At 69.8% G+C, this 113067-nt stretch carries 101 protein-coding genes (2 of these 101 only partly in view); 54 read left to right on the forward strand and 47 right to left on the reverse strand.

The genetic code is table 11. From position 1 onward, the window contains the following. Positions 1-3313 carry the 5' portion of a DNA polymerase III subunit alpha gene (gene dnaE, locus EV671_RS08885; protein ID WP_132570954.1) on the reverse strand. It extends 236 nt beyond the left edge of the window, so 3313 of the gene's 3549 nt are visible here — the first part of the coding sequence; it begins with the start codon at positions 3311-3313; its stop codon lies beyond the left edge, outside the window. A gap of 36 nt (positions 3314-3349) precedes the next feature. Between dnaE and EV671_RS08890 the strand changes: the two genes are divergently transcribed. Beyond that, positions 3350-4273: a peptidylprolyl isomerase gene (locus EV671_RS08890; protein ID WP_132570955.1), complete on the forward strand. Its 924-nt coding sequence runs from the start codon at positions 3350-3352 to the stop codon at positions 4271-4273. Positions 4274-4279: 6 nt separating this feature from the next. Here EV671_RS08890 and feoB read toward each other — a convergent pair whose 3' ends face one another. Both feoB and EV671_RS08900 read right to left on the reverse strand, forming a co-directional pair. Next, a complete protein-coding gene (feoB, locus tag EV671_RS08895; RefSeq protein WP_132570956.1) occupies positions 4280-6148 on the reverse strand; it encodes a ferrous iron transporter B in 1869 nt (622 codons plus the stop codon). Further along, positions 6141-6401: a FeoA family protein gene (locus tag EV671_RS08900; protein ID WP_132570957.1), complete on the reverse strand. Its 261-nt coding sequence runs from the start codon at positions 6399-6401 to the stop codon at positions 6141-6143. The genes feoB and EV671_RS08900 overlap by 8 nt, the downstream gene beginning before the upstream one ends. A 238-nt stretch (positions 6402-6639) precedes the next feature. On the opposite strand from EV671_RS08900, the gene EV671_RS08905 reads away from it, so the two are divergent. The 5 genes from EV671_RS08905 to EV671_RS08925 are packed head-to-tail and all read left to right on the forward strand — an operon-like array spanning position 6640 to position 11100. Then, positions 6640-7806, forward strand: a complete 1167-nt coding sequence (locus EV671_RS08905; protein WP_243655657.1) for a cytochrome-c peroxidase — start codon at positions 6640-6642, stop codon at positions 7804-7806. A 32-nt stretch (positions 7807-7838) separates the two neighbouring features. Then, on the forward strand, positions 7839-9161 hold the full coding sequence (locus EV671_RS08910) for a porin (RefSeq protein ID WP_165917512.1): 1323 nt from the start codon (positions 7839-7841) through the stop codon (positions 9159-9161). Continuing rightward, the gene (locus tag EV671_RS08915) at positions 9161-9700 is read left to right on the forward strand and encodes an FMN-binding protein (protein WP_132570959.1); all 540 of its coding nucleotides are present in this window, start codon (positions 9161-9163) and stop codon (positions 9698-9700) included. Before EV671_RS08910 ends, EV671_RS08915 begins: the two co-directional genes overlap by 1 nt. A gap of 8 nt (positions 9701-9708) precedes the next feature. Continuing rightward, entirely contained in the window at positions 9709-10560 is an 852-nt protein-coding gene (locus tag EV671_RS08920; RefSeq protein ID WP_165917513.1) for an FAD:protein FMN transferase, read from the forward strand. After that, entirely contained in the window at positions 10561-11100 is a 540-nt protein-coding gene (locus EV671_RS08925) for a DUF4405 domain-containing protein (RefSeq protein ID WP_132570961.1), read from the forward strand. Here the strand turns inward: EV671_RS08925 and EV671_RS08930 are convergent. The 3 genes from EV671_RS08930 to EV671_RS08940 are packed head-to-tail and all read right to left on the reverse strand — an operon-like array spanning position 11087 to position 17254. Continuing rightward, the gene (locus EV671_RS08930) at positions 11087-14866 is read right to left on the reverse strand and encodes a response regulator (RefSeq protein ID WP_132570962.1); all 3780 of its coding nucleotides are present in this window, start codon (positions 14864-14866) and stop codon (positions 11087-11089) included. The two genes, EV671_RS08925 and EV671_RS08930, sit on opposite strands and share 14 nt — an antisense overlap. After that, the gene (locus EV671_RS08935; protein WP_132570963.1) at positions 14853-16079 is read right to left on the reverse strand and encodes an urea ABC transporter substrate-binding protein; all 1227 of its coding nucleotides are present in this window, start codon (positions 16077-16079) and stop codon (positions 14853-14855) included. The genes EV671_RS08930 and EV671_RS08935 overlap by 14 nt, the downstream gene beginning before the upstream one ends. 5 nt (positions 16080-16084) lie before the next feature. Further along, positions 16085-17254, reverse strand: coding sequence for an ATP-binding response regulator (locus EV671_RS08940; protein ID WP_132570964.1), 1170 nt, complete (start codon positions 17252-17254; stop codon positions 16085-16087). A gap of 138 nt (positions 17255-17392) precedes the next feature. On the opposite strand from EV671_RS08940, the gene EV671_RS27730 reads away from it, so the two are divergent. Genes EV671_RS27730 through EV671_RS08995 form a run of 11 tightly spaced genes read left to right on the forward strand, consistent with a single transcriptional unit; the run spans position 17393 to position 29368 of the window. Then, positions 17393-19669 carry a hybrid sensor histidine kinase/response regulator gene (locus EV671_RS27730; RefSeq protein WP_132570965.1) on the forward strand — a complete coding sequence of 759 codons (2277 nt, stop codon included), beginning with the start codon at positions 17393-17395 and terminating at the stop codon, positions 19667-19669. Then, the gene (locus EV671_RS08950) at positions 19669-21684 is read left to right on the forward strand and encodes an ATP-binding protein (RefSeq protein ID WP_132570966.1); all 2016 of its coding nucleotides are present in this window, start codon (positions 19669-19671) and stop codon (positions 21682-21684) included. The genes EV671_RS27730 and EV671_RS08950 overlap by 1 nt, the downstream gene beginning before the upstream one ends. Beyond that, positions 21681-22784: an HD-GYP domain-containing protein gene (locus tag EV671_RS08955; protein WP_132570967.1), complete on the forward strand. Its 1104-nt coding sequence runs from the start codon at positions 21681-21683 to the stop codon at positions 22782-22784. The genes EV671_RS08950 and EV671_RS08955 overlap by 4 nt, the downstream gene beginning before the upstream one ends. A 24-nt stretch (positions 22785-22808) precedes the next feature. Beyond that, positions 22809-23549 carry a sulfurtransferase gene (locus EV671_RS08960; RefSeq protein WP_132570968.1) on the forward strand — a complete coding sequence of 247 codons (741 nt, stop codon included), beginning with the start codon at positions 22809-22811 and terminating at the stop codon, positions 23547-23549. Further along, the gene (locus EV671_RS08965) at positions 23546-24499 is read left to right on the forward strand and encodes an alpha/beta fold hydrolase (protein WP_243655658.1); all 954 of its coding nucleotides are present in this window, start codon (positions 23546-23548) and stop codon (positions 24497-24499) included. Before EV671_RS08960 ends, EV671_RS08965 begins: the two co-directional genes overlap by 4 nt. A gap of 26 nt (positions 24500-24525) precedes the next feature. After that, complete coding sequence (locus tag EV671_RS08970; protein WP_132570969.1) at positions 24526-25308, forward strand: lysine/arginine/ornithine ABC transporter substrate-binding protein; 783 nt, start codon at positions 24526-24528, stop codon at positions 25306-25308. Beyond that, complete coding sequence (locus EV671_RS08975; RefSeq protein WP_132570970.1) at positions 25308-26087, forward strand: transporter substrate-binding domain-containing protein; 780 nt, start codon at positions 25308-25310, stop codon at positions 26085-26087. The genes EV671_RS08970 and EV671_RS08975 overlap by 1 nt, the downstream gene beginning before the upstream one ends. 17 nt (positions 26088-26104) lie before the next feature. After that, positions 26105-26794 (forward strand): ABC transporter permease, encoded by a 690-nt coding sequence (locus EV671_RS08980; protein ID WP_132570971.1) that lies wholly within the window; start codon positions 26105-26107, stop codon positions 26792-26794. After that, entirely contained in the window at positions 26791-27477 is a 687-nt protein-coding gene (locus EV671_RS08985; RefSeq protein WP_132570972.1) for an ABC transporter permease, read from the forward strand. Before EV671_RS08980 ends, EV671_RS08985 begins: the two co-directional genes overlap by 4 nt. A 2-nt stretch (positions 27478-27479) precedes the next feature. Then, positions 27480-28595: a succinylglutamate desuccinylase/aspartoacylase family protein gene (locus EV671_RS08990; RefSeq protein ID WP_132570973.1), complete on the forward strand. Its 1116-nt coding sequence runs from the start codon at positions 27480-27482 to the stop codon at positions 28593-28595. A 5-nt stretch (positions 28596-28600) separates the two neighbouring features. Then, entirely contained in the window at positions 28601-29368 is a 768-nt protein-coding gene (locus EV671_RS08995; protein ID WP_132570974.1) for an ABC transporter ATP-binding protein, read from the forward strand. 46 nt (positions 29369-29414) lie between these two features. On the opposite strand, the gene EV671_RS09000 is transcribed toward EV671_RS08995, so the two are convergent. Next, the gene (locus EV671_RS09000; RefSeq protein WP_132570975.1) at positions 29415-31463 is read right to left on the reverse strand and encodes a M3 family metallopeptidase; all 2049 of its coding nucleotides are present in this window, start codon (positions 31461-31463) and stop codon (positions 29415-29417) included. 75 nt (positions 31464-31538) lie between these two features. Next, positions 31539-32204 carry a hypothetical protein gene (locus tag EV671_RS09005; RefSeq protein WP_132570976.1) on the reverse strand — a complete coding sequence of 222 codons (666 nt, stop codon included), beginning with the start codon at positions 32202-32204 and terminating at the stop codon, positions 31539-31541. A 106-nt stretch (positions 32205-32310) separates the two neighbouring features. Between EV671_RS09005 and EV671_RS09010 the strand changes: the two genes are divergently transcribed. From EV671_RS09010 to argG, 3 genes are read left to right on the forward strand one after another with little or no spacing between them, the layout of a single operon-like run. Continuing rightward, positions 32311-32871 (forward strand): YaeQ family protein, encoded by a 561-nt coding sequence (locus EV671_RS09010; RefSeq protein ID WP_132570977.1) that lies wholly within the window; start codon positions 32311-32313, stop codon positions 32869-32871. Next, positions 32868-33131 (forward strand): GNAT family N-acetyltransferase, encoded by a 264-nt coding sequence (locus EV671_RS09015; protein WP_132570978.1) that lies wholly within the window; start codon positions 32868-32870, stop codon positions 33129-33131. The genes EV671_RS09010 and EV671_RS09015 overlap by 4 nt, the downstream gene beginning before the upstream one ends. A 7-nt stretch (positions 33132-33138) precedes the next feature. After that, positions 33139-34455 (forward strand): argininosuccinate synthase, encoded by a 1317-nt coding sequence (gene argG / locus EV671_RS09020; RefSeq protein ID WP_132570979.1) that lies wholly within the window; start codon positions 33139-33141, stop codon positions 34453-34455. A 171-nt stretch (positions 34456-34626) separates the two neighbouring features. Here the strand turns inward: argG and EV671_RS09025 are convergent, their stop codons facing one another. Together EV671_RS09025 and murB are read right to left on the reverse strand one after the other, a co-directional pair. Beyond that, a complete protein-coding gene (locus EV671_RS09025; protein WP_165917514.1) occupies positions 34627-35469 on the reverse strand; it encodes a DNA ligase in 843 nt (280 codons plus the stop codon). Positions 35470-35527: 58 nt separating this feature from the next. Beyond that, positions 35528-36607, reverse strand: a complete 1080-nt coding sequence (gene murB / locus EV671_RS09030; protein WP_132570980.1) for a UDP-N-acetylmuramate dehydrogenase — start codon at positions 36605-36607, stop codon at positions 35528-35530. Between the two features lie 40 nt (positions 36608-36647). On the opposite strand from murB, the gene EV671_RS09035 reads away from it, so the two are divergent. From EV671_RS09035 to ileS, 10 genes are all read left to right on the forward strand, one after another. Further along, the gene (locus EV671_RS09035) at positions 36648-37136 is read left to right on the forward strand and encodes a YajQ family cyclic di-GMP-binding protein (protein ID WP_132570981.1); all 489 of its coding nucleotides are present in this window, start codon (positions 36648-36650) and stop codon (positions 37134-37136) included. A gap of 2 nt (positions 37137-37138) precedes the next feature. After that, on the forward strand, positions 37139-37798 hold the full coding sequence (locus EV671_RS09040) for a retropepsin-like aspartic protease family protein (protein ID WP_132570982.1): 660 nt from the start codon (positions 37139-37141) through the stop codon (positions 37796-37798). Between the two features lie 192 nt (positions 37799-37990). Then, positions 37991-38260 (forward strand): hypothetical protein, encoded by a 270-nt coding sequence (locus tag EV671_RS09045; protein WP_132570983.1) that lies wholly within the window; start codon positions 37991-37993, stop codon positions 38258-38260. A 248-nt stretch (positions 38261-38508) separates the two neighbouring features. Next, a complete protein-coding gene (locus EV671_RS27735; protein WP_277592384.1) occupies positions 38509-38637 on the forward strand; it encodes a hypothetical protein in 129 nt (42 codons plus the stop codon). Between the two features lie 209 nt (positions 38638-38846). Further along, positions 38847-40046 carry an acyl-CoA dehydrogenase family protein gene (locus tag EV671_RS09050; protein ID WP_132570984.1) on the forward strand — a complete coding sequence of 400 codons (1200 nt, stop codon included), beginning with the start codon at positions 38847-38849 and terminating at the stop codon, positions 40044-40046. Between the two features lie 17 nt (positions 40047-40063). Beyond that, the gene (locus tag EV671_RS09055) at positions 40064-41191 is read left to right on the forward strand and encodes an acyl-CoA dehydrogenase family protein (protein ID WP_132570985.1); all 1128 of its coding nucleotides are present in this window, start codon (positions 40064-40066) and stop codon (positions 41189-41191) included. Between the two features lie 49 nt (positions 41192-41240). Further along, positions 41241-41795, forward strand: a complete 555-nt coding sequence (locus EV671_RS09060; protein WP_132570986.1) for a DUF3617 domain-containing protein — start codon at positions 41241-41243, stop codon at positions 41793-41795. Continuing rightward, positions 41792-42529 carry a pseudouridine synthase gene (locus tag EV671_RS09065; RefSeq protein ID WP_132570987.1) on the forward strand — a complete coding sequence of 246 codons (738 nt, stop codon included), beginning with the start codon at positions 41792-41794 and terminating at the stop codon, positions 42527-42529. The genes EV671_RS09060 and EV671_RS09065 overlap by 4 nt, the downstream gene beginning before the upstream one ends. Positions 42530-42551: 22 nt before the next feature. Continuing rightward, positions 42552-43577, forward strand: coding sequence for a bifunctional riboflavin kinase/FAD synthetase (locus tag EV671_RS09070; protein WP_132570988.1), 1026 nt, complete (start codon positions 42552-42554; stop codon positions 43575-43577). A gap of 74 nt (positions 43578-43651) precedes the next feature. Next, on the forward strand, positions 43652-46483 hold the full coding sequence (ileS, locus tag EV671_RS09075) for an isoleucine--tRNA ligase (RefSeq protein ID WP_132570989.1): 2832 nt from the start codon (positions 43652-43654) through the stop codon (positions 46481-46483). Between the two features lie 226 nt (positions 46484-46709). On the opposite strand, the gene EV671_RS09080 is transcribed toward ileS, so the two are convergent. Then, complete coding sequence (locus tag EV671_RS09080; RefSeq protein ID WP_132570990.1) at positions 46710-47216, reverse strand: DUF1269 domain-containing protein; 507 nt, start codon at positions 47214-47216, stop codon at positions 46710-46712. Positions 47217-47328: 112 nt separating this feature from the next. On the opposite strand from EV671_RS09080, the gene lspA reads away from it, so the two are divergent. From lspA to EV671_RS09095, 3 genes are all read left to right on the forward strand, one after another. After that, positions 47329-47823, forward strand: a complete 495-nt coding sequence (lspA, locus tag EV671_RS09085) for a signal peptidase II (RefSeq protein ID WP_132570991.1) — start codon at positions 47329-47331, stop codon at positions 47821-47823. Next, the gene (locus tag EV671_RS09090) at positions 47807-48619 is read left to right on the forward strand and encodes a DUF2189 domain-containing protein (RefSeq protein ID WP_243655659.1); all 813 of its coding nucleotides are present in this window, start codon (positions 47807-47809) and stop codon (positions 48617-48619) included. The genes lspA and EV671_RS09090 overlap by 17 nt, the downstream gene beginning before the upstream one ends. 63 nt (positions 48620-48682) lie before the next feature. Then, entirely contained in the window at positions 48683-50149 is a 1467-nt protein-coding gene (locus EV671_RS09095; RefSeq protein WP_132570993.1) for a hybrid sensor histidine kinase/response regulator, read from the forward strand. A 15-nt stretch (positions 50150-50164) separates the two neighbouring features. Here the strand turns inward: EV671_RS09095 and EV671_RS09100 are convergent, their stop codons facing one another. After that, a complete protein-coding gene (locus tag EV671_RS09100; protein WP_132570994.1) occupies positions 50165-51154 on the reverse strand; it encodes a quinone oxidoreductase family protein in 990 nt (329 codons plus the stop codon). A 62-nt stretch (positions 51155-51216) separates the two neighbouring features. Here EV671_RS09100 and EV671_RS09105 point away from each other — a divergent pair, with 62 nt between their 5' ends. The 3 genes from EV671_RS09105 to EV671_RS09115 are packed head-to-tail and all read left to right on the forward strand — an operon-like array spanning position 51217 to position 53414. After that, complete coding sequence (locus EV671_RS09105) at positions 51217-52119, forward strand: DMT family transporter (RefSeq protein ID WP_132570995.1); 903 nt, start codon at positions 51217-51219, stop codon at positions 52117-52119. After that, a complete protein-coding gene (locus EV671_RS09110; protein WP_207911124.1) occupies positions 52119-52709 on the forward strand; it encodes an RluA family pseudouridine synthase in 591 nt (196 codons plus the stop codon). The genes EV671_RS09105 and EV671_RS09110 overlap by 1 nt, the downstream gene beginning before the upstream one ends. After that, positions 52710-53414 (forward strand): SDR family NAD(P)-dependent oxidoreductase, encoded by a 705-nt coding sequence (locus tag EV671_RS09115; protein WP_132570996.1) that lies wholly within the window; start codon positions 52710-52712, stop codon positions 53412-53414. A 9-nt stretch (positions 53415-53423) separates the two neighbouring features. Here the strand turns inward: EV671_RS09115 and EV671_RS09120 are convergent, their stop codons facing one another. From EV671_RS09120 to rpsP, 9 genes are all read right to left on the reverse strand, one after another. Further along, positions 53424-53945, reverse strand: coding sequence for a histidine phosphatase family protein (locus EV671_RS09120; protein WP_132570997.1), 522 nt, complete (start codon positions 53943-53945; stop codon positions 53424-53426). Between the two features lie 2 nt (positions 53946-53947). Further along, the gene (gene cobS / locus EV671_RS09125; RefSeq protein ID WP_132570998.1) at positions 53948-54709 is read right to left on the reverse strand and encodes an adenosylcobinamide-GDP ribazoletransferase; all 762 of its coding nucleotides are present in this window, start codon (positions 54707-54709) and stop codon (positions 53948-53950) included. 4 nt (positions 54710-54713) lie between these two features. Next, positions 54714-55739: a nicotinate-nucleotide--dimethylbenzimidazole phosphoribosyltransferase gene (gene cobT / locus EV671_RS09130; protein ID WP_132570999.1), complete on the reverse strand. Its 1026-nt coding sequence runs from the start codon at positions 55737-55739 to the stop codon at positions 54714-54716. A 169-nt stretch (positions 55740-55908) separates the two neighbouring features. Beyond that, positions 55909-56898 carry a CobD/CbiB family protein gene (locus EV671_RS09135; RefSeq protein WP_132571000.1) on the reverse strand — a complete coding sequence of 330 codons (990 nt, stop codon included), beginning with the start codon at positions 56896-56898 and terminating at the stop codon, positions 55909-55911. Positions 56899-56921: 23 nt separating this feature from the next. Further along, the gene (locus tag EV671_RS09140) at positions 56922-57605 is read right to left on the reverse strand and encodes a CoA pyrophosphatase (RefSeq protein ID WP_132571001.1); all 684 of its coding nucleotides are present in this window, start codon (positions 57603-57605) and stop codon (positions 56922-56924) included. Between the two features lie 163 nt (positions 57606-57768). Further along, a complete protein-coding gene (rplS, locus tag EV671_RS09145; RefSeq protein ID WP_132571002.1) occupies positions 57769-58122 on the reverse strand; it encodes a 50S ribosomal protein L19 in 354 nt (117 codons plus the stop codon). Between the two features lie 134 nt (positions 58123-58256). Further along, the gene (trmD, locus tag EV671_RS09150) at positions 58257-58997 is read right to left on the reverse strand and encodes a tRNA (guanosine(37)-N1)-methyltransferase TrmD (protein ID WP_132571003.1); all 741 of its coding nucleotides are present in this window, start codon (positions 58995-58997) and stop codon (positions 58257-58259) included. 3 nt (positions 58998-59000) lie between these two features. Then, positions 59001-59591 (reverse strand): ribosome maturation factor RimM, encoded by a 591-nt coding sequence (rimM, locus tag EV671_RS09155; RefSeq protein WP_132571004.1) that lies wholly within the window; start codon positions 59589-59591, stop codon positions 59001-59003. 6 nt (positions 59592-59597) lie between these two features. After that, complete coding sequence (gene rpsP / locus EV671_RS09160) at positions 59598-59855, reverse strand: 30S ribosomal protein S16 (RefSeq protein ID WP_132571005.1); 258 nt, start codon at positions 59853-59855, stop codon at positions 59598-59600. Positions 59856-60078: 223 nt separating this feature from the next. On the opposite strand from rpsP, the gene EV671_RS09165 reads away from it, so the two are divergent. Together EV671_RS09165 and EV671_RS09170 are read left to right on the forward strand one after the other, a co-directional pair. Further along, entirely contained in the window at positions 60079-60597 is a 519-nt protein-coding gene (locus EV671_RS09165; RefSeq protein WP_243655660.1) for a GNAT family N-acetyltransferase, read from the forward strand. Next, positions 60594-61028: a TM2 domain-containing protein gene (locus tag EV671_RS09170; RefSeq protein WP_207911125.1), complete on the forward strand. Its 435-nt coding sequence runs from the start codon at positions 60594-60596 to the stop codon at positions 61026-61028. Before EV671_RS09165 ends, EV671_RS09170 begins: the two co-directional genes overlap by 4 nt. Positions 61029-61140: 112 nt before the next feature. Here EV671_RS09170 and EV671_RS09175 read toward each other — a convergent pair whose 3' ends face one another. The 10 genes from EV671_RS09175 to murJ all read right to left on the reverse strand — a co-directional run bounded on the left by EV671_RS09175 (position 61141) and on the right by murJ (position 70910). Next, the gene (locus tag EV671_RS09175) at positions 61141-62151 is read right to left on the reverse strand and encodes an inorganic phosphate transporter (RefSeq protein WP_132571007.1); all 1011 of its coding nucleotides are present in this window, start codon (positions 62149-62151) and stop codon (positions 61141-61143) included. A gap of 13 nt (positions 62152-62164) precedes the next feature. After that, the gene (locus EV671_RS09180) at positions 62165-62812 is read right to left on the reverse strand and encodes a DUF47 domain-containing protein (RefSeq protein WP_132571074.1); all 648 of its coding nucleotides are present in this window, start codon (positions 62810-62812) and stop codon (positions 62165-62167) included. Positions 62813-62896: 84 nt separating this feature from the next. Next, positions 62897-64024 (reverse strand): SLC13 family permease, encoded by a 1128-nt coding sequence (locus EV671_RS09185; RefSeq protein WP_132571008.1) that lies wholly within the window; start codon positions 64022-64024, stop codon positions 62897-62899. Positions 64025-64039: 15 nt separating this feature from the next. Continuing rightward, the gene (folK, locus tag EV671_RS09190) at positions 64040-64516 is read right to left on the reverse strand and encodes a 2-amino-4-hydroxy-6-hydroxymethyldihydropteridine diphosphokinase (protein ID WP_132571009.1); all 477 of its coding nucleotides are present in this window, start codon (positions 64514-64516) and stop codon (positions 64040-64042) included. Further along, positions 64513-66054 carry a polynucleotide adenylyltransferase PcnB gene (gene pcnB / locus EV671_RS09195; RefSeq protein ID WP_132571010.1) on the reverse strand — a complete coding sequence of 514 codons (1542 nt, stop codon included), beginning with the start codon at positions 66052-66054 and terminating at the stop codon, positions 64513-64515. The genes folK and pcnB overlap by 4 nt, the downstream gene beginning before the upstream one ends. Beyond that, entirely contained in the window at positions 66051-66719 is a 669-nt protein-coding gene (locus EV671_RS09200; RefSeq protein ID WP_132571011.1) for a histidinol-phosphatase, read from the reverse strand. Before EV671_RS09200 ends, pcnB begins: the two co-directional genes overlap by 4 nt. Next, positions 66700-67404 (reverse strand): HdaA/DnaA family protein, encoded by a 705-nt coding sequence (locus EV671_RS09205; protein WP_132571012.1) that lies wholly within the window; start codon positions 67402-67404, stop codon positions 66700-66702. Before EV671_RS09205 ends, EV671_RS09200 begins: the two co-directional genes overlap by 20 nt. After that, the gene (locus tag EV671_RS09210) at positions 67404-68462 is read right to left on the reverse strand and encodes an AI-2E family transporter (RefSeq protein ID WP_132571075.1); all 1059 of its coding nucleotides are present in this window, start codon (positions 68460-68462) and stop codon (positions 67404-67406) included. The genes EV671_RS09205 and EV671_RS09210 overlap by 1 nt, the downstream gene beginning before the upstream one ends. Positions 68463-68490: 28 nt before the next feature. After that, complete coding sequence (locus tag EV671_RS09215; RefSeq protein WP_132571013.1) at positions 68491-69348, reverse strand: SirB1 family protein; 858 nt, start codon at positions 69346-69348, stop codon at positions 68491-68493. Then, positions 69348-70910, reverse strand: coding sequence for a murein biosynthesis integral membrane protein MurJ (gene murJ, locus EV671_RS09220; RefSeq protein ID WP_132571014.1), 1563 nt, complete (start codon positions 70908-70910; stop codon positions 69348-69350). Before murJ ends, EV671_RS09215 begins: the two co-directional genes overlap by 1 nt. Positions 70911-71030: 120 nt before the next feature. Here murJ and rpsT point away from each other — a divergent pair, with 120 nt between their 5' ends. Further along, a complete protein-coding gene (rpsT, locus tag EV671_RS09225; RefSeq protein ID WP_119046154.1) occupies positions 71031-71327 on the forward strand; it encodes a 30S ribosomal protein S20 in 297 nt (98 codons plus the stop codon). Between the two features lie 100 nt (positions 71328-71427). On the opposite strand, the gene EV671_RS09230 is transcribed toward rpsT, so the two are convergent. Further along, on the reverse strand, positions 71428-72294 hold the full coding sequence (locus tag EV671_RS09230) for an alpha/beta fold hydrolase (protein WP_165917515.1): 867 nt from the start codon (positions 72292-72294) through the stop codon (positions 71428-71430). Between the two features lie 79 nt (positions 72295-72373). After that, positions 72374-72703, reverse strand: coding sequence for a DUF3579 domain-containing protein (locus tag EV671_RS09235; protein ID WP_132571016.1), 330 nt, complete (start codon positions 72701-72703; stop codon positions 72374-72376). Positions 72704-72855: 152 nt separating this feature from the next. On the opposite strand from EV671_RS09235, the gene EV671_RS09240 reads away from it, so the two are divergent. From EV671_RS09240 to EV671_RS09255, 4 genes are read left to right on the forward strand one after another with little or no spacing between them, the layout of a single operon-like run. Beyond that, the gene (locus EV671_RS09240; protein ID WP_132571017.1) at positions 72856-74061 is read left to right on the forward strand and encodes an aspartate aminotransferase family protein; all 1206 of its coding nucleotides are present in this window, start codon (positions 72856-72858) and stop codon (positions 74059-74061) included. Beyond that, positions 74058-75020, forward strand: a complete 963-nt coding sequence (gene argF / locus EV671_RS09245; RefSeq protein ID WP_132571018.1) for an ornithine carbamoyltransferase — start codon at positions 74058-74060, stop codon at positions 75018-75020. The genes EV671_RS09240 and argF overlap by 4 nt, the downstream gene beginning before the upstream one ends. Before the next feature lie 58 nt (positions 75021-75078). Then, positions 75079-75855 (forward strand): metallophosphoesterase family protein, encoded by a 777-nt coding sequence (locus tag EV671_RS09250; RefSeq protein WP_132571019.1) that lies wholly within the window; start codon positions 75079-75081, stop codon positions 75853-75855. Beyond that, on the forward strand, positions 75852-77309 hold the full coding sequence (locus tag EV671_RS09255; protein WP_243655661.1) for a bifunctional serine/threonine-protein kinase/universal stress protein: 1458 nt from the start codon (positions 75852-75854) through the stop codon (positions 77307-77309). The genes EV671_RS09250 and EV671_RS09255 overlap by 4 nt, the downstream gene beginning before the upstream one ends. A 9-nt stretch (positions 77310-77318) precedes the next feature. On the opposite strand, the gene EV671_RS09260 is transcribed toward EV671_RS09255, so the two are convergent. Genes EV671_RS09260 through EV671_RS09270 form a run of 3 tightly spaced genes read right to left on the reverse strand, consistent with a single transcriptional unit; the run spans position 77319 to position 80433 of the window. Next, a complete protein-coding gene (locus EV671_RS09260) occupies positions 77319-78500 on the reverse strand; it encodes a chromate transporter (protein WP_132571021.1) in 1182 nt (393 codons plus the stop codon). Next, positions 78497-79417, reverse strand: coding sequence for a Fe-Mn family superoxide dismutase (locus EV671_RS09265; RefSeq protein ID WP_132571022.1), 921 nt, complete (start codon positions 79415-79417; stop codon positions 78497-78499). Before EV671_RS09265 ends, EV671_RS09260 begins: the two co-directional genes overlap by 4 nt. Continuing rightward, positions 79414-80433, reverse strand: coding sequence for a chromate resistance protein ChrB domain-containing protein (locus EV671_RS09270; protein ID WP_243655662.1), 1020 nt, complete (start codon positions 80431-80433; stop codon positions 79414-79416). The genes EV671_RS09265 and EV671_RS09270 overlap by 4 nt, the downstream gene beginning before the upstream one ends. 55 nt (positions 80434-80488) lie before the next feature. On the opposite strand from EV671_RS09270, the gene atpE reads away from it, so the two are divergent. Both atpE and EV671_RS09280 read left to right on the forward strand, forming a co-directional pair. Further along, the gene (gene atpE, locus EV671_RS09275; protein ID WP_132571023.1) at positions 80489-80731 is read left to right on the forward strand and encodes a F0F1 ATP synthase subunit C; all 243 of its coding nucleotides are present in this window, start codon (positions 80489-80491) and stop codon (positions 80729-80731) included. Between the two features lie 35 nt (positions 80732-80766). Beyond that, positions 80767-81093 (forward strand): YkgJ family cysteine cluster protein, encoded by a 327-nt coding sequence (locus EV671_RS09280; protein ID WP_132571024.1) that lies wholly within the window; start codon positions 80767-80769, stop codon positions 81091-81093. A 3-nt stretch (positions 81094-81096) separates the two neighbouring features. On the opposite strand, the gene EV671_RS09285 is transcribed toward EV671_RS09280, so the two are convergent. From EV671_RS09285 to EV671_RS09295, 3 genes are all read right to left on the reverse strand, one after another. Further along, positions 81097-82305, reverse strand: a complete 1209-nt coding sequence (locus EV671_RS09285; RefSeq protein ID WP_165917516.1) for a tetratricopeptide repeat protein — start codon at positions 82303-82305, stop codon at positions 81097-81099. A 163-nt stretch (positions 82306-82468) separates the two neighbouring features. Beyond that, the gene (gene pulA, locus EV671_RS09290) at positions 82469-86008 is read right to left on the reverse strand and encodes a pullulanase-type alpha-1,6-glucosidase (RefSeq protein ID WP_132571026.1); all 3540 of its coding nucleotides are present in this window, start codon (positions 86006-86008) and stop codon (positions 82469-82471) included. A gap of 264 nt (positions 86009-86272) precedes the next feature. Then, positions 86273-88975, reverse strand: a complete 2703-nt coding sequence (locus tag EV671_RS09295) for an alpha-1,6-glucosidase domain-containing protein (RefSeq protein WP_132571027.1) — start codon at positions 88973-88975, stop codon at positions 86273-86275. A 117-nt stretch (positions 88976-89092) separates the two neighbouring features. On the opposite strand from EV671_RS09295, the gene EV671_RS09300 reads away from it, so the two are divergent. Next, the gene (locus EV671_RS09300; protein WP_132571028.1) at positions 89093-90703 is read left to right on the forward strand and encodes an alpha-amylase family glycosyl hydrolase; all 1611 of its coding nucleotides are present in this window, start codon (positions 89093-89095) and stop codon (positions 90701-90703) included. Next, complete coding sequence (locus EV671_RS09305) at positions 90700-92529, forward strand: glycoside hydrolase family 13 protein (protein WP_132571029.1); 1830 nt, start codon at positions 90700-90702, stop codon at positions 92527-92529. The genes EV671_RS09300 and EV671_RS09305 overlap by 4 nt, the downstream gene beginning before the upstream one ends. A gap of 50 nt (positions 92530-92579) precedes the next feature. Here EV671_RS09305 and EV671_RS09310 read toward each other — a convergent pair whose 3' ends face one another. The 5 genes from EV671_RS09310 to EV671_RS09330 all read right to left on the reverse strand — a co-directional run bounded on the left by EV671_RS09310 (position 92580) and on the right by EV671_RS09330 (position 101735). Continuing rightward, complete coding sequence (locus EV671_RS09310) at positions 92580-93239, reverse strand: PEP-CTERM sorting domain-containing protein (RefSeq protein WP_132571030.1); 660 nt, start codon at positions 93237-93239, stop codon at positions 92580-92582. Between the two features lie 262 nt (positions 93240-93501). After that, positions 93502-95013, reverse strand: a complete 1512-nt coding sequence (gene malQ, locus EV671_RS09315; RefSeq protein WP_132571031.1) for a 4-alpha-glucanotransferase — start codon at positions 95011-95013, stop codon at positions 93502-93504. Continuing rightward, the gene (glgX, locus tag EV671_RS09320) at positions 95010-97088 is read right to left on the reverse strand and encodes a glycogen debranching protein GlgX (protein WP_132571032.1); all 2079 of its coding nucleotides are present in this window, start codon (positions 97086-97088) and stop codon (positions 95010-95012) included. The genes malQ and glgX overlap by 4 nt, the downstream gene beginning before the upstream one ends. A gap of 11 nt (positions 97089-97099) precedes the next feature. Then, positions 97100-99277 (reverse strand): 1,4-alpha-glucan branching protein GlgB, encoded by a 2178-nt coding sequence (gene glgB, locus EV671_RS09325; RefSeq protein WP_132571033.1) that lies wholly within the window; start codon positions 99275-99277, stop codon positions 97100-97102. Between the two features lie 4 nt (positions 99278-99281). Beyond that, complete coding sequence (locus EV671_RS09330; RefSeq protein ID WP_243655663.1) at positions 99282-101735, reverse strand: glycogen/starch/alpha-glucan phosphorylase; 2454 nt, start codon at positions 101733-101735, stop codon at positions 99282-99284. A 360-nt stretch (positions 101736-102095) separates the two neighbouring features. Between EV671_RS09330 and EV671_RS09335 the strand changes: the two genes are divergently transcribed. The 7 genes from EV671_RS09335 (at position 102096) to EV671_RS09365 (ending at position 111083) form a co-directional block, all read left to right on the forward strand. After that, a complete protein-coding gene (locus EV671_RS09335) occupies positions 102096-103217 on the forward strand; it encodes an ABC transporter ATP-binding protein (RefSeq protein WP_132571035.1) in 1122 nt (373 codons plus the stop codon). Then, positions 103214-104389, forward strand: coding sequence for a maltose/maltodextrin ABC transporter substrate-binding protein MalE (gene malE / locus EV671_RS09340; RefSeq protein ID WP_132571036.1), 1176 nt, complete (start codon positions 103214-103216; stop codon positions 104387-104389). Before EV671_RS09335 ends, malE begins: the two co-directional genes overlap by 4 nt. After that, positions 104386-105981 (forward strand): maltose ABC transporter permease MalF, encoded by a 1596-nt coding sequence (gene malF, locus EV671_RS09345; RefSeq protein ID WP_132571037.1) that lies wholly within the window; start codon positions 104386-104388, stop codon positions 105979-105981. The genes malE and malF overlap by 4 nt, the downstream gene beginning before the upstream one ends. Next, complete coding sequence (malG, locus tag EV671_RS09350) at positions 105981-106871, forward strand: maltose ABC transporter permease MalG (protein WP_132571038.1); 891 nt, start codon at positions 105981-105983, stop codon at positions 106869-106871. Before malF ends, malG begins: the two co-directional genes overlap by 1 nt. 5 nt (positions 106872-106876) lie before the next feature. After that, the gene (locus tag EV671_RS09355) at positions 106877-109255 is read left to right on the forward strand and encodes an alpha-amylase family glycosyl hydrolase (RefSeq protein ID WP_132571039.1); all 2379 of its coding nucleotides are present in this window, start codon (positions 106877-106879) and stop codon (positions 109253-109255) included. Positions 109256-109260: 5 nt separating this feature from the next. Beyond that, positions 109261-110133 carry an aldo/keto reductase gene (locus EV671_RS09360; protein WP_132571040.1) on the forward strand — a complete coding sequence of 291 codons (873 nt, stop codon included), beginning with the start codon at positions 109261-109263 and terminating at the stop codon, positions 110131-110133. Between the two features lie 83 nt (positions 110134-110216). Continuing rightward, positions 110217-111083, forward strand: coding sequence for a hypothetical protein (locus EV671_RS09365; protein ID WP_132571041.1), 867 nt, complete (start codon positions 110217-110219; stop codon positions 111081-111083). Here the strand turns inward: EV671_RS09365 and EV671_RS09370 are convergent. The 3 genes in view from EV671_RS09370 to EV671_RS09380 are tightly spaced (each overlapping or abutting the next) and all read right to left on the reverse strand, a layout consistent with a single transcriptional unit that may run on beyond the window. Further along, positions 111063-111800 (reverse strand): sugar nucleotide-binding protein, encoded by a 738-nt coding sequence (locus tag EV671_RS09370; RefSeq protein WP_132571042.1) that lies wholly within the window; start codon positions 111798-111800, stop codon positions 111063-111065. The genes EV671_RS09365 and EV671_RS09370 overlap by 21 nt on opposite strands. Further along, positions 111797-112204, reverse strand: coding sequence for a glycoside hydrolase family 32 protein (locus EV671_RS09375; RefSeq protein WP_132571043.1), 408 nt, complete (start codon positions 112202-112204; stop codon positions 111797-111799). Before EV671_RS09375 ends, EV671_RS09370 begins: the two co-directional genes overlap by 4 nt. Beyond that, a protein-coding gene (locus EV671_RS09380) for an alpha-amylase family glycosyl hydrolase (RefSeq protein WP_132571044.1) crosses the window boundary here: on the reverse strand, positions 112201-113067 show its 3' portion. Its footprint extends 429 nt past the window's final position; the window shows 867 of its 1296 coding nt (coding positions 430-1296); its start codon lies off the right edge, out of view; its stop codon occupies positions 112201-112203. Before EV671_RS09380 ends, EV671_RS09375 begins: the two co-directional genes overlap by 4 nt.

A 113067-nucleotide genomic window follows, 5' to 3' on the forward strand; every position in this document is an offset into this window, starting at 1 on the left:
CCGCGCCGGCATTGCCCAGCAGCAGGTGGCGGCCGAAGCGCGCCCGCGCCGCGGCCAGGCTCCAGACGGCCTGCACATTCATGCGCAGGCCGCCCGAGAAGCGGTCGTTCTGCACCTTGCCCTGGGCGATGACGAGCTCGTCCTCGGCCAGCAGCTCCTTGGCGGAGTTCAGCAGCTCCTCGTTGGCGACGGCCTCGATGGCGTCGCTCTTGTCGTCGAGCTTGAAGATGCCGACACGGCCGCGCTGGCCGTTTATGACGCGCATGCCGCTGACGATGCCGGCCACCAGCACCGGGTCGCGGCTGTCCACGAGGTCGGCGATCTGGCGCTTGACGATGCGCCTCACCTCGGCGCCGCTCTGATCGAACAGATGGCCCGACAGGTAGAAGCCGATGGCCGTCTTCTCCAGCGACAGCCTCTCCTTGATGCTCCACTGCGGCGCCTCGACGAGGTCGGGCTCGGCCGTGGACGAGGCATGCGAATCGCCGAAGTCGAACAGGCCGCCCTGGTCGGCATTGGCCTCGGTGGTCTCGGCATGCGTGTAGCCGCGCGCGACGCTGGCCAGCAGCTTGGAGCGCTCGGCATTGATGCTGTCGAAGGCGCCGGCCTTGACGAGGGCCTCGACGACGCGCTTGTTGACGGCCTTGCGGTCCACACGCAGGCAGAAGTCGTAGAAGCTCAGGAAGGGCCCGCCGGCCTCGCGGGCCGCGATGATGGCCTCGATGGCGCCGCGGCCCGTACCCTTGATGGCACCCAGGCCGTAGTTGACGAGGCGGTTGCTCAGCGGCTCGAAGCGGTACTGGCCCTTGTTCACGCAGGGCGGCTGGAAGTCGATGCCGAAGATCTTCGCGTCGCCCAGCAACACCTTGAGCTTGTCGGTGTCGTCCATTTCGATGGTCATGTTCGCGGCGTAGAACTCGGCCGTGTAGTGCTGCTTCAGCCAGGCCGTGTGATAGCTCAGCAGCGCATAGGCCGCGGCGTGCGACTTGTTGAAGCCATAGCCCGCGAACTTTTCCATCAGATCGAAGACCTCGTCGGCCTTAGCCTGGTCGATGTTCTTTTCGGCCGCACCCTTGCGGAAGATCTCGCGGTGCATGGCCATTTCCTCGGCCTTCTTCTTGCCCATCGCACGGCGCAGCATGTCGGCGCCGCCCAGGCTGTAGCCGCCCAGCACCTGGGCGGACTGCATCACCTGCTCCTGGTAGACGAAGACGCCATAGGTCTCGGCCAGCACCTGGCCCAGCAGCGGATGCGGGTACTCGATGACTTCCTTGCCGTGCTTGCGCGCGACGAAGGACGGGATCAGGTCCATCGGGCCCGGGCGGTACAGCGACACCAGCGCGATCAGGTCCTCGAAGCGCGAGGGCTTGGCATCCTTCAAGAGGCGCTGCATGCCGGGCGATTCAAACTGGAAGATGCTTTCCGACAGGCCCTTGCCGAACAGGTCGAAGGTCTTGCGGTCGTCCAGCGGCACCTTGGCCCAGTCGAAGTCAGCACGGTCGGCGTGGCGGGCGACGATGAAGTCCTTGGCCAGTTCCAGGATGGTCAGCGTGGCCAGGCCCAGGAAGTCGAACTTCACGAGGCCGATGGCCTCCACGTCGTCCTTGTCGAACTGGCTGACCGCGCTGGTGGAGCCGGGCTGCTGGTATTGCGGGCAGAAGTCGGTGATCTTGCCCGGCGCGATCAGCACGCCGCCGGCATGCATGCCGATGGAACGCACCGTGCCCTCGACGCGCGCGGCCATCTCCAGCAGGCCGGCCACTTCCTCGTCGGATTTCTCACGCTCCTCGATCTCCGGCGACTCGTGGCGGGCATAGACCATCTTGGCCTTGTCGGGGTCGAAGTTCGGCGGCAGCTTGGCCAGCGTCACCGTCTTGCCGGGCGGCGCCGGCACCAGCTTGGCGATGCTGTCCACATGGCCGAAGCCCATGCCCAGCACGCGGCCGATGTCGCGCAGCGCGCCCTTGGCGGCCATCGTGCCGAAGGTCGCGATCTGGCTGACCGCCGGCCGGCCGTATTTGTCCTTCACATAGTCGATGACGCGGTCGCGGTTGCCCTGGCAGAAGTCGATGTCGAAGTCGGGCATCGAGACCCGCTCGGGGTTCAGGAAGCGCTCGAACAGCAGGTTGTAGCGCAGCGGGTCCAGGTCAGTGATCAGCAGCGCGTAGGCGACGAGCGAGCCGGCGCCCGAGCCCCGGCCCGGGCCCACCGGGCAGCCGTTGAGCTTGGCCCAGCGGATGAAGTCCGACACGATGAGGAAGTAGCCCGGGAAGCCCATCTTGATGATGGTGTTCAGCTCGAACTCCAGGCGCTCCACATAGCGCGGGCGCTGCTTCTCGCGCTCGGCCTCGTCGGGGAAGAGATGGACGAGGCGGTCCTTCAGCCCGTCGTGGCTGAGCTCGCGGAAATACTGCTCCATCGGCATCGGCGTGCCGTCTTCCAGCAGCGGCGTCGGGAAGTTGGGCAGCTGCGGCTTGCCCAGCACCAGGGTCAGCGAGCAGCGGCGCGCGATCTCGGTCGTGTTCAGGATGGCGCTGGGAACGTCCTTGAACAGCTCGCGCATCTGCGCCTGGGTCTTGAAGTACTGGCTGGGCAGGAAGCGCTTGATGCGCTTGGGGTTGGCCAGGGTCTCGCCCTCGGCCACGCAGACGCGCGCCTCGTGAGCCTCGAAGTCGTCCTCGCCGAGGAACTGGATGGGATGCGTGGCCACCACCGGCAGGCCCAGCTCGGCCGCCAGCGGCACGCTGGCCTGCACCAGCGCCTCCTGGCCGGGCAGGCCGGCGCGCTGCAGCTCGATGTAGAAGCGCCCGGGGAAGACGGCGGACAGTCGCTGTGCCCACTCCGTGGCGCGCGCCTTGTCGCCCTGCATCAGCGCCTGGCCCAGGCCGCCATGCTGGGCGCCGGACAGGCAGATCAGGCCGCCGCCCAGTTCCTGCAGCCATTCCCACTTCAGGCAGGCCTGGTTGCGCTGTACGTTGTCGATCCAGGCGCGCGACAGCAGCTCGGACAGGTTCAGATAGCCCTGTCGGTTCTGCACCAGCAGCAGCAGCCGCGTGGGGGGCTTGTCGGTGGCATCGGCCTCCAACCAGCAGTCCGCGCCGAGGATAGGCTGCACGCCCTTCTTGCGGGCGGCGGAATAGAACTTGATGCCGCCGAACAGATTGGCCAGGTCCGTGATCGCCGCCGCCACCTGCCCGTCCGAGGCGGCCGCGGCGGCCGCGTCGTCGGTGCGCAACGTGCCATCCACGACCGAGAACTCGGTGTGCATGCGCAGGTGGACGAAGGGCAGATCGGTATCGGGGGAGACAGGCATCGCGGCATTGTAGAAACGCCTTTAAGCTCGCCCGCCATGCACAAGACCGCCCTCTTCCTTGCCGCCGCCCTGCTCGCCTGCGCGGCCCACGCCGCAGCCCCCAAGCCCGCCAAACCAGCCAGGTCCGCGGCCGACGTGTTGAAGGACAGCCCGACCAGCGACTGGCGCGCGCTGGATCCCGACAACACGCTGCTGATGGACCTGGCCGCGGGCCAGGTCATCATCGAACTGGCACCACGCTTCGCGCCGGCCCACGCGGCCAATATCCGCGCGCTGGCCCATGGCGGCTACTGGGACGGCCTGGCCATCGTGCGCGTGCAGGACAACTTCGTCACCCAATGGGGCGACCCCGACGGCGACGATGCCGCCAAGGCCAGGCCGCTGCCGGCCGGGGCCAGCCCGAAGCTGCCGGCCGAGTTCTCCGTGCCCATCGAGCGCATCGGCAAAAGCGCCGGCTTCACCAAGCTACCCGACGTGGACGGCTGGGCGCCGCGCGCGGGCTTTGCCCAGGGCTTTCCGGTCGCGGCCGATCCCAGGACCGGCCAGGCCTGGCTGGCGCATTGCTACGGTATGGTCGGCGCCGGCCGCAGCGACGCGGTGGACTCGAGCAACGGCACGGAGCTCTATGTCGTCATCGGCCACGCACCGCGTGGGCTGGACCTGAACATCACCGTCGTCGGCCGCGTGCTCAAGGGCATGGAACTGCTGTCTGCCCTGCCCCGCGGCACTGGCGCAATGGGCTTCTACGACAAGCCCGAGCAACGCGTCGGCATCCAGCATGTGCGCCTGCTGGCCGATGTGCCCGTTGCCGAGCGCCCGGCCCTGCAGGTGCTGAAGACCGACTCCACGACCTGGCAGCAGTTGCTCGACGCGCGGCGTTTTCGCGGTGGCTGGTATGTGCACAGCCCTGCCCACGTGGACATCTGCAGCGCCGGCGTGCCGACGCGGCCGGCGCCCTGAGCGGCGTCAGGCGCCGAGCGCGGTGGCGACGCGGAAGGTGATGAATGAAGCCAGGTAGGCCAGGCCGAACAGATAGGCCGTCATGATCACCGGTATCTTGTAGCCGCCGGTCTCGCGCTTCACGGCGGCCAGCGTCGCGATGCATTGCGGTGCGAACACATACCAGGCCAGCAGGGACAGCGCCGTCGCCAGGCTCCAGCTCTGCGCGATCAGCGGCCCTAGCGCCTGGGCCGCGTCCTCGCCGGTGCTGGACAGCGCGTAGACCGTGCCCAGCGCACCGATGGCGACCTCGCGCGCGGCCAGCCCCGGCACCAGGGCCAGGCTGATCTGCCAGTTGAAGCCGATGGGCGCGAAAACCTTGGCCAGGCCGGCACCGAGGTAGCCGGCGACGCTGTACTGGATGGCTGCACCCGTCGCGCCCTCAGGCGGGCCGGGGAAGCTGGCCAGCAGCCACAGCGCGATGGTCAGCACGAGGATGATGCCGCCGACGCGCTTGACGAAGATCATCGCGCGCTGCCACAGACCGATGGCGATGGAGCGCGGATGCGGCCAGTGGTAGCTCGGCAGCTCCATCATCAGCGGGCGCACCAGGCGACCCGCGCTGGTGAAGCGCTTCAGCACCCAGGCGACCAGCAGCGCGCCGAGGATGCCGGCCAGGTAGAGGCCGAACAGCACCAGGCCCTGCAGCTCGAAGCCCAGCACCTGGCGGTGCGGGATGAAGGCACCGATCAACAGCGCATAGACGGGCAGGCGCGCCGAACAGGTCATCAGCGGCGCGATCAGGATGGTGACGAGGCGGTCGCGCGGATTGGAGATGGAGCGCGTGGCCATGATGCCGGGGATGGCGCAGGCAAAGCTCGACAGCAGCGGGATGAAGCTGCGCCCCGACAGACCGACGCTGCCCATCAGGCGGTCCAGCAACAGCGCAGCGCGCGGCAGATAGCCCGACTCCTCCAGCACCAAGATGAAGAAGAACAGGATCAGGATCTGCGGCAGGAAGGCCAGCACGCTGCCCGCGCCAGCGATGACGCCGTCGACGATGAGGCTGTGGAACCAGCCCTCGGGCAGCCCCTGGCCGGCCTGCTGGCCCAGCCAGGCCATGCCGGTCTCGATGCCGCCCTTCAGCGGCTCGGCCCAGGAGAACACCGCCTGGAAGAGCAGGAAGAGCAGCACGGCCAGGATGACCGAGCCGGCCACCGGATGCAGCAGCACGCGGTCGACGCGGTCGCTGGGCAGCTGGGGCAGCTCGTGGTCGAGGTTCAGCGAGGCCAGCAGCGTCTTGACGGTGACGTGGTCGTCCGCATGCTCGACCGCCACCGGCGCCGCAGCACCGGCCCAGACCTCGGGCTGGTCCAGCAGCGCGCGCAGCTCGTCCAGGCCTTCCTTGTGGATGGCAACGGTGCGCACGACCGGCAGGCCGAGCTGGGCGCTCAGGGCCGCGGGGTCGATATGGATGCCGCGCCGCGCCGCCAGGTCGGCCATGTTCAGCGCGACGACGATGGGCAAGCCCATGCGCCGCACGGCCAGCACCAGGCGCAGGTTGCGGCGCAGATTGGTCGCATCGAGCACGCAGATGACGAGGTCGGGCCGCTTCTCGCCCTTGGCGCGGCCGGCCAGCACATCGCAGGTCACGCGCTCATCGGGCGAGCGCGGATGCAGGCTGTAGGTGCCGGGCAGATCCAGCAGGCGCAGCGCCTTGCCGGCGGCCGAGACGAGGCGGCCCTCCTTGCGCTCGACGGTGACGCCAGCGTAGTTGGCCACCTTCTGGTGGCTGCCGGTCAGGCCGTTGAAGAGCGCGGTCTTGCCGCAGTTGGGGTTGCCGACGAGGGCAACGAGCTTGCCGCCGCGGTGGACGTGGATGATGGCCTCAGCCATGACGCGGCGTCACGGCGATGCATTCGGCCTCGGCGTGGCGCAGCGCGAACGTCGACTGGCCGACGCGCACGACCAGGTTGCCGGTCCGCTGCGCGCCGCGGCGCAGGATGCGCACCGCCTCGCCGGGCAGGAAGCCCAGGTCGGACAGCCAGGCGGCCCACTCCGGCGAATGCCCGGGCGCGCTGACCTGTTGAACGGTCAGCGCCTGGCCCGTGGGGGCGACGGCGAGGCTGGAGGGCAGCGGCTCGAGCATGTCGGTGACTCGCGGCGGCGAGCAATTCGAATGAGAATGATTCGCATTGTATGCCAATCAGCCTTGCCTGTGGCTGTCATCCGGATGCCTGCGCCTCGTGCGCCACAGCAAGCTTGCAGACAGCTTCGCCACAACGCCACCTCGGGTAACATAAATGCGAATTACTCGCATTCTCAAATTGAACCCAAAATCAACGCGGAACCAAGGCCTCCGGGCCGCGCACGGCTGGCGCCAGGCCTTGCCGTTGCTGGCAGCCTACGGCAGTGCAGCGCTGCTGGCGGCCTGCGGCGGCGGTGGCACGCCCGCGCCGGCCGCGCCCGCCCTCTCCCCGGCCGCAGCCCTGGGTGAAAAGATCTTCAAGGACGCCTCGCTGTCGGCCTCCGGCAGGATGAGCTGCGCCACTTGCCACGCCCCTGCAGCGGCCCATGCGCAGACCAACGACCTCGCCGTCCAGCTCGGCGGCCCGGGCCTGGACGTGGCGGGTTTTCGCGCCGTGCCCTCGCTGCGCTACCTGGGCTCGACGCCGGCCTTCTTCTTCGCCAAGGACGGCACGGCCACCGGCGGCTTCAACCGCGACGGCAGCGCCGACAGCCTGCTCGCCCAGGCCGCGCGGCCCTTCCTGGCCGCGCACGAGATGGCCAATGGCGATGCGAAGACCGTCGTCGACAAGCTCGCGCGCGCCAGCTATGCCGCGGACTTCCGCAAGGCCTTCGGCGACAACGTGCTGGTCGACCCCGACGCCGCCTTCCTCGCGATGCGCCACGCGCTGCAGCGTTATCAGCTCGAAAACACGGCCGAGTTCGCGCCCTTCACGAGCAAGTACGACGCCTTCCTGGCCGGCCAGCTCAAGCTGAGCGACCCCGAGCTGCGCGGACTGGCGCTGTTCAACAACTCGGCCAAGGGCAATTGCGCGGCCTGCCACCCGAGCGCGCGCGGCAGCGATGGCTCGGCGCCGCTGTTCACCGACTTCAGCTTCGACAACCTCGGCGTGCCGCGCAACACCGACATCCCGGCCACGGCCGACGCGGGCTATTTCGACCTCGGCCTGTGCCAGGCCAGCCGCCCCGAGCTCGCCGCGCGCAGCGACCTCTGCGGCGCCTTCAAGGTGCCCACGCTGCGCAACGTGGCGACACGCCGGGCCTTTTTCCACAACGGCCGCTTCAAGACGCTGCGCGAGGCGCTGCGCTTCTACGTCACGCGCGACACCAACCCCGAGCTCTGGTACCCCGTCGTCAACGGCCTGGCCGACAAGTTCAACGACCTGCCCCCGGCCTACCGCGCCAACGTGAACACGAGCGAGGTTCCCTACAACCGCAAGCCCGGCGACGCACCCGCCCTCAGCGACGCCGAGATCGAAGACCTGCTCGCCTTCCTCGCCACGCTCAGCGACGGCTACGCGCCCTGAGCCAACACAACCCGAAACATCCAGGAGTCCCCATGTCCCGCCCCCTCCCCGCCGCGCCGCTGTCGCGCCTCGCTCTGGCTGCCGCACTGGCACTCGGCGCGCCGGCCGCCTTCGCCCAGAGCCAGTCGCCCACGCAGGAGCAGTTGCTGCAGCGCGTGGAACTGCTGGCGCGCGAACTCGAACGCGTGAAGGCCGAGCTGCAGCAGCTCAGGCAGGCCCAGCAGGCCGCCCAGCCGGTGGCGCCCGCCGCCGCGCCGCAGGCCGCGGCTGTTCCCGTCGCACAGCCCCCCGCCGCCCCGGCCGAGCCCGCCACCGTCATCAGCTCCTACGGCGAGATCAACTACAACCGCCCCAAGGATCACAGCCAGGCCCAGGCCGACATCCGCCGCTTCGTCATCGGCCTGCAGCACCGCTTCGACGAGCAGACCAAAATGGTCTCGGAGCTGGAGGTCGAGCACAGCATCGCGTCGGCATCCGACAAGGGCGAGGTCGAGGTCGAGCAGCTCTATCTCGAACACCGCCTGAACGACACCTACGGCCTGCGCGCCGGCCTCTTCCTGATGCCGGTCGGCCTGCTCAACACCAACCACGAGCCCACCGCCTACTACGGCGTGGAGCGCAACTTCGTCGAGACGGCCATCATCCCGTCGACCTGGCGCGAAGGCGGCCTGCAGGTCTTCGGCGAGCACGACAACGGCATCAGCTGGAGCGCCGGCATCACCACGGGCTTCGACCTGACCAAGTGGGATGCCAGCTCGAGCGAAGGCCGCGAATCGCCGCTGGCCTCCATCCACCAGGAGATGCAACTGGCCAAGGCCAACAACCTCGCATATTTCGGCAGCGTCGACTGGCGCGGCATCCCGGGCCTGCGCCTGGGTGCCTCGGTCTTCGACGGCAAGGCCGCGCACGGCACGGCCGGCTTCGCCTCGCCCGGCGCCAAGGTCGGCCTGTGGGACCTGCACGCCAAGTGGACGCCCGGCGCCTGGGACCTGTCCGCCCTCTACGCCCGCGGCAGCATCAAGGGCGCCGGCGACTTCAACCTGACGCTGGCCGGTGCGGCCACGCCCGTGCCCAATGCCTTCGACGGCTGGTATGCCCAGGCGGCCTACCGCTGGCAGCTCGCGGGCGACCGCGTGCTCGCGCCCTTCGTCCGCTACGAGCGCTACAACACCGGCCGCGGCTTCGACGGCCTGCCCGTCGGCCTCAACCCGGGCAGCTACGGCACCGAAGGCGTCAGCACCGTCGGCCTGAACTTCCAGCTCAACCCCAACGTCGTGTTCAAGGCCGACCTGCAGCGCTTCAGGCTCGACACCGGCCGCAACCGCCTCGACCTCGGCGTCGGCTACGCCTTCTGATGGGCACGCTGCACTGGCTCCCGCTGGCCCTCGCGGCGCCTGCCCTCGTGCAGGCGGCGCAGATCGCCACGCTCGACGAGGCTGCGAAGCGCGCCTTCCCCGAGGCCACCGCCTGGCGCGACCAGCTCGTGCAGGCCAGCGCGGACGACATGCGCGCCCTCGCCGCGCTGGGCGGCGCCGCGCCGCGGGCGTCGACCTGGCGCAGCCTTGTCGCGCTCAAGGGCGAGCAGGTGCTGGGCGTCGTCGTGGCCGACGGCGTCATCGGCAAGTTCGAGCTCATCGACTACGCGGTCGCCGTCGGCAGCGACGGCCGCATCCGCAGCGTCGAGGTGCTGAACTACCGCGAAAGCCACGGCTACGAGATCAAGCTGCCGGCCTGGCGCAAGCAGTTCGCGGGCAAGAACGCGCAAGCGCCGCTGCGCGTCGGCGACGACATCGCCAACATCAGTGGCGCGACGCTGAGCTGCAGCCACGTCGCCGATGGCGTGCGCCACATCGTCGCGCTGCTGGAACGCCTGCGCGCCAGCGGGCGGCTCTGAGGCCCGCCGTGAACGCATCGCGGCGCCGCGCCCAGGTCCTGCTCGGCACTCTCGTCGACATCACCGTGCAGGCGCCTGCCGAGCTGGCCGAGGCCGCGCTGGAGCAGGCGTTCCGGCGCGTGGCCGAGGTGCAGGCGGCGATGAGCTTCCACGACACCGCCAGCGACCTGCGCCGCATCGCGCGCGCCTCAGCCGGCGAGGTGCTGGGCGTCGCGCCCGACACCCATGCCGTGTTGGCGCTCGCGCTGCAGCTGGAGGCCGGCAGCGGCGGCGCCTTCAACCCCTGCTGCGCCGCGGCCCTGGTCGAGCGCGGCCTGCTGCCCCGGCCCGAGGGCGCGAGCCCCGGCCCTGCCGCCTCCCTGGCCGAGGGCATAGCGCTGCTCGCCGGCTCAAGGCTGCGCCTGCGCCGGCCGGCCTGGATCGACCTCGGCGGCATCGCCAAGGGGCATGCGGTCGACGTGGCCGTCGAAGCCCTGCGCGCGGCCGGCGTCGAGGCCGGCACGGTCAACGCCGGCGGCGACCTGCGCACCTTCGGCCCGCAAGCGCTGACCGTGCAGGTGCGCGACCCGCGCCGGCCCGGCCTCATCCAGCCGCTGGCCAAGATCAGCGACCTGGCCTGCGCCACCAGCGCCTGGCTGCTGGACCGGCCCGAGCGCCGGGCCACCCATCTGGTCGGCGCCGCCGAGGACGTCGAGGACAATCCGCCGATGTCCGTGACCGTGTTCGCCCCCCGCTGCGCCCTGGCCGATGCGCTGACCAAGGTGGTCTGGCTGCGCGGCACCCATGCCGCGCCGCTGCTGCGCGAGCACCAGGCTCAGGCTTTCCTGTGGCGCGAACGCGGCGAGCCCCAGGTCATCTGAGTGGACCGCCCCCACACCCCTCGGGCCGCGCAAGGCCATGCTCGCCACCACCTTCACCGGCCGCCGGCGCCGCGCGTTCCGGCCATCGGCCTGCGCCCGCAGCGCTGGCAGCGCTGGGCCGTGCATGCCTGCACGCTGGCCCTGGCGCTGAGCGGTGTGGCCTGGCTGCTGGCCCACCATCTGCTGCGCGCCACGGGCGGCTTCGGCGAAGAGGTGCCCAGCCCCATCGAACCCTGGGCGCTGCGGCTGCACGGCATGCTGGCCTATGTCTTCCTGCTCGTGCTGGGCTCGATGACCGCCGTGCACATCGTCTTCGGCTGGCGCCTGAAGCGCAGCCTGTGGAGCGGTGGCAGCCTCGTCGCCGCCAGCCTGGTGCTGCTGGCCAGCGGGCTGGCGCTGTACTACGCACCCGAGGACTGGCATGGCGGCGCCAGCGTGCTGCACTGGGCCGTCGGCCTGGGCCTGCTGCCGCTGGTCTGGGTGCATGTGCTGGCAGCGCGCCGCTCGCGCCCGCAGCCGCCGCGCGTCAACGCGGATTGAGCCGGTCCAGCAGCAGGTCGCAGGCCTTCAGCGCCTTCGCGAAATCCAGCCGCGCGACGGCGGCATTCAGCGCGGCGAACTCCAGCCCCAGCGCGCTGCCCTGGCCGGCGGCCAGCTGCTCGCAGGCCGCCACCGAGCGCATATTCCTCTCCACCAGCAGTAGGCGCAGCTGCCGCAGCGCGTCCAGCGGGTCATCCGGCGCCTCGGCGGGTGATGCCGGCGGCAACGGCGCCGCGGGCGCAAGCTGCTTCAGCGAGTCGTCGAGCAGGGCCTGCAGCTCCGCCAGCCCGGCCTCGGCCGCGGCAACATCGCCGCTGGACCGCAGCGCCTGCTCCTGCCGGCCGGCCAGGGCGGCGAGTGCATGCGCGCCGACGGCGCCGGCCAGGCCGCGCAGCGTGTGCAGCACGCGCACCGCGTCCGCCGCCCCCTGCTGGCGCAGATGGTGGCGCAGCGCCTCCATCTCGACCGGGGCGTCCGCGGCGAAGGATTTGGCGAGGCGGTCATAGAGCGCCTGCCGCCCGCCCAGGCGCTGCAGCGCGGCGCCACGGTCCAGCAGCCCGGGCGCGGCGGCCGCCTCGCGCGCCACGGCCGGCGCCGGCTCGATGTGAGCGACATGGCGGCGCAGGCAGGCGACGAGCTGCTCCAGGTCCACCGGCTTGGCGACATGGTCGCGCATGCCGGCGGCCAGGCAGGCCTCGCGGTCGGCGGCCATCGCGTTGGCCGTCATCGCGATGACGAGGGCGTCGGGGCGGCGCGCCAGGATGCGCTGCGTCGCCTCGAAGCCGTCGATGTCGGGCATCTGCAGGTCCATCAGGACGGCATCGAAACCGGGCCCGACGACCGTGGCCAGATGCACGCCCTCGACGCCGCCGCGCGCCAGCGTGACGACGGCGCCCTCGCCCTCCAGCAGCTCCTGCGCGACCTGGCGGTTGAAACCGTTGTCCTCGACGACGAGTAGCCGCATGCCGCTCAGCCGCGGCTCGCCGCCCTCGGCCGGGCGCAGATGCACCGGCTCGCCACGCGTGGCCTCGGCGACCACGTCGTGCAGCATGGAGGCGGTGACCGGCTTGACGAGGTAGCCGCCCAGGCTGGCGATCTCCTGCTCGCTGCGCTCGGCCAGCAGTTCGCGGCCGTGGGCGGTGACCATGATGATGACGGGTGCGTCGGACTCGTGGCTGTCGCGGATGCGGCGCGAGGCCTCCCAGCCGTCCATGCCGGGCATGCGCCAGTCCATCAGGATGAGTTCGTAGCGTGGCTCGCCGCGCTTGGCGGCCTGATGCACCAGGGTCAGGGCCTGCTCGCCGCTGGCGGCCAGGTCGCAGTCCCAGCCCAGGCTCTCGCCCATGCCCTGCAGCACCTCGCGGGCCATCGGGTTGTCGTCGACGATGAGGACCCTGAGCCCGGGCCGCACCGGCTCCAGCGGCGTGACCTCGGCCGGCGCGACCGGCAGCGCCAGCTCGAAGTGGAAACGACTGCCCTCGCCGACACGGCTGGCAACGCGCAGCTCGCCGCCCATCAGCGCGACGAGGCGGCGGCTGATCGCCAGGCCCAGGCCGGTGCCGCCATAGCGCCGCGAGGTCGACTGCTCGGCCTGGCTGAAGCCGGTGAAGATGTGCTCGAGCTTGTCGTCGGGGATGCCGATGCCGGTGTCGCTGACCTCGAAGCGGATGCGGGCCTGGCCGCCCTCGTCCTTCAGCAGCGTCAGCGCGATGACGACCTCGCCATGCTCGGTGAACTTCAGCGCATTGCCGGCCAGGTTCAGCAGCACCTGGCGCAGCCGGGTCACGTCACCGACGAGGGCCGCCGGCAGGCGCGGGTCGAGGCGGAACAGCACCTCGACGTCCTTGGCGCCGACATTGGCCGACAGGATGACGGCCAGCTCGCGCATGAAGTCGCTGAGCTCGAAACGGTGCGGGTCCAGCTCCATCTTGCCGGCCTCGACCTTGGAGAAGTCCAGCACGTCGTTGATGACGGCCAGCAGCGCCTGCGCCGCCGTGCGGGCCTTGCTGGCGTAGTCGTGCTGGCGCGGCGTCAGCTCGGTGCGCAGCAGCAGGTTGAGCATGCCCAGCGCCCCGCTCATCGGCGTGCGGATCTCGTGGCTCATATTGGCCAGGAAGTCGCTCTTGGCCTGGCTGGCGGCCTCGGCCACGACGCGGGCGCGCACCAGCTCGACCTCGGCGCGATGGCGCTCCGTCACGTCGATCAGCATCTGCACGACATTGACCAGGCGCCCACGCCGGTCGCGGATGGCGCTGGCATTGCCGTCGACGAAGAGCTCGCCGCCGCCCGGCAGCGCGAAGCCGCGCTCGAAGCGGACGTGGTCCAGCCGCGCACTGGCCAGGCGGTTCAGCTCGCCGCCGTGCAGCCGGCCGGGGCGGAAGTCCGGCAGGTCGGCCAGCTTGGCGCCGCGCAGCGACTCAGCGGTGCGGCAGAGCATGGCCGTCAGCGCCGTGTTCACGTCGAGGATGAGGCCGTGGGCGTCGCACAGCGCGATGCCGACCTGGGCGCGCTCGAACACGCCGCGAAAGCGCCGCTCGCTGTCGTTGAGCGCACGCGTGCGCTCCTCCACGCGCGCCTCCAGCAGCTGCCTCTCGGCCGCCAGCTGTTCGGTCATGCGGTTGAAGCTGTGCGCCAGCGTGCGGAACTCGCGGAAGCCCCGAACCGGGGCCCGCTCGTCCAGGCGCCCGTCGGAGATGCGCACGACCGAGCGGGTCAGCCTCAGCACCGGTGCCAGCAGCCGCCGCCCGACCAGCAGGGCCAGCGCGAAGGCGCCCAGCGAGGCCAGCGCCACGGAGAGCAGCAGCCGCTGGCGCAGCACACGGGCCGGCGCGAGGGCCTCGCCCGCGTCGATCTTGCTGGCGATGCCCCAGCCCAGCGCCGGCAGGTGCGCCCAGGCCGAGATCACCTCGACACCGGCATAGTCGCGCGCCGGGCCGCTGCCGTTCTCGCCGCGCAGTCCGCGCAGGGCGGGCACGGGGTCGCCCATTCCCAGGTCCACCGAGCGGGGCAGCGGAGCACCGGCCGCATGCCGGCGTTCGCTGACGAAGAGCGCCTGCTGGCCGTCGCGTTGCAGCAGCACCGTCTCGCCGCTCAGGCCCAGGCCCGAGCGATCGGCGGCAACGGCCGTCAGGCGCCGCAGGTCCAGCTGCAGCACGACGCTGCCGAGCACGCGGTCCGCGGCGACCACGGGCTGGATCAGGAAGGGCGAAGCCTGGCCCGCGCCGCGCAGCGGCTGCACGCCGGTCAGCTGGGGGTTGAGTTGCTCGATGGCCAGGCGATGGGCCGCGAGCAATCCGCTGCCCTCGAAGGGACCGCCGCCCAGGCTGGCGGGCGGCGCGCCGGCCTGCGGCTCCAGCGCGTAGGCGATGCGCCCGTCGGGCTGCACCAGCAGCATGTTGAGGTATTTGCCGTTGTCGCGAAGGCGCTGGAAGAAGGCGCGGCTGCTCGCCGGGATACGCGTGGCCGCCGCGTCCTTCTGCTGCGCCAGCAGGTCCAGCGTGTCGCTGGCCTGGGCCACGAAGCGCGCATCGACATCGACCTCGTTCAGGTATTCGTTGATCTCGTGGACCTTCTTGCGCGTGATCGCGACCAGGCCCTCGGTCACCGTCGCGCGCAGCTGGGCCTCGGAGGCCTGCACCTGCCACCACCCGGCCAGTCCGAGAGGCAGCACCGACAACAGCATGAAGCCGATCAGCAGGGCGGCGCCCAGGCCCAGCGTCCGGCGCCGCGGTGTCCCGGCGGGGAGGGCGGTGTCAACGCTCTGCATGGCTTTCCGGCAGGGCTTCCCAATAGGCCTTGGGCCGGTAGGTGGGCCAGGGCGAGGGCCTGATGTAGCGTGGCGACGCGAACACTTCGACGAGCCCGCCGTCGGGTCGGACCTGGGCAATCCGCAGCTGCCGCCACAGGTGGCGGGTCTGCGCATCGATGACGGCGATGCCATGGGGCGCGAGGACCGCCTGCTGGCTGATGTTGGCGTTGACGGCCTCGGTCTGCGGGTCGCCGACCTCGCGCACCGCCGCCGCCCAGAGCCGCACGCCGACATAGGCCGACACCGCGGGGTCGCTGGCTTCGGCCGCGGCGCCGGCGAAGCGGTGCAGCCGGGCGCGGAAATCGTCGTTCTCGGGACCCGGCAGCGACACCAGATAGCTCCAGGCCGCGAAATGCCGGCTCAGCCGGCCGCCGCCACCGGCACGCAGCAAGGGCTCGGCGGCGCTGAAGGACAGCAGCGGCAGATCGCCCAGCCCAGCATCCGCCAGCGCGGCGAAGAGCGCCGCATTGCTGTCGCCGTTGATCGTGCTGAGCACCAGGTCCGGCTTCAGCCGGCGCAGGTCGTCGACGACGGCCGTCATCCCGGTTTCGCCCAGCGGCAGCAGGCGCTCACCCAGCACCTGGCCGCCGCCGAGCTGGATGAAGTCGCGCAGCAGCGCATGGGCGACACGCGGGAAGACATAGTCCGAACCCACCAGATAGACGCGCCGCCCGAAGCCCTGCATGGCCCAGCCGGTGGCGGGCAGCAGTTGCTGGTTCGGGGTCGCGCCCAGGTAGACGATGTTGGGCGACTGCTCCAGGCCTTCGTAGGGCACCGGGTAGAACAGCAGATGCCGGTGCCTCTCGACGACAGGCTTGACCGCCTTGCGGCAGGCCGAGGTCCAGCAGCCGAACAACGCCACCGCCTGCTTGCCGGTGATGAGGCGCTCGGCCGCGGCGGCGGCCGTCGCGGGATCGGAGCGGGTGTCTTCGACAAGCACCTGCACCGGCCGCCCGAGCAGACCACCCGCCGCGTTGATCTCGGCCGCCGCCATCTGGACGGCGGCCACCAGCGGCGCCTCGCTGACGGCCAGCGTGCCGCTGGCCGAATGCAGCACGCCGATGACGATGGGCGCGCGCGCGCCGGGCGGATGCCACAGCGCCCATGCCAGCACCGCCACCGCGGCGACCAGCGCCGCCTGCAGCAGACCCCAAGCCGCGCGCCGGCGCATCCTGTTCAGCCTGCAGCGCTGCGCCGCGCCTCGGGCGAAATCATCGGCAGCGCCAGCCTGACCGTCGTGCCCAGGCCGGGCGTGGACTCGACCTGGATCTGGCCGCCCAGCGCGAAGGTGACGAGGTTGCGCACGATGTAGAGCCCGGGCTCGCTGCGGTTGGGACCGAAACGGGTCGAGAAGAAGGGGTCGAACACGCGGCCGAGCAGCCCCGGCGGGATGCCCACGCCATGGTCCTGCACGGTGACGACGAGCTGGTCCGTGCCCAGCGGCCGCACGCGGATGTGCACCTCGCCGCCGGCCTCGCGGTAGGCATGCTTGATGGCGTTCTGGATCAGTGTGGACAGCACCTTGGCCAGTGCGCCACGGAAGCTCAGCAGATGCAGGTCGTCGCCCGCATCCAGCTCGCAGTGCACCTGGTGCGTCTCCAGCGCCTCGGCCAGCCCGGCGACGACCTCGTGGATCAGCTCCAGCAGCGAGAAGCTGCGGCGCTGGTCGCCGAAGTTGTCGGCCGTGGACTGCAGGAAGGAGTCGACGATGGACAGCGTGCGCTGCAGGTTGGACAGCACCAGGCCGACGCTCTCCTCGCTGACGCGCAGATGCTTCTCGAGGTCGCTGCGCTTGATGTGGCCGCCCTGGGACAGCGTGTTCAGGTGGGCCAGGTCGTCCTGCAGCGTGCAGGCCGAGATCAGCGCATTGCCGAGCGGCGAACTCAGCTCCTGGGCGATGCCGGCGATGGTGCGGCCGACCGAGGCCAGCTTGTCGCGCTGGAAGAGCTCGATCTGCGAGCGCGCAAAGCTCTCGGAGGCCAGCTTGAGCGCCAGCTGCGTGCGCACCCGCGCCTTCACGACGACGTCGACGAAGGGCTTGGGGATGTAGTCCACCGCGCCGTGCGCGAAGCCCTCGGCCTCATCGGCCGAGCTGCCCTGCACGGTGACGAAGATGACCGGGACGGCGCGTGTGCGCGGATCGGCCTTGAGGCGGTCGCAGACCTCGTAGCCGCTCATCTCGGGCATGAGGACGTCGAGCAGGATCAGGTCGGGCAGCTGCTGGGCGCAGAAGGCCAGCGCCTCGGCGCCGCTGGTGGCCATCGACACCTCGCATTCATCCACCAGCAGCTGGTAGAGCGCGTGGATGTTGCTGGGCTGATCGTCTACGACGAGTATGAGCGGCATGGTCGATCAGGATAACCGCAGCGCCGGCCCGCACGAGGGGGCACTGCCGGTGGTTTTCCCCAGGGCGCAGGCGTGCAATCCGCCGCAGATCCGCGCCGCCATGCCAACCCATAATCGGCGGGTACCACGCTACCGCCCATGCCCCAGCGCACGCTCACGCTCGGTCTCCTCTGGTTTGCCATGGCGGCGCTGCTGGCGCTGCTGGCCCTGTTGCTGAGCCTGCGCGGCAGCGGCGGCGCGGCGGTCGACGCCGCACTGGCCGTCACCCTGCTGCTGCTGCCCCTGCCGGCGCTGTGTGCCGCCGCGCTGCGCCGCCGCGACGCAGCGCAGGCCCGTCATGCCGACGGCGAGGCCAGGGCCCGCTTCCTGGTCCAGATCAGCCATCAGGTCCGCACACCGATGAACGCCATCATGGGCATGACCCAGCTGGCGCTGCAGACCCAGCTCACGCCCGAGCAGCGCGAGCTGCTGGACAAGGCCGACGCCGCCTCGCGCAGCCTGCTCGGCCTCATCAACGACGCGCTGGACGTGGCCAGGATCGAGGCCGGCCAGCTGGAGATCGCCGCCCTGCCGCTGCGGCTGGAGGACGCGGTGACCCAGGCCGTCGAGCTGGTACGGCGCCTGCACCGCAACCCGGCCGTCACCCTCATCTGCGACTGGGCCGACGCCAGCCTGCTGGGCCAGCGCGGCCAGCTGCGCGGCGACGCCCAGCGCCTGCAGCAGGTACTCGTGCACCTGCTGTCCAACGCCCTCAAGTTCACGCCGGCGGGCCAGGTCCTGCTGCGCCTGGGCGCCGAGCCCACCGACGCCGCGGGGCGCGTGCCCCTGGTCCTCACCGTGAACGACAGCGGCGTGGGCATGAGCGCCGGGCAGCTGGCCGGCCTGTGGCAGGTGCCCCAGGGCGGCACGAGCCTGGGCCTGGTCGTCACGCGCCAGCTCGTCGAGCTGATGGGCGGCAGCCTGAGCGCACAGAGCATCCTCGGCCGCGGCAGCAGCTTCGAGGTCCGCCTGGCCCTGCCGCTGCAGGCCGGCGCTGCCGTGCCGGCGGCGCTGAAGCCCCGGCGCGTGCTGCTCGCCAAGGCCTGCGCCGACAGCCGCGAGGCCACGCTGGCCCTGCTGAGCCATCTCGGCCTGGCCGGCTCCGTGGGCGCCAGCACCGATGTCGCCGCCACGCTGGCCGCGCTGGAGGGGGCGCGCCAGGAAGGCCGGGCCTTCGACTGGCTGCTGCTGGACTGGCAGCTGCCCGGCCCCGGCCCGACCGGCGCCGAGTTGCTCGCGCAGCTGCGCCGCGACCACCCGGCCCTGCGTATCGCCGTGCTGAGCCCGCCCGGCCAGGACGACGGCCCGGCCCAGGCGCGCGCCTTCGGCGCCCGCGCGCTCTGCCCCAAGCCGCTGCTGCCAGGCGAGCTGCGCCGCCTGTTCGACGACGCACCCGACGAGCGCGGCGCAGCGGCCGACGGCCAGGCCCTGGCCGGGCTGCGCGTGCTGCTCGTCGAGGACCATCCCATCAACCAGGAGATCGCGCTGCGCCTGCTCGGCAGCCGCGGCGCCCGGGTCGACGTCGCGGGCAACGGCCAGGAGGGGCTGGAGCGGCTGGTGGCCCTCGGCCCCGCGGCCTACGACCTCGTGCTGATGGACCTGCAGATGCCCGTGCTCGACGGCCTCGGCGCGACGCGCCGGCTGCGCGAGCTGGCCGGCTTCGAGGCCCTGCCGGTGCTGGCGATGACGGCCCATGCGCTGCCCGAGGAGCGCGCCGAATGCCTGGCCGCCGGCATGCAGGGCCACATCGCCAAGCCGCTGGACGTGGCCCGGCTGGTGCGCGAACTGCAGCGGTATCTGCCCGCCGCGCCGCCCGAGCCTGCGGCCCCCGTGCTGGACATGGGCATGGGCCTGCGCCAGTTCAGCGGCCAGACGCAGCTCTACCGCCGCACGCTGCGGGGCTTCGCGGACCAATACGCCGGCGGCCTCGCGGCCTGGGCCGGCTGGCTGGCCGGCGGCGAGTGGAGCGAGCTGCGCCGCGCCGCCCACACGCTGCAGGGGCTGGCCGCCACGCTCGGCGCCCGGCCCCTGCATCATCTGGCGCTGGCGCTGGAGCGCAGCGCGCTGCAGGCAGACGCCGCTGCGGCCGGCGGCCAGTTGGGCCGCGTGGAGGTCGCGCTGACGGCCCTGCTCGACGAAATCCGCGCGCTGCTGGCCCGCGACGGCGACGCCGGCGCCACGCCGCCCGCAAGCGGCCCGGGCGACCTGGCCGAGCTGCGCGCCCTGCTCGGCCAGAGCGACAGCCGCGCACTCGACTGGTGGCAGGCTCACGGCGCGCACAGCGGCCTGGACGCCGCCACCGCCCGGCGTGTCGAGCAGGCCCTGGCCGCGCTGGACTTCGACGCCGCCGCCGCCGCGCTGCGGGAGGCCGCCTGATGGCCGGCGCCAGCTTCGTCGTGCTCGGCCCGGTCGGCACGCGCTGGCTGTTCGCCGTCATCGTCGCGTCCGTGCTCGGCGCCTGGGGCAGCGAGGCGCTGCTGGGCGTCATCGACGCCAACGACCGCATAGGCTACCCCTGCCTCGCCGCGGCTTTCTCGGTGCTGACCGCCCTCGCCTGGCGCCGGCCGCAGCAGCTGCGCTACTGGCAGCGCAGCGGTGTCACGCTGCTGGCTCTGTATTTCAGCCTCGACCTGCTGGCCCTCACGCTGCGGCCCGACCCCGGCCCCAGCCTCTACACATTGGGCATCTTCGCGCCGTGGACGCTGGGCGGCTGCCTGCTGCTGTTCATGACCTGGCGTGCCGGCCAGGCCCTGCTCATCTCGCAGGCACTGCTGGTGCTGATGCTGGCGCCGCCCGCGCTGCTGCGCTTCGCCGGCCATCCGCCGCAATGGCTGTTCGCCGCCTGGCCGCTGCTTGCCAACCTGGCGCTGTGCCAGCTGATGTTCTGCCTGGCGCTGTGGGGCCTGTCGCGCCAGCTCGCCCGGTTGACCCGGCTTGCCCCTGTCGCGCCCGGCCCGGCCACCGCGGACGACCTCGTCAACGCCCGCCTGGCCGAGCTGGAGCGCTCGCGCGCCGCAGCCGAGGCCGCCTCGCGGGCCAAGTCCGACTTCCTCGCCACCATCGGCCACGAGATCCGCACACCGATGAACATCGTGCTCGGCCAGACCCGGCTGCTGCTGGGCGGGCGGCTGCCGACCGAGCAGCGCGGCCAGCTGGAGCAGGTGGCAAGGGCTGGCGAAAGCCTCGTCAAGCTCATCGACAGCCTGCTCGACTATGCCGACCTCGACGCCGGCCGCATGCAGCTCGCGGCCGAGCCGCTGCGCCTGGAGCAGTTGCTCGGCAGCGCCTTCGACGCAGTGCGGCCGGAGGCCCAGGCCAAGCAGCTGGAGCTGCTGTGCGAGATCGCCGCGCCCGAGCTGCTGGGCGCCGCCGGCAGCCGGCACGGCGATGCGGCGCGGCTGACCCAGCTCATCACCGAGCTGCTGGTCAACGCGGTCAAGTTCACGCCGGCCGGGCAGGTCAGGCTCAGGGCCTCGCTGGACGCCGGCGGCGCCTGGCTGCTGCGCGTGAGCGACAGCGGCGTCGGCCTGACGCCGGAGCAACTGGCGCGCCTGTTCACGCCCTTCGCCCAGGCCGAGGTCGGCTCGACGCGGCGCTTCGGCGGCACCGGCCTGGGCCTGGCCATCTGCAGGGCGCTGGCCGAGCGCATGGGCGGCACGCTGACGGCACGCAGCACGCCCGGTCGCGGCAGCGAGTTCGAGCTACGGCTGCCGCTGCCGCCCTGCGACGAGGCGCCACCCCCCTCCTTCGCCCGGCCGCGCAGCGTCGTCATCGTGCAGGGCGCCCAGAGCGCGGGCCATGGGGCCCTGGTGGGCCTGATGCGCGCGCTGGCGTCGACGGCGCGCATCGAGGTCCTGACCCAGGGCAGCCAGGCGCTGGCCCGGCTCGGCGCCACGCCGGCCGGGCAGCCCCACGACCTGCTGCTCGTCGACTGGCTGCTGCCTGACATGGAGGGCGGCGAACTGCTCGCCCGGTTGGCCGAGACGGGCCCGCCACGGGCGCGCCGCACCGTGCTGCTGAGCGCCTTCGACACGCCGGTGCTGCGCGAACGCGCGCTGCGCCAGGGCGCCCAGGCGCTGTGCGCCAAGCCGCTGCTGCCGCACACGCTGCGCCGCCTGCTCGACCTCGAACGGCCGCTGCCGGCCGAGGCGCCGGCGCGGCTGGCCGACGCCGGCACGACCGGCGCCGACCCCGCCGCACTGATCAACCAACTCGACACCCTGCTCGGCGAGGCCGACAGCCACGCGCTGACGCTGTGGGAACAACACGAGTCCGCCTTCATCGACGTGCTGCCGGTCCGGCGCGCCAAGGCCCTGGCCGGCGCGATGCAGCGCTTCGACTTCGACGAGGCCCAGGCCGCGCTGCGCGGCGAGACCCAGGACAAGCCATGACGCCGCCCGAGCCCCACGCCGTCCCGCAGGCCACCATCCTCGTCGTGGACGACACGCCCGCCAACCTGACGCTGCTGGCCCAGGTCCTCAAGCCCGACTACCGCGTGCAGCTGGCCGTCAGCGGCGCCAAGGCACTGGAGATCTGCGCCCGCCAGCCGCCCGACCTCATCGTGCTCGACGTGATGATGCCGGAGCTGGACGGCTACGAGGTCTGCCGCCGCCTGAAGGCCGACCCCGCCACACGCCGCGTGCCGATCATCTTCCTGACGGCCCTGCCCCGGCCCGAGGACGAGAGCGCGGGCTTCGAGGCCGGCGGCGCCGACTTCATCCACAAGCCCTTCAACCCGACCACGGTGCTGGCGCGCGTGCGCACCCATCTGCAGCTCAAGCTGGCCGAGGACCGCCTGCTGCACCACAACGCCCTGCTCAGCGGCGAGCTGGAGGCGCGTCAGCGCGAGGTCGAGCGGCTGCGCGACACCACCCTCTTCGTCATGGTGAGCCTGGCCGAGTTTCGCGACGCCGACACCGGCAACCACATCCAGCGCACCCAGGAATACGTGCGCACGCTGGCACGCTGGATCGCGGCCCAGCCCGACGGCCCGGCCGAGCTGACCGAGGCCGCCATCGACGAACTGGCCAAGGCGGCACCGCTGCACGACATCGGCAAGGTCGCGATACCCGACGGCATCCTGCTCAAGCCCGGCAAGCTCTCGGCCGACGAATGGCAGGTCATGAAAACCCATGCCGAGCACGGTGCCGACCTGCTGCAGCGGGCCATCGACCGGCTCGGCGACGACGCCGGCCCGATGCTGACCTTCGGCAAGCAGATCGCCCGCCATCACCACGAGAAATGGGACGGCAGCGGCTACCCCGACGGCCTGGCCGGGCCGGCCATCCCGCTTTCGGCCCGGCTGATGGCCGTTGCCGACGTCTACGACGCGCTGATCAGCGTGCGCCCCTACAAGCAGGCCATGAGCCACGACGAGGCCCTGGCCTTCATCCGCGCCGGCAGCGGCAGCCACTTCGACCCGCGCGTCGTCGAGGCGCTGGACGCCTGCCTGGACGAGATCCAGTCCATCGCGTCGAGATGGGCCGATTGATGGCCCACGGATAATCCGGCCCCCATGCAGTCCGGCACCATCCTCAACATCTCCTGCTACCTCTTCGTCTCGCTGCCCGACGCCGCGGCACTGCGCGAGCGCCTGCATGCCCATGCCGAGAGTCTGGGCCTCAAGGGCACCGTGCTGATCGCCGAGGAGGGCATCAACCTCTTCCTGGCCGGCCCTGCGGATGCCGTGAACGCCTGGGTGGACGCCCTGCGCGCCGACCCGCGCTTCGCCGCGCTGACGCCCAAGCGGAGCTGGAGCGAGACCCAGCCCTTCCGGCGCCTGAAGGTCAAGGTCAAGGCCGAGATCATCCGCATGAACCAGCCGGCCATCCGCCCCGACCGGGCCCCCCGCGCGCCCGCGCTGGCACCGGCGACGCTGACGCGCTGGCTGGACCAGGGCCACGACGACGACGGCCGCGAGGTCGTCATGCTGGACACCCGCAACGGCTTCGAGGTCGACCACGGCGGCTTCGACGACGCGATCGACTGGCGGCTGCACAAGTTCAGCGACTTCCCCGCCGCGCTGGCGGCCCACCGCGACGAGCTGGTCGGCAAGACCGTCGTCAGCTACTGCACCGGCGGCATCCGCTGCGAAAAGGCGGCCATGGTGCTGGAGGACCAGGGCCTGAGGGCCTGGCAGCTGGACGGCGGCATCCTGAAGTATTTCGAGGACACCGGCGGCCCGCATTACCACGGCGGCTGCTTCGTCTTCGACGAGCGTGAGTCGTTGGCGCCTGACCTGAGTCCTGTCGAGTGAAAAGCTGGAGCGACTGGGCGCTGAAGATCGTCGGCATCCTGCTGATGCTGGCGGCGCTGGGCTTTGCCGTCAGCAAGGCACCGGACCGCTCGCTGGACAGCCTGGTGCCGCGCTGGGCGCCGCCGCCTTCGGACTTTCTCGACCTCGACGGCCAGCTGGTGCACTACCGCGACCAGGGCCCGGCCAGCGATCCCGTGCCTCTGGTGCTGATCCACGGCACCGGCGCCAGCCTGCACACCTGGGAGGGCTGGGCGACGGCGCTGTCGCAGACGCACCGCGTCATCAGCTTCGACCTGCCGGGCTTCGGCCTCTCCGGGCCGAACGCCGATGGCGACTATCGCGACGCCCGCTACGTCACCTTCGTGCGCCGCCTGCTGGCGCGCCTGGGGGTCGGGCGGGCCAGCGTCGCTGGCAACTCGCTGGGCGGCGAGATCGCCTGGCAGCTGGCCCTGGCCGACCCGGCCCGCGTCGCCGGCCTTGTCCTCATCGACGCGGCCGGCCACAACTTCGTGTCCGAGTCCATGCCGCTGGGCTTTCGCATCGCCCGCATTCCGGTGCTGCGCGAAGGCATGCGCTGGGCGCTGCCGCGGCGCGCCATCGAAGCCAGCGTGCTCGACGTCTACGGCGACCCCAGCCACGTCAGTGCCGCGCTGGTGGACCGCTACTACGAGCTGACGTTGCGCGAAGGCAACCGCATCGCGCTGATGCAGCGCATGGACCAGCTCGCGCCCGGCCCGGTGGAGCGCCTGCCCGAGATCAAGGTGCCGACGCTGATCCTCTGGGGCGGCCGGGACCGCCTGATCCTGCCGCGCTGGGGCGAAGCCTTCCACCAGGCCATTGCCGGCAGTCGATTGGTGGTTTTCCCGGGGCTCGGCCATGTGCCGCAGGAGGAAGACCCGGCTGCTACCCTTGCGGCCTTGCGCGACTGGCTACCCAACGTCGCCCGCTGAACACCGTCCAACCCAAGAGGTCCGACATGAAGAAAACCCTGCTGTTCGCCCTGACCCTGGCCGCGTCGCTCGCCCAGGCCCAGGCCCCCGAGTGGAAGAAGCTGCGCATCGGCGTCGAGGGCGCCTACCCGCCCTTCTCCGAGATCGGCCCCGACGGCAAGCTCAAGGGCTTCGAGATCGAGCTGGTGCAGGCCTACTGCGCCTCAATGGGCGCCCAGTGCACGCTGGTGCAGCAGGACTTCGACGGCCTGATCCCCGCGCTGCAGTCGCGCAAGGTGGACGCCATCTTCGCCAGCGTCTCCATCACGGACGAGCGCGAGAAGGTCATCGGCTTCTCCAAGCCCTACTACAACACCCCGGCCCGCCTGATCGCCAAGGCCGGCGTGAAGCTGGAGGCCACGGCCGCCGGCCTGAAGGGCAAGAAGATCGGCGTGCAGCGCGGCACGACGCACGAGACCTATGCCGCCGGCCATTTCACGCAGAGCGAGATCGTGCGCTACGGCAGCCAGGACCAGGTTTTCCTGGACCTGAAGTCCGGCCGCATCGATGCCACGCTGATGGATGCGCCCGCGGGCGACTTCGGCTTCCTGAAGAAGCCCGAGGGCAAGGGCTATGCGTTCTCCGGCGGCCCCATCCTCGACGAGAAGATCTTCGGCGTCGGCACCGGCGTGGGCATGCGCAAGGCCGACGAAGCGACGCTGGGCAAGAAATTCAACGCCGCAATCGACGCGCTGCAGGCCAACGGCACGTTCAAGAAGCTGGCCGACAAATACTTCGACTACGACATCGCACCGCGCACCAAGCAGTGATGCGACGCCGCTCCGCGTTCGCCGCCGCGACGCTGGCCCTGGCCGGCACCGCGCTGGCCCAGCCGCCACAGCGGCTGCGCATCGGCTTTGCCGTCGGCTACGCGCCCTTCAGCGAGGTCGGCAGCGACGGCCAGCTGCAGGGCTTCGAGATCGACCTGGCCCGGGCGCTGTGCGAGCGCCTGCAGCTGCAGTGCCTACCGGTCATCCTGGACTTCGACGGCCTGATTCCGGCGCTGCAGTCGCGCAAGATCGACGCCATCATGGCCTCGATGGCGATCACGATCGAGCGCGAGCAGGTCATCGCGTTCACGTCGCCCTACTACTACTCGCCCGCCCGCATGATCGCGGCGCGTGATTCGCGGCTCAACGTCAGCCCCTCGGGGCTGCGCGGCAAGCGCATCGGCGTCGAGCGCGGCACGGTGCATGAGCGCTTCCTCGGCAGCGTGTTCAAGGACAGCCAGATCGTGCGCTACGGCACCCAGGACCAGGTCTTCCTCGACCTGAAGTCGGGCCGCCTCGATGCCGCCCTGGCCGACGCCGCCATCGCGGAGTTCGGCTTCCTGAACAAGCCCGATGGCCGCGGCTTCGGCTTCATCGGCCCCGACTTCCGCGAGCCGCAATACTTCGGCAAGGGCATAGGCATTGGCCTGCGCCAGGCCGACGCCGCCGGCCTGGGCCGGCACCTGGACGAAGCGCTGGCCGCGCTGCGCGGCAGCGGCGCGCTAAAGGCCCTGAACGACCGCTATTTCGGCATCGACCTCGTCAGCCCTCCGCACTGATTCCTCTTTCCAACACGATGCTTCACGGCTTTCTACCCAGCCTCATCGAAGGCGCCACCGTCACGCTGTCCGTGGCCCTTTCCTCACTGGCCGTGGCCGCGGCGCTGGGTCTGGCCGGCGCGCTGGCCAAGCTGTCGCGCTCGCGCCTGCTGCGAGCCACTGCCGGCACCTACACCACCCTCATCCGCGGCGTGCCCGACCTGGTGCTGATGCTGCTGGTGTTCTACGGCGGCCAGATCGCCGTGAACGCCGTCGCGCCCATGCTCGGGCATGAGGACTATGTCGACATCGACCCCTTCTTCGCCGGCGTGCTGACCATCGGCTTCATCTTCGGTGCCTACCTGACCGAGGCCTTCCGCGGCGCCTTCCTGGCCGTGCCGCCGGGCCAGCGCGAGGCCGGGCTGGCCTATGGCATGTCGCCGCTGCAGGTACTGCGCCGCATCACCCTGCCGCAGATGCTGAGGCACGCGCTGCCGGGCATCTCCAACAACTGGCTGGTGCTGATCAAGAGCACGGCCATCGTGTCCCTGATCGGCCTGTCGGACCTGATGACCCGCGGCAAGCAGGCCGCCGGCACCACGCGCGAGCCCTTCACCTTCTTCCTGGCCGTGGGCCTGATCTACCTGGTGTTCACCAGCATCTCCGAGCTGTTCTTCGCCTGGGCGCAGCGGCGCCTGGCCATCGGTGCGCGGGAGGGCCGACTGTGAACTTCGACGCCATCGCGGAGAACCTGCCGCTGTATCTCGGCGGGCTGGTCGTCACGCTGCAACTGCTGGCCCTGTCACTCGTCGGCGGCATGCTGCTGGCAGTGCCCCTGGCCATCGTGCGCACGGTGTTCAGGGGCTGGCCGTCGCGGCTGGTCTGGGTCTACACCTATGCCTTCCGCGGCACGCCGATGCTGGTGCAGCTCTTCCTCATCTACTACGGGCTGGCGCAGTTCGACGCGGTGCGCGACAGCTGGGCCTGGCCCTGGCTGTCGTCGGCCACCTTTTGCGCCTGGCTGACCTTCACGCTGAACACGGCCGCCTACACGACCGAGATCATCGCGGGCAGCATCCGCGCGCTGCCGGCCGGCGAGATCGAGGCCGCCAAGGCCTTGGGCATGAGCCGCGGGCTGATGCTGCGCCGCATCGTGCTGCCCGCCGCGCTGCGCCGCGCGCTGCCTGCCTACGGCAACGAGGCCATCTTCATGCTGCACGGCACGTCGCTGGCCAGCACGGTCACACTGGTGGACACGACCGGCGCGGCCCAGATGGTCTATGCCAAGTACTACCTGCCGTTCGAGGCCTTCATCACCGCCGGCGCCTTCTACCTCGTGCTGACGCTCAGCCTGGTCGGCCTGTTCCGCTGGGCCGAAGGCCGCTGGCTGAAGCCCATGATGTCCCGCTGAACATGCAAGCCATCCACCATCCCCTGCTCTCCCCCGCTCCCGGCACGCAACGTGAACTCGTGTCGCTGCACTACGGCCAGCCCGGCGGCCCGAAGGCCTACATCCAGGCCTCGCTGCACGGCGACGAACTTCCCGGCATGCTGGTGGCCCACCATCTGCGCCTGCAGCTCGACGCGCTGGAGGCCGCCGGCCAGGTCACGGGCGAGATCGTCCTCGTGCCCGTGGCCAACCCCATCGGCCTGAGCCAGTTCCTGCTGCACGCCCATCTCGGCCGCTTCGAGTTCATGTCGGGCGAGAACTTCAACCGCCACTACCCGGATCAGATCGATGCCGTCGCCGCCGCCGTCGGGCCGCAGCTCGGTGCGGATGCGGCGGCCAATGTCGCCCTGCTGCGCCGCGCGCTGAAGGCCGCCGTGCTGGCCGCGCCGGCAGACACCGAGTTGCAGTCGCTGCGCCGCACGCTGATGAGCCTGTCCTGCGATGCCGACATCGTGCTGGACCTGCACTGCGACGCCCAGGCCGTGATGCACCTCTATGCCGAGACGCCCTGCTGGCCCGACTGCGAGCCGCTGGCGCGCTTCCTCGGCGCGCGCCTGACGCTGCTGGCCCAGGACTCCGGCGACAACCCCTTCGACGAGGCCAGCTCCCAGGTCTGGTGGAAATGGAACCAACATTTCGCCGGCCGCTTCCCGATCCCGCAGGCCTGCCTGTCGGCCACGGTCGAGCTGCGCGGCGCCGCCGACGTGACCCACGAGCTGGCCGCCGCCGATGCGAAGAACATCATCGACTTCCTGCGCTGGCGCGGCCTGATCGCGGGCGACAAGCCAGCCCTGCCCGCGGCGAAAGGCGACGCCCGGCCACTGGCCGGCAGCATGCCGATCAAGGCGCCGGTGGCAGGCGTGCTGACCTTCCTGAAGGAAGTCGGCGCCGACGTGAAGGCCGGCGAGGTGCTCGCCCATGTCATCGACCCCATCACGGCCCAGGTCACCGAACTGAAGAGCCCCGTCGACGGCCTGCTGTTCGCGCGCGACTTCCTGCGCTTCGCGAATGCCGGCATGCGTGTCGCGAAAGTTGCCGGCCGCGAGGCGCTGCGCACCGGCAAGCTGCTCGGAGCCTGAAAGAAATGTCCATCCAACTCCAAGCCACCAACATCCACAAGCGCTTCGGCGAGCGCGAGGTGCTCAAGGGCATCTCGTTCAGCGCGCAACGCGGCGACGTCGTCACGCTGATCGGCTCCTCGGGCTCGGGCAAGAGCACGCTGCTGCGCTGCCTGAACCTGCTGGAGCAGCCGCACGAAGGCGAGCTCAGCCTGGGCGGCGAGGCGCTGAAGCTCGTGCGCGACCGCGACGGCAGTCTGAAGGCGGCCGACGCCCGCCAGCTGCAGCGCTGGCGCGCACGCCTGGCGATGGTGTTCCAGAACTTCAACCTCTGGGCCCACATGACGGTGCTGGAGAACGTCATCGAGGCGCCCATCCATGTGCTGGGCCGGCCCAAGACCGAGGCCGTCGAGCGCGCACAGGCCCTGCTCGCGCGCGTGGGCGTCTCGCACCGCGCCAACGTCTACCCGGCCCAGCTCTCCGGTGGCGAGCAGCAGCGCGTGGCCATCGCCCGCGCGCTGGCCGTGGACCCCGAGGTCATGCTGTTCGACGAGCCCACGTCGGCGCTGGACCCCGAGTTGGTCGGCGAAGTCCTCAAGGTCATGCGCGACCTGGCCGCCGAAGGCCGCACGATGATCGTCGTGACCCACGAGATGGGCTTTGCGCGCGAGGTCTCCAACCATTGCCTCTTCCTGCACCAGGGCCGGGTTGAGGAGGAAGGAAACCCGAAGGAAATGCTGCTGAAGCCGCAATGCGAGCGGCTGCAGCAGTTCCTGTCGGGCGGCCTCAAGTAGGGCCTGTTAGCACCGCGGCAGCAGGTCGCCGTGATGTGAACAGGCCCTAGGCGAGCAGGCCGCGGTCCTTCAGCATCGGCTCGACGACCGGGTCGCGCCCACGGAAGGCACGGAAGGCCTCGCCGGGCTCGCGGCTGTTGCCGCTCGAATAGATGCATTCGCGCAGCCGCGCAGCCACGGCCGGGTCGAACGCATTGCCGGCCTCGATGAAGGCGTCGAAGGCATCGCAGTCCAGCACCTCGGCCCACAGGTAGACGTAGTAGCCGGCCGCATAGCCGGCACTGCTGAACAGGTGCTGGAAATGGGTCAGCCGGTGGTTCAGGCCGACCTCGGCCGGCAGACCCCAGGCCGCCAGCGTGTCGCGCTCGAAGGCAACGACGTCGCCGGGTGCGGCCGGCAGCGCGTGCACCGCCATGTCGACGAGGGCGCTGGCCGTGTAGCGCAGCGTCTCGTAGCCCTGACCGAACTGGCGTGCCGCCTGCAGCCTGGCCAGCAGCGCGTCGGGCAGGGGCGCGTCGGTCTGCCAGTGGCGGGCGAACTTCTTCAGCACCTCGGACTCGGCCATCCAGTGCTCGAAGAGCTGGGACGGCAGCTCGACGAAGTCGCGCAGCACCTGGGTGCCGGCCAGGCGCTCGTGCTCGACGCTGGACAGCAGGCCGTGCAGGCCATGGCCGAACTCGTGGAAGAGCGTGCGCACGTCGTCGAAGCTCAGCAGCGTCGGCTCACCGGCGGCACCGCGCGCGAAGTTGTTGTTGTTCAGGATGACGGGCGTGGTGCCCAGGGCGCGGCTCTGGTTGCGCAGCGCGCTCATCCAGGCGCCGCTGCGCTTGGATGAACGCGCGAAGTTGTCCTGCAGGAACAGGCCGCGCAGGCCGTCGTCGGAGTCGAAGACCTCCCAGGCGCGCACGTCGGCGTGATAGCCGGCGATGTCGGGCCGAGCCTTGAACCGCAGGCCGAACAGGCGGCCCGCGCAATCGAACATGGCCGCCACCATGCGATCCAGCGGAAAGTAGGGCTTGACCTCGGACTCGTCCAGCTCGAAGCGGGTGCGCCTGGCCTGCTCGGCGTAGAAGCGCCAGTCCCAGGGTTCCAGCGCATGCGTGGCGCCAGCCGCGGCCATCGCGCCGAGCACGGCCTCGCGTTCGCGCGCCTGGGCGGCCAGGGCCGGGTGCCAGACGCGCTCCAGCAGCTCCATGACGGCCTGCCGGCTGCGCGCCATCGTGTCCTCCAGCGCGTAGTCGGCATAACAGGCATGGCCGTGCAGCCGCGCGGCTTCAGCGCGCAGTTCGAGGATCTCGCGGCAGATGGCGCGGTTGTCGCTGTCGCCGGTGTCGTCGCCGCGCCCCACCCAGGCGCGCCAGGCCTGCTCGCGCAGGTCACGCCGGGCGCTGAAGCCGAGGAAGGGCAAGATCAGCGAGCGCGACAGCGTGATGACGTGCAGGCCCTCCTGCATCAACCCGCGGTCGATGGCGGCCTGGCGGGCCGCCGTGCGCACGAAGCCGGGCAGGCCGGCAAGCTCGGCCTCGGTCGCGAGCCGCAGCTGGTAGCCGTTCTCGGCGCCCAGCACGTTCTGCGCAAAGCGGGTGTTCAGCTCGGCCAGGCTTGTCATCACGGCGGCATAGCGTTCCCGCGCCGCCGGTTCGAGGCGGGCGCCGGCGCGCACGAAGTCCAGGTGCACGCGCTCCAGCAGGCGGCGCTGCTCCGGCGTCAGGCCCAGGGCTTCGCGCCGTTCGAAGAGCGCATCGATGCGGGCGAACAGGCCCTGGTGCATGTAGACGGCGCTGCCATGGGCGGCCAGCGGCGCGGCCAGCGCGCGCTGCACGGATTGCAGGGCGGGTGACGTGGCCGACGCAGCCAGTGTGTAGAAGAGATGCTCCAGCCGGGTCAGCTGCCGGCCGCTGGCATCGAAGGCGGCCAGCGTGTTCGCAAAGCCTGGCGCCTCGGCCTGGGCGGCGATGGCGTCGATCTCCGCGCGATGTTCGGCCAGCGCGACCTCGAAGGCGGGCGGGAAGTGCTCGGGCGCGATGGCGTCGAAATCGGGCAGGCCATGGGCCTGGGGCCAGGCCAGCAGCAGCGGATTGCCAAGTGCGGTCATGGAGTCTCCTGGAAGCGAAACGGGCCGCTCCCGGAGGGGAGGCGGCCCGTCGAGGGGGTCAGCAGGTCGCGGCGATCACTTGCCGGCGGCAGCGGCCTTCTCCTTGCGGATGGCCTTCTCGTCGTTCTCGTCGTAGGCCTTGTTCTGGCACTCGGCCTTCCACTTGTCGTTGGCGTCGTAGTGCTTCTCGGTGCGGTCCTCGATGGCCTTGAACTGCGCGTCCAGCGCATCGACCTTCTCGCTGAAGGCCTTGCGCTTGACGCCCTGCTCGGCATCGGCGGCCTTCACGGCATCGACCATCGGGCCGAAGGCGTTCGCGCGGGCCATATAGGCCTCGTTGCGCGCCTTCAGCTCGGCCTTTTCGAGCTTGGGGGCGTCGGCCGTCAGCGCCTCGTGGGCCTTCAGTATGGCTTCCTTCTCGGCCTTCACGGCTTCGACCTGCTTGCCCAGCGCGGCTTCGCCGGCCTCGATCGTGCCCTTCTCGGCCTTGAGCTTGTCGGCGTTGGCCTTGTAGGAGGCCTGTTCGGCCTTGATGGCCTCGGCCTCCTTGCCATTGGCTTCCTGCGTATCGATGCAGGCACGCAGTTCGTCGCGCGTCATCAGCTTGGGCTTGGGTTTTTCCACGACCGGGTTGCTGACCTTGTTGTTCTTCGGGTCGACCTTGGCCTTGGTGTTGGTGGTGACCTGCGCCTGGGCAGAGACAGCGATGACCAGGACCAGCGGGAGGAGGATGCGTTTCATGTCGAGCGCGCAACGCGGGGTTGCGAAGGTTCAGAAGCGGGAGCCGGAATCATGCCACGAGGCTTCGCGTCGATAATGGCGGGCTGCCCTTAGTAACCACCGTTTCATGGCGCTCAAAGCCACCATCTACAAAGCCCAGCTCCAGATCGCCGACATGGACCGCCATGTCTACGGCGACCACAACCTCACGCTCGCCTGCCACCCCAGCGAGACCGAGGAGAGGCTGATGATCCGCGTGCTGGCCTTCGCGCTGAATGTGCCGGCCGACGACCTGCGCGGGCGCCTGGAGTTCACCAAGGGCCTGTCCGACGTCGACGAGCCCGACCTCTGGCAGCTCGACCTGACCGGCGACGTCGTGCACTGGATCGACCTTGGCCAGCCCGACGACCGCCGCCTGATGAAGGCCCACGGCCGCAGCGAGCGGGTCAGCGTCTACAGCTTCGCGTCCAGCACCGAGGTCTGGTGGCGCAACCTCGAGAACAAGCTGACCCGCGCACCCAAGCTGGCCGTCTGGCAGATCCCGGCCGAGCAATCGCAGGCGCTGGCGGCCCTGGCCGCGCGCAGCATGCAGCTGCAGATCAGCATCCAGGATGGCAGCGTCTATGTGTCGACCGCGGACGCGTCGGTCGAGATCCACCCCGTCGCGCTGAAGACGCCTGCCCAATGACGCCCCGGCACGAGCCCGAGCAGCAGCGCTTCACGCTGCCGACCACGCCGCCCAGCGTGCTCGACTACGAGCTGCTGCCGGGTCGCGTCGTCTTCACCCACACCGGCGTGCCCGACGCCTGCCGCGGCCAGGGCCTGGCCGCCCAGCTCGTCGAGGCCGGCCTCACCTGGGCCCGCGCGCAGGGGCTGAAGGTCGTGCCGGCCTGCAGCTACGTCGCCCTTTTCCTCCAGCGCCATCCCGAGTGGCGCGATCTTTCGTGAGCAATCCATGAGCACCATCCTGCAATCCGTCCCCGTCGGCCAGAAGGTCGGCATCGCCTTCTCCGGTGGCCTCGACACCTCCGCCGCCCTGCACTGGATGAAGCTCAAGGGCGCCCTGCCCTATGCCTACACGGCCAACCTGGGCCAGCCCGACGAGCCGGACTACGACGAGATCCCGCGCAAGGCCATGCTCTACGGCGCCGAGAAGGCCGTGCTGGTGGATTGCCGCGCGCAGCTCGTCGCCGAAGGCATTGCCGCGCTGCAGGCCGGCGCCTTCCATATCAGCACCGCCGGCGTCACCTACTTCAACACCACGCCCATCGGCCGCGCTGTGACCGGCACGATGCTGGTGGCCGCGATGCAGGCCGACGGCGTCAACATCTGGGGTGACGGCAGCACCTTCAAGGGCAATGACATCGAGCGCTTCTACCGCTACGGCCTACTGACCAACCCGGCGCTGAAGATCTACAAGCCCTGGCTGGACCAGACCTTCATCGACGAACTGGGCGGCCGCGCCGAGATGTCGGCCTTCATGACGGAGAAGGGCTTCGCCTACAAGATGAGCGCCGAGAAGGCCTACTCCACCGACTCCAACATGCTGGGCGCTACGCACGAGGCCAAGGACCTGGAGCACCTGAGCAGCGGCATCCGCATCGTCAACCCCATCATGGGCGTGGCCTTCTGGCGCGACGACGTCGTCGTCAAGGCCGAGGAGGTGACGGTGCGCTTCGAGGAAGGCATGCCGGTCGCGCTGAACGGCGTCGAGTACCGCGACCCGGTGGCGCTGCTGGCCGAGGCCAACAAGATCGGCGGCCGCCACGGCCTGGGCATGAGCGACCAGATCGAGAACCGCATCATCGAGGCCAAGAGCCGCGGCATCTACGAGGCCCCGGGCCTGGCCCTGCTGCACATCGCCTACGAGCGCCTCGTCACCGGCATCCACAACGAGGACACCATCGAGCTCTACCGCGACAACGGCCGCAAGCTCGGCCGCCTTCTCTACCAGGGCCGCTGGTTCGACCCCCAGGCCATCATGCTGCGCGAGACCGCCCAGCGCTGGGTGGCCCGCGCCGTGACCGGCGAGGTGGCCATCGAGCTGCGCCGCGGCAACGACTACTCGCTGCTGGACACCCGCAGCCCCAACCTGACCTATGCGCCCGAGCGCCTGAGCATGGAAAAGGTCGAGGACGCGCCCTTCAGCCCCGCCGACCGCATCGGCCAGCTGACGATGCGCAACCTCGACATCAGCGACACGCGCGGCAAGCTCGGCGTCTACACCGGCGTCGGCCTGCTGGCAGGCGGCGGCCTGCCCCGCCTCGAGTAATCGCACACCCTCTGGCAGGGTTTTGACGAATACTGTATAAAACTACAGCATTCACTGAGGAGCCTGCCATGTACGGTCAATACCGCCAGAACTACGTCCCCGGTCGCCCCCTGCCGATGTGGGTCCAGAAGCTGCTGAGCTGGCTCTGAGAACGAGCCCTGGGAGCCGCCGTCAGAACTCATCAGCCACACGGACGAAGCTGGCAAAACGCGGTTTTCCGCCCGGCGTCAGCTCACGGTAGCGGTAGGTCACCGTCGAGCCCATCGGCGGCGGGTTGCGGCGTTGGGCGTCGGTGAAACCCGTGCCCAGCTTGAAGCGCAGGCCCTCGGGCGTCTGCAGCACCAGGGCACCAAGCTGGCCGGCCAGCCGCCCCTTGCCGGGCATATGGCCGACGACGACGGCCTCGGCGTCCGCCAAGGGCTTGAGCTTGAGCAGCAGGTCGCTGCGCCCCGCCGCCAGCGGTGCGTCGGCGCGACGCAGCATCAGGCCCTCGCCGCCCGCGTCGACCACCTGCTTCAGCAGCGCGAGCAGTTCGGCATTCGAGCCGCAGCGCTGCTGCACCACGGGCAGCAGGACACCGCCAGCCAGGGTCTCGAGCTTGGCGGCCCGCTGGGAGAAATCGCCGCCGCTCGCCGGCAGTTCGAACACACGGTAGCTGACGCGATGCCATTCCGCGTCCACCGGCTCGGCGCGCCGCACGGTGGCCGACAGCGTGTCGAAGCTGCGCCGCGCGATCCACAGCTCGCCGTCCAGCGCCAGCCTGGGCAGCGAGGTCAGGAACCAGGCAGGCGCGGCGACCACGCGGCCGCTGCGAAAGCGCAGCGTCGCCCCGTCCCACAGCGCCCGCACGCCGTCGAGCTTCTCGCTGACGAGATAGGGCCTCGGGTCGATGCCGCAGGCCCGTTGCGAGCCAGCAGCGGCTCCAGCGCCAGCACCGGCCCGCTCAGGCTGCCCAGCCAGGCCAGCAGCACCCGCCGGCGCAGTGTCTTCACGCTCATCGCCACCCTCGCTCATGGACCGAAGGCGGCCATCATCGGGCCGGCCTATCTACCGTGCGTGGCAGGATTCACCATCAGACCACCACCGGCTCCGGCTCCAGCCGGATGCCGAAACGGCCATAGACGCTTTCCTGGATGGCCCGCGCCAACGTGACGACCTCGGCACCACGCGCCTCGCCCTTGTTGACCAGCACCAGGGCCTGTTTCTCGTAGACCGCCGCTCCACCCACCGTCTTCCCCTTCCAGCCGCAGGCGTCGATCATCCAGCCGGCCGCGAGCTTCACGCTCCCATCCGGCATAGGGTAGTGAACGATGCCGGGGTCGCGGCCGATGATGTCGCGGCACTGCTCCTCGGTCACGACCGGGTTCTTGAAGAAGCTGCCGGCATTGCCGATGACGGCCGGGTCGGGCAGCTTGGCGCGGCGCACCGCGACGATCCAGTCGAAGATCTGGCGCGCATCGGGCGCCGTGATGCCGGTCTCGGCCATCCTGCGCTCGATCTCGAGGTAGCCGAGCACCGGCCGCCAGGGCCGCGGCAGCCTCAGCCGCACCTTGGTGATGACGCTCTTGCCGGCCAGGCCGCCGAAGTCGCTGTGCTTGAAGACGCTGTCGCGATAAGCGAAGCGGCAGACCTCGGCCGGCAGCAGCGCCGGCCGGCCGGTGACGAGGTCCATCACCTCAACCGCCTCCAGCCTGTCCTTGACCTCGATGCCGTAGGCGCCGATGTTCTGCACCGGCGCCGCGCCTACCGTGCCGGGAATCAACGCCATGTTCTCCAGGCCCGGCAGGCCCTGCTCCAGCGTCCAGCCGACCAGCTCATGCCAGACGACGCCGGCACCGGCCTCGACGATCCAGGCGTCGTCGCGGGTCTCGAGCAGCCGGATGCCGGGGATCTCCACCTTCAGCACGACGGAGTCGACGTCCTTGGTCAGCACCAGGTTGCTGCCGCCGCCAAGCACGAACTTCGGCGCCCGGCCCAGCTCCGGATGGTCCACGACGCGGCGCACGTCGGCCGCCTCGCGGATGCGCACGAGGCGGCGCGCGACGGCGGGCAGCCCGAAAGTGTTGTACGGCCTGAGGTTGACATCGGTCTCGATCAGGACGCCGGGGGCTTCATTCGCGGGGGGCGCGGCGCTGGCAGGGGTTAGGCTCATGGGAAAATTTTCGCAGACGCCAACCCAACGAGCTTTCAATATGCCCAGCTTCGACACCGTTCTCGAACCCGACCACGTCAAGATCCGCAATGGGGTGGACAACAGCATCAAGGAAATCGGCACCCGTTTCGACTTCAAGGGCACCGGCGCCAAGGTCGAACTCAAGGACAAGGAAATCCACAGCACCGGCGACAGCGAGTTCCAGCTCGAGCAGATCGAGGCCGTGCTCTACGCCAAGCTGACCAAGCAGGATGTCGTCATCAGTTTCCTGGACAAGCAGGACAAGATCGAAAAACTCGGCGGCGACAAGGTCCGCCAGGTCTACAAGATCAAGGAAGGCATCGAGGCCACACTGGCGAAGAAGATCGTCGCCTCGCTGAAGGAGAGCAAGCTCAAGGTGCAGGCCAGCATCCAGGGCGACGCGGTGCGCGTGACGGGCAAGAACCGCGACGATCTGCAGACGGCCATCGCCCACCTGAAGAAGAGCTTCAGCGACACACCGCTGACCTACAACAACTTCCGCGACTGAACATGCACCGCCTCGCGCCCCTCGCCCTGCTGTTGGCTCTCGCCCTGCTGGGCCGGGCCGAGGCCCAGCCCCTGCCGCCCTCGCAGGTGCAGCTCAACGGCACGCTCGGCACGCGCGCGGCCCTGCTGCTGATCGACGGCGAGCCGCGCACCGTCGAGGTCGGCGCCACCGTCAACGGCGTCAAGCTCATCGCGCTGGAGGACGGCCGCGCCGTCGTCGAATACGGCGGCCGGCGCCAGAGCCTGACCCTCGGCGCGGCGCCGGGGCGCGTCGTCTCTCAGAACGCGGTGACGCCACGCCAGATCGTCCTGTCGGCCGGGCCGGGCGGGCACTTCACGACGATGGGCGCGATCAACGGCCACGCCACGAACTTCCTCGTCGACACCGGCGCGACCGCGGTCGCCATCGGCCAGCCCGAGGCCGACAGGCTCGGGCTGCGCTACCTCAACGGCCGGCATGTCATCACGCAGACGGCCAACGGCCTTGCGCCGGCCTACCAGATCCAGCTCGCCAGCCTGCGCATCGGCGACGTCGAGGTGCGCAATGTCGAAGCCATCGTCATCCCGGGGCTGCTGGGCTATGTGCTGCTCGGCAACAGCTTCCTGAACCGCTTCCAGATGCGTCGCGAGAACGACGTCATGACGCTGGATCTGCGGTACTGAACCCCTTCGGCAGGCCTCTGCAAGAATCCGGCGCCCATTTCAGCCGGCCAGCCTCGATGCCCCGTCATCCTGCCTCGCTCGCCGGCCTGCTGGCTGCCCTGCTGATCGCTGCAGCGCCGCGAGAGGCGCGGCATCGCCGGCGCCATCATCCAGCTGAAGAACGCGCTGCAGGCCGACAAGACCCAACTGCCGGTGCATGTGCTGCCCGGCAAGGCCCCACTGGCGGAAAGCCGGCCCTCGGCGGCCGAATTCGAGCTTGGCGAGGCCATTCGCCCGGGCGTCAACCGCGCCGAGGTCGCCGTCGCGCTGGCGATGGACGCGCAGGGCAAGCAGACCGAGATGCTCGACGACCCGCGCCTGCAGCGGCGGGCCTGCCGCCAGGCATCCAGACGCAATTGCTGCTGGAGCGCTCGCTGGCCCCGTCCGATCTGGGCGGAGGCAAGGCCGCCCTCGCCTCCGTGATGGCGGCCCGCGCCGCGCCTTCAGCCCGAGTGACTTCAACACCTGGGTCGCCGAGCAGCCGCCAATTCACCGAGGCCATGGCCGCGGCCGACCAGGCCATCAAGCTGGCGCCCACCAATGGCGAGGCCCTGTGCCAGAAGGCGTCCCTCTAACACGCCAACAGCCAGATTGCGAAGGCCCAGCCCGACGACGGCCAGGCCCTGATCACCGTCTACCTGCGTGACAAGCAGAGCACCAAGGCGCTGGGCGTGGCCGACTCCCTGGCCCGGGCCGGCCGCAAGGCCGAGGGGCGCGAAGAGCTCAATGCCGCACTGCGCAACCGCGCGACATTTGGCACGGCGGCCGATGCCAGGCAATTGCTCTCCACCGTTGACTGAGGGGAGTTTTGCCGTTGTTGGCTCGTCGGGGGGGGGGGGGGAGCAATTTGACAAACAGGGACTCCTGCGCGACCCGAAAGGCGCTCCTCGGAATGCCTTTTTTGCTTTCTGCCCCCTGGTTCGCACTGTCCCTGGCCGGACAGCCAGGATACGAACGACCGTGCTAAAAAGCTCGGCATTCCCATCACGACACAGGGACGCGGAGACACATGGACCTCAACTTCACCGATGCGGAGCTGGCCTTCCGCGCCGAGGTGCGCGAATGGGTGCGCGCCAATCTGCCGGCCGACATCGCCCACAAGGTGCGCAACGCACTGCGCCTGAACAAGGACGACCTGCAGCGCTGGGCCAGGATCCTCGGCGCCAAGGGCTGGCATGGCTGGGCCTGGCCCAAGCAGTTCGGCGGCCCCGGCTGGAACGCCGTGCAGCGCCATCTGTTCGAGGAGGAATGCGCCCTCGCCTGCGCGCCGCGCGTCGTCCCTTTCGGACCGGTGATGGTGGCGCCCGTCATCATGGCATTCGGCTCGCCGGAGCAGCAGCAGCGCTTCCTGCCCGGCATCATGAGCGGCGAGGTCTGGTGGAGCCAGGGCTATAGCGAACCGGGCTCGGGCTCGGACCTGGCCTCGGTGAAGTGCCGTGCGGAGCGCAAGGGCGACAAATACATCGTCAACGGCCAAAAGACCTGGACGACGCTGGGCCAGTATGGCGACTGGATCTTCTGCCTGGTGCGCACCTCCACCGAGGGCAAGCCGCAGACCGGCATTTCCTTCCTGCTGATCGACATGAAGACGGCCGGCGTGACAGTCAAGCCCATCATCATGCTCGACGGCGAGCACGAGGTGAACGAGGTCTGGTTCGACAACGTCGAGGTTCCGGCCGAGAACCTGATCGGCGAGGAGAACAAGGGCTGGACCTATGCCAAGCACCTGCTCTCGCACGAGCGCACCAATATCGCCGACGTGAACCGCGCCAAGCGCGAACTGGAGCGGCTCAAGCGCATCGCCAAGGCCGAGGGCCTGATCGACGATGCGCGCTTTCGCGACCAGATCGCGCTGTGCGAGGTCGACGTGGTCGCGCTGGAGATGATGGTGCTGCGCGTGCTGTCCGGCGAGCGCAGCGGCAAGCAGCCGCTGGATGTGGCCGGCCTCTTGAAGATCCGCGGCAGCGAACTGCAACAGCGCTACACCGAGCTGATGATGCTGGCCGGCGGCCCGCTGGCCCTGCCCCATGTCCACGAGGCGATGGAAGCCGGCTGGCAGGGTGACCAGTGGCTGGGCGGCGCCTGGATCGGCGGCGCCACGCACGCCATCCCGCTGACCGGCAACTACCTCAACGTCCGCAAGACGACGATCTACGGCGGCTCGAACGAAGTGCAACGCAATATCGTCGCTCAGACGGTGCTCGGCTGATCGCGGAGGCAGACAAGATGGATTTCGATTTCACTGAAGACCAGCAGGCCCTGCGCGATGCGGTGCAGCGCTTCGTCGACAAGGACTACGCCTTCGAGCGCCGCGTGCAGATCGCACGCGCCGGTGGCTTTGACCGCGCCGTCTGGGACGGCCTGGCCGGCCTGGGCCTGACCGCACTGGCCGTTCCCGAGGCCCATGGCGGCTTGGGGCAAGGCGCCGTCGAGGCGATGGTGGTCATGGAGGAGCTCGGCCGCGGTCTCGTCATGGAGCCGCTGGCCCAGGGCGCATTGATAGCGCCGGCCCTGCTGAGCAAGGCGCCCGATGACCTACAGGCCGCCTGGCTGCCACGCATCGCCGGCGGCGAGGCCCTGGTCGTGCTGGCCCATCAGGAAGCCAAATCACGCTACCGGCTGCATCAGGTTGCCACGCGCGCCGTCGACGGCAGGCTGAGCGGCGTGAAGAGCCTGGTGCCGGCCGGCGACGTGGCCGATGCCTTCATCGTGCCGGCGCGCGTGTCCGGTGCCGACGATGCGGCTGAGGGCATTGCGCTCTACCTCGTCGAGCGCTCCGCAGCCGGCGTGCACACGCGGCCCTACTCGCTCTACGACGGCTCGCGTGCCGCCGAAGTCCACTTCGACAACACGCCGGCCCGGCTCATCGCCGGCCCCGACCGGGGCCTCGCGCTGCTCGAACTGGCCGCCGACATCGGCATCGCGGCCCAGGCCGCCGAGGCCGTGGGCGTCATGGAGCGCCACCTCGCGCTGACCGTCGACTACCTGAACACGCGCAAGCAGTTCGGCGTCGCCATCGGCAGCTTCCAGGCCCTGCGCCACCGCACTGCCGACGTGAAGATGCAGCTGGAGCTGGCCCGCTCGATGAGCTACTACGCGACGCTGCGCCTGGGCGATGCGCCCGCAGTGCGCCGCCGCGCGCTGTCGCAGGCCAAGGTGCAACTCGGCCAGGCGATGCGTTTCGTCGGCCAGCAGTGCACGCAGATGCACGGCGGCATCGGCGTCACCGACGAATACGCCGGCAGCCACTACTTCAAGCGCCTGACCGTCATGGAGATGCAATGGGGGGACAGCATGCATCACCTGGGTGAAGTCAGCGCCCGGATGCTGGACACTGCGGGGGTATTTGCCTGAGCAGCGCCTGTCGGCGCTGCCCTCTCTCTGCCCTCGTGGAGGTCACCCGATGAAGTTCCCTGCCGCCCTGTTGCTCGCCGGCCTTGCCGCCGTTCAGTTTTCGACACTGGCCCATGCCCAGACGATGAAGCCCGGGCTGTGGGAGTTCAAGCAGACCCCGCAGCTCGACCCCGCCCGCCAGGCCCAGATGGCCCAGGCGCAGAAGGCCATGGAGAACATGCCGCCCGAGCGCCGCCAGATGATGGAACAGATGATGGCCCAGCGTGGCGTCAGCATGAACATGGCCGGCGGCACGATGACGATTAAGACCTGCGTGACCAAGGAGCAGGCCGAGCGCAACATGGCGCCGGTCACGCATCACGGCAACTGCAGCCAGGATGTGAAGCGCAGCGGCAGCGTCATCCAGACCCACTTCGTCTGCACCGACCCGGCCTCGGAGGGCGATGCCACCGTCACGCTGCGCGGCAACGAGGGCTTCACGAACGAGGTCAGCGTGCGGCACCAGCGCCAGGGCAAGACCGAGGTCACCAAGGTCAGCGGCGAAGGCCGCTGGCTGGGCGCCGACTGCGGCGACGTGCAGCCGATGAAGTCCCAGGCCAAGTGAAGCAGAGGCTGTCGCAGATCCTGTTCAGTCAGGGCTTCGGAACGCGGCGCCTGTGCGCCGGGCTGGTGTGGAACGGTGAAGTCACGGTCAACGGCGAACTCGTCGATGACCCGGATGCGGAGTTCGAGACGAACGGCCTGCGCTTCACGATCGGCGGCCAGGAATGGCCTTGCTACGACAAGGCACTGATCCTGCTGAACAAGCCCGCCGGCTACGAGTGCTCGCAGAAACCCAAGCACCATCCCAGCGTGATGAGCCTGCTGCCGGCACCATTGCGCGAACGCGGCGTGCAGCCCATCGGCAGGCTGGACGAAGACACGACCGGCCTGCTGCTGCTGACCGACGACGGCTCGCTGATCCACAAGCTGACCTCGCCCAAGCACCATGTGCCCAAGGTCTACGAGGCGCGCTGCAAGCATCCGCTGACGGCCGTGATGGCCGAGCAGTTGTTGGCCGGCGTCGAGCTGAAGGAGCCTGAAAGCAAGGCGCCGGGCAAGTTCCAGCGCCCGCCCGAGATCAGCAAGGCCGAAGGCGCCGAGATCGTCGACGAGACGCTGCTGCGCCTCACGTTGCTAGAAGGCAAGTACCACCAGGTCAAGCGCATGGTGGCGGCCGTCGGCAACCGCGTCGAGGCCCTGCACCGGCCGCAGTTCGGCGCTCTGACCTTGCCCGCAGACCTCAAGCCGGGCGAATGGCGCTGGGTGCCGAGCCCGGACCTTGTCTGGAGCCAGTGACCCAGCAGGGACAATGCGCCCGATGCGAGTTTTCAGAGGCTTCCACCACCCCGGCATCGCGCCCGCCTGCGCGCTGACCATCGGCAACTTCGACGGCGTGCACCGCGGCCACCAGGCCATGCTGGCACTGTTGCAGTCCGAGGCCCGCCACCGCGGGTTGCCGACCTGCGTGATGACCTTCGAGCCCCACCCGCGCGACTTCTTCGCCGCCAGGGCCGGCAAGCCCGAGCTGGCCCCGGCCCGCATCGCACCGCTGCGCGACAAGCTCGGCGAGCTGGAGCGCTGCGGCATCGACCAGGTCGTCATCCTGCGCTTCGACGAGGCCCTGGCCTCGCTGCCGGCCCAGGACTTCATCCGCCAGGTGCTGGTCGACGGCCTGGGTGCGCGCTATGTGCTCGTCGGCGACGACTTCCGCTTCGGCGCCAAGCGCCAGGGCGACTACGCGACGCTGGACGCCGCCGGCCAGTCGCGCGGCTTCGACGTGGCCCGCATGATGAGCTACGAGGTGCATGGCTTGCGCGTCAGCAGCTCGGCCGTGCGCGAGGCCCTGGCCGCGGGCGACATGGCCGCCGCCGCGTCGCTGCTGGGCCGGCCCTATGCCATCTCGGGCCACGTCACGCACGGGCGCAAGCTCGGCCGCCAACTGGGCGAGAGCGCGCCGGGCGCCGCCGATGGCTTTCGCACGCTGAACCTGCGCTTCCCGCACGACAAGCCGGCCGCCCACGGCATCTTTGCCGTGCTGGTGCATGGCCTGACGCCCGAGCCCCTGCCCGGCGTCGCCAGCCTGGGCAACCGACCCACGGTGGAAGACGCGGGCCGGGTGCTGCTCGAAGTCCACTGCCTGGAGTGGCCCGAATCCAAACTCGGTGCCGAGGGGGGCTACGGTAAACTCGCCCGCGTGGAACTGTTGCACAAACTCCGCGACGAAGCCCGCTACGACGGGCTGGAGGCGCTCACGGCCGCTATTCGCGCCGACACCGAAGCAGCGCGCGCCTTTCTGGCCACCCACGCCGCTCAACGTCGCCAGACCACGCGCGACCGAATTTGAAGCGGCGCCCCGCCGCTCTTCGTTCCGCCCTCCCCGTCTTCTGAATCGCCAGACTTTTCGTCTGGCCGCATGCCATGACCACCCCGGACTACCGCTCCACGCTCAACCTGCCCGACACGCCCTTCCCGATGCGCGGCGACCTGCCCAAGCGCGAGCCGGGCTGGGTCAAGGCCTGGGATGAGCAGGGCCTGTACAAGCGCCTGCGCGACGCGCGCTGCGGCAAGCCCAAATTCGTGCTGCACGACGGCCCGCCCTATGCCAATGGCCAGATCCATATCGGCCACGCCGCCAACAAGATCCTGAAGGACATGATCGTCAAGGCGCGCCAGCTGGCGGGCTTCGACGCGGCCTACATCCCCGGCTGGGACTGCCACGGCCTGCCCATCGAGAACCAGATCGAGAAGACCTTCGGCCGCGGACTGCCGCGCGACGAGGTGCAGGCCAAGAGCCGCGCCTACGCCACCGAGCAGATCGACGGCCAGCGCACGGACTTCAAGCGCCTGGGCGTGCTGGGCGAGTGGGACAACCCGTACAAGACGATGAACTTCGCCAACGAGGCCGGCGAGATCCGCGTGCTGAAGCGCATGTTCGAGCGCGGCTTCGTCTACCGCGGCTTGAAGCCGGTGTACTGGTGCTTCGACTGCGGCTCCTCGCTGGCCGAGTTCGAGATCGAGTACGCGGACAAGCAGTCGCCTGCGGTCGACGTGGCCTTCCTGTCGGCCGAACCCGAAAAGCTGGCCGCTGCGTTCGGCGTCGCGTCTCTGGCCAAGGATGCCTTCACCGTCATCTGGACCACGACGCCCTGGACCATCCCGGCCAACCAGGCGCTGAACCTGAATCCCGAGCTGCCGTATGCGCTGGTGGACACGCCCAAGGGCTATTTCGTCGTCGCCGAGGCCCTCGTCGAGAAGTGCCTGGCCCGCTGGCAGCTGGAAGGCAGCGTCGTCGCAACGACGCCGGGCCGCTCGCTGGAACTGCTGAAGTTCAAGCACCCGCTGGCCCACGTACATCCCGGCTACGACCGCGAGAGCCCGGTCTACCTGGCCGACTACGCCACTGCCGAGGACGGCACCGGCGTCGTCCATTCCGCGCCCGCCTATGGCCTGGACGACTTCCAGAGCTGCGTCGCCCACGGCATGGCCTTCGACGACATCCTGAACCCGGTGCAGGGCAATGGCGCCTACGCCGCCGAGTTGCCGCTGTTCGGCGGCCAGCACATCTGGAAGGCCAATGCCGTCGTCGCGCAGACACTACTGGACAACGGCCGGCTGATGGCCCAGTCGAAGCTGACCCACAGCTACCCGCACTGCTGGCGCCACAAGTCGCCCGTCATCTACCGCGCCGCGGCGCAGTGGTTCGTGCGCATGGACGAAGGCGATGGCCTGTTCACGACGAGCAAGGCGCCCGACTGTCTGCGCAAGACCGCGCTGGCCGCCATCGAAGCGACCAGCTTTTACCCCGAGAACGGCCGCGCCCGGCTGCACGACATGATCGCCGGCCGGCCCGACTGGTGCATCTCGCGCCAGCGCAGCTGGGGCGTGCCCCTGCCCATCTTCCTGCACAAGGACACGGGCGAGGCGCATCCGAACACGCTCGAGTTCATCGAGCGTGCGGCCCAGCTCGTCGAGGCCAACGGCATCGAGGCCTGGTCCAAGCTCGACGCCGCCGAGTGGCTGGGCGCCGAAGCCGCCCACTACACCAAGGGCAACGATATCCTCGACGTCTGGTTCGACTCCGGCTCCACCTTCGAGCATGTGCTCAAGGGTAGCCACAAAGGCGCCGCGCACGAGAGCGGCCCCGAGGCCGACCTCTACCTGGAAGGCCATGACCAGCACCGCGGCTGGTTCCACTCCTCGCTGCTGATCGCCTGCGCGCTCTACGGCCGCGCGCCCTACAAGGGCCTGCTGACCCACGGCTTCGTCGTTGACGGCCAGGGCCGCAAGATGAGCAAGTCCATGGGCAACGTGGTCGCACCGCAGGCGGTGTCGGACAAATACGGCGCCGAGATCCTGCGCCTGTGGACGGCCGCGACCGACTATTCCGGCGACCTGGGCCTGGACGACAAGATCCTGGCCCGCGTCGTGGACAGCTACCGCCGCATCCGCAACACGCTGCGCTTCCTGCTCGCCAACGTCAGCGACTTCGACCCGGCCACCGACACGGTCGGCTCCGAACAGCTGCTGGAAGTGGACCGCTACGCGCTGGCACGCGCGGCCGAGCTGCAGAAGGACATCCTGGCCCATTTCGAGCGCTACGAGTTCCACCCGGTCGTCGCCAAGCTGCAGGTCTACTGCTCCGAGGACCTCGGTGCCTTCTACCTCGACGTGCTGAAGGACCGCCTCTACACGACGGCGCCCAAGTCGCTCGCCCGCCGCTCCGCGCAGACCGCGCTGTGGCAGATCACGCACGCGATGCTGCGCTGGATGGCGCCCTTCCTCAGCTTCACGGCCGAGGAAGCATGGCAGGTGTTCGTGGACAGGCGGTTGGGCGAGAGCATCTTCACCGAAACCTATTGGGACTTCGGCGCCACCGACAACGCGCTGCTGTCCAAGTGGGACCGCATTCACCAGATCCGCGACGAGGTCAACAAGGCCATCGAGGCGGTCCGCGTGACGGGTGCCGTCGGCGCCTCGCTGCAGGCCGAACTGGTGCTGCAGGTCAACGAGCAGGACCAGGCCCTGCTCGCCAGCCTGGGCGAAGACCTGCGCTTCGTCTTCATCACGTCGGCGGTCAGGCTGGTGTCGGCAGCGCAGTTTGGCGTCAGCGTCACGCCCAGCAGCCATGCCAAGTGCGAGCGCTGCTGGCACTACCGCGCCGACGTCGGCAGCAACCCCGAGCGTCCGACGCTGTGCGGCCGTTGCGACAGCAACCTCTACGGCGCTGGAGAAACCCGCACCGTGGCCTGACCCCGCCGCCGCGGACCGGCGCCGGGCCGCTCCCAAGCCGGCCCGCAGGCGATGTGCTTGCGGCTCAATGCCGCAAGCATCGCCGTCCCCTCGGGGGCTGAGCCCGGACACGTTGAGCCCAGTGGGCTCGACGTGCCTGGCGAAGAGCTGCGGCACTGCCGCAGCGCGGTCTGCAAGACCGGCTGGACTCACCGGCGTTCAGCCGGCGTGAGGCCGGACGAGGGGCCTACGGAAACGCCGGCACGTTCGGCTCCATCCCCTCGAAGTGCGCTTCGGGATGGGTTCGCTCCAGCAACTGCTCGATCTCGGTGATGCGCGTGCGCGGCACGTCGACGATGAGCAGGTACTGCCCTGCGGCGATAGGGCTCTCGAAGCGCTTCAAGCGCCGGTTCGGTGCGGCGCTACCGATCATGCTGGACGACCAGGTGCCCAGCATCGCGCCCAACGCGGCCAGGCCGATGACGACCGCCGCCGGCGAGCCGGCATTGATGGCGAACGCCGCCGCGACGCCGCCCGCCGCGCCCAGGCCCGAGCCGATCAGCGCGCCGGATTGGGCCGCCTCGACCAGGTCTGAGGTCTGCAGCACATTGGCCGCATGCAGGCCGTCCATGCTCGCGCCCTCGGCCGCAACGAAGTGGATGTGATGCTCGGTGATGCGGGCGAGCAGCAGCTCGTCCATCGTCCGCCGCGCGCTGCCCAGGTCGGGCAGCAGCCAGTAGATGCGTTTGCGCATGGCGCTCTCCAGCAGGTTGGGAGAATTCCGCTTCTACGCCGCTTCTCCTGCGCCTACAAGCCCCGCACCGGCGGCAAGTTACATTGACGCCCCCCGCCTCGCGCCCCACCCCATGCCTCCTCGTTCCTCTTCCTCCTCTTCCGGCCTGACCGCCTGGCTGCTGATCGCCGCCGTCATCGTGCTGGCCGACCAGTTCACCAAGATCCTCATCGTCGGCAGCTTCCAGCTGGGTGAGTCCCACCCCGTCACCAGCTTCTTCAACCTGGTGCGCGCCCACAACTTCGGCGCCGCCTTCAGCTTCCTGCACGGCGCGTCGGGCTGGCAGCGCTGGTTCTTCCTCGGCCTGGGCCTGGCCGCCGCCGCCTTCATCGTCTGGATGCTGCGCCGCCACGGCCACCAGAAGCTGTTCGCCTGGGCGCTGACGCTGATCCTCGGCGGCGCCCTGGGCAATGTCATCGACCGCGCCATCCACGGCTATGTCGTCGACTTCATCCAGGTTCATGCGGGTGGCTGGTATTTCCCCGCCTTCAACGTCGCAGACAGTGCGATCACCATCGGCGCCATCCTGTTGATCCTGGATGAACTGCGCCGTGTCCGACGCACCTGAACCTCCCCCACCCGGCTACATCCCCTACGTTCCCGAGCCCGCCGTCGAGCTCGGCCCGCCGCTGCAGCGCCTGCCGCTGTCGGCGCCGCTGCACTGGCTGCAGCTGGGCTGGGCCGACCTGAGGCGCGCGCCCGCCATCGGCGGCTTCTTCGGCGCCTGCTTCGCGCTGATGGGCCTGGCGGTGCTGATGGTGTTCCGCCACGCACCCATCTACACGCTGGCCCTGTGCGCCGGCTTCCTGCTGCTGGGCCCGCTGCTGTGCCTGGGCCTCTACCAGGTCAGCCGGTGCCTGGAGCGCGGCGAGGCGCCGCGCATCGAGGATGCCCTCGGCGCCTGGCTGCCCAATGTCCGGCAGATCGCGATCTTCGGCTTCGTGCTGCTGATCCTGGAGATGCTCTGGGGCCGCGCGGCCCTGGTCGTCTTCGCGGTCAGCTTCAACGGCATGCCGGATTTCGCCGGCTCGGTGTCCAGGCTGCTGAGCGCCGACCACCTCGGCTTCATCGTGGCCTATCTGGCCGTCGGCGCGGTCTTCGCCGGCATGATCTTCGCGGTCAGCGTCGTCGCCATGCCCCTGCTGCTGGACCGCGACACCGATGCCGTCACCGCCGGCCTGGCCAGCCTCAAGCTCTGCCTGACCCAGCCCGCCGTCATGCTGTTCTGGGGCCTCGTCGTGACGACGCTGGCCGTGCTGGCCATGCTGCCCTATTTCGCCGGCCTGCTCGTCGTCGGCCCCTGGCTGGGCCATGCCAGCTGGCATGCCTACCGGGCGGCCCTGGGCCCGCCGAGCACCGTATAGCGAAGTAGTTCACGCGAGAGTCTGTGTCCAAAGGTGACAATCGCGCGCCGCTTGCCACCCCACATGCTCCTCGACTTCGCCAGCCTGAGCCACTACGACTGGCTCGACGTCCCGTTGTGGGTCTTCGACCCCGAACAACAGCGCAACCTCTGGGCCAACGCTGCGGCCCTGCGCTTCTGGCATGCCGACAGCGCCGAGGAGTTCCTGTCGCGCGACTTCTCCGAGCATGGCGACACCGTGCGCGAGCGCCTGGCCGTCACGGCCGCCGACCATGCCCAGGGCAAGATCGTGCGCGAGCAGTGGACGCTCTACCCCAAGGGCGAGCCGACGACGGTGATGCTGGTCTCGCGCGGCATGCGCACGCCCGACCGCCGCCAGGTCATGCTGTTCGCGGCCGACTCGCTCGGCGGCGGCGCCGACGTGTCGATGCTGCGCGGCGTCGAGGCCCTGCAGCACACCTCGGTGCGCATCGCCATGTTCGGCCTGCAGGGCGGCGAGCTGCTAATGCGCAACCCGGCCGCCGCGCTGACCTTCGGCGACACGCCGCCCGGCCCCGGCCAGACCGAGTTCACGCGCCTATTCGCCCATCCGATCGACGCCACCGGCATCCTCAGCCGCGTGCAGCGCGGCGAAGCCTGCCGCCAGGACGTGGAGCTGCAGACCCTGGCCGGCCAGCGCTGGCATGCGCTGGACGCGCGGCCGATGCGCGACCCGGTCACCGGCGACACGACGCTGCTGTTCAACGCCCGCGACATCGCCGACCTGAAGGCCAGCCAGGCCGCGCTGGTGGCCGCCCGCGAGGCCGCAGAAGCCGCCAGCCAGGCCAAGAGCAGCTTCCTGGCCAACATGAGCCACGAAATCCGCACGCCGATGAACGGCGTGCTGGGCCTGACCGAGCTGGTGCTGCAGACCGGACTGGACGAGCGCCAGCGCCGCTTCATCGGCATGGCCCACCAGTCCGCCAAGGGCCTGATGACCATCATCAACGACCTGCTGGACGTGGCCAAGATCGAGGCCGGCCGCATCATCATCGAGGAAGCCCCCTTCAGCCTGCACGACTGCCTGAGCGAGGCGCTGCAGCCGCTGCTGCTGCAGGCCCACGAGAAACACATCCAGCTGCACACCGTCGTACAGCCCGGCGTGCCGTCATGGATGGTGGGCGACGCGCTGCGCCTGCGCCAGGTGCTCATCAACCTGATCGGCAACGCGCTGAAGTTCACCGAGCACGGCGAGGTGCGCGTCGAGATCGCGCAGGCCGCGACCCAGGAGGGCGACCCGCCCGCACGGTTGCGCCTGCGCTGCGCCGTGACGGACTCCGGCATCGGCATGACGCGCAAGCAGATCAGCCAGATCTTCGACCCCTTCACCCAGGCCGACGGCAGCATCACGCGGCGCTACGGCGGCACCGGCCTGGGCCTGACCATCGTGCAGCGCCTCGTGGCGCTGATGGGCGGCAGCATCGGCGTCGAGAGCGAGCCCGGCCGCGGCTCCTGCTTCAGCTTCGAGATCCTGCTGCGGCGGATCCTGTGAGCCCCGGAATCCGCTTCAGGGCAGCAGCACGGCGCTGCCGGTGATCGCCCGCGCCTCCAGGTCGCGGTGGGCCTCGGCCACGTCGGCCAGCGGATAGCGCCTGTCGATGCGGATCCTGATCTTCCCGCTGCCGACCATGCTGAACAGGTCGTCGCCCATCTCCTGCGTCGCTTCGCGCGTGGCGATGTGCGAGAACAGCGTAGGCCGCGTCACATAGACCGAGCCCTTGGCGGACAGCGTGCCGATGTTGATGGGCGGCACCGGCCCCGAGGCGCCGCCGAAGCTGGCCAGCAGGCCGAAGGGCGCCAGGCTGTTCAGCGAGCCCTCCCAGGTGTCGGCGCCGACCGAGTCGTAGACCACCTTCACGCCGCGGCCACCGGTGATCTCGCGCACCTTGGCGGCGAAGTCCACATCGCGGCGGTAGTTGATGACATGGGCCGCGCCGTTCTCCAGCGCGAGCCGGCATTTCTCGTCGCTGCCCGCCGTGCCGATGAGCTGCAGGCCCAGCGCCCGCGCCCACTGGCAGGCGATCAGGCCCACGCCACCGGCCGCCGCGTGGAAGAGCACGAAGTCGCCCGCCTGCAGACCGCCCTGCGGCAAGGTTCGGCGCAGCAGGTATTGCACCGTCAGGCCCTTGAGCATCATGGCCGCGCCGGTCTCGAAGTCGATGGCCTCGGGCAGCTTCAGCACGCACTTGGCCGGCATCACGCGCGCCGTCGCATAGGCGCCCGGCGGCTGGCTGGCGTAGGCCGCGCGGTCGCCCACCCGCAGGTGCGTGACGCCCTCGCCCACCGCCTCCACGACACCGGCGCCCTCCATGCCCAGCCGGGCAGGCAGCGGCAGCGGATAGGCGCCGTTGCGGTGGTAGACGTCGATGTAGTTCAGCCCGCAGGCGTGGTGCCGGATGCGGATCTCGTCCGGCCCGGGCGCGCCCACCTCCAGATCCACCAGCTTCAGTTGCTCCGGGCCACCCGGAGCCTCGATGACGACGGCCTTTTCCTTCATCTGTCTCTCCTTGTCGAGTTGTCGGCTATCGTGCCAGCCCTTTGTCCACTGCGTCGCCCCTTTTGAAGCTGACCCCACGCCTCGCTCTGCTGTTGACGCTGCCGCCGCTGTTCTGGGCCGGCAATGCCGTCGTCGGCCGCGTGGTGCGCGACGCCATCCCGCCGCTGACGCTGAACGCGCTGCGCTGGCTGCTGGCACTGCTGCTGCTCGCGCCGCTGGCCTGGCCGCTGCTGGCCAGGCCGGGCCCGGCCCTCGCGCGCTGGCGCGGCCTGGCCTGGCTGGGCTTTCTCGGCATGGGTTGCTACAACGCGCTGCAATACCTGGCCCTGCATACCTCCTCGCCGCTGAACGTGACGCTGATCACCGCCAGCATGCCGGTGTGGATGCTCGGCGTGGGCGCCCTCGCCTATGGCGTGAAGCCGACGCGGCGCCAGCTCGCCGGCGCTGGCCTGTCGCTGCTGGGCGTGGCCCTGGTCATCGCGCGCGGCGAGCCCGCGGCCCTGCTGGAGGTGCGCTTCGTGCCGGGCGATCTGCTGATGCTGCTGGCCATCTTCACCTGGGCCGTCTACTCGTGGATGCTTGCGCGGCCCGCCCGGGGCCTGAGGCCCGGCGAGAAGCCCGACTGGAACTGGGCCGAGGCGCTGATGGCCCAGCTGATGTTCGGCGTCGTCTTCTCGGGCCTGTCGGCCGGCGTCGAGCAGGTCGTCGCGCCGGCGGCCATCCATTGGAGCCCGGCCCTTGTCGCGGCGCTGTTCTACGTCGCCATCGGGCCGTCGCTGATCGCCTACCGCTGCTGGGGCCTGGGCGTGGCCGAGGCGGGGCCGGCGCTGGCCGGCTTCTTCGTCAACCTGACGCCGGTGTTCGCGGCCGTCATCTCGGCGGCCCTGCTCGGCACGGCGCCGGCCTGGTACCACGGCGCGGCCTTCGTGCTGATCGCGGCCGGTATTCTCGTGTCCTCGCGCTGATGCAGATCGTCCACGCCGACGAGCGCATCGTCGTCATCGCCAAGCCCGCCGGCCTGCTCAGCGTGCCCGGCCGCACCGAGCCCGACTGCGCCGCCGCCCGCGTGCAAGCCCGCTACCCCGACGCGCTGATCGTGCACCGGCTCGACCAGGCGACGTCCGGCCTGCTGTTGTTCGCACGCGGCGCCCAGGCCCAGCGCGAGCTCAGCGCCGACTTCGCCGAACGCCGCGTCGGCAAGCTCTACGTCGCCATCGTCGAAGGCCTTCTCGAAGGCGCAGGCCTGATCGACCTGCCGCTGGCCGCCGACTGGCCCAACCGCCCGCGCCAGCAGGTCGACCTGCTGCGCGGCAAGCCCTCGCAGACGCGCTGGCGCGCGCTGTCGCACGAGGGCGGCCACACCCGTGTCGCGCTGGAGCCGCTGACCGGCCGCAGCCACCAGCTGCGCGTGCACCTCGCCCATCTCGGCCATGCCATCCTCGGCGATACCCTCTACGCACCGCCCGATGCCGCCGCCGCCAGCCCGCGCCTGCTGCTGCACGCGAGCGAGCTGCAAGTGGCCGGCCACCACTTCCTCTGCCCCCCGGAGTTCTGAATGCATCTCTACATCGTCACCGGCAGCTCCCGCGGCCTGGGTGCCGCCCTCGCGCGGCAGCTGAGCCAGCCCGGCAACGTCGTCATCGGCATCGCGCGCGGGGCCGACCCGACCCTGCAGGCCGAGCAATGGGCATTGGACCTGGCCGATCCCTTGCCCGCCGCCGAGCGCCTGCAGGCCTGGCTGCGTGCCAGCAAGGGCTGGGACAGCGCCACCCTGGTCAACAACGCCGCCCTGCTCAGCGAGCCCGGCCCGCTGGCCGCCAGCGACCTTGCCGGCCTGTCTGCCGCGCTGCGCGTAGGGCTGGAGGCGCCGGTGCTGCTGAGCCGCGTCTTTCTCGCCGAGACCGCCGGCGTGCCGCGCCGGCGCCTCCTCAACATCTCCTCCGGCCTGGGCCGCCGTGCGATGGCCGGCAGCGCGGCCTATTGCGCCGTCAAGGCCGGGTTGGACCATCTCAGCCGCGCGCTGGCGCTGGAAGCGCCCGATGTCGGCGTCGTGTCGCTGGCGCCCGGCGTCATCGACACCGACATGCAGGTCCAGCTGCGCGGCGCCGACCCGGCCCGCTTCCCCGAACAGGCGCGCTTCCAGGGCCTGAGGGACGGCGGCCAGCTGCAGACGGCCGAAGCCACGGCGGCAACCGTGCTGCGCTACTTGGCTCGCCCCGACTTCGGCCGCGACGTCATCGCCGACGTCCGCGACATCTGACGCAGGCCGTCAGGCCGCGGGGCGCGCATAGCCGAGCGGCGCCGGCCAGGTCGCGGCGGTCGGCAGCTGGCCCGGCCTTTGCGCAGCCCACTGCCACGCCGTGATCCAGCCGGCATGCCCCACGGCCAGCGCGCATGGCGGCTGCCAGGACGATGCCCGCCGCAGCAGCGCAGCCAGCGACTCGCCGCCGTCGAAATCGAAGCCGCAGAAATCCTGCATCCAGCGCTCGAACTCGGCGGTGGGGATGTCCGCCCAGGGCCTGCCGTCCCAGGCCCCGAAATCGGTCTCGGCCAGCGCCGCATCCACCCGCCAGCGAAAGCCCCAGTGCCGCAGCCAGCGGCCCACGTCCGCGGCGCGGGCCAGCGGTGACGTGACGACCTCGCGCGGCAGGCCGTGGCGGCGCGCATGGGCGCGGATGCGGTGGGCCAGGCGCTTGGCCTTGCGCGGGTCGACGGCCAGGTCCGTGCGGCCACCGATGCAGCGCGCCGCCGCGCCGCACGGCCTGGGGTGGCGCCAGATCGTGAAGGCCACCGTCAGAACGAGGCCGTGAAGGCCAGCAGCACGGCAATCTCGGCGAGCTGCTCGGTCGCGCCCAGGCCGTCGCCGGTATAGCCGCCCAGGCGCCGCTTCAGCCACCGCTGCATCGCCCAGGCGACGGCCGCCGTCGCGGCAAATGCCAGCAGCAGGTGCGCCGGCTGGATGCCCAGCAAGCCCAGCGCCAACGCGAGCAGACCGCACCAAGCCAGCGCGATGCCGAAGTTGCGCGGTGCCACGGCCAGGGCCAGTGGCTTGGCCTTGGCATGGTCCGCGTCGCCGCCGTAGGGCAGGCTGACCATTACGCCGACTGCCGCCGCGCGCGCGAAGGCATGGCTGGCCAGCAGCGCGGCCACGGCGCCCGGCAGCGGCCGCGCTGCCAGCACGGCCAGCAGGGCCGCGCGCAGCAGCAGGCTCAGACCCAGGGCCAGCGCGCCATAGCTGCCGATGCGCGAGTCCTTCATGATGGCCAAGGCCTTGTCGCGCGGCACGACACCGCCCAGCGCATCGAAGGTATCGGCCAGGCCGTCCTCATGGAAGCCACCGGTCAGGGCCACGGTCGCGGCCAGCGCGAGCACGGCGGCGATCCAGGCCGGCCAGAGCAGCGCGGCGCCCGCCAGCACGACCGCGCCGATCGCACCGACGACCATGCCGACCCCCGGGAAGTGCCGCACGCAGTCGTTCAGCCAGGCCGGCTCGAAGCGGCTCAGCCGCACCGGCAGCCGGGTCAGGAATTGCAGTGCGACGAGAAAAAGTCGCACGGGCCTACTCGCGGTTGCTGACCCCGGCGCTCTCGAAGCTGGCCATGTCGGCGAGCAGCGCGCAGGCGGCCGTCAGCAACGGCCAAGCCAGGGCCGCACCGCTGCCCTCGCCCAGGCGCAGGTCCAGTTCCAGCAGCGGGCGCGCAGCGAGCTGCTGCAGCCAGCGCGCATGCGGCCCCTCGGCCGAGCGGTGGGCGAACACGCAGGCCGCCAGCAGGCCCGGGCGCAGGGCCTCGGCCAACGCGACGGCGGCCGTCGTGATGAAGCCGTCGACGAGCACGACGCGCCGGCTCGCGGCGGCGGCGATGACACTGCCGGCCATCGTCAGGATCTCGAAGCCGCCCAGGGCCGCGGCGATCTGCAGCGGCGTCTGCGCGGCGGCATTAGCGGCCAGGGCCTCAACGAGCACGGCGAGCTTGCGCGCCACGCCCGCGTCGTCCAGACCGGTGCCGCGACCGACGCAATCGGCCAGCGGCAAGCCGGTCAGGCGCGCCATCAGCAGGCTGGCAGACGAGGTGTTGCCGATGCCCATCTCGCCCAGCAGCAGCGCGTTGCCGGGCAGGCGCTCGACCAGGGCCATGCCGTTGCGCAGCGCGCGCTCGGCCTGCTCGATGGACATGGCCGGGCCGGCTGCCGCGTCGGCCGTGCCGGCCGCGATGCGCAGATCGACGGCGCCCTCGGCCAGCGGCGCATCGACGCCGCAGTCCGCGATCGTCAGCGCCAGGCCCTGCTGGCGCGCCAGCACCGACACCGCCGCGCCGCCAGCCAGCATATTGGCCACCATCTGCGGCGTGACCTCGCGCGGATAGGCCGACACGCCGCGCCGTGACAGGCCGTGGTCGGCCGCGTAGACGACGAGCTGCGGCTGCTGCAGCTCCGGTCTCTCGACGCCCTGGATCAGCGCCAGCTGCAGGGCCAGCGCCTCGATGCGGCCCAGCGCACCGAGCGGCTTGGTCTTGTGGTCGATGGCGTGCTGGACACGCGCGCTCAGGCTGGGCTCGGCCAGGGCCGGCAATTCAGGGAAGTTCATTCGGAGTACCAATGCAAGAAATCTGCAGGCCGAGCGCCGGGCCGCGCCCAAGCCGGCCCGCTCTGGCGACGTGCTTGCCGGCCAATCCGGCAAGCATCGCCGTCCCCTCGGGGGACCGACCGGGCCCGCCTGCGTTCAGCACGGCGAGACTGGGCAAGGGGCTCCATGACTAGCCGACGAGATTGGCCAGGGTCAGCAGCGCCAGCAGCAGCATCCACAGCACGACCGAGCGCCAGACCAGGCCGACGACGCTCTGCAGGTGGCCGAGCTGGGGGGGGGCACCGGACGTGGAGCCGGCGGCGCCGGTGGCCTCGGGCTCGGAGCCGGCGTCGAAGGTCTTGCTGCGGTCCGGCGTGATGCCGGGCGCCGCCGCACCGCCGAGCTGCAGGCCGACAGCCCCGGCGGCGGACGCGAGGATGATGCCCTCGTTGGGATGCAGCCACAGGCTGGCGTCGCGGCGCCAGCCGTTCACCGCCTCCTCGAAGTTGCCGACAATGGCGAAGCCCGTCGCCGTCAGCCTTGCGGGCAGGTGGTCGATCAGCGTGAAGGCCTGGCGCGACAGCGCGAGCAGGCGCGGGTTGGTCGGCGCGTCCAGCGTGCGGCTCTTGAAGGCCCAGTAGCGGCTGGCGAACTCGGCCATGCGGTAGAGCACCGCGCCGGCCGGCCCCAGGCCGATGGTGGAGCAGACGATGAACCAGAAGAACACGCCGAAGACATGACGGTGCGCGGCGAGCAGGGAATGCTCGATGACGTGGCGGATCAGCTCGGTGCGCGGCAGCTCGCTGGCGTCCAGGTGGCGCCACTCGGCCAGCAACTGGCGGGCCGTGTTGTCGTCGCCGCTCTCCAGCGCGTCGCGGATGTCGGTGAAGTAGTGGCTGAATTGCCGGAAGCCCAGGGTCAGGTAGAGGATGAGGACATCCAGGCCAAGCGCCAGCAGCAGGCTGAAGTGGCGCAGGCCCCAGTAGAGCAGCGTGACGACGAGGCCGGGCACCAGCACGGTGATGGCCCAGACGATGGCGGCGTGGTGCTCGTCGCCGGCATCGAAATTGCGGCCCGTCCAGCGCACCCAGCCGATGACCGACTGGTGCACGCGGTTGCCATGCCTCAAGGGCTTGAGTTGCTCACACAACAGGGCCAACAGCACCGCGAAGAAATTCATGGGCCGGGATGATAGTGGCGTGATCAGCTGCTGCTGAGGAGTCGGTAGAGGTTGCGCAACATCGCGGCCGTCGCGCCCCAGATGAAGTACTCGCGCTCAGGCCCCTGCCAGGGCATAGACAGGAAGCGCCTCTCGTGGCCGCCGAACTCGAAACGGTGGTGCTGGTGGTGGGCGGGGTTCATCAGGAAGGCCAGCGGCACCTCGAAGGCCTCGGCGACCTCGAAGTCGTCGAGCTGCAGCCTGAAGCCGGGCGCGACGAGGGCGACGACCGGCGTCACCTGGAAGGCCGTCACCGTCGCGTAGACGGGCAACTGGCCGATGACGTCGATGTAGTTGCGCGACAGGCCGATCTCCTCCTCTGTCTCGCGCAATGCGGTCGCGACAGGGCCGTCGTCCTCGGGCTCGACGCGGCCGCCGGGGAAGCTGATCTGGCCGGCGTGGTCGCGCAGATGGTCGGCGCGGCGGGTCAGCAGCAGGTTCAGACCGGCCTCGCGCTGCACGAGCGGCACCAGCACGGCGGCCCCCGCGGGCTCGCGGTCGACGAACAGGCCGCCATCGCCGGCGAATTCGGGCGTCCAGAACGGCTGCGCCCGCAGCCGGGCACGGATGGCCTGCGGCGTCAGTGCCGAGGCCGGGACGGCGGGCAGATGGCTGTCGATGCTCGTGACCGGCGCGAGCTGGGGCTGGGTGATGACGGGACGTTTCATGCGCAAAAAGCAAAAGCCGCCGAGAGCGTAGCTCCAGGCGGCCTTGGTTTGGACGGGGCAGCTTTTGGCTGCGTTCATGCCGCTGCGCGACATGAACTCGCCCAAAACTCGCGGTGGACTGCTACGCAGCCCACAGTGGCCGAAGGCCACTTCTTCGCTTCGCTCAGGCGAGTTTTTCCTTGATGCGGGCCGACTTGCCCGAACGCTGGCGGAGGTAGTACAGCTTGGCGCGGCGGACATCGCCACGGCGCTTGACTTCGATCGACGAGATCAGCGGGCTGTACAGCTGGAAGGTGCGCTCGACGCCTTCGCCGCTGGAGATCTTGCGGACGATGAAGCTGCTGTTCAGGCCGCGGTTGCGCTTGGCGATGACGACGCCTTCGTAGGCCTGCACGCGCTTGCGGCTGCCTTCAACGACGTTGACGCTGACGATCACGGTGTCGCCGGGGGCGAAGGCCGGGATGGTCTTGTTCAGGCGAGCAATTTCTTCCTGCTCGAGGGTTTGGATCAGGTCCATCTATAACTCCTACGGATCTTGGCGGGCCGCTATTTATCGGGGTGTTTGCAGCCGGCCTTCATACGAAAGCCAGCCACTCGGCCTGCCAGAGGATCGGACAGCCCGCTAGTGTAGCCGGAAATCGAGGGTTTCGCCTAGAGCTTGGCCAGGAAGGCCTCGTCGGCCTTGCTGAGCCGGCCGGCGGCACGGGCGGCCTCGATCAGCTCAGGGCGACGCGCGGCGGTCAGTGCGAGCGAACGCTCGCGGCGCCAGCGCCGGATGTCGGCATGGTGGCCGGACAGCAGGACGGCTGGCACCTCGCGACCATCGGGCAGCACCTCGGGCCGGCTGTAGTGCGGGCAGTCGAGCAGCCCGTCCGAGAAGCTGTCCTGCTGATGGGATTGGGCATCGCCCAGCACACCGTCCTGCAACCGCGCGACAGCGTCGAGCAGGGCCAGGGCCGGCAGTTCGCCGCCGGACAGCACGAAGTCGCCGAGGCTGATCTCCTGCGTCACATGGCGATCGAGCACGCGCTGGTCTATGCCCTCGTAGCGGCCGCAGAGCAGGATGGCGCCCGGGCCGGCGGCAAGCGTCTGCACCAGGGCCTGATCCATGCGCCGGCCCGTGGGCGTGAAGTGGATGACGGCCGGCGCGGCATCACCGCGGTCGGCCGCCGCCGCCGCCAAAGCACGCTCCAGCGGCTCCACCAGCATGACCATGCCGGGACCGCCGCCATAGGGCCGGTCGTCGATGCGACGGTAGTTGTCCTCGGCAAAGTCGCGCAGCGGCCACAGCCGCACATCGACCTGCCGGCTCTCGAAGGCGCGCCGCGTGACGCCCTGCGTCAGGTGCGGCGCAAACAGCTCCGGGAAGATCGTCAGGACGTCGAAGCGCATGACTCAGAAGTCCAGACCCCAGTCGACCGTGATCCGCTTCGCCTCGAGGTTCACATCGTCGACAAAGGCACCGACGAACGGTATCAACCGCTCCTGGTCGGGCTTCGCCGGCTCTTCCACGCCCGGCGGCAGAATGCGCAGCACCGCATGCGGACCTGTATCGATGAGGCCGACCACACGCCCCAGCGGTTGCGATTCGCGATTCACGACGTCCAGGCCGATCAGGTCGACCCAGTAGTACTCACCGTCGGGCGTGCGCGGGAAGTCGCTGCGCGGGATATGGATCTCGTGGCCGCGCAGCGCCTCGGCGGCATTGCGGTCGTCCACGCCCTCGGCCATCGCGACGATGCCCTCGCCCTGTTCGCGCACCGAGCGTACGGCCAGCACCAGCTGGCCCGGCTTGGGGCCGGTGGACTTCAGGTACCAGCGCTTGGCGCCGAACAGCGCATCAGCATCGGCCGAATAGGCCTGCACCTTGAGCCCCCCCTTGATGCCCCAGGCATCGAGGATGCGGCCCACCGGCACGAGATCTTCGGGCCATGAAGCAAAAGACGGCGCCGAAGCGCCGTCTTGCTGAGGCTTGTTGCCTGCCACGCTGCTTTAGGCGGCGACTGCAGCCGTCTTGGCTTCGCCGACCAGGCGGGCCACGGTGGGCGACAGCTGGGCGCCGACGCCGATCCAGTAGCTCACGCGATCCTGCTCGACGCGCAGCTTCTCGGCGGCGCCGGAAGCGACGGGGTTGTAGAAGCCGACGCGCTCGATGAAGCGGCCGTCACGGCGCTGGCGGCTGTTGGCGACGACGATGTTGTAGAAGGGGCGCTTCTTGGAGCCGCCGCGAGCCAGACGAATCACAACCATGATGTTTCCTAAAAATTGGGCGACCACCGCACGAGGAGACACTCAGGGCGAGCAAGTCGAAAAAGGCAGAAAACCCCTGCCGGGGGAGGCACCGTAGATACGCCGCAGCCCAGATTGACTGCGACCGGCGCCAAAACCGCGCATTATAAACTCGGCCAGGCCCCTTTTGGGCAACTCCCGAAACCGACAGATGTCACAGCCCTCCCCAGCCACCGCGCCCCTGATGATCCGCCCCAGCACCGACGCCGACCTGCCCGCCATCCAGGCCATCTACGGCCAGGCCGTGCTGGAAGGCACCGGCACCTTCGAAACCGAGGTGCCCGCCGTCGAGGAAATGGGCCGGCGCCGCGCCGAGGTGCTGGGCCGCCAGCTGCCGTGGCTGGTGGCCGAACGCGGCGGCGATATTCTCGGCTATGCCTATGCGAACTACTTCCGCCCTCGCCTCGCCTACCGCTTCTGCGTCGAGGACTCCATCTATCTCTCGCCCGCGGCCCAGGGCCAGGGCGTGGGCCGGCTGCTGCTGGCCGAATTGATCGCCCGCTGCGAAGCGGCCGGCGCGCGCCAGATGCTGGCCGTTATCGGCGATGCGAACAACGCCGGCTCAATCGGCGTGCATTCGGCCCTGGGTTTCCAGCACACCGGCGTGCTGAAGAGCGCCGGCTGGAAATTCGGCCGCTGGCTGGATGTGGTGCTGATGCAGCGCACGCTGGGCCAGGGCGACAGCGTCGGGGCCGGCCAATGAGCGCCCCAATCAAGCACAAGGCGGTCGCGACCTGGCTGGCCCTGCTGGTCGGCAGCTTCGGACTGCACCGCTTCTATCTGCACGGCCTGAAGGACCGCTGGGCCTGGCTGTTCCCGCTGCCGACGCTGCTGGGCATCGTCGGCGTGCAGCGCATGAACCACCTGGGCCAGGACGACCAGCTCGCCTGGGTGCTGATCCCGCTGCTGGGCATCAGCCTGGTCGCGGCGCTGATCGGCGGCATCGTCTACGGCCTCACACCCGACGAACGCTGGAACGCACGCTTCAACCCGCAGCAGCCGGCCGCGCCGGCCGGCTGGGGCGCCATCATCGGTGTCGTGCTCTGCCTGCTGATCGGCGGCACGGCCATGATGGCGACCATCGCCTTCAGCGCCCAGCGGTATTTCGAATCGCAGCATTCCGATACGCCCTGAGTTCGCCGCGCACGTAGTGCCGCGGCCCCTCCGGTGGCTGCCGTGGAACCGGTTTTGCCGGGCCACTGGCAGCGCCCCCTTGAGGGGCGGCCGTCAGGCCGCAGGGGGTGGGTCAATACAGCGTGAAGCTCACCCAGTAGCAGACGCCGGCCACGAGCGCTGCGGCCGGGATCGTGAAAATCCAGGCCCAGACGATGCTGCCGGCCACGCCCCAGCGCACAGCCGAGGGGCGCTGCACCGAGCCCACGCCGACGATGGCGCCGGTGATGGTGTGGGTGGTGGACACCGGCACACCCAGGGCCGTGGCCAGGAAGAGCGTGATCGCACCACCGGTCTCGGCGCAGAAACCACCCACCGGCTTGAGCTTGGTGATGCGCTGCCCCATGGTCTGCACGATGCGCCAGCCGCCGAACATGGTGCCCATGCCGATGGCGATGTAGCAGGCGACGATGACCCAGGCCGGCGGCGCCTTGTCGCCGACGCCGACCATGCCGGCAGCGATCAGCAGCATCCAGATCAGGCCGATGGTCTTCTGCGCATCGTTGCCGCCGTGGCCCAGGCTGTACAGGCCGGCGGACACCAGCTGCAGCCGCCGGAACCAGCGGTCGATGCGGATCGGCGACTTGTGCCGGCAGATCCAGGCCACGATGACCATCATCAGCGAGCCCAGCACATAGCCCAGCAGCGGCGAGACGATGATGAAGGCCACGGTCTTCCAGATGCCGCCGGCGATCAGCGCCGAGGGCCCGGCCTTGGCGACGACCGCGCCGGCGATGCCGCCGATCAAGGCATGCGAAGAACTCGACGGGATGCCCCACCACCAGGTGATGCCGTTCCAGGCGATGGCGCCCATCAGCGCGCCGAAGACGACATGGTGGTCCACGACGCCCGGCTCGACGATGCCCTTGCCGACCGTGGCGGCCACCTTGAGCTGGAAGATGGCAATGGCGACGACGTTGAAGAAGGCCGCGAACAGCACGGCCTGCTGGGGCTTGAGCACGCCGGTGGAGACGACGGTGGCGATGGAGTTGGCGGCGTCGTGGAAGCCGTTCATGAAGTCGAACAGCAGGGCCAGCACGACGAGCAAGGCCACCACCCAGAAGGCGATTTCTGCCTGAGGCATGGTCGCTCCCGGATCAGGAGTTCTCGAGGACGATGCCCTCGATGAGATTGGCCACGTCCTCGCAGCGGTCGGAGATGGACTCCAGTTGCTCGTAGATCGCCTTCAGCTTGATCAGTTCGCGAACGTCGGCCTGCTCGCGGAACAGGCTGGACATGGCCGAGCGCATCACGCGGTCGGCGTCGGACTCCAGGCGGTCGATCTCCTCGCAGGTCTTCAGCGCGGCCTCGGTCGTGGCCGGTTTGCTCAGGTGGGGCAGCAGCGTGACGGCATGCTGGACGCGCTCGCAGCAGCGCACGGACAGCGTCGCCAGCTGCAGCACCTGCTCGGGCACGCTGCGAACGTCGTAGAGCGACATGGTCTCGGAGGAGTCCTGCAGCAGATCCAGGATGTCGTCCATCGCGTTGATCAGGCCATGGATCTGCTCGCGGTCGATGGGCGTGATGAAGGTGCGGTGCAGCAACCGGTTCACCTCGGCCGTCACGCGGTCGGCCGCGTGCTCGGACTTGTCCACCTCGTCGGCATATTGCTGGCGCAGCGCCGGGTCGGCGTAGTTCTCGATCATCTTCAGGAAGGCCCGGGCGCCTTCCGCGATGTGGTTGCCGTGCTCGTTGAACAGCTCAAAAAAATTGCCCTCTCGGGGCAGCAGCTTGCCAAAAAGCATGGGCATCCTTGGATTTCTAAGAAGGCCGGCATTTTACCGGGCGCCGTCACGGCGCCGTCATCAATCCGACTTGAAGCGGCTGTATCAGTTGGGGCCGACGCCGAACAACAGCACGTAGCCCAGGGCCGCCGCCACCAGCAGCGCCGGTATCGAATAGGCGAGAAAGCTCAGCCAGGCCCGCCGGTCGCCCGACAGGCGCAGCGCGATCAGGTTCGCCAGCGAGCCGACCATGAAGCCGAAGCCGCCGACATTCACGCCGTAGGCGATCACGCGCCAGTCCCGTGAGTACTCGGCCAGCGCAATCGCCGCCGGCACGTTGCTGATGAACTGGCTCAGGCCGATGCCGGCGGCGTAGAGCATGACCGGCCGGTCGAGACCGAGGCCCAGCATGGCCTCGCGCACCACAGCCAGGCCCGCCAGCAGCCGCAGGTCGATGAACATCAGCACGAAGATCAGCAGCAGCCCCCAGTCGATCTGCGCCAGCACGCTCCGGCGCACGAGCAGGAAGACGGCGGCGACCGCTGCGACGGCCCAGGCCGCCTGGTGCAGGTCGGTGGCGACCAGGAAGGGCCCGTAAAGCAGCAGCGACGCGGCCAGCAGGCCGCGGTCCAGCGCTGCCGGCGGCGTGTCGTCGTGCAGCCGGATCGGGCGGGCCTCGAAAGCGAACGCCGTCAGCGCCAGCAGCGCCGCCATCAGGCCACCAACCAGCGGCAGCAGTTGCCAGACGAACGCACCGAAGGACACGTTGGCCAGATGCCAGATGAAGAGGTTCTGCGGGTTGCCGATCGGCGTCAGCGCCGAGCCGACGTTGACCGCCAGCGCCTCGAACACGATGAGGCGGGTCGACCGCATCTTCGTCAGGCGGCACACGCCCAGGGTCAGAGGCACGACGACGAAGAGCGCCACATCGTTGGTCAGCGCCGTGGACAGCAGCGCGGCGGCGGACACGAGGCTCAGCGCCGCGGCACGCTCGGTGGCCATGGCGTCCACCATCGCATGGCCGAGCCGGTTCAGCGCGCCGCTGAGCTCCAGCCCCTTGGTCAGCGCCAGCAGGCCGGTCAGCGCGGCAATGGTCGGCCAGTCGACCAGGACCGCATAGCCGGCGATGCGAGCCGGCGCCATGGCGCTGAGCAGCACCAGTGCGGCCAGCAGGATCAGGAAGAACCTGTCTTCACGCAGGCTGCGCAACAGCCTTCGGAATGGGGCGGTCATCGACCGGGCTTGAGCTCAGAGCGACAGCGGTCCCAGCCGCTCCAGGCGCTGGGACAACCAGCCGTCGCCAGCGGCCAGCCGGCCGAGGTCGGGGGCGATCTCGAGCAGCGGGCGCAGCACGAAGGCCCGCTCGCCGAGGCGCGGATGGGGCAAGCTCAGTCGCGGCGTGTCGAGCACGAGGTCGTCATAGAGCAGCAGGTCGAGGTCCAGCGTGCGCGGCGCATTGCGATAGGGTCGCTCGCGGCCATGGGCATGTTCGATGGCCTGCAAGGCTTCCAGCAACGCCAACGGCGCCAGCGCCGTGTCCAGCGCGGCGACGGCGTTCAGGAAGTCTGGGCCGCTCGCGTCGACCGGGGCGCTGCGCCAGACACTGGACAGCGCCACCACCTGCGTGTCGGGCAGGGCCGCGAGGCTGAGCGCAGCCTGGGTCAGCGTGGCTGAGAGATCGGCGCCGAGATTGGCGCCGAGGCCAATGTAGGCGCGCGAGCTCATTCGGCGGCAGGCGCGGCGGCGCCCTCCCCGCCACCCGCCGGCTTGCGGCGGCGGCGCCGGCGCTTCTTGGCCGGCGCGTCCGCGGCGACCTCGGCCTCTTCGTCTGCGGGGGCTTCGGGGCGAGGCGCACGGACGACGCGCGGCGCCTTCTGCTGGGCAGTGCGGACATCCGCCAGCAAGGCCTGGCGGTCGTCGTCGCTGCCGAGCGCGAAGTCCTCCCACCAGTCGGCCAGGGCCGGGTCGATCTCGCCGGCGTCGGCGCGCAGGCGCAGGAAGTCGAAGCCGGCGCGGTAGCGCGGCTGCTCGATGAGGCTGAACACGCCCGAGCCGCTGCGGCGCTCGAAGCGGGTCTGCATCATCCAGATCTCACGCATGTCGGCGGCCAGCTTGCCGCGGCCGGAGATGTCGCCGATGCGGGCATCGAACACGGCATCGATGGCCTGGGCCAGGGCCGGCACCACCGGCTCGCCACCGTTGCGGATCTTGGTCCAGCGGTCCAGCACCTCGTGCCAGAGCATGCAGGCCAGCATGAAGCTGGGGCTGACGCCACGGCCGTCCTTCACGCGGCGGTCGGTGTCCTCGAAGGCCTGGCGCACGAAGGCGCCACGCACGCCCTCGGGCAGGTCGCCGGTCTCGGTCAGCATGGCATCCAGCACGGCGAACACGCCCTTACCGCCCTGCCCCACCAGGCCCAGCTTCTTCAGCTGCACGAGGCTGGCCAGGGAATGGCCGGTCTGCAGCAGCTTGATCATCTCGTCGAACAGGCGTGAGGCCGGCACGTTGGACAGCAGCGGGATGCAGGCCTTCACCGGGGCCAGCGTCTTCTTCTCGAGCTCGAAGCCGAGCTTGGCCGCGAAACGCACGGCACGGACGATGCGCACCGGATCCTCGCGGTAGCGGGTCTCGGGGTCACCGATCATGCGCAGCAGCTTGGCCTTGGCGTCGGCCAGGCCGCCGTGGTAGTCCACGACCAGGCGGCGCTGCGGGTCGTAGTACATCGCGTTGACGGTGAAGTCGCGGCGGGCCGCGTCCTCGATCTGCGGGCCCCAGACGTTGTCGCGCAGCACGCGGCCGCTGGCATCCACCGCGTGGGACTTGCCTTCCAGTTCGCCCTTGGCCGTCTTCTCGTTGCCCTGCACGGCCTCGGATTCGGTGGGCAGCGCGCGGAAGGTCGAGACCTCGATGACCTCGTGCTCGCGGCCACGGCCATAAACGACGTGGACGATGCGAAAACGCCGGCCGATGATGAAGGCGCGGCGAAACAGGCCCTTGACCTGCTCGGGCGTGGCATTGGTGGCCACGTCGAAATCCTTGGGCCGCACACCCAGCAGCAGGTCGCGCACGGCGCCACCGACGATATAGGCCTCGAAGCCGGCGTCGGTCAGCGTCTTGACGACCTTGACGGCGCGCTCGTCGAGCAGATCGGGGTCGATGCCATGGACTTCGGCGGCGATCTCGACCCGCTTGCCCAGGGGGCTGGTCTTCTTGGACGCTGCGGCGGGCTTGCCGAGCAGCTTGTCGATGAACTTCTTGATCATGCGAAGAGATGGAGCTGGGGCCAGCCGCGTTCGGTGGCGATCTGCGCCAGCGTGGGGCTGGGGTTGGTCGCCACCGGGTGGCTGACGCGTTCGAGCAGGGGCAGGTCGTTGGTCGAGTCGCTATAGAAATTGATGCGCTCGAAATCGCGCCATTGTGCCCCCAGGCCCTGCAACCAGTCGTCAACGCGCCGGATCTTGCCTTCGCGGAAGCTCGGCACACCGTCGACGCCACCGGTGTAGCGCCCCTCGGCGTCGCGCACCAGCTTGACGGCGATCAGGTGTTCGATGCCGAAGGCGTCGGCGATCGGCGCGGTGACGAATTCGTTGGTGGCCGTGACCAGCGCGATCAGGTCGCCGGCTGCGCGGTGCTTCTCGACCAGAGCCACGGCCGCGGGTCGCAGGGCGGGCTTCATGACCTCGGCCATGAAGCGCTCGCGCATCGCCAGCGCCTCGGCCAGCGGGCGGCCGCGCCAGGCCGACGTTGCGAAGTCGACATAGGCCGGCAGGTCCAGCGTGCCGGCGTTGTACTGGGCGAAGAATTCGTCGTTCTTCGCACCCCAGACCGACGCATCCACCCAGCCCACATCGACCATGAAGCCGCCGAAGGCATGGTCGGAATCCACCGGGATCAGCGTCCCGTCGAGGTCAAACAGTGTCAGATTCATCAGAGTCGGTTTTCTTTTCGCCACCTTCGTCGGCCAGCATGGCTTTCAGCAGTGGCAGGGTCAGCGCGCGCTTGGCAGACAGCGCGAATTCGTCGAGGCGCTCCAGCAAGGCCATCAGGCCCTTGAGGTTGCGCTCGAAGCGGGTCAGCAGATAGGACAACACATCGTCGCCGAGCAGCAGGCCGCGGCGGTCGGCCTCGCGGCGCAGCACGGCGCGCATCTCGGCCTCGCGCAACGGTTCGAGGGCGAAGCTCGGGCCCCAGCCCAGCCGGGTGCGCAAGTCCTCGCGCACGGCCAGGTCGACGGCGGGGGCGTCGGCGGTCGCGACGACGTTGTAGCCCTGCCCCGCCGACGCGACGAAGAGCGCAAAGGCCGCATGCTGCTGGCCCGCGTCGAAGCGGTGGCAGTCGTCCAGCAGCAGCAGGCTCTCATGGGCCGGCAGCTCCCAGGGCAGCGGGGTGTCGGCGTCATACCAGGCCACGCGCTGGCCGGCTGCCTGCCAGCGCTCGGCCAGGGCCTGCAGCAGATGGGTCTTGCCGGAGCCGGTCGGCCCCCAGAGCAGCACCGGCGGGTCGCCCGGCATCAGGCCGAGCAGATAGGCCAGCGCCTCGGCGTTGGCGCCGGTCACGAAGTTGTCGAAGCTGTGGGCCGGAGGCGCCAGCAGCGCAAGCGGGATCTGCCTCATCACCGGAACAGCGCGCTGCCGAGATAGGCCGCATGCAGGCGCCGCACGGCGACCACCGCCAGCGCCGACAGCGGCAGCGCGATCAGCACGCCGACGAAGCCCAGCAGATGGCCGAAGGCCAGCAGCGCGAAGATGACCATCAGCGGGCTCAGGCCGATGCGCTCGCCGACGAAGCGCGGCGTGAGCACGAAGCCCTCCAGCAACTGCCCGATGCCGAACACGACGGCGACGGCCGCGACGCCATACAGGTTGGCGAACTGCAGCAACCCGGCCAGCAGGGCCAGCAGCAGGCCGAGGCCGAAGCCGACGTAGGGAATGAAGACCGCCAGGCCGGTGAAGACGCCGATGGGCAGGGCCAGGTCGAAGCGGGCGAGCGAGAGCGCGATGCTGTAGTAAGCAGCCAACGCCAGCATCACCAGCAACTGCCCGCGCAGGTATTGGCCCAGCATGGCGTCGCATTCGGCCAGGAAACCGCCCACCGCCTCGCGCGCCACCGGCGGCACCAGGGCCCAGGCGCGCGCCATCAGCGAAGGCCAATCGTGCAGCAGATAGAAGAGCACGACGGGCAGCAGCACCGCGTTGCCGACGAAGGCCAGCAGGAAGCTGCCGCCGATGCGGGCCGAGCTCAGCACCGTGGCCAGCCAGTCCTCCAGGTTCGCGTCCAGATACTTCAGCACGAAGGCCTTGATGCTGGCCGTGTCGAGCTGGAGCTGGATGCCATGCTGGGCCAGCCAGGGTGCGAGCCGCTCGTTGGCCACCTTGGCCAGGGCCGGGATCTGCTCGCGCAGCGCCGGGATCTCCTGGTTCAGGATGGGCAGCACGAGCAGCAGCAGGGCCAGCAGCGCCACGCCGAGCAGCAGCTCGACGACCAGCACGGCGACGACGCGCGGCAGGCGCCGACCGACCAGGGCCTGCACGGCCGGCGCCAGCGCATAGGCCAGCACGGCGGCGGTGATGAAGGGCGCAAGCACGGGCGCCAGCAGCCACAGCAGCAGGGCTGCGGCGACGGCGACGGCACCCCAGGCCAGGGCGGTGCGTTGGTGCTTGCTGAGCTTCATCATGGCATTGGGCGGCGGGCGCGGATTGTCACTGAAGCGGCGGCCTGCCCCGCTCCAGCAACACGGCCAGGCGGGCGCGCAACTGGGGGGCGTCGGCCGCATCGCCGCGCTCGGCGAGATAGGCGGCCAGATCCTCGGCCGCGGCGCCGGTGGCGCCCAGGGCGGCCAGGGCCAGGCCGCGGTCGCGCTTCTCCACGGGGTCGTCGGGCAAGAGCACGACGAGGCGCCGCTGCACGGCCAGCACGCGCGGCCAGTCCTGGGCGGCGCGATGCACCTCTTTTAGATTGCGCAGCATGCGGGCCAGGATCTGGCGTGGCGAGGCCGCGCGCAGGAAGAACTCAAGCGGCAGCTGCAGGTCGTCCGGCAGGCCGCTGCCCTGCCGGTACAGGGCCAGGCGCTCGTCCAGACGTGCGGCCGACAGTGATTCGCCGGTGAAGGGATCGACGATGGCCTCGCCCGGGCCGATCTTGCACTTGACCAGGAAGTGGCCGGGGAAGGCCACGCCCGAGACGCTCAGGCCGATCTGCTCACCCAGTTCCAGCAGCAGCACGGCCAGCGAGATCGGCAGGCCGCGGCGGCTTTGCAGCACGCGGTGGATGAAGCTGTTGTCCGGCGCGTAGTAGTTGTTCAGGTTGCCCGCGAAACCAAGCTCGCCGTGGAAGAAGCGTGTCAGCAGATGCAGGCGATGAGCGGGTGCCGCGTCCACGGCGACACGCTCGCGCAGGCGCCTGGCCAGGCCGTCCACCTCGGCCAGCACGGCCTGCACATCGAGCTGGGGGTATTCGTCCTGGGCCAGGCTGACCGCCGCCTCGAGCAGGTTCAGCCCCGCGTCCTCGGCGACGAGGCTGGCGAAGTAATCCAGGGGCGTGGGCGGGGCGAAGCGCATCAGGCGGGACGGGACAGGGCCTTGAGCTTGACGCCAGCCAGCATCAAGACGCTGAAGTAAACGACGGCGCTGCCGGCCAGGCTGGCCGCCATCACCAGGGCACGGTGGAACTCATGCGCCCCCAGCGCGATCCAGTCCAGGCGCGAGGCCAGTTGCCATTGCAGCAGGCCCATGGCCACGCAACCCGCGCCGACACGCAGGCCAAAGGCCAGCCAGCCCGGCTCGGGGCGGTAGCTGCCCAGCTTCCTCAAGCCCAGCAGCAGCCAGCTCGCGTTGACCAGGGCGCCCAGGCCGATGGACAGCGCCAGGCCGGCCACGCCGATCCAGGGCACGAAGACCAGGTTGAAGCACTGGGTCAGCACCAGCACGACGACGGCGATCTTGGCCGGCGTACCGGTGTCCTGGCGGGCGTAGAAGCCGGGCGCCAGCACCTTGACGGCGATCAGGCCCAGCAGGCCGACGCCCCAGCCCATCACCGACTGCGCCGTGTGGGCCACGTCCGCGGCACCGAAGGCCTTGCGGTGATAGAGCACGGCCGTCAGCGGTTCGGCGAAGACCAGCAGCGCAACGGCGCAGGGCAGCGCCAGCAGCAGCACCATGCGCAGGCCCCAGTCGAGCAGGTGGCTGTAACGCGCATCCTCGCCAGACGCCTGCGCGGCGGAGAGCTGCGGCGTCAGCACCGCGCTGAGCGCCACGCCCAGCAACCCGATCGGAAACTCCATCAGCCGGTCGGCGTAGTTCAGCCAGGAGGTCGCGCCCTCGGCAAGATGGCTGGAGATCTGCGTATTGATCATCAGCGACAGCTGCGACACGCCCACGCCCAGCAGCGCCGGCCCCATCGCCAGCAGCATCCGCCCGACGCCGGGATGGGCTCGTGAATCCCGCAGGCCACCCAGGGTCCAGCGCATGCGCGGCCGCATGCCGATGCGGCTCAGCGCCGGCCATTGCACGGCCAGCTGCAGCAGGCCGCCGAGCATCACGCCCGCCGCCATGCCGTAGATGCCGGGCCAGCCGGCGCGCTGCAGCGGTCCGACCAGGGCCCAGCCGCAGGCGATCATGCTCAGATTCAGCAGCACCGGGGACGCCGCCGGCACGGCGAAGCGCCGCCAGGTGTTCAGGATGCCGGCCGACAGCGCCACCAGCGACATGCAGCCGATGTAGGGGAACATGAAGCGTGTCATGACGACCGAAGCGTCGAAGGCCTTGGCGGACAGGCCCGAGCCCAGCAGCCAGACCAGCAGTGGCGCCGCGACGATGCCCAGCACGGAAGTGCCGATCAGCACCCACAGCAGCACGGTGGCCACCGCGTCGACGAGCCGGTGAGTGGCCTCGTCGCCCTCGGTCGCCCGCGTGGCCGCCAGCAGCGGCACGAAGGCCTGGGAGAACGCCCCCTCGGCGAACAGCCGCCGCAGCAGATTGGGAATGCGAAACGCCACCAGGAAGGCGTCGGTCATCGCGTTGGCGCCGAACAGGCCGGCCATCATCTGCTCACGGACGAGGCCGGTGATGCGCGAGGTCAGGGTCAGCAGGGAAATGGTCGACGCAGCGCGCAGCAGATTCATGGCGGCGGATTATCTGTGTCGCCAATGGCGTCATTTTCGGAACTCCGCCCCGACGCTTGGCTGAAACCCTGATGTCATGCTATACTCGTCGTCTTTGCACCAACTGGGTATAGACACAGCATGGCAACCAGCTCCAAAGCCAAGAAGAAGACGGTTCGCCTGGCGTCGGGCCGCAAGCGCGCCCGCCAGGACGTCAAGCTCAACGCCGCGAACACCGCGCTGCGCTCCAAATTCCGCACCGTCATCAAGAACGTGCAAAAGGCCGTGACGGCCGGCGACAAGCCCAAGGCCGCCGACCTGTTCAAGACCGCCCAGGCCGTCATCGACTCCGTCGCCGACAAGGGCATCTTCCACAAGAACAAGGCTGCTCGCCACAAGAGCCGCCTGTCCGCCAAGATCAAGGCGCTCGCCGCCTGATAACCAATCCAGCCCTGGTGCAAGCAAAAGGCCCGCTGTAGCGGGCCTTTTGCATTTCCAGGCCGTGTGGCGGGCTCGCTCGGACTTGGGCGATGGCCCGTCAATGCCACTCGCCGGGCTCGACGCCCTGGATGCTGCGGTCACGCAGCCACTCGGCCACGGCACGGGCCACCCACTGCGGATCGTCCAGCGGCAGGTCGTGGCCGGCCTTGGTATGCAGGCGCAGCGGCGCCCCCCAGGCGCGGCTGATGGCCTGGGAGCAGCGCCAGTCGACCAGGTCGTCGGCCTTGCTGCACAGCAGCAGCATCGGCGCGGCGGGGCGCGTGCGGCTGGCCCGGTAGCGCATGCTGGCGATCAGTTGGCGCGCCGTGTTGCGCACGCCCAGCGGATGCAGGCGTTGCAGCTCCAGCCAGCGATCGATGACGGCTTGCGCCGGCGTCAGGCGCGTCGTCAGGCTGAGCACGCGCTCCTCGCGCATGCGGGCGCTGAAGCGGCTCAGCGAGAGCAGCAGCAGACCCAGGTAGTTCAGCGGTCGCGTCTTGCGAAAAAGCTCGTTGAACGGCCGCAGGCTGGGGTTGATCAGCACGCCCGCCTCGACTTCGTCGGGATAGCGGTTGGCCCAGTCCGCCAGCACCGCGGCCCCCAGCGACATGCCCACCAGCGACACCGGCCCGGCGACACCCCGGGCCTGCAGCTCGCGGCGGCAGGCATCGACGATGGCCGAGACCTGCATGGGGCTGGCCTGGCCGCGCAGCGTGCCGGTGCCCGGCAGGTCCAGCATCAGCAGCTGCGAGGCCGGCTGCAGCTGGCGCAGCTCGCGCAGCAGGAAATTGGGAAAGGCGCCCCAGTGGCCGCTCTCGCGCGACAGGCCACGCAGCAGCACCCAGACCGATGCGCGCGCCTGCGGCACGCGCAGGGGTGTGGCCTGAGGCATGTCGGCAGGTGAGGACGCAGCGCGGATGTTCATCGGCATGTTGCTGAGCAGCACCGAGGATAGCGGCCGCCCGTGGCACCCTGCCCTGGGAATGTCGATAGGACTGGGGAAATCAGGCGCCCGGTTTGCCATCCGGCAACAGGCAGGCGTCGGCGACTTGCAGGTTGTTGTCGCGCGCGAAGTTCATGACGAAGTCCCAGGCCATGGGCTCGAGGCGCTTGAGCTCCTCGTTGACGATGACGCACTTCACGCCATTGATGACGGTGGGCACGCAAAACGGCGAATAGCCGATGTGGGAGCCGATGCCCGGACGCACGCCGCCCGGCCGGAAGCAGGACATCGCGCCCGCCAGACGCTCGGCCCAGTCGCTCGGGCGGAAGGTGCGTCCATCCTGGGTGATGCCTTGGATGAAGACTTCGCGCGGCGGTGGAGCAACGGTCATGGACGGAGGGGCTTCGCTGTGCAGCGGAGCACCGCTGCCAAAGACCGCTATTGTGCCTTGGCGCGGGCTGATCTGTTGCGGCGCAGCAAATGTCCCGGCATCGACTCTAGAATCAAAAGCCCAATTTTTCTCAACCTCGATCAGGAGACCTGATGAACGCTGTCCCGCCCTCGTCCGAGCCCCATGTCATGCCGACCTACGGCCGCCTGCCCGTTGCGCTTTCGCACGGCCAGGGCTGCTGGGTCTGGGACACGACGGGCCGACGATTGCTCGACGGGCTAGGCGGCATCGCGGTCAACACGCTGGGCCACAACCATCCGCGCCTGGTGCCGGCGCTGCAGGACCAGACGGCCAAACTGATCCACTGCAGCAACTACTACCAGATGCCGCTGCAGGAGCAGCTCGCGGCCAAGCTCTGCGAGCTTTCGGGCCTCGTCAATGTCTTCTTCTGCAACAGCGGACTGGAGGCCAACGAGGCGGCGCTGAAGATCGCGCGCAAGTTCGGCCATGACCGCGGCAACGACTCCCCCGAGGTGCTGGTGTTCGAGGGCGCCTTCCACGGCCGCTCGATCGCGACGCTGTCGGCCACCGCCAATCCCAAGATCCACGCCGGCTTCGGGCCGCTGGTGCCGGGCTTCGTGCGGGTGCCGCTGAACGACATCGCCGCCGTCGAGGCGGCCATCGCCGCGCATCCCAACATCACGGCCATCTTCCTGGAGACCATCCAGGGTGAGGGCGGCATCAACCCGGCCCGCATCGAGTTTCTGCAGGCGCTGCGCCGCGTCTGCGACCAGCACGACCTGCTGCTGATGCTGGACGAGGTGCAATGCGGCATCGGCCGCACCGGCAGGTGGTTCGCCCACCAGTGGGCGGGCATCCAGCCCGACGTGATGCCGCTGGCCAAGGGCCTGGGTTCGGGCGTGCCCATCGGCGCCGTCATCTGCGGCCCGCGCGCGGCCGGCGTGATGAAGGCCGGCAACCACGGCACCACCTTCGGCGGCAATCCGCTGGCCATGCGCGCCGGCATCGAGACGCTGAAGATCATGGAAGAGGACGGCCTGCTGGCCAATGCCGAAGCCGTCGGCGCCACGCTGCGCGGCGCGCTGACTGCAGGGCTGGCCGGCGTGGCCGGCGTCGTCGAGATCCGCGGCCAGGGCCTGATGCTGGGCATCGAGCTCGACCGCCCAGCCGGCCCGCTGCTGGCCCAGTGCCTCGAAGCCGGCCTCTTGATCAGCGTGACGGCCGAGCGCGTCGTGCGCCTGCTGCCCGCGCTGATCCTCACGCACGACGAAGCCCGCGAGATCGCTGCCCGTCTCGTGCCCCTCATCAAGGCGCTGCTCGCGCAGCCCAAGCCATGAAGCCGGGAGACGGACTGATGCGTCACTACCTGCAGTTCAAGGACCTGCGCGCCGAGGAATACGCCCACCTGTTCGACCGCGCCGCCATCATCAAGCGGCGCTTCAAGAACTACGAGAAATACCAGCCGCTGCAGGACCGCACGCTGGCCATGATCTTCGAGAAGGCCAGCACGCGCACCCGCGTCAGCTTCGAGGCGGGCATGTACCAGATGGGCGGCTCCGTCGTGCACCTGACCACCGGCGACAGCCAGCTCGGCCGCGCCGAGCCGGTGGAAGACTCGGCGCGCGTCATCAGCCGCATGGTCGACATCGTGATGATCCGCACCTTCGAGCAGAGCAAGATCGAGCGCTTCGCGGCGTACTCGCGCGTGCCGGTCATCAACGGCCTGACCAACGAGTACCACCCCTGCCAGATCCTGGCCGACCTGTTCACCTTCATCGAGAACCGCGGCATGGACCGCCGCGGCGCCATCGACATGGACTGCCTGAAGGGCCGCGTCGTGGCCTGGGTGGGCGATGGCAATAACATGGCCAACACCTGGCTGCAGGCGGCCGAGATCCTCGGCTTCAAGGTGCATGTCAGCACGCCCAGCGGCTACGGCATCGACCCGGCCGTCGCCGGCGTGAAGGACGCCGGCTGCTACAAGGTCTTCAAGGACCCGCGCGAGGCCTGCGAAGGCGCCGACCTGGTCACGACCGACGTCTGGACCAGCATGGGCTACGAGGCCGAGAACGAGGCCCGCAAGGCCGCGTTCGCGGACTGGTGCGTGGACAAGGCCATGATGACCCGCGCCAAGCCGGATGCCCTCTTCATGCACTGCCTGCCGGCCCATCGCGGCGAGGAGGTCGCGGCCGAGGTCATCGACGGCCCGCAATCCGTCGTGTGGGACGAGGCGGAAAACCGCATGCACGTCCAGAAGGCGCTGATGGAGTACCTGCTGCTCGGGCGCATCGGCTGAAGAACCGGCTCGGAACTCTGTTGGCCCAGCGTCAGCCCCCCGTGGCAAGCTGCGGGCGATGCGCTGGGCCCTGATCACCGACATCCATGCCAACCTGCAGGCCTTCGAGGCCGTGCTGGCCGACGCCCGCGCCCAGGGCGCCACGCGCTATGCGCTGCTGGGCGACTTCGTCGGCTACGGCGCCGACCCGGCCGCCGTGCTGGCCCAGGTCATGGCCCTGGCCGCCGACGGCGCCATCGCCGTGCAGGGCAACCACGACGAGGCCGTGGCCCTCGGCAGCAGGCCGGGCATGCACCCCGACGCCCGCGCCGTCATCGACTGGACGCGTGCCCAGCTGGACGAAGACCAGCTGCGCTTCCTCGCCCGGCTGCCGCTGCAGGCCCACGGCGAGCCCGGCAACTGCCTGTTCGTGCATGCCAACGCCTTCGAGCCCGACGGCTGGGCCTATGTGCAGGGCCGCGCCGAGGCGGTGAAGAGCCTGCACGCCAGCCCGGCGCGCATCCAGGTTTGCGGCCACATGCACGAGCCCATGCTCTTCCACCTGTCGGGCACCGGCAAGGCGGGCGAATTCCGGCCGGTGGCGGGCGTGCCCATGCCCCTGCCCGGCCACCGCCAGTGGCTGGCCATCCCCGGCTCCTGCGGCCAGCCGCGCGACGGCAACCCGGCCGCCTGCTATGCGCTGCTGGACCCGGCCCGCTCCGACCTGGACGACGCCCGCATCAGCTTCCGGCGCGTCGCCTACGATGTCGAGGCCGCCTGCGCGGCGTTGCGCGCCAGCGAGCTGCCGCCGCTGATCGCCGATCGCCTCGCACGCCGCCTCACGCTCGGCGAATGATGACGACGACCCAACCGCTGCCCGCGCCGCCCAAGCCTCTCGAACCCGGCCGGGTGCTGGACGGCTTCCGGCTGGAGGAAAGGCTGCACCAGGGCGGCATGGCCAATCTGTGGCGCGTCAGCCGCATGGACGGCGGCGAAAGCGACGCCGACGCCGGCGGCCTGCTGATGAAGGTGCCCCGCATCAAGGGCGGCGAAGACCCGGCCACCATCGTCGGCTTCGAGGTCGAGCAGATGCTGATGCCGCAACTCAGCGGCCCGCATGTGCCGCGCTTCGTCGCCCGCGGCGACTGGACGCGCCAGGCCTTCATCGTCATGGAGCGCATCCCCGGCGACACGCTGCGCCCGCGCCTGGACGACGCGCCGCTGCCGCCCGAGGAGGTGGCCGACATCGGCGCCCGCGTCGCCACCGCGCTCGCGGCCCTGCACCGCCAGCATGTCGTGCACCTGGACATCAAGCCCAGCAACATCATGTTCCGGCCCGACGGCACGGCCGTGCTGGTGGACTTCGGCCTCAGCCGCCACGAGCAACTGCCCGACCTGCTGGAAGAGGAGTTCACGCTCCCCATGGGCACCGGGCCCTATATGAGCCCGGAGCAGGTGCAGTTCGTGCGCAACGACCCGCGCAGCGACCTGTTCGCCCTGGGCGTCATGCTCTACCACCTGGCCACCGGCGAGCGCCCCTTCGGCCAGCCGAACTCGGTGCGCGGCCTGCGCCGCCGGCTCTATGTGGAGCCGGTGCCGCCGCGCGCGCTCCGCCCCGAGCTGCCGCCCTGGCTGCAGGAGGTCATCCTGCGCTGCCTGGAGGTCAGGCCCGAGCGGCGCTACCAGAGCGCGGCCCAGCTCGCGCTGGACCTGCGCGAACCCGGCGGCGTGGCCCTCACCGGCCGCGCCGAGAAGCTGCAGGCCAGCGGCGCGATGCGCCGGCTCAAGCGCTGGTTCTTCGCGCTCGGCGCCGAGCCCGCGCCGGTGCAGCCGGCCGGCCAGCAACTGGCGCGCAGCCCCATCGTCATGGCGGCGGTGGACGTGGGCAACGCCACGCCCGAGCTGCTGGCCCAGCTCTGCGAGACCGTGCGCCGCATCGTGCAGACCGAGGCCGGCGCGCGCCTGGCCTGCGTGTCGGTCATGAAGGTCAACCGCATCGGCATCGACGAACTCACCGACAAGCAGGGCCAGAGCCTGCACGTGAAGCAGCTCATCGCACTCAAGCACTGGGCGCGCCCCATCAGCAAGGCGCTGGCCCTGGAAGACGGGCGGCTGACCTTCCATGTGCTGGAGGCGCCCGACGCGGCCGGCGCCATCATCGACTTCGCCCACCGCAACGGCGTGGACCACATCGTCATGGGCGCACGCGGTGCGTCGGCGCTGCGGCGCTACCTGGGCAGCGTGTCGGGCCAGGTGGTGGCCGAGTCGGACTGCACCGTCACCGTCGTGCGCGAGCCGGCCACGGGCTGAGCCCCGGGGTCATCCCGCAGCCATCAGCGGGTGGACGAGCAGCCCGACCAGCGCGGCGACCAACACGACGAGCGGCTCGGGCAGCTTCTTGAAACGCCACAGCGCCGCCGCGCTGGCAAGCGCCAGCCCGGCCGTGACCCAGTCCGTGATCGAGCGATGGCCGATGACGATCACGGCGCCCGTGATCGCGCCGATGGCGGCGGCCGTCACGCCGTCGACAAAGGCCACGATACCGGGTCGCTTGCCGTGCTTCTTGAAGTACGGCGCCGGCAGGATCGTGAACAGATAGCAGGGCACGAAGGTGCCAAGCGCAGCCACCACGGCGCCCCAGAAACCGGCAACGAGGTAACCAATGAAGCCCGTCGTGATGACGACCGGCCCCGGCGTGATCATGGCGACTGCGACCGCGTCGACGAACTGCCGGTCCGTCAGCCAGTGGTGCTCCTGCACGACGCCGCCGTACAGGAAGGGCACGATGGCCAGGCCGCTGCCGAAGACGAAGCTGCCGGCATAGGCGAAGAAGGCACCGATCTCGACGAGGCGCGGCCACTCCGCCGCCGCGACGGCCCCAGCCAGCAGCGGCGCCGAGGCCGCGAAGCCATGCAGCCGCCCGCCGGGCCGCGGCGGCGCGCGCAGCAGCCAGACCAGCACACCCGCCCCCAGGAAGAGCCAGACCACCTCGGACCGCGTGATGACGGTCACCGCCGCGCTGGCGAGGCAGATGGCCCACAGCAGCCTGTCGCGGCCGATGTTCTTGGACGTCAGCTTGTAGGCACTCATCGCGATGATGCCGATGACGGACGCGCCGACACCATAAAAGACCGACTGCATCCACGCGATGCCGCCGTAGGCCCGGTAGGCGACACCCAGCCCCAGCACCATCAGGAAGGACGGCAGCACGAAGGCCAGCCCGGCCAGCGTCGCACCCACCACCCGGTAGTGCACATAGCCGAGGTAGATGGCGAGCTGGGCGGCCAGCGGGCCGGGCATCAGCTGGGCCAGAGCCATGCCTTCCTTGTAGTCGGCCTCGGACACCCACTGCCGGCGCTCCACCAGGTCGCGGTACATGAAACCGACCAGCGCCACCGGGCCGCCAAAACCCCAGCTGCCCAGGCCCGCCATATAGGCCACCAATTGCCCCAGCCTGTAGCACGGGACACCTTGAGGCTCGGCCAGGGTCTTCCCGCTCATGCCTCGCCGCCTCGCGTCTGCAAGGGCCGACCCGCGCGTGTCCAGCCATCGATGCCGCCGGGCAGGAAGCGCGCCTGCACGCCCAGCGCGCAAAGCTTCATCGCCGTCGCACGGCCGACCTCGTGGCCGTAGATGCAATACACGAGCACCTCGCGGTCCCTGGGCAACTCTCCCGCCCAGTCCTCGACATGAGCGGGGTCGCACCAGCGGGCACCGGGCAGCATGGTCCGGGCCTGCACGAACATGCCCGCGCGGCGCACATCCAGCACGATGGCCTGGGCCAGGTCCACGCCGCCCGCATCGGCCGCGAGGCCCTCGCTGCAGGCGTGCACCGTCTGCTGGTAGCGCTCGTAGACCTTGGTCCAATCGATGCGGGCCATGAAGGCATCGACATAGCCCGACGCCGCGGCGCCGTAGTCCAGGTGGTAGGCGTGTTCGTACATGTCCAGCGCCAAGATGGGGATGGCACCGGCCAGCGCATGGGTGTGATCGGCGGCCCACTGGTTCACGAGCAGACCTTCGCGCGGCAGCAGGCTCAGCAGCACCCAACCCGAGCCGCCGCCCAGGGCCTTGCCGATGGCCGTGAACTCGTCCCGCCAGGCTTCCACGCTGCCGAAACTGCCGTCCAGCGCAAGCGCCATCGCCGGCGCCATCTCGTCGGGCTGGGCCGCCAGGCTGTCGAAATAGAGTTCGTGCAGCAGCATGGAGTTGGCCGCGATCAACTCCTCGCGCTTGAGTCCGTTCAGCTCGAAGCCCGGCAGCGTGCCGCGAGGGATGGCACCCAGTCTTGTGCGAATCGCGTTCAGGCGCTTGACCGCGCCGCCATAGTTGTTCTGGTGGTGGCTGAGCAGCAGCCGCTCGGACAGGCCGGGCAGGTTGGCGGCATCGAAGGGCAGTTCGCGGGGGATGGCATTCATCGGGGTTCCTCGGGGCTTTGAAAGGCGGTCAGCAGGCCTTCGAACACGCCGGCGCCGGCGAGCAACAGCTGATCGTCATCGGTGATGGCCTCGCGCATGCCGGCGAGCACACGCTCGACGCCGGCGGCCTCGGGCGGCAGCACGCCACCGACATCCAGGCCGTGCACGAGCACGCCCAGGCGCAGCAGGGCCGGCGTCTCCAGGCCGAAGCTGGCCAGCAGGGTCTCGAAGCTCACGCGCGCGCCGACGTGGGTGAAGGTGGCGCCATCGAAGTCGAAGCCCAGCGCCTTCTTCGGGCAGTCGGCCGGCGACTTCAGCCACAGGAAGCGGGCCTGCGGGTCGATGAAGCGCCGGATCAGCCAGGCACAGGCCAGCCGGTCCACCCAGGGCCTGGCGCGCGTGGCCCAGACACGGCCTTGGTAGTCCTTGGCGTCCAAACGCGCGATGGCCTGCTCGGCCGCGCTCGGTTCGTCGGGCGACAGCAGGCGGCCGGCCCTTTCCTCGAAATCTCCCAGGGCCTGCTGCGCCTGGCGCTGCGATTCGCCGGCGAAAAAGTCGATGGCAACGAGCTGCTCCAGGCTCTTGCGCAGCTTGCGCGCCTGCCTCATGGCTTCGGTCGCCTGGGATTCGGTCAGCAGCGCGCGGGCGTCGCGAATCTCGGCGAGCAGTTCACCGAAGTCCGCGCTGCGGTCGAACAGCGCGGCGAAGTCGTCGGTGGGTGCCTCGGTCTTCAGCAGATGTGCCGTGCCTTCGTTGCGACGCAGGTCATCGGCCACGTCAGCCAGCAGGGCTTCCTGGCCCGGCCCGGCCGGCAGCAGGTAGACACCATCCCGCAACACCGCGGCCCCACAGCCCTTGAGCGCCCGCCAGCAGCGCATGCGGGCCGTCGCGTTCTGGGTCGGCAGGGAAAGAATGAGTAGCAACCATTTCATGAAGTAGAGATTACTACAAATATTGGCAATCTCCACTTCTTTGACGGCACAGGCCAGGCCGGCGTCAACGACCTGGCGAGTCATCGACGCATGGACGGTGGGACATCAGACTTGCCCACATCAACACCAAGGAGTCCAGATGCCCGCCTTCGATTCGCTGCCCCTCGCCGTCGCACTGCTGATCGGCATCCCCGCCTTCGGCTCCTGCCTGGGCATCGGCCTGGCCAGCATGAAGCTGCTGGAGGGCATCGCCCGCCAGCCCGAGCTCGCACCCGAGCTGCAGACCAAGTTTTTCCTGGCCGTCGGCGTGACGGACGGCGCCTTCATCATCGCCACCGGCATCGGGCTGTGGTTCGCGACGGCGAACCCCTTTGTGCGCTGAGCGCGGCTCATCACCATCCTGCCTACACTGGCCGCATGAGCGACAACCCCTGTTTGAGCTGCGGCGCCTGCTGCGCGAGCTTCCGGGTCGATTTCGACCGCAGCGAGCTGGAGAGCGAGGGCGGCCGCGTGCCCGACGGGCTGGCGGTGGAGCTGACCGGCCGGCTCGTGCGCATGCGCGGCACCGACCACGCCCAGCCGCGCTGCGCGGCGTTCAGCGGCCAGGTGGGCGCGCGGGCGAGCTGCGGCATCCACGAATGGCGCCCCTCGCCCTGCCGCGAATTCGGCGAGCGTGCGCCCATGGGCATAGGCGACGCGGCCTGCGCGCGCGCGCGGGCCCGGCACGGGCTGGCGCCGATCTAGGGCCTAGGAACCCGGCCGCGGCGCCAGCAGCAACTCCCGGCGCCGCTGCTGATCGCGCAGTTCGTTCAGCCAGGCCAGCTTGGCACCGTAGAGCTCCCGGTCCTTGACGGTGGCGCTGTTCTCCAGCGCCTTGGCGATCTCGCCGCGGGCGCCGTTGACGTCGCCCAGGCCCCAGTCGGCCAGGCCCAGCCAGAAGTGGAATTCGGGCACATAGGCCGCGCGTGCCACCTCCTTGCGGAAGAGCTGGCGCGCCGTCGCGAACTCGCCCGCCTTCATCGCGGCGACCCCGTCGTCGAAGAACTTGTACGGCGGCACGGGCTGGATCTGGGCCAACTGGTTGGCGTAGTTCTGCGCCTCGGCCTGGCGGCCGGTGTCGCTGAGCACCAGAATGAGGTTGGACATGGCCTGGATGTTCAGCGGCTCGCGCTCCAGCACGACGCGCAGCGTGGATTCGGCGCGGTCGTACAGGCCCTTGCGGCGGTAGAGCACGGCCAGCGTGTTGTAGGCCGCCAGCCAGCGCGAGTCGGTCAGGATGGCGGCGCGGGCCCACCAGTAGGCATCGTCCACCTGGCCAACGGTCAGGGCCTCGGCCGCGCGGTTGTTCAGGAACATCGCGATGATGGTGGACTCGTCGATGACCCGGCTGCGATGGTTGCGCACCTGCTCGGGTGGCAGGAAGTCGATGGTCAGCAGCTCCGGTTCGCCGAAAACCGACGACCACGTCGTCGACAGGCGCGAGCGCTCGAGGCTGATGTTGACGTGGCCGGCGACGAAGAAGATGTTGTGCGCGCGCGTCCAGCTCTCTTCGAGGTAGACGCTGTTGAAGCGCACCGGCAGGTTGAGGTGGCGCGCGAAGGCGGCCGTCATCAGCACCAGCGACATGCAGTTGCCGCGGCGGGCGTCGAAGGCTTCGGCGGCGGTGCGCGTGACCTCGCTGTCGTAGTCCAGCTGTAGCCGGCCCTTGGTGTAGAGGGCGTCGATGAGGCCGTTGCGCACGCCCTTGACGCGGATCTCGCTGGCCATCTCGTGCTCGGCGAACTGCTTCATCGCCGGCGTCAGCGCCATCGCCGACGCCGGGTCGATGGGCACGCTGGGCGGCTTGAACGCCGAGTCGACGAAGACGTCGGTGCCAGGCCGGGCCTGGGGCTCGACGGCGCAGCCGGCCAGGCCGGCGGCGAGTGCGAGAGAGGCGATCAGGGCAGGAATCCTCATGGCAGGTCTCCTCGCTTCATGGCCTGCTCGCTTCGGCGGCGCCGATCCCTGTGACGGGCCCATGAACAGGCTTGGAAAGCTTAGCCCTGCCCGCCCCCCGTGTCTTGAGTCATCCTGACAAATTCCGTTCCGGCTTCACTGCCCCCACCGCCCCGGGGGGGCTTCAATTCAGCACGAACACGGCCGCCGACCGCGCCGGCAGCGTGAACCGACCGGTCGCGCTGTCGAACTTGGCACCCGTGGCCACGCGCTGGTCGGCCGCACCGGCGGCCAGGTGCACCGGATGCAGCTGCAGCGCCAGCCCCACTTCGCTGGGTGCCGTCAGCACCTGCTCGCTGGTGCCGACGTTGACGAGGTAGACGACGCGCCTGAAGCCGGCGCCGGCATAGCCGTTGCCGTCCAGAGCGGCAGCGATGACGACCGGGTTCTGGCCCGAACCGGTGTTCAGGAAGCTGAGCCGCGCCTTGATGTCGTCGGCGGTGCGCAGGCGGAACAGCGTGGAGCTGGCGCGGATCTTCAGCAGGTCACGGAAAGCGTCGCGCATCCAGGCGATGTCGCCGGGGGCAGGCTTGATCGCGGCGTTGCCCAGGAAGGGCTTGAGCACCGGCCAGTCGCTGCCGTTCTGGCTCTGCACCGGCAGGCCGGAGCCGAAGCCGTTGTCCTGATAGCTCCAGTCGATGCGGTTGAACCAGTCGCCGCTGTCGTAGCTGTTGTGGTCCAGGCTCTTGCTGCGCAGCACGTCGGTGCCGGCGTGGAAATAGGCCACGCCCTGGCTGAAGGCGTTCAGCGCATTGGCCAGCAGCTGCACGCGGGCGCGGTCCTCGCGGCTCGTCGTCGTGGGCAGGCGCAGCGCCAGGATGTCGAAGAGCGTCTGGTTGTCGTGGTTCTCGACGTAGTTGACGACCTCGTCGGGTTGGCTGCTCCAGCCGATGAAGTTGCCCAGGCTCTCGGCCGTGACCGTGGCGTCCCAGTTCGTCGTGAACTGGTAGCTCTTCAGGCTGCCGGCCAGCGAGGCCTTGAGCTGGTCGCCCAGCCACATCAGGTCGCTCTTGGAGCGGCCGCCGCCCAGCGCATTGGGGTCGTAGAACAGGCCGCTGACCCAGCCCTGGTTGCTGACGAGGGCATTGCCCGTGTCGAAGGGCGAGCCGCCACGCACCGCGTCGCGAATGATGGGGTTGAAGCTGGCTATGCCCGAGCCGTTGAGGCTGTAGAGCGAGGCCTGCACGAAGCGCGCGCCGTCGGCCACCTCGCCGAAGTTCCAGCCCTCGCCGATGAGCTGGATGTCGCGCCCCAGCGTGGTCTTGAGCCTGGCCTTGATCGCCTCCATCACCGGGCGCGGCAGGTGGCCCATGATGTCGAAGCGGAAGGAGTCGATCTTGTAGTCGCGCGCCCACTGCAGCACGGAGTCGCTCATGAGCTTGCCCATCATGAGGTTCTCGGTGGCGGTGTTGTCGCAGCAGGTCGAAGTCGTCACCTTGCCGGCCGCGTCCAGGCGGTGGTAGTAGCCGGGCACGATGCGGTCCAGCACCGACTTCTCGTTCTGGCCGGAGGCGGTGGTGTGGTTGTAGACCACGTCCATGCCCACGCGCAGGCCGGCATTCTTCAGGCCCAGCACCATCTGGCGGAACTCGACGATGCGCCTGGCGCCGTCGCTCGCGTCGCTGGCATAGCTGCCCTCCGGGGCGTTGTAGTGGTAGGGGTCGTAGCCCCAGTTGAAGCAGTCGGTGGCGGCGGTGGCGGCGACGAGGGCCTGCTGGGTCTCGGCGTCGGGCGCACCGGTGGCGGCACTGATGCTCGGCGTCGTGCAGCCGCTTTCTGGCACGGTCGCGAAGTCGAACGTCGGCATCAGGTGCACGTCGGTCAGGCCGGCATCGGCCAGGGCCTTGAGATGCTTCATGCCATTGGAGCCGGCCTCGGTGAAGGCCAGGTATTTGCCGCGGTTGGCGGCGCTGACGCTGGTGTCGTTGGCCGAGAAGTCGCGGATGTGCAGCTCGTAGATGGCCATGTCCGTCTGCGCGGCCACCTTGGTGGACACGGGCGCGCTGTCCCAGCCCGCGGGCTTGAGGCTGGCGGCGCCGAGGTCGGCGATGTAGCTGCGCTTGGAGTCGGTCGTCAGGCTGACCGAGTAGGGATCGGTCACGAGGTTGCGCACGATGCCCACACCGCGCACGAAGACCTCGACGGCAAAGCGGTAGTACTTGCCGGACAGGTCGCCGGCCTTGGTCACGGCCCACACGCCGGTGGCGGCGTCGAAGGCCAGCGTGTCGACGGTCTTCGCGTCGCCCGTGCCCGTGTCGTAGGTGAAGACGGTGACCTTCTGCGCCGTCGGCGCCCAGAGCTTGAAGACGGTCTGGCCGCCGGCGACCGTCACGCCGAGGTCATTGACATTGGCGGCCGCCGCGTAGAGCTCGTCCAGCGCGCCGGGCGTCTGGGCGGCGGTGGCGTTCTGCACATTGCCGCTGGCGTCTTCCTGCACCAGCACGAGCTGCTGCCTGTGCAGGTCGGCCAGCTGCGCCAAGTCGGCATCCCTGACCGTCAACACGACGCCGCTGCCGATGAACTTGAAGCGCGTCGCCGCGGCCGTGGGCACGCTGGTGGTGAAGCGGTCCAGCGTGATGGAACCGTCGGCGCCGGCCACCGTGGCGCCCATGACGGCCGTGATCTGGGCCGTGGCCGAGTGGTAGAGCTTGAACGTGCCGCCGGCATCCACCTGCGGCCACTGGATGAGGGCCTTGGTCAGCCAATAGGCCTTGGCGTCGAGCGTCGAGACGCTGCGCGTGTCCGGCGGCGCGAGGTAGACCTGGGCGTCACCCTGCACCAGCCAGACCTCGGCGAGCTGGCTCTTGATCGTCAGCGCGCTGTAGTCGACATGGATGTTGTTGGTGCGACCGTCCTTGTCGTCCTGGTTGGGCGCGACACCGTGGATGATGAACTCCAACGCCGTGCGGCTGGCGTCGTCCTTGGGGTTGAGCACCGGCAGGTCGAAGACCACCTCGCCGGCATTGGGCGAGCTGTAGTTGGCCATCTTGCCGAAGGCCACCGCGTTGGCCCAGTCGCCGATGGTGACGCCGGCTGGCAGCGCGGACGTGTCCAGCCCGCTGCCCGACCACAGGTGCAGGCCCCAGGCCGGGAAGTTGCCGTCGAAACGCTTGTAGTGCACGCGCACCGTGGCGAGGTCGGGCGCTGCCGCGCCCAGCGGGTTGGCGGCATAAGTGGCCGTGTCGCCCTGGATGCGCCAGATCTCGTTGGCGCCGGCCCTCAGCACATAGCTCTGGTCGGCGCCGCCATCGTCCTTCACGTCGCCGTTGTGGAAGAGGTAGCCGACGGTGCCCGTCTGCGCGGCCAGCGGCACGTTGTAGAAGACGCCGAAGGCGTCCGTGCCGTCGGCATTGCGACCGGCGTTCCAGGTCACGGGGGCGGCGGAGCCCCAGTGGTGCAGCTGCCAGCCGGTGTAGTCGCCGGCGGGGCGGCGGTAGTGGATGGTCAGCGTCGTCGCCGTGCCGCCCGTGGGGGCGCTGGCCGCCGGGGCGGTGGCCTGGGCCGACAAGATCTTCTGGAAGGCGGTGTCGTTGCCGACGTCCAGCCCGGCCGGCGGCGCCGGCGTGGGGTCGGCTGTAGCCCCACCGCCGCCTCCTCCTCCGCCGCAGGCGGCGAGGCCGAGGGCCAGAACCAGGGTCCAGATGCAGTGTTTCAGGGCGCGCATGTTGTCTCCGGCATGCCATCCCCGTCGTCGCGGGGCGAATTGCACGGCAGTTTATGAAATAAAACTACATCAACATTCGGTGCTTTCCCGTGGTTCGATTACACAAGATTACTCAGCATCGATGACATATCCAAGCAGGATTCAGCCATCAATAGGTAGCAAAACTACCTGCGTCGACATCGAGAAAGGAGATGCAAAGAACAGGCCCACACTGCTGGTGACATGCAGGCGCTGCGGCCCGAAGTTCCAGGCCGAAACCTCGCGTCAGTCGAGCACGAAGACCGCCGCGCTGCGGGCCGGCACCTCGAAGCTGCCGGCCCGGGCCCGCGCCTCGCGGCGCACGCGCGCGTCGGCACCCTGGCGCTGCACGGGGTGCAGCGTCCAGCGCTCCTGCACCGCCTCGGGCAACTCCAGAACCTGGGCCGCCGGCGAGACATTGATCAGCGCCAGCAGCGCCCGGTGGCCGGCACCAGCCAGGCCGCGGCCATCGACGCGCATCGCGACCAGCACCGGGTTCTGGCCGGCGCCGCTGCCCGGGAAGCTGACCCGCTTCTCGATCTCCGCAGCGCTCGGCAGCCGCAGCAGCGGCGTGCTCGCGCGGATCCTCAGCAGGTCGCGGAAGACATCGCGCGCCCAGGCGATCTCGGCCGGACCGGGCGCGATGGATGGGTCGGCCAGGCGTTCGCGCGCCAGCGCCCAGTCGCGGCCACCCTGGCCGAAGTTGTCGCGCCGGGGCGGCAGGCCGCTGCCGAAGTGGTTGCTCCGGTAGCTCCAGTCGATGCGGTTGAACCAGTCGCCCGAGTCGTAGCTGTTGCGGTCCATGCTCTTGCTGCGCAGGATGTCCTGGCCGGCATGGAAATAGGCGACGCCCTGGCTGAAAGCCACCAGGGCAGCGCCCAACATCTGCACGCGGGCCCGGTCCGCGCGCGAGGTGCCCAGCGGCAACTTCAACGCGCCGATATCGAACAGCGTCTGGTTGTCGTGGTTCTCGACATAGTTGACGACCTCGCCCGGCTGCGAGGCGTAGCCGGCCGGCTGGTCGCCATAGGCGATCCGGTCGAGGCGCTTCTTCTCGCCGCGCCAGGTCAGCAGCTCGTAGCTGCGCAGCGAGCCCGCCAGGCCGACGCGGATCATGTCGGCCGCGGTCAGAAGTTCCTCGGGCCGGGCCGGCGCGGCCGCGGCAAGCGCATTGGGCGCGTAGACCAGGCCGTTGAGCCAGCCCTGGCGGCGCACGCTGTCGTCTCCGCCCTCACCCGCACCGCCACCTCGCGCCGCATCGCGCCCGCGGTCGCTGAACGTGCCGATGCCGCTGCCGTTCAGGCTCAGCTGCGAGGCCTGCACGAAGCGCGCGCCGTTGGCCACTTCGCCGAAATTCCAGCCCTCGCCCAGCAGTTGCACCGGCCGGCCGGCCTCGGCGTCGACGCGCGCCTGCAGCCTCTCCATCGCCTCGCGCGGCTGGTGGCCCATCAGGTCGAAGCGCATCGAGTCGATCCGGTACTCGCGCACCCACTGCGCCGCCGAATCGATCATCAGCTTGGCCATCATGCGGTTCTCGGTGGCCGTGTTGTCGCAGCAGGTCGAGCGCTCGATCTCGCCCTTGGCATTCAGGCGGTGGTAGTAGCCCGGCACGAGGCGGTCCAGCACGGACTTCGGCGCCTGGCCGGCTGCGGCCATGTGGTTGTAGACCATGTCCATGCCGACGCGCAGGCCGGCCCGGTGCAGGGCCATCACCATCTGGCGGAACTCGACGACGCGCTTGAGCGGGTCCGTCGCATAACTGCCCTCGGGCACGCCGAAATGCCAGGGGTCGTAGCCCCAGTTGAAGCAGTCATCTGCCGCCACGGCCATCACGGCGGCCTGCTGGGCCTCGCCGTCGGGCGCACCGGCCGGCACCTCGGGCGTCCGGCAGCCGCGCTCGGGCACGCTGGCGAAGTCGAAGACGGGCAGCAGGTGCACGTCGGTCAGGCCGGCCTTGGCCAGCGCCTTCAGATGCTTCATGCCGTTGGAGGCGGGCTCGGTGAAGGCCAGGTATTTGCCGCGCCAGGCCGGGCGCACGCTGGCGTCGCTGGCAGAGAAGTCGCGCACATGCAGCTCGTAGATGAGCTGGTCGGTGGCCGCCTTCACGCGGCCAGGGCGGGGTGTCACGTCCCAACCGCGCGGCTTCAGCGCGGGCGAGGCCAGGTCGGCGACGAGGCTGAGCTGCGAATCCGCCGTCAGCGCGACCGAGTAGGGGTCGGTGACGAGATTGCGCACGCGGCCATGCGTCGGCGTCACGACATCGACGAGATAGCGGTAGGCCTGGCCGCTCAGGTCGCCCGGCAGTTCGGCACGCCAGACGCCGGTGGCCGAGTCGAGGCGCATCGCGTCCACGGCGCTGGCCGGCGCACCGGGGCCGGCATGGCGGCACAGCAGCACGCGCTGTGCGGTCGGCGCCCAGACGGCGAAGCGCGTCTGCGCCCGGGCGGGATGGACGCCGAGGTCGTCGACCCGCTCGGCCACTGCATAGAGGTCGTCCAGCGCCCCGGCAAGCTGCATACCCGTCGCCTCGATGACGCGGCCATCCTCCGCCTCGTGAACCAGCAGCAATTGCTCGCGCAGCAGCGCGGCCACATCCGCCCCGGCGACGGTGAAGCGCGGGCCGTCGCCGATGAAGCGGAAGCGCGCCGGCAACGCCGCTGCGGCAGCCACCAGATCGACCGCGCCATCGCCGCCGGCCACCGGCTCGCCCGGCACCGCCCGCATGCCGGCGGCGGCTGCGTGATGCAGCCGCACCCGCTCGCCCGGCCGCAGCTTCAGCCCCGGCCATTGCAGCGTGTGCGCGTCCAGCCAGTAGGCCTCGGCCAGCGGGCGCGCGGCAGTGGACGGCTCGGGCACGGCGGCATTGCAGTCGGCCAGCTCATCGGCCCAGGCGGCATCGGCCAGCAGGGCCAGGCCCAGCAGCGCGGTCAGCGCAAGGCGTGCAGACATCAGGGTCTCCTTGTCGTTTTTAAAATAGTAGCAAAACTACATGCATAGAAATCACTATGGCGCAAACTCCGGCAAGACCGATATGCTCAGCAGCCTGACTTAAAGTAGTTTGAGTACATGAATGCATCGAAGCTGCTGACTAGCCTGGCCCTGGCCGGCGCCCTGACGGCCCAGGCCCAGCTCGACACCCGCCCCGTGCCGGCCCGGCCCCAGCCCAGCACCCTGCCCGCCCACTGGCAGCAGGGCGTCTTCATGGAGGTCTTCGTCCGTGGCTACCAGGACAGCGACGGCGACGGCATCGGCGACCTGCGCGGCCTGACCCGGCGGCTGGACTATCTGAAGGCGCTCGGCGTCAGCGGCCTGTGGCTGATGCCCATCACCGCCAGCGCCGACCACGACCACGGCTATGCGACGACCGACTTCCGCAGCATCGAGCCGCAGTACGGCACGCTGGCCGACTTCGACGAGCTGATCCGCGAGGCCCACAAGCGCGGCATCGGCATCGTGATGGACTACGTCATCAACCATGCGTCCTGGCAGTTCCCGCCCTTCCAGGCAGCGCTGAAGGACCGCAGCAGCCCCTGGCGCAGCTGGTTCGTCTGGAACCCCGACCCCGGCCCGGGTTGGGACATCTGGGGCAAGCTGCCCTGGTACGACGCCGCCACCCAGCCCTGGAACTGGGCCGGCGAGTGGAAGGACCTGCCGCCCTTCAAGCCCGGCTCGCCCGACATCTACTTCGGCACCTTCGGGCCGCACATGCCCGACTTCAACCTGCGCAACCCGGTCGTCGTGCAATACCACGAGGACTCGCTGCGCTTCTGGCTCAACCGCGGCCTGGACGGCTACCGGCTGGACGCCGTGCCCCACATGATCGAGAACAGCGCCAAGGACTGGAACGACCAGCCCGAGAGCCGCGCGCTGACCAAGCATTTCCAGGACCTCATCAAGAGCTACCCCGGCCGCTACGTCGTCTGCGAGGCCACGGCCGAGCCCATCGCCTACGGCGCGCCCGAGGTCTGTGGCGGCGCCTTCGCCTTCAACCAGAACTACGAGCTGATGAAGGCCGCCCGGGGCGACGCCGCGGCCGTGCAGCGCGTGGCCGACTACTACCGCAGCATGTCGCCGACGATGGCGACCTTCCTGCACAACCACGACATCTTCACCGGCCAGCGCGTGTGGGACCAACTGCACGGCGACGAGGCCCGCTACCGCCTCGCCGCCGCCAGCTATCTGCTGCTGCCGGGCACGCCCTTCGCCTACTACGGCGAGGAGATCGGCCAGGCCGGCATCGACGCCAAGGCCGACGAACCGCTGCGCGCGCCGATGAGCTGGACACCCGCCAACCACGGCCCCGGCGGCTTCACGACGAGCCCGCAGCCCTTCCGCCCGCTGGCGCTGAACCGCAGCCGCCACAACGCCGAGACCCAGCAGCGCGAGCCCGGTTCGCTGTTCAACTTCTACCGCGAGCTGATCGCGCTGCGCCGCGCATCAAACGCGCTGACGCTCGGCCGCTACGAGGCCGACCATGTCGATGGCCAGGTCTGGAGCTTCCAGCGCGTGCACGGCGCGGAACGCGTCCTCGTCGCCATCAACTACGGCGACACGCCGGCCGCGCTGGACCTGCCCGCGCATGCCCGAGCGCTCTTTCCCAAGGCCGGTGCCGCCCCGCAGGCGCGCGCCGCGCTGCCGCCGCTGTCCGTGCAGGTCTACCGCCTGAGCGACCGATGAAAACCCTTCTCAGCCTTTTTGCCGCCCTCTCGATGAGCCTGAACACCCTGGCCGCCGGCCTGCAGCATGTCGAACCGCCCAACTGGTGGGTCGGCATGCGCGACACTTCCCTGCAACTGATGCTGCACGGCAGCGGCATCGCCGACGCGAAGCCTACGCTGGCGCCCTACCCCGGCGTGACGCTGAAGGCCAGCCACCGCGCCGCCAGCGCCAACTACCTGTTCGTCGATCTCGACATCGGCCCCGACGCCCGGCCCGGCGAGCTCGTGCTGAACCTGGCCGGCACCACGCTGCGCTACCCGCTGCGGGCCCGCATGCCGGGCTCGGCCGAGCGCGAGGGCTTCGGCCCCAGGGACGCGATCTACCTCGTCGTGCCCGACCGCTTCGCCCAGGGCGGCAGCGGCAGCCAGGGCGGCATGAAGGAAGGCCGGGACCGCGCCAGCCCGGGGGGCCGCCACGGCGGCGACCTGGCCGGCATGCGCCAGCACCTGGACTACATCGCGGGCCTGGGCTTCACCCAGGTCTGGCCGACGCCCCTGGTCGAGAACAACAGCGCCACCTACAGCTATCACGGCTATGCGGCGACCGACTTCTACAAGGTCGACCCGCGGTTTGGCACGAACGACGACTTCCAGGCCTTCGTGAGCGAGGCCCGCACCCGCGGCGTGGGCGTCATCCAGGACATCGTGCTCAACCATATCGGCGCCGGCCACTGGTGGATGGCCGACCTGCCCGCGCCGGACTGGCTGAACCAGTGGCAGCAGGGCTACACCGAGACGCACCACGCGCGCATGACGCTGCAGGACCCCTATGCCGCGCCCAGCGACCGCCAGCGCTTCACCGACGGCTGGTTCACGCCCCATATGCCGGACCTGAACCAGCGCCGCCCCGAGCTGGCGACCTATCTGACACAGATGACACTGTGGTGGATCGAGAGCGCCGGGCTGTCGGGCATCCGCACCGACACCTATTCCTACTCCGACCGCGACTTCCTCAGCCACTGGTCGGCCCGCGTCATGCAGGAGTACCCGCGCCTGAACATCGTCGGCGAGGAGTGGAGCCCGCACCCGGCCGTCGTCGCCTACTGGCAGCGCGGCAAGCGCAACCATGACGGCTATGCGTCCAGCGCGCCCAGCATGATGGACTTCCCGATGAACACGCAGCTGCTGGCCGCGCTGACCGAAGCCGACGGCCCGCACACCGGCCTGACCAAGCTCTACGAGGGCCTGGCCCACGACTTCGTCTACCCGGCGCCGGGCAACCTCGTCCTCTTCGACGGCAACCACGACACGCCACGCCTGTTCTCGCTGCTCGGGCGCGACGTCGGCCTGACGAAGATCGCCCTCGCCTACCTGGCGACCACGCGGCGCATCCCGCAGGTCTTCTACGGCACCGAGCTGCTGATGCAGAGCCCCGTCGAGCGCGACGACGGCCGCGTGCGCGCCGACATGCCCGGCGGCTGGGCCGGCGACGAGGCCAGCGCCTTCACCGGCGCCGGCCTCACGGGCGAACAGCGCGAGATGCAGGACTGGGTGCGCCGCCTCTTCAACTGGCGCAAGGCCGCGCCCGTCATCCACGACGGCGCGCTGATGCAGTACGCGCCGCTGGAGGGCTGCTACGCCTTCTTCCGCTACGACGCCGGGCACACCGTCATGGTCGTGCTCAACAAGGGCGGCAAGCCGGTGGAGCTGCCGACGGCGCGCTTCCCCGAACGCCTGCAGCCGGGCGACCACGCCCGCGACGTGATGAGCGGGCGCGACTTCGTCGTCGGCAGCTCGCTGAGCGTGCCGGCCCGCAGCCCGCTGATCCTCGAAATCAGGCGCTGAAACGGCGAAAGGCCCCGCGGGGCCTTTCTTCGGTTCGGGCTCAGGCCCGATCAGCCCTGGCGGCGGCGCGCCAGCAAGCCGATCGCGCCCAGGCCGGCCATCAGCAGCGCATAGCTCTCGGGTTCCGGCACGGCCGTCGCCTGGAAGCCGAAGCTCAGCCTGTTCTGGTTGTTGGCCTGGATGTAGGAGAAGACACCGCCCGTGGCGCTCAGCACGATGCGGGCGTTGCTGATGGTGATGGACTGGTAGCTGCCCAGGTCGGGCGTGGTGCTGCTGCCGGCAAAGTAGCCGCTGCTCAGGCCGCCGCTGCTGTGCTGCTGCACCCAGCCGACGCCACCGGAGATGCTGGTGGCGGGCGCGCCGTTCACGGACACGTCGGCAAAGGCCAGGATGCCCGTGGTGGCACCGCCGAACTCCGTGTAGGCCAGGTTGCCGAGAAAACCGCTGAAGGCGCCGCTCAGCGTGTAGCCGCTGTTGGCCGTCAGCGTGAACGTGGGCAGCAGCACCTGCGTCGTCGCCAGCGAACCGCTGCTGTAGACATTGACGGCGTCCGGCGTCGTCCACGAAAAGCCCGTGGTGCTCCAGCCGGACAGCGCGCCGAAGCTCTTGCCGTCATACGACAGCGTGGCTGAGCCCAGGTTCAGCGTGTCGGCATGGGCCAGCGACGAGGCGAAAAGCAATGCTGCTGCGGCAATGGAGGCAAGCTTCATGGGGAATCTTCCAAGGAGGCGCTGAATTCGCGGTCGAAAATTCCCCAGGATGCTAGGCAGCCAGCATGACAGGCGAGTACCTGCCGGATGGCCTCGGCATGAGCCGAAAGAGGCATACCCCTGCCACGAACAGCCGGCGCCCGGCGGTTCGCGAACCCGCGCAGTCCACCTTCCCGGCGCCCTGGACCGAATGGTCCGCGCCGGGTTTAAAGGCAATGCGCAGCCTGGAACCCCCTGATACAGGGAGTTCGGTCAAGCGAACTCAGGCAGGCAGCTTCAACAGTTCGAAGGGCCCGCGGCCGCTGGCTGCCGTAATCAGCCCGAGCACCCGCGCCGGTTCCTGGCCCAGCATGCCCCAGTGGAAGCGCCAGCCCCAGTTGCCACCGAGCACGCCGGGGACGTTCATGCGGTGCTCGGAGCCCAGGCCCAGCACGTCCTGCAGCGGGTAGACGGCCATATTGGCCACCGAGTTGGCGCAGGCGCGGATCATGGCCCAGTGGATGTCCTGCTCGCCACACGCGAGGTAGGAGCCGACGAACGCGCGTTCCCGAGGCTTGGCCTGGTTCCACCAGCCACGCACCGTGTCGTTGTCGTGCGTGCCGGTGTAGGCCACGGCGGCGCGCGGCCAGTTGTGGGGCAGGAACTCGTGGTCGGCCTCGGCGCCGAAGCCGAACTGCAGGATCTTCATGCCGGGGAAGCCGCAGCCATCGCGCAGCGCGTGCACGTCGTCGGTGATGAAGCCCAGATCCTCGGCGACGATGGGCAGTGGGCCCAGGGCCTTTTTGATGGCATCGAACAGCGCCATGCCGGGGCCGGTCAGCCAGCGGCCCTGCTTGGCGTCGGGGCTGCTGGCGGGAATCTCGAAGTAGCCGGCGAAGCCGCGGAAGTGGTCGATGCGGAAGACGTCGGCCTGACTCAGCGCGCGCTTCACGCGTGCCGTCCACCAGGCGTAGTCCTCGGCGGCCATGCGGTCCCAGCGGTAGAGCGGGTTGCCCCAGCGCTGGCCCAGCGGCCCCATGTCGTCGGGCGGCACGCCGGCGACGACGCTGGTCTGGAAGTTCTCGTCCAGATGGTAGAGGTCGGGGCGCGACCAGCAATCGGCGCTGTCGTGGGCGACGAAGATGGGCAGGTCACCCATGACGTGCACGCCGCGCGCATTGGCATAGGCCTTGAGCGCGCCGGCCTGCACGCCGAACTGCCATTGCACGAACTGCCAGAAGGCTATTTCTTGCGCGTAGTCCTGGCGCGCCGCGGCGATGGCCTTGGGCTCGCGCTTCTTGAGGCCCTCGCTCCACTCCCACCAGGGCTGGCCGTTCAGCGGCGAGCGGATGGCCATGAAGAGGACGTAGTCGTCCAGCCAGCTCTTCTCGGCCTCGCACCAGGCGGCGAAGGCCTTGCGGTCCTCGGCGCTGCCGTTGGCGAAGAAGCCCTGGGCGGCGGCGCGCAGCTGCTGCTCGCGCCAGGGCGTGACGCGGCCATAGTCGACATGCTGGCCTTTGAAGTCCGGCAGCTGCGGCTTGGCGAGCCAGCCCTTGGCGATCAGCGGCTCCAGCGCCACCATCCACTGGCTGCCGGCGAAGGCCGACACGCCCTGGTAGGGGCTGTCGCCGGGCCCAATGGGGGTGGTCGGCAGCAGCTGCCAGACGCTCTGGCCGGCGGACTGCAGCCAGTCGACGAAGCGGTAGGCATCGGGGCCGAAGTCGCCCATGCCATGCGGGCCGGGCAGCGAGGTGATGTGCAGCAGCACACCGGAGGAGCGTTGATTGAGATTCATTGATGCCTCAGCACGAGGAGAGAGCGGGCCGGCACATTGAGCGGCTGGCCGGGGAGGACGAGGGGCGCGGCGGACTCGCCGCTGCTGTAGAGAACGAGCTGCCAGGGGCCGTTGCACAGCAGGAAGGGCAGCGGCGCGGGGTCGGGGTTGAAGACGATCATCAGCCGCGGCGCGGGGGCGGAGGCCTCGCGCAGCTGGGCGCCGAAGGCGCGCTGGCCGGCGTCATGCCAGTCGTGCGGCGTCATCTCGTGGCCGCTGGGGCCGTACCAGGCGATGCTGGCCTCGCCCGGCCCGGCCGCGAACCAGCGCGGATGGCGCAGCAGCGGCTCGGCGGCGCGCAGGGCCAGCAGCTGCGCGACGAGTTCCGTCATGCCGGCGTCGGCCTGGTCCCAGTTCAGCCAGGTCGTCGGGTTGTCCTGGCAGTAGGCGTTGTTGTTGCCGCCCTGGCTGTTGGCGATCTCGTCGCCGGCGCAGAGCATGGGCGTGCCCTGGGCCAGCAGGGTCGTGGCCAGCAGCGCGCGCCGCACGCGTGCGCGGGTGGCGTTGATGTCGGCGTCGTCCGTCGGGCCTTCGGCGCCGAAGTTGGCGCAGAGCTCGCCGTCGCGGCCGTCGCGGTTGTCCTCGCCATTGGCCTGGTTGTGCTTGGCGGCGTGGCTCGTCAGGTCGGCGAGCGTGAAGCCGTCGTGCACGGCGATGAAGTTGACCGAGGCCGTCGGCAGGCGCTGGCCGTGGTGGAAGACGTCGCTGGAGGCCATGAAGCGCCGCGCGAACTCGCCACGGCCGACGCCGGGGCCAGCGCCCAACCAGTAGCCGCGCACCGCGTCGCGGAACTTGTCGTTCCACTCCAGGAAGCGGCCCGGGAAGCGGCCGACCTGGTAGCCGTCGTAGGCCGCGTCCCAGGGCTCGGCGATCAGGTGCACGCCGGCCAGCACCGGGTCCTGGCGCAGCGCGGTGAAGAAGGCGGCGCCGGGGTCGAAGCCATGCGAGCTGCGGCCCAGCACCGGAGCCAGGTCGAAGCGGAAGCCGTCGACGCCCATCTCGGCGACCCAGTAGCGCAGCGAGTCCAGCACGAACTGGGTCACGCGCGGGTGCGAGGCATGCAGAGTGTTGCCGCAGCCGGTCAGGTTCTCGTAGCGGCTCCAGTCGCCGCCGACGAGCCGGTAATAGCTCTTGTTGTCCAGGCCACGCAGGGACAGCGTGGGGCCGAACTCGTTGCCCTCGGGCGTGTGGTTGTAGACCACGTCCAGCACCACCTCGAGGCCGGCCGCGTGCAGGGCGTCCACCATCTGGCGGAACTCGGCGGCCACGGCGGCCGGGTCCTCGCGGTGTTCGGCGCGGGCCCAGCGCGGATCCGGGCAGAAGAAGCCCAGCGTGTTGTAGCCCCAGTAGTTGTGCAGGCGGCGCTCGGCGAGATGGGGTTCGTCGACGCAGTAGTGCACCGGCAGCAGGGACAGCGTCGTCACGCCCAGGCGCCTGAAGTGGGCGATGGAGGCCGGATGCGCCAGGCCGGCATAGCTGCCGCGCAGCGCCTCGGGCACGCCGGGCAGCAGCTGGGAGAAGCCCTTGACGTGCACCTCGTAGAGCACGACCTCGGCCGGCGCGCGGCGCGGCTGATGGGCACGTGCATGGGCCACCGGCGGCGGGGCCACGCGCGCCTTCAGCGCATGGGTGGCGTTGTCGCGCGTGTCCAGCGAGCGCGGACCCTCCGGATGGCCGAGCTCGTAGCCATGGTGCTCGGCGCGCCAGCCGAAGTGGCCGACGATCTCGCGCGCATAAGGGTCCAGCAGCAGCTTGTGCGGGTTGAAGCGGTGGCCCTGCTCGGGCGCATAGGGGCCGTGCGCGCGCAGGCCATAGACCAGGCCGGGGCCGACGCCGGGCAGGAAGCCGTGGAAGACACCATCGGACGGGCCTACCAGCCGGTAGCGGCGCAGCTCGCGCTGGCCTTCGGCATCGAACACGCAGAGCTCGATGGCGCTGGCGTTCTCGCTGAACACGGCGAAGTTCACGCCGCCATCGCGGGCGAGCGCCCCCAGCGGCTCGTGCCAGCCGGGTTGCAGATCGGGCAGATGCGCCATTCGAACCAGGGCTAGATCGGGACGAAGAACAGCGTCGCCAGCGGCGGCAGATTGATCGTGATGGACAGGCGCCGGCCATGCGCCGGCTGGGCCTGCACCGGCAGGCCGGCGGCGGCCACGCCGTTGCCCATATTGCTGCCGCCGTAGTAGGCCGAATCGGTGTTGAGCGCCTCGCGCCAGGCGGTCACGCCGTCGGGCACGCCCAGCGAGTAGCCCTCGCGCGGCACCGGCGTCATGTTGCAGACGACAATGACCATGCGGCCCGTGCCATCGCGCCGCGCCCAGGCGTAGATGGAGTGCTCGGCGTCATGGGAGCTGATCCACTCGAAGCCGCCGCTCTCGCAGTCCAGCCGGTGCAGGGCCGACTGCTCGCGGTAGAGCTTGTTCAGGTCGCGCACCAGGCGCTGCACGCCGGCATGGCGATCGTCCTCCAGCAGGCCCCAGGGCAGGCCCTCGGCGTGGTTCCATTCCTGGGCTTGAGCGAACTCCTGGCCCATGAAGAGCAGCTTCTTGCCCGGGTGGCCCCACATGAAGCCGTAGTAGGCGCGCAGGTTGGCGAACTTCTGCCAGTCGTCACCCGGCATCCTGGCCAGCATGCTGCCCTTGCCGTGCACGACCTCGTCGTGCGAGATGGGCAGCATGAAGTTCTCGCTGAACGCATAAATCAGGCCGAAGGTCATCTTGTCGTGATGCCAGCGGCGGTTGATCGGGTCCTCGGCCATGTAGCGCAAGGTGTCGTTCATCCAGCCCATATTCCACTTGTAGTGGAAGCCCAGGCCGCCCGCATAGGTGGGCGCCGAGACGCCGGGGAAGCTGGTGCTCTCCTCGGCCACCGAGATCGCGCCTTCCACCTCGCCGACGTGTTCGTTCATCTCGCGCAGCAGCGAGATGGCCTCCAGGTTCTCGCGCCCGCCGCGGATGTTGGGAATCCACTGCCCCTCGGGCCGCGAATAGTCGCGGTAGAGCATGCTGGCCACGGCGTCCACGCGCAGGCCGTCCACGCCCCAGCGCTCGATCCAGTAGAGCGCGCTGCCGATCAGGAACTCGCGCACCTCGGTGCGGCCGAAGTTGTAGATCAGCGTGTTCCAGTCGCGGTGGAAGCCTTCCTTGGGGTCGGCGTATTCGTAGAGCCGCGTGCCGTCGAACTCGGCCAGGCCATGGGTGTCGACGGGGAAATGGGCCGGCACCCAGTCCAGCAGCAGGCCCAGGCCCTGGTCGTGGCAGGCCTTCACGAAGCGGGCAAAGCCCTCGGGCGGGCCGAAGCGGGCGCTGGGCGCATACATGCCCAGCGTCTGATAGCCCCAGGAGCCGTCGAAGGGGTGCTCGCTGATGGGCATCAGCTGCACATGGGTGAAGCCCAGGTCGGCCGCGTAGGCGGGCAGCTGTTCGGCGAGTTCGTCCCAGGTCGGGAAGTCGCCCGCCACGCCGCGACGCCAGGAGGCGGCATGCACCTCGTAGACGCTGATGGCCGACTCGCGCCGGTTGGCGCGCTCGCGCTGGCGCGGCAGCGGCGTCGGCTCGGGCAGGGGCGCGACGATGCTGGCCGTCTCGGGCCGCAGCTGGGCGCGGCGCGCATAGGGATCGGCCTTGAGCGGCAGCAAGGCGCCGTTGCCGTTGACGATCTCGAACTTGTAGAGGTCGCCCTCGGCCGCATGCGGCACGAAGATCTCCCACACGCCGGCCTGGTGGCGCAGCCGCATCGGGTGGCGGCGGCCGTCCCAGTTGTTGAAGCTGCCGACGACGCTGACGCGCCGTGCGTTCGGCGCCCAGGTCGCGAAGCGCACGCCGCTGACGTCGCCATGCGTGACGAGATGGGCCCCCAGGCTCAGCCAGGGGCGGAAGTTGCGCCCCTCGGCAAAGGCCTGCAACTCCTCGTCGCCGAGCTGGGGGTAGAAGGCATAGGGGTCGGCATAGACGCCCTCCCCGCCACCGGCCCAGTTCACGGCCAGGCGGTAGTCGAAGCGGTGCTTGCGCCGCGGCACCTGGGCCTCGAAGAAGCCGGCGCGGCGCTGCCCCAGCTCGACGATGCGCTTGCCACTGCCGGCATCCAGCAGCGCCACCTCGGCCGCGCCAGGCAGCAGCGCGCGCACCCAGAGCCGGCCATCGTCGTCCGCGTGCAGGCCCAGCCGGGAAAAGGGATCGGCATGGCGGCCCGCCAGCAGAGCGTCGAGGTCGGCGTCGTTCAGCATTGGTTCAGTTCAAGGATTTCACGGACCAGACACGGTCCACGTACTCGGCGATCGTGCGATCGGACGAGAACGGGCCCATGCCGGCGATATTGCGCAGGGCTCGCTCGGCCCAGGCAGCGCGGTCGGCGAACAGCGCATCGACCTTGGCCTGGGTAGCGACGTAATCGGCGAAATCGGCCATCAGCAGGTAGACGTCGCGGTGCAACAGGCTGTCCACGAGGGCGCGATAGCGCTCGGTATCGCCGTTACTGAAGACACCCGCTGCGATGGCGTCGATGACGCGCTTGAGCTGGCGATTCTCTTCGACATACAGGCGCGGGTCGTAGCCCAGCTGCTTGATCTTCGCGACCGCGTCGGCGCGAAGGCCGAACACGAACATGTTCTCCACGCCCATGGCCTCGGCCATCTCGATGTTGGCGCCGTCCCAGGTGCCGATCGTGACCGCGCCGTTCATGCCGAACTTCATGTTGCCAGTGCCCGAGGCCTCGGTGCCGGCCGTCGAGATCTGCTCGGACAGGTCTGCCGCCGGGATGATGCTCTCGGCCAGCGTGACGCCGTAGTTGGGCAGGAAGACGAGCTTGAGCTTGTCGCCCACGCGCGGGTCGCTGTTGATGACGCGGGCCACGTCGTGCGCCAGGCGCACGATGCTCTTGGCCGTCTGGTAGGCCGAGGCCGCCTTGCCGGCAATGATGACGGTGCGCGGCACCCAGTTCGCGTCCGGGTTGTCGCGGATGGCCTGGTAGCGGGCGACGACGTGCAGGATGTTCAGCAGCTGGCGCTTGTACTCGTGGATGCGCTTGATCTGGATGTCGAACAGGCTGTCCAGGTTGACCGAAAGCCCCAGCTCGCGGCGGATGACGGCGGCCAGGCGCTCCTTGTTGGCGCGCTTGACGGCCAGGAATTCCTCGCCCAGCTCGCGGTTGGCGGCCAGGGCCTTCAGCTCGCCCAGCTCGGCCAGGTCCTTGCGCCAGCCCTCGCCGATGCGGCTGTCCAGCAGCGCGGACAGGGCCGGGTTGGCCTGCTGCAGCCAGCGCCGCGGCGTGACGCCGTTGGTGACGTTGTGGAAGCGCTCGGGCCAGATGCGGGCGTAGTCGGCAAAGATGGTCTGCACCATCAGCTCCGAATGCAGCGCGGCCACGCCATTCACGCGGTGCGAGGCCACCAAGGCCAGCGAGGCCATGCGCACGCGGCGCTCGCCGCCATGGCTGCCTTCGTCGATCAGCGACACGCGCGCGGCCAGCGCGTGGTCGCCGGGGAAGCGCTGCTGCAGCTCGTCCAGGAAGCGGTGGTTGATCTCGTAGATGATCTCGAGGTGGCGCGGCAGCAGGCTCTCGAACATGCGCACGGCCCAAGTCTCCAGCGCCTCGGGCATCAGCGTGTGGTTGGTATAAGCCACCGCCTGGCGGGTGATCTTCCAGGCCTCGTCCCAGCCCAGGCCGTGCTCGTCCAGCAGCAGGCGCATCAGCTCGGCGGGCGCCAGGGCCGGATGCGTGTCGTTGAGGTGGATGGCGTTGGTCTTGCCGAGGTTGTGCAGCGAACCGAACTCGCGCAGATGGCGGGCGATCAGGTCCTGCAGCGAGGCGCTGACGAGGAAGGCCTCCTGCTTCAGGCGCAGCTCGCGGCCGGCTTCGGTGGAGTCGTCCGGGTAGAGCACCCAGTTCAGCGCGTCGGCCAGCACCTGGTGGCGGGCGGCGCGGGCGTAGTCGCCATCGCAGAAGGGCTTGAACTCGATGGGCGCGGCCGTCGCCTGCCACTGGCGCAGCGTGGAGACGCGCTGGCTGTGGTGGGCAGGCACGACGAAGTCGAAGGCCTGGGCCTCGATGCTGTCGGCCGGCATCCAGCGGCGCACGCCCGAGGCGTCCACCTCGACGCGGCCGCCGAAGCCCACCTGATAGCGCAGGTCGTGGCGCGGCAGTTCCCAGGCGGGCGTGTCGCGCGTCCAGTCGTCGGGCTGCTCCAGCTGGCGGCCCTGCTGGATGACCTGGGCGAAGGTGCCGTAGCGGTAGCGCAGGCCGTAGCCGAAGGACGGCAGCTCCAGTTCGGCGAAGGAATCCAGGAAGCAGGCCGCCAGGCGGCCCAGGCCACCATTGCCCAGGGCCGCATCGGGCTCGCGCTCCAGGACGTCGCCCAAGGCCAGGCCCTGCTCGGCCAGCTTGGCGCCCAGCGGCTCGGCCAGCTTCAGCGCGGCGAGCGCGTTGGACAGCGCGCGGCCCATCAGGAATTCCATCGACAGATAGTGCACCCGGCGCACCGGGGCCTTGTCGCCGCGCTGGGCGTCGGCGGCTTGCGTGGCGGCCCAGCGGCGGGCCAGCGTCTCGCGGCAAGCGATGGCCGCGGCATGCAGGGCCGCCTGCGGCGTGGCGCCATGGCTGGACTGGGACAGCTCACGCTCATAGGCAGCCTCGAAGGCCGCACGCAGGGCCTTGTCTTCGGCGGAGAGGGCAGTCGTCTTCTTCATCGCGGTGGAGGCCTTGGGGCTGGGCTTGCGTTGAACGGGCGGGCGGGTTGGGGTGTTCATCAGTGCCGGCCCCCAGCGACGGGGGCAAGAATGCTACTCGACGGGCAGCGTCGGACGAAGTATCGGACAGCTCCGGTCCGTTGTGTAGTTTGACTACATCGGGAAAACCCGGACCTATTCGCAAATACTTGATCTACAAGGGTTTCATGAAGGTTCAGTCGGGAATTTTCTGTTGTTCACGCCGTCTTGCGAATGTATATTGTCTACAAAGATGGGCGAAGACGAGAAATTTGAGCCCCGTTCGACGAGACAGGCCGGCGTAGTTCAGCAACAGGGCGCCCGGCAACAGAAAGGTTAGAAGTGGCAGATGTTCGACTGACCGGCGTGGAGAAAGCCTATGGCGACATCCGCATCCTGCACGGCATCGACCTGGAGATCCGCGACGGCGAATTCATGGTGTTCGTGGGGCCCTCGGGCTGCGGCAAGAGCACGCTGCTGCGCTCCATCGCCGGCCTGGAAGAGATCACCGGCGGCGAGCTGACCATCGGCGGGCGTGTCGTCAACGACGTGCCGCCCAGCGCACGCGGCATCGCGATGGTCTTCCAGTCCTATGCGCTCTACCCGCATATGAATCTGTTCGACAACATGGCCTTCGGGTTGAAGCTGGCCAAGGTGCCCAAGGCGGAGATCGAGACGGCGGTGCGCAACGCCGCAAAGATTCTCCACATCGAGCATCTGCTGGATCGCAAGCCCAAGGACCTGTCCGGTGGCCAGCGCCAGCGTGTCGCCATCGGCCGCGCCATCGTGCGCAAGCCCGAGGTCTTCCTGTTCGACGAGCCCCTGTCGAACCTCGATGCCGCCCTGCGCGTGCGCATGCGCTACGAGTTCGCCAAGCTGCACGAGGACCTGAAGACCACGATGATCTATGTGACCCACGACCAGGTGGAGGCCATGACGCTGGCCGACCGCATCGTCGTGCTGTCGGCCGGCAAGGTCGAGCAGGTCGGCTCGCCGCTGGAGCTCTACGAGCACCCGCGCAACCTCTTCGTGGCAGGCTTCATCGGCAGCCCCAAGATGAATTTCATCGAAGGCGAGCTGGTCGCCATCGAGGCCGGCCATGTCGACGTGAAGCTCAGCGGCGGCAATGTCGTGCTGCAGGCCCGCGTGGACGGCAGCGCCGCGCAAGTCGGCGACAAGGTGACCCTGGGCGTGCGCCCGGAGCACATCCGCACCGAAGGCCAGGGCAACCAGCTGCAGAGCACGGTCGCCTTCGTCGAGTCGCTGGGTGGCACCACCTTCGCGTACTGCCCCTACCCTGGCGTCGAGGAGGCGCTGACCTGCCAGTTCGAAGGCCGCAACGGCGCCGACCGCCTGCGCAGCGGCCAGGCGCTGAACCTGCACCTGCCGGCCGAGGCGCTCTATGTGTTCGACGCCGACGGCAAGGCCCTGCGCCGGCTCGCCGCGCCGGAGCTCTCGGCATGAACTTGAAGGCACTGCTTTTCGCGGCCACGCTGGCCGCGGGGTCGGCACTGGCGGACACGCCCCGGCTGCTCATCTGGATCAACGGCGACAAGGCCTACAACGGCTTGCAGAAGGTGGGCAACGCCTTCGAGAAGGTCTCGGGCGTCAAGGTCGTCGTCGAGCACCCGGTCGACCCCACCGACAAGTTCCAGCAGGCGGCCGGTGCCGGCAAGGGCCCGGACATCTTCTGCTGGCCGCACGACCGCGTCGGCGAATGGGCGAAGGCCGGCCTGCTGACGCCGCTGCGCCCGTCGGCCAGGCTCAAGGCCGAGGTCGAGGACCAGGCCTGGGCCGCCGTCAGCTACCGCGGCCACATCTGGGCCTACCCGATCGCGATCGAGACCATCGGCCTCATCTACAACAAGGCCCTGGTGCCCACCCCGCCGGCGACCTGGGACGACGTGATCGCCATCGACAACAAGCTCCAGGCCCAGGGCAGGCACGCCATCCTCTGGGACTACAACAAGAGCTTCTTCACCTGGCCCATGCTGGCCGGCGCGGGCGGGGTCATCTTCGGCCGTGATGCGCAGGGCGATTTCGACCCCAGGCAGGTCGACGTCAACAACGCGGGCGCGCTGGCCGGCGCACAGACGATCGACCGCCTCATCAAGGAGGGCCACATGCCCCGGGGCGCGCGCTACTCCGAGATGGAGGCCGCCTTCGCCCGCGGCGAGGTGGCCATGATGATCTCCGGCCCCTGGGCCTGGGACAACGCCAGGAGGGCCGGCATCGACATCGGCGTCGGGGCCATCCCGGCCGTCGTCGCCGGCAAACCGAGCAAGAGCTTCGTCGGCGTGCTGGGCTGCATGATCTCGGCGCCCAGCAAGAACAAGGACATCGCCAAGGAGTTCCTCGAGAACCACCTGATGCGCCCCGAGGCCCTGAAGGTGCTGGACGCCAACGTGCCCATCGGCGTGCCGGCCAACAAGGCCTTCTATGCCGAGCTGTCGGTCAACCCGCTGATCGCGGCAAGCATGACCAACGCTCGCAACGGCGCCCCCATCCCCAACATTCCCGAGGTCGGCCGCTTCTGGACCGCGATGGACGCGGCGCTGGAAGCCATCACCAACGGACTGCAAAGCCCCAAGGACGCGCTCGACGGCGCCGCCGCACGGATGCTGCTGAACAAATGAACGCCGTTTCCTCCACTCTGGGCCAGGGCAGCTACTCCACGCTGCCGCCCACGCCGACCGAGAAGCTGGCCAGGCTGCTGCGCTGGCCGGTGGTCGCGGCCGCCATCGCCGCGGCCCTCTATCTCGTCTTCGTCGTCTACACGACCGGCCAGGCCGCCTGGGCTGCTGGCCTGTTGGTGCTGTTCACGGCCGGCTTCTACGTGTATCTCAGCCGCGACGGCTTTGCCTGGCGCTACCTCTTCCCCGGCGTGGCCGGCATGCTGGTGTTCATCGCCTTCCCGCTGGTCTACACGGCGCAGATCGGCTTCACCAACTACTCCAGCACCCATCTGCTCAGCAAGAGCCGCGTGCGCGACTACCTGCTGGAACAGCACGACGCCATCGAAGACCAGGTGCTGGCCTACAGCCTGCATGCCGACGGCGCCGAGTTCCGCCTCGTGCTGCAGCCCGAGGGCGGCGCCGCACCGCGCTGGGTGTCGCCGCCGCTGGCGCTGCGCAAGGCCGCCGACGCCCTGCGCGTGGACCTGATGGCCGCCGATGCCGAGCACCTGCCGCTGACCGCGCCGCTGCAGGCCGCGCTGCCGCTGGCCGAGCTCGTCAAGCACCGCGACACGCTGGCCCGCCTGGTGCTGGTGCTGCCCGACAAGACCGAGCTGCATTACCTCGGCCTGCGCGAGTTCGGCCCGGTCAAGCCACAGTGGACCGCGAACGCCGACGACAGCCTGACCCGCGCCGCCGACGGCACGGTGTTCAAGCCCAACCGCGATACCGGCTTCTTCGAGTCCAGCGCCGGCGAGACGCTGCAGCCCGGCTTCAAGGCCTTCATCGGCGTGGGCAACTACGCGCGCATGCTGTTCGACGCCGAGTTCCGCGGCCCCTTCCTGTCCATCTTCACGTGGACGGTCGTGTTCTCGGCGCTCACCGTGGCCTGCGCCACCGCCATCGGCATGCTGTTCGCCGTGCTGCTGAACTGGGAGGGCATGAAGTACCGCACCACCTACCGCACGCTGCTCTTCCTGCCCTATGCGGTGCCGGGCTTCATCTCCATCCTCGTCTTCAAGGGCCTGTTCAACCAGAACTTCGGCGAGATCAACGCCATCCTGAACGCCCTCTTCGGCATCAAGCCCGCCTGGTTCGCCGACCCGCTGCTGGCCAAGGCGATGCTGCTCATCGTCAACGTCTGGCTGGGCTACCCCTACATCATGATCCTGTGCTCGGGGCTGCTGAAGGCGATTCCCGCGGACCTGTACGAAGCCTCGGCCCTGGCCGGCGCCAGTCCTGCGACCAACTTCCTGAAGATCACCGCGCCGCTGATCATCAAGCCGCTGGCACCGCTGCTGGTCAGCGCCTTCGCGTTCAACTTCAACAACTTCGTGCTGATCGCGCTGCTGACCGACGGCCGGCCGGACTTCCTGTCCACCAAGCTGCCCGCGGGCCAGACCGACATCCTGGTCAGCTACACCTACCGCATCGCCTTCCGCGACTCGGGCTCGGACTTCGGCCTGGCCGCGGCCATCTCGACGCTGATCTTCTTCCTCGTCGCGGCGCTGTCGCTCGTCAATCTGCGGCTCTCCGCAAAGGCGCAAAAGTAATGGCCATCGTCCTCGGCAAACAAGCCCGCTGGCGCACCTTCGCCGGCCATGCGGTGATGTGGATCTTCATCGCCATCACCCTCTTCCCGCTGCTGGCCGTCGTGTCCATCTCGCTGCGCCCGGGCAATTTCGCCACCGGCAGCCTGATCCCGACCGAGATCAGCCTGGAGCACTGGAAGCTGGCGCTCGGCATCCCCTATCAGGCCGCCGACGGCAGCCTGGTGCAGCCGCCCTTCCCCGTGCTGACCTGGCTGTGGAACTCGATCAAGATCGCCACCGCCTCGGCCTTCCTCATCGTCGCCATCTCGACGACCGCGGCCTATGCCTTCGCGCGGCTCAAGTTCTCCTTCAGCAAGCCTGTGCTCAACGGCATGCTGCTGCTGCAGATGTTTCCGCCTGTGCTGGCCCTGGTGGCCATCTACGCCATCTTCGAGACCATAGGCACCTACGTTCCGGCACTCGGCATAGAAACCCATGCCGGCCTGGTGCTCGCCTACCTCGGCGGCATCGCGACCCATGTGTGGACCATCAAGGGCTACTTCGAGACCATCCCGGTCGAGATCGAGGAGAACGCCAAGGTCGACGGCGCGACGCACTGGCAGGCCTTCTCGCGCGTGCTGCTGCCCATGGCCGTGCCCATCCTGATGGTGGTCTTCGTGCTGGCCTTCATCGGCACCATCATCGAGTACCCGGTGGCCTCCATCCTGCTGCGCGAGGAGGGCAACCTGACGCTGGCCGTCGGCTCCAAATACTTCCTGCACGACCAGCGCTTCCTGTGGGGCGACTTCGCCGCCGCGGCCGTGCTGTCGGGCCTGCCGATCACCCTGGTCTTCCTGCTCGCCCAGCGCTGGATCGTGTCCGGCCTGACGGCTGGCGGCGTCAAAGGCTGAAGCTCATGCTCAAGACATTCGCGCTGTGTGCAGCGCTGCTCGCGCTCGCCCCTGCAAGCTTCGCCGCCGACTGCAGGCCCGCGCCGCTGGGCGACACCACGCTCTACCTGCGCGGCGGCCTCAACAACTGGGCGGCCCAGGACGAGCAGGCCTTCGAGTACCGCTGCGACGCCTACTACCTGAACCTCGGTGCCCAGGGCCGGCAGGAGTTCAAGATCGCCGACGAGGGCTGGACACCCGCCCTCACCTTCGGCTTCGACGCCCAGGGCCGGCTCGCGCGCGGCGCGGCCGTCGTCGGCAATGCGAGCCACGACTTCGCCGGCGAGCACACGCTGCGCCTGAGCCTCGCCACCGACGGCAGCCCCCGGCTGAACATCGGCCCGCGGGCCTTCCAGCCCAAGCCGCCCGAGGCCCTCACCGACCGCGCCGCGCTGAGCACGCGCTTCGATTCGCGCAGCGCCGAGTTCAAGTCTCCCTTCGGCGCTCAGCCGCAGGGCAGCGAGATCCGCTTCAGCCTCGGCAACGACGTGCCGGGCCTGCTGCGCGCCACCCTCGTCATCGAGCGCCGGCGCATGACGGGCAACCAGGAGCAACTGGCCTACGAACCGCTGGCGCGCATCGCGATGACGCCCGAGCCCCACGGCCTCGGCACGGGCTTCACGGCCCGCTACCGCTTCACCGACATCGGCGTCTATGGCTACTGGTTCGAGCTGGAGACCGCGGACGGCCGCTACGCGCTGCAGAACAACAAGGACACGATCTACTGGACGCGCGAAAAGGGCTCGATGGGCCCCGCGTCCATCGAGCGCCTGCCGCGCGACCTGGGCCGCCTGCGCCGCTACCGCCAGACCGTCTACGCGCCCGACTTCCAGGTGCCGGCCTGGGCGCGGGACGTCGTCTACTACGACATCTTCCCGGAGCGTTTTCGCAACGGCGACAAGGCCAACGACCCGCGCCCCGGCGGCGGGCGCGCCCAGGACCGCTACCAGGATCACGATGTCGAGCACCATGCGCGCTGGAACGAGAAGCCCTTCCGGCCCGGCTCGGGCGACGGCTCCGACGCCGTCTACAACAACGACTTCTTCGGCGGAGACCTCGCCGGCGTCATCGAAAAGCTCGACTACATCAAGAGCCTGGGCGCCAACGCCATCTACATGACGCCGGTGTTCCGCGCCGCCAGCAATCACAAATACGACACGGCCGACTACAAAAACGTGGACCCGGCCTTCGGCAGCAATGCCGACTTCGAGCGCCTGTGCGCCGAGGCGGCCAGGCGCGGCATCCGCGTCATCCCGGACACCTCGCTGAACCATGTCGGCGCGGACTCGCCCTACTTCAACCGCTACGGCAACTACCCGGCGGGCGGCGCCTTCGACAATGGTCACATCAATCCCGCCTCGCCCTATGCCGGCTGGTTCAGCTTCAAGCCGGCCGAGACCGATACCGACAGGCAGTACCAGGGCTGGGTCGGCGTCAGCGACCTGCCCGAGATCGACAAGTCCAGCCCTTCGTTCCGCGCCTATGCCTATGGCGACCCGGACTCGGTCACCCGGCTCTGGCTGCAGCGCGGCGCCAGCGGCTGGCGCATGGACGTGGCGCCCTGGGTGCCCGACGACTTCTGGCGCGAGTGGCGCCAGGCCGTGAAGGCGACCAAGCCCGACGCGCTGACGGTGGCCGAGACCTGGTTCGACGCCAGCAAGTTCTTCCTCGGCGACATGTTCGACAGCACGATGAACTACATCTTCCGCAGCGCCGTGCTCGACTACGCCGCTGGCCGGCCCGCGCAGCAGATGACGGCCAACCTGGAGCTGATGCGCGAGGCCTATCCGCCCCAGGCCTTCTCGGCGCTGATGAACCTGCTGTCCAGCCACGACCAGGCGCGCGCCCTGCATCATCTGGGCGAGGACAGTGACCTCGCGCTCGCCAAGCGCCGCCTGCGCCTGGCCACGTTCTTCCAGATGACCTACCCCGGCGCGCCGGCCATCTACTACGGCGACGAGGTCGGCCTGGGCGGTGGCGACGACCCCTACAGCCGCGCGCCCTACCCCTGGGCCGACGAGGGCGGCCATCCCGACGAGGCTCTGCTGGCCGACTTCAGGCGCCTGACCAAGCTGCGCCACGACCTGCCCGTGCTGCGCCACGGGGCCTTGAGCGCGCCGCTGCATGTCGACGCGCACGTCGTCGTGCTGGCCCGCCGGGACGGCAGCACCTGGGCCCTCACCGCCACCAACAACGACACCGAGGCGCATACCGTCACGGTCGACCTGCCCTTCGCTGCGAAGCGGCTGCGCGACGCCCTCGGCGGCAAGCACGTCGCCGTCAGAGACGGCCAGATCCAGCTCACCGTGCCGCCGCTGTTCGGCCGCGTCCTCGTCACGCCATGATCCCGATGAATCCCCTGGGCCACATCGGCCTGCGCGTCTCGGCCCTAGGCTTCGGCGCCATGCACATCAACGACGCGCGCACCAGCGAGGCCGAGGCCGGCGCGCTGCTCAACCATGTGCTGGACGTCGGCATCAACCTCGTCGACACCGCGCGCGGCTACGGCCTGAGCGAGGAGCGCATCGGCCGCCACATCGCGCACCGGCGCCAGGAGTTCGTGCTGTCCACCAAGGTCGGCTACGGTGTCGAGGGCGTCCCGGACTGGACCTATGACTGCATCGTGCAGGGCGTCGAGCGCGCGCTGCGCCTGATGCGGACCGACTGGCTGGACATCGTGCACCTGCACTCCTGCCCGCTGCCGGTGCTGCAGCAGGGCGAGGTCGTCCGCGCGCTGCAGGACTGCCGTGCCGCTGGCAAGCTGCGCGTGGCCGCCTACTCGGGCGACAACGCCGAGATCGACTTCGCGATTTCGTGCGGCGCCTTCGGCAGCCTCCAGACCTCGATCAGCCTCTGCGACCAGGCCCATCTGCAGGCCCGTGCCGCGCGGGCCGACCACGCCGGCATCGGCGTCATCGCCAAGCGCCCGCTGGCCGGCGCCGTCTGGCGCTTTGCCGAGCGCCCCGGCGATTTCGCCGAGGGCCAGTACTGGGACCGCTTCCACGCGATGGGCCTGCCGGCGCAGGGCGACTGGGCGGACACCGCATTGCGCTTCGTCGCCTTCCACACCGGCGCGGCCAGCGCCATCGTCGGCACGGCCAGGCCCGAAAACCTGCGCCGCAACCTCGACGCCGTGGCCCGGGGGCCGCTGCCGCCGGAGCTGGCCCGGGCCCTGCGCGAGGCCTTCACCCGCCACGACTCCGGCTGGGCAGGGCTGATCTGAGCGCAGGGGGCGCCGCGGGCCGGCGACGGCCCCTGCCGCACCCTGGGGCATGATGGGGGCTCCTGCCATCGCCCCCGTCGTTCGTGCAACGCCGCTCGCTGCTGACCCTGTCCCTGCTGCCTGCCGCCCGGTGCGCCATCGCCCAGCCGGCCGAGGCCGTGCGGCTGCCCCGCCACATCAGCATGCCCGACCCGCAGCTGCCCTATGTGGAGAGGCTCGTCGCGCTGGCCCTCGCCCGCGCGGGCAGCCACCGCAGGGTGCAGCTGGTTGAGCTGGAGATGGCCCAGGGCCGCAGCTTCGTGGAGCTGGGCAGCGGGCGCAGCCCCTTCGACCTGATGTGGACGGTGACCGACCGCCAGCGCGAAACCGCGGGGCCCATCCCGGTGCGCATCCCCATCGACCGCGGCCTGATGGGCTGGCGGCTGCTGCTGGTGCGCGCCAGCGACCTGGCGCGCTGGCGCGACATCGGCACGCTGGACGCGCTGCGCGGCCTGACGGCGGGCCAGGGCCACGACTGGCCCGACACGGCCATCCTGCGCGCCAACGGCCTGCAAGTGGCCACCACGAGCGGCTACGACGCGCTGTTCCGCATGCTGGCCGCCGGCCGCTTCGACTACTTCCCGCGCTCCATCCTCGAGATCGACGCCGAGCTGACCGGCAACCGCCACCCGCAGCTGGCGCTCGTGCCGCAGCTGATGCTGCACTACCCGGCGGCGGCCTATCTGTTCGTGAACCCGCGCCGCCCCGAGCTGGCCGACGAGCTGCGCCGCGGCCTGGATGCCGCCGTCGCCGACGGCAGCTTCCAACAGCTGCACCACGCCCAGTTCGGCGCGCTGGTGCGCGCCCACCCCATCGCCCGGGAGCATGTCCTCAGGCTCGCCAATCCGCTGCTGCCGGTCGAGACACCGCTGCAGCGGCGCGAGCTCTGGCTACAGCCGGGCGAAGGCTGAGGCCAGCGGCGGCAGCTGGGTCCGCCCACCGACGAGGCGTTGGTCGTGGCGGTAGTCCTCGTGCACCTCGACCCGCCAGTCGCGCCTGAACGCGCGGGCCAGCGCACGCGCCAGTTCGTCGAAGCGCCAGCCCGTCTCGGCATTGCTGTCGAGGTGGTGGACGCCCGGCTGCGGCCGCTCCAGCAGGGCGAGCAGGGCCGCCGCCGTGTCGGCCATGAAGGAGCAGGCCGGCGTCCACGCCCGGCTGGCCGCCACGCGGCCCTCGCGCCGCTGCCAGTCGTCCAGGGCCATCAGCATGTTGTTGCCGGGCTGGGTCGGGTCGATCTGCCAGCCGATGCGAGCGATGGCGGCGGTGGTGCTGGCCGCGGCGATGGCGTCCTCGCAGCCGATCTTGTAGCGGCCGTAGTCGTCCCTAGCGCTGCGCGCGTCGGCCACGTCGTGCGGCCCGTCGGGTTCATGGCTGAAGACCATCGCAGTGCTGGTGAACACAAAGCGCTCGCAGCGCGCCGCCAGCCAGCCGGCGAAGCGGGCCGAGCCCATGCCCAGGTGGGCGATGGCGTCGAGCTGCTGCATGTGCAGCCAGGCCGCGGCGGCCGCCTCGTCCTCCGGGTCCACGGCGCTGCGGTCCCAGCCGACGACCTCGTGGCCGGCCGCCCGCGCGGCCTCGGCCAGGCGCGGCGCCAGCGTGCCGTTCAGGCCCGTGATGAGCAGCTTCATGCCAGTGGCCAGACCGTCAGCACGCTGCGCACCCAGTCGCCGCTGCCCTGCTTCAGCACCGCCACACCCTGGCCGGCCGCGACCGGGTCCAGCCGTGCGCCGAGCACGACCTGGCCATCCCCCGACGCAACGTCGACCGAAGCAGGGCTGACGATGACCCTCAGCACCAGCGCACCCCGCGCGCCGGCCCAGTGCTGTTCGCCACCGCCGTCGAGCCAGACGCGGCCGCGCCGGTGGTCGAGGCCGATGCGCGTGAACTCGCCCGCCGGCCCGCAGTGCAGGTCTAGCGTCGACCCGTCAGCCTCGCCGGGGTCGAGCTCCCAGCGCAGTTCCAGGCACTCGCCGGCCTCGGTGATGAGCCCGGCGCCGACGAGGTGGCGCGGCGCCCCGCGGCTCGCGCTCATGAGATCACCCAGCCCCAGGCCGGCAGCGTCCTGCCCGCAAACACCTGCGGCACCTTGGACAGGTTGACGGCGACGCGCACAACATCCGCGCCCTGGCGGCGCTCGAAGGCGACGACATCGGCCGGCGCGTCCAGCAGCCTCACCGGCGCGCCATACTGGCCGGCGGCCAGGGCCTTGTGCCGGTGCTTGAGCGCGATGAGCTGCACGTAGAAGCCGCTCAGCTCGTAGTTCTTCCACGCGATCGCGTCCTTCTCGAAGAACGCCAGCCGCTGCGTCAGCCGCGACTCCTGGCCGTTGTAGATCAGCGGCATGCCGGGCAGCGTGAACGTCAGCACCGCGAGCGCCTGGTAGGCATCGCCGTAGAGCTCGGCATCGGTGCCATGCCAGGAGTTGAAATCGTGGTTGCTGGTGAAGCGCATGCGGTAGGCGCTGGCCGGGTAGCCGGCCGGCTGCCGGGCCAGCCAGGCCTTCAGCAGCGGCGCCCCCGCCTCGCCCTTGCCGATCTTCTTGAAGACCTGGTCGGCCAGGTCCCAGGAATAGGTCATGTCGAAGGCGCCGCTGGTGTGCAGTTCGACGGCGTCGGACTCGGCCAGCATGAACAGCGGCTTCGCGGCGTCGAGTTCGCGCCGTGCCCGCACCCAGAAGTCGACCGGCACGAGGCTGGCCACATCGCAGCGGAAGCCGTCGATGTCCGCCTCGCGCACCCAGAACTTCATCGCGTCGATCATCGCGGCACGCAGGCCCTCGCTGCGGTAGTCCAGCGCGACCACGTCGTCCCAATGCTCCTCGCCGGGCTGGCCCGCGTTGAAGGTCACTGGGTAGATCTCGCCCCTGGCGTCGAGCCTGTACCAATCCTTGTGAGC

It is taken from the genome of Roseateles saccharophilus (assembly GCF_004342485.1).
Lineage (GTDB): Bacteria > Pseudomonadota > Gammaproteobacteria > Burkholderiales > Burkholderiaceae_C > Pelomonas > Pelomonas saccharophila.

Excerpts from the sequence above, each read along its gene's own strand:
- EV671_RS08890 (WP_132570955.1), top strand. The coding sequence starts at position 3,350 with ATGCACAAGACCGCCCTCTTCCTTGCCGCCGCCCTGCTCGCCTGCGCG.
- feoB (WP_132570956.1), bottom strand. The coding sequence starts at position 6,148 with ATGGCTGAGGCCATCATCCACGTCCACCGCGGCGGCAAGCTCGTTGCC.
- EV671_RS08900 (WP_132570957.1), bottom strand. The coding sequence starts at position 6,401 with ATGCTCGAGCCGCTGCCCTCCAGCCTCGCCGTCGCCCCCACGGGCCAG.
- EV671_RS08910 (WP_165917512.1), top strand. The coding sequence starts at position 7,839 with ATGTCCCGCCCCCTCCCCGCCGCGCCGCTGTCGCGCCTCGCTCTGGCT.
- EV671_RS08915 (WP_132570959.1), top strand. The coding sequence starts at position 9,161 with ATGGGCACGCTGCACTGGCTCCCGCTGGCCCTCGCGGCGCCTGCCCTC.
- EV671_RS08930 (WP_132570962.1), bottom strand. The coding sequence starts at position 14,866 with ATGCAGAGCGTTGACACCGCCCTCCCCGCCGGGACACCGCGGCGCCGG.
- EV671_RS08935 (WP_132570963.1), bottom strand. The coding sequence starts at position 16,079 with ATGCGCCGGCGCGCGGCTTGGGGTCTGCTGCAGGCGGCGCTGGTCGCC.
- EV671_RS08940 (WP_132570964.1), bottom strand. The coding sequence starts at position 17,254 with ATGCCGCTCATACTCGTCGTAGACGATCAGCCCAGCAACATCCACGCG.
- EV671_RS27730 (WP_132570965.1), top strand. The coding sequence starts at position 17,393 with ATGCCCCAGCGCACGCTCACGCTCGGTCTCCTCTGGTTTGCCATGGCG.
- EV671_RS08950 (WP_132570966.1), top strand. The coding sequence starts at position 19,669 with ATGGCCGGCGCCAGCTTCGTCGTGCTCGGCCCGGTCGGCACGCGCTGG.
- EV671_RS08955 (WP_132570967.1), top strand. The coding sequence starts at position 21,681 with ATGACGCCGCCCGAGCCCCACGCCGTCCCGCAGGCCACCATCCTCGTC.
- EV671_RS08960 (WP_132570968.1), top strand. The coding sequence starts at position 22,809 with ATGCAGTCCGGCACCATCCTCAACATCTCCTGCTACCTCTTCGTCTCG.
- EV671_RS08970 (WP_132570969.1), top strand. The coding sequence starts at position 24,526 with ATGAAGAAAACCCTGCTGTTCGCCCTGACCCTGGCCGCGTCGCTCGCC.
- EV671_RS08975 (WP_132570970.1), top strand. The coding sequence starts at position 25,308 with ATGCGACGCCGCTCCGCGTTCGCCGCCGCGACGCTGGCCCTGGCCGGC.
- EV671_RS08980 (WP_132570971.1), top strand. The coding sequence starts at position 26,105 with ATGCTTCACGGCTTTCTACCCAGCCTCATCGAAGGCGCCACCGTCACG.
- EV671_RS08990 (WP_132570973.1), top strand. The coding sequence starts at position 27,480 with ATGCAAGCCATCCACCATCCCCTGCTCTCCCCCGCTCCCGGCACGCAA.
- EV671_RS08995 (WP_132570974.1), top strand. The coding sequence starts at position 28,601 with ATGTCCATCCAACTCCAAGCCACCAACATCCACAAGCGCTTCGGCGAG.
- EV671_RS09000 (WP_132570975.1), bottom strand. The coding sequence starts at position 31,463 with ATGACCGCACTTGGCAATCCGCTGCTGCTGGCCTGGCCCCAGGCCCAT.
- EV671_RS09005 (WP_132570976.1), bottom strand. The coding sequence starts at position 32,204 with ATGAAACGCATCCTCCTCCCGCTGGTCCTGGTCATCGCTGTCTCTGCC.
- EV671_RS09010 (WP_132570977.1), top strand. The coding sequence starts at position 32,311 with ATGGCGCTCAAAGCCACCATCTACAAAGCCCAGCTCCAGATCGCCGAC.
- EV671_RS09015 (WP_132570978.1), top strand. The coding sequence starts at position 32,868 with ATGACGCCCCGGCACGAGCCCGAGCAGCAGCGCTTCACGCTGCCGACC.
- argG (WP_132570979.1), top strand. The coding sequence starts at position 33,139 with ATGAGCACCATCCTGCAATCCGTCCCCGTCGGCCAGAAGGTCGGCATC.
- EV671_RS09025 (WP_165917514.1), bottom strand. The coding sequence starts at position 35,469 with ATGAGCGAGGGTGGCGATGAGCGTGAAGACACTGCGCCGGCGGGTGCT.
- murB (WP_132570980.1), bottom strand. The coding sequence starts at position 36,607 with ATGAGCCTAACCCCTGCCAGCGCCGCGCCCCCCGCGAATGAAGCCCCC.
- EV671_RS09035 (WP_132570981.1), top strand. The coding sequence starts at position 36,648 with ATGCCCAGCTTCGACACCGTTCTCGAACCCGACCACGTCAAGATCCGC.
- EV671_RS09040 (WP_132570982.1), top strand. The coding sequence starts at position 37,139 with ATGCACCGCCTCGCGCCCCTCGCCCTGCTGTTGGCTCTCGCCCTGCTG.
- EV671_RS09050 (WP_132570984.1), top strand. The coding sequence starts at position 38,847 with ATGGACCTCAACTTCACCGATGCGGAGCTGGCCTTCCGCGCCGAGGTG.
- EV671_RS09055 (WP_132570985.1), top strand. The coding sequence starts at position 40,064 with ATGGATTTCGATTTCACTGAAGACCAGCAGGCCCTGCGCGATGCGGTG.
- EV671_RS09060 (WP_132570986.1), top strand. The coding sequence starts at position 41,241 with ATGAAGTTCCCTGCCGCCCTGTTGCTCGCCGGCCTTGCCGCCGTTCAG.
- EV671_RS09070 (WP_132570988.1), top strand. The coding sequence starts at position 42,552 with ATGCGAGTTTTCAGAGGCTTCCACCACCCCGGCATCGCGCCCGCCTGC.
- ileS (WP_132570989.1), top strand. The coding sequence starts at position 43,652 with ATGACCACCCCGGACTACCGCTCCACGCTCAACCTGCCCGACACGCCC.
- EV671_RS09080 (WP_132570990.1), bottom strand. The coding sequence starts at position 47,216 with ATGCGCAAACGCATCTACTGGCTGCTGCCCGACCTGGGCAGCGCGCGG.
- lspA (WP_132570991.1), top strand. The coding sequence starts at position 47,329 with ATGCCTCCTCGTTCCTCTTCCTCCTCTTCCGGCCTGACCGCCTGGCTG.
- EV671_RS09095 (WP_132570993.1), top strand. The coding sequence starts at position 48,683 with ATGCTCCTCGACTTCGCCAGCCTGAGCCACTACGACTGGCTCGACGTC.
- EV671_RS09100 (WP_132570994.1), bottom strand. The coding sequence starts at position 51,154 with ATGAAGGAAAAGGCCGTCGTCATCGAGGCTCCGGGTGGCCCGGAGCAA.
- EV671_RS09110 (WP_207911124.1), top strand. The coding sequence starts at position 52,119 with ATGCAGATCGTCCACGCCGACGAGCGCATCGTCGTCATCGCCAAGCCC.
- EV671_RS09115 (WP_132570996.1), top strand. The coding sequence starts at position 52,710 with ATGCATCTCTACATCGTCACCGGCAGCTCCCGCGGCCTGGGTGCCGCC.
- cobT (WP_132570999.1), bottom strand. The coding sequence starts at position 55,739 with ATGAACTTCCCTGAATTGCCGGCCCTGGCCGAGCCCAGCCTGAGCGCG.
- EV671_RS09135 (WP_132571000.1), bottom strand. The coding sequence starts at position 56,898 with ATGAATTTCTTCGCGGTGCTGTTGGCCCTGTTGTGTGAGCAACTCAAG.
- EV671_RS09140 (WP_132571001.1), bottom strand. The coding sequence starts at position 57,605 with ATGAAACGTCCCGTCATCACCCAGCCCCAGCTCGCGCCGGTCACGAGC.
- rplS (WP_132571002.1), bottom strand. The coding sequence starts at position 58,122 with ATGGACCTGATCCAAACCCTCGAGCAGGAAGAAATTGCTCGCCTGAAC.
- trmD (WP_132571003.1), bottom strand. The coding sequence starts at position 58,997 with ATGCGCTTCGACGTCCTGACGATCTTCCCGGAGCTGTTTGCGCCGCAC.
- rpsP (WP_132571005.1), bottom strand. The coding sequence starts at position 59,855 with ATGGTTGTGATTCGTCTGGCTCGCGGCGGCTCCAAGAAGCGCCCCTTC.
- EV671_RS09165 (WP_243655660.1), top strand. The coding sequence starts at position 60,079 with ATGATCCGCCCCAGCACCGACGCCGACCTGCCCGCCATCCAGGCCATC.
- EV671_RS09170 (WP_207911125.1), top strand. The coding sequence starts at position 60,594 with ATGAGCGCCCCAATCAAGCACAAGGCGGTCGCGACCTGGCTGGCCCTG.
- EV671_RS09175 (WP_132571007.1), bottom strand. The coding sequence starts at position 62,151 with ATGCCTCAGGCAGAAATCGCCTTCTGGGTGGTGGCCTTGCTCGTCGTG.
- EV671_RS09180 (WP_132571074.1), bottom strand. The coding sequence starts at position 62,812 with ATGCTTTTTGGCAAGCTGCTGCCCCGAGAGGGCAATTTTTTTGAGCTG.
- EV671_RS09185 (WP_132571008.1), bottom strand. The coding sequence starts at position 64,024 with ATGACCGCCCCATTCCGAAGGCTGTTGCGCAGCCTGCGTGAAGACAGG.
- folK (WP_132571009.1), bottom strand. The coding sequence starts at position 64,516 with ATGAGCTCGCGCGCCTACATTGGCCTCGGCGCCAATCTCGGCGCCGAT.
- pcnB (WP_132571010.1), bottom strand. The coding sequence starts at position 66,054 with ATGATCAAGAAGTTCATCGACAAGCTGCTCGGCAAGCCCGCCGCAGCG.
- EV671_RS09200 (WP_132571011.1), bottom strand. The coding sequence starts at position 66,719 with ATGAATCTGACACTGTTTGACCTCGACGGGACGCTGATCCCGGTGGAT.
- EV671_RS09205 (WP_132571012.1), bottom strand. The coding sequence starts at position 67,404 with ATGAGGCAGATCCCGCTTGCGCTGCTGGCGCCTCCGGCCCACAGCTTC.
- EV671_RS09210 (WP_132571075.1), bottom strand. The coding sequence starts at position 68,462 with ATGAAGCTCAGCAAGCACCAACGCACCGCCCTGGCCTGGGGTGCCGTC.
- EV671_RS09215 (WP_132571013.1), bottom strand. The coding sequence starts at position 69,348 with ATGCGCTTCGCCCCGCCCACGCCCCTGGATTACTTCGCCAGCCTCGTC.
- murJ (WP_132571014.1), bottom strand. The coding sequence starts at position 70,910 with ATGAATCTGCTGCGCGCTGCGTCGACCATTTCCCTGCTGACCCTGACC.
- rpsT (WP_119046154.1), top strand. The coding sequence starts at position 71,031 with ATGGCAACCAGCTCCAAAGCCAAGAAGAAGACGGTTCGCCTGGCGTCG.
- EV671_RS09230 (WP_165917515.1), bottom strand. The coding sequence starts at position 72,294 with ATGAACATCCGCGCTGCGTCCTCACCTGCCGACATGCCTCAGGCCACA.
- EV671_RS09235 (WP_132571016.1), bottom strand. The coding sequence starts at position 72,703 with ATGACCGTTGCTCCACCGCCGCGCGAAGTCTTCATCCAAGGCATCACC.
- EV671_RS09240 (WP_132571017.1), top strand. The coding sequence starts at position 72,856 with ATGAACGCTGTCCCGCCCTCGTCCGAGCCCCATGTCATGCCGACCTAC.
- argF (WP_132571018.1), top strand. The coding sequence starts at position 74,058 with ATGAAGCCGGGAGACGGACTGATGCGTCACTACCTGCAGTTCAAGGAC.
- EV671_RS09250 (WP_132571019.1), top strand. The coding sequence starts at position 75,079 with ATGCGCTGGGCCCTGATCACCGACATCCATGCCAACCTGCAGGCCTTC.
- EV671_RS09255 (WP_243655661.1), top strand. The coding sequence starts at position 75,852 with ATGATGACGACGACCCAACCGCTGCCCGCGCCGCCCAAGCCTCTCGAA.
- EV671_RS09260 (WP_132571021.1), bottom strand. The coding sequence starts at position 78,500 with ATGAGCGGGAAGACCCTGGCCGAGCCTCAAGGTGTCCCGTGCTACAGG.
- EV671_RS09265 (WP_132571022.1), bottom strand. The coding sequence starts at position 79,417 with ATGAATGCCATCCCCCGCGAACTGCCCTTCGATGCCGCCAACCTGCCC.
- EV671_RS09270 (WP_243655662.1), bottom strand. The coding sequence starts at position 80,433 with ATGACTCGCCAGGTCGTTGACGCCGGCCTGGCCTGTGCCGTCAAAGAA.
- atpE (WP_132571023.1), top strand. The coding sequence starts at position 80,489 with ATGCCCGCCTTCGATTCGCTGCCCCTCGCCGTCGCACTGCTGATCGGC.
- EV671_RS09280 (WP_132571024.1), top strand. The coding sequence starts at position 80,767 with ATGAGCGACAACCCCTGTTTGAGCTGCGGCGCCTGCTGCGCGAGCTTC.
- EV671_RS09285 (WP_165917516.1), bottom strand. The coding sequence starts at position 82,305 with ATGAGGATTCCTGCCCTGATCGCCTCTCTCGCACTCGCCGCCGGCCTG.
- pulA (WP_132571026.1), bottom strand. The coding sequence starts at position 86,008 with ATGCGCGCCCTGAAACACTGCATCTGGACCCTGGTTCTGGCCCTCGGC.
- EV671_RS09295 (WP_132571027.1), bottom strand. The coding sequence starts at position 88,975 with ATGTCTGCACGCCTTGCGCTGACCGCGCTGCTGGGCCTGGCCCTGCTG.
- EV671_RS09300 (WP_132571028.1), top strand. The coding sequence starts at position 89,093 with ATGAATGCATCGAAGCTGCTGACTAGCCTGGCCCTGGCCGGCGCCCTG.
- EV671_RS09305 (WP_132571029.1), top strand. The coding sequence starts at position 90,700 with ATGAAAACCCTTCTCAGCCTTTTTGCCGCCCTCTCGATGAGCCTGAAC.
- EV671_RS09310 (WP_132571030.1), bottom strand. The coding sequence starts at position 93,239 with ATGAAGCTTGCCTCCATTGCCGCAGCAGCATTGCTTTTCGCCTCGTCG.
- malQ (WP_132571031.1), bottom strand. The coding sequence starts at position 95,013 with ATGAATCTCAATCAACGCTCCTCCGGTGTGCTGCTGCACATCACCTCG.
- glgX (WP_132571032.1), bottom strand. The coding sequence starts at position 97,088 with ATGGCGCATCTGCCCGATCTGCAACCCGGCTGGCACGAGCCGCTGGGG.
- glgB (WP_132571033.1), bottom strand. The coding sequence starts at position 99,277 with ATGCTGAACGACGCCGACCTCGACGCTCTGCTGGCGGGCCGCCATGCC.
- EV671_RS09330 (WP_243655663.1), bottom strand. The coding sequence starts at position 101,735 with ATGAAGAAGACGACTGCCCTCTCCGCCGAAGACAAGGCCCTGCGTGCG.
- malE (WP_132571036.1), top strand. The coding sequence starts at position 103,214 with ATGAACTTGAAGGCACTGCTTTTCGCGGCCACGCTGGCCGCGGGGTCG.
- malF (WP_132571037.1), top strand. The coding sequence starts at position 104,386 with ATGAACGCCGTTTCCTCCACTCTGGGCCAGGGCAGCTACTCCACGCTG.
- malG (WP_132571038.1), top strand. The coding sequence starts at position 105,981 with ATGGCCATCGTCCTCGGCAAACAAGCCCGCTGGCGCACCTTCGCCGGC.
- EV671_RS09355 (WP_132571039.1), top strand. The coding sequence starts at position 106,877 with ATGCTCAAGACATTCGCGCTGTGTGCAGCGCTGCTCGCGCTCGCCCCT.
- EV671_RS09360 (WP_132571040.1), top strand. The coding sequence starts at position 109,261 with ATGAATCCCCTGGGCCACATCGGCCTGCGCGTCTCGGCCCTAGGCTTC.
- EV671_RS09370 (WP_132571042.1), bottom strand. The coding sequence starts at position 111,800 with ATGAAGCTGCTCATCACGGGCCTGAACGGCACGCTGGCGCCGCGCCTG.
- EV671_RS09375 (WP_132571043.1), bottom strand. The coding sequence starts at position 112,204 with ATGAGCGCGAGCCGCGGGGCGCCGCGCCACCTCGTCGGCGCCGGGCTC.